The organism is Pseudomonas sp. C32 (assembly GCF_030417915.1).
Lineage (GTDB): Bacteria > Pseudomonadota > Gammaproteobacteria > Pseudomonadales > Pseudomonadaceae > Aquipseudomonas.
The window spans coordinates 114,775-201,813 of record NZ_JAUHUK010000012.1; the positions used below are offsets into that span (position 1 = coordinate 114,775).

The 87,039-nt window shown below is 59.5% G+C and carries 81 protein-coding genes and 4 tRNA genes; 28 read left to right on the forward strand and 57 right to left on the reverse strand.

The genetic code is table 11. The features are described from left to right. Positions 1 to 101 precede the first annotated feature (101 nt). Entirely contained in the window at positions 102 to 815 is a 714-nt protein-coding gene (locus QYH43_RS15535) for a tetratricopeptide repeat protein (protein WP_301157337.1), read from the forward strand. A gap of 18 nt (positions 816 to 833) precedes the next feature. After that, complete coding sequence (locus QYH43_RS15540; RefSeq protein WP_301157338.1) at positions 834 to 1,103, forward strand: DUF3613 domain-containing protein; 270 nt, start codon at positions 834 to 836, stop codon at positions 1,101 to 1,103. A 204-nt stretch (positions 1,104 to 1,307) separates the two neighbouring features. Here QYH43_RS15540 and QYH43_RS15545 read toward each other — a convergent pair whose 3' ends face one another. The 11 genes from QYH43_RS15545 to QYH43_RS15595 form a co-directional block, all read right to left on the reverse strand. Then, the gene (locus QYH43_RS15545; RefSeq protein ID WP_301157339.1) at positions 1,308 to 2,270 is read right to left on the reverse strand and encodes a type II secretion system F family protein; all 963 of its coding nucleotides are present in this window, start codon (positions 2,268 to 2,270) and stop codon (positions 1,308 to 1,310) included. Positions 2,271 to 2,299: 29 nt separating this feature from the next. After that, a complete protein-coding gene (locus QYH43_RS15550) occupies positions 2,300 to 3,286 on the reverse strand; it encodes a type II secretion system F family protein (RefSeq protein ID WP_301157340.1) in 987 nt (328 codons plus the stop codon). Further along, complete coding sequence (locus QYH43_RS15555) at positions 3,283 to 4,725, reverse strand: CpaF family protein (protein ID WP_301157341.1); 1,443 nt, start codon at positions 4,723 to 4,725, stop codon at positions 3,283 to 3,285. Before QYH43_RS15555 ends, QYH43_RS15550 begins: the two co-directional genes overlap by 4 nt. A 3-nt stretch (positions 4,726 to 4,728) precedes the next feature. Further along, a complete protein-coding gene (locus QYH43_RS15560; RefSeq protein ID WP_301157342.1) occupies positions 4,729 to 5,949 on the reverse strand; it encodes an AAA family ATPase in 1,221 nt (406 codons plus the stop codon). After that, positions 5,943 to 6,437, reverse strand: coding sequence for a TadE/TadG family type IV pilus assembly protein (locus QYH43_RS15565; protein WP_301157343.1), 495 nt, complete (start codon positions 6,435 to 6,437; stop codon positions 5,943 to 5,945). The genes QYH43_RS15560 and QYH43_RS15565 overlap by 7 nt, the downstream gene beginning before the upstream one ends. Beyond that, positions 6,437 to 6,916, reverse strand: a complete 480-nt coding sequence (locus QYH43_RS15570) for a TadE/TadG family type IV pilus assembly protein (RefSeq protein ID WP_301157344.1) — start codon at positions 6,914 to 6,916, stop codon at positions 6,437 to 6,439. The genes QYH43_RS15565 and QYH43_RS15570 overlap by 1 nt, the downstream gene beginning before the upstream one ends. Positions 6,917 to 6,924: 8 nt before the next feature. Beyond that, on the reverse strand, positions 6,925 to 8,268 hold the full coding sequence (locus QYH43_RS15575; protein ID WP_301157345.1) for a TadE/TadG family type IV pilus assembly protein: 1,344 nt from the start codon (positions 8,266 to 8,268) through the stop codon (positions 6,925 to 6,927). 74 nt (positions 8,269 to 8,342) lie between these two features. Beyond that, entirely contained in the window at positions 8,343 to 9,155 is an 813-nt protein-coding gene (cpaB, locus tag QYH43_RS15580) for a Flp pilus assembly protein CpaB (protein WP_301157346.1), read from the reverse strand. Positions 9,156 to 9,170: 15 nt separating this feature from the next. After that, positions 9,171 to 10,499 (reverse strand): AAA family ATPase, encoded by a 1,329-nt coding sequence (locus QYH43_RS15585; RefSeq protein ID WP_301157347.1) that lies wholly within the window; start codon positions 10,497 to 10,499, stop codon positions 9,171 to 9,173. A gap of 2 nt (positions 10,500 to 10,501) precedes the next feature. Continuing rightward, a complete protein-coding gene (locus QYH43_RS15590; protein ID WP_301157348.1) occupies positions 10,502 to 11,029 on the reverse strand; it encodes a prepilin peptidase in 528 nt (175 codons plus the stop codon). 26 nt (positions 11,030 to 11,055) lie between these two features. Then, positions 11,056 to 11,250: a Flp family type IVb pilin gene (locus tag QYH43_RS15595; RefSeq protein ID WP_301157349.1), complete on the reverse strand. Its 195-nt coding sequence runs from the start codon at positions 11,248 to 11,250 to the stop codon at positions 11,056 to 11,058. Between the two features lie 402 nt (positions 11,251 to 11,652). Here QYH43_RS15595 and QYH43_RS15600 point away from each other — a divergent pair, with 402 nt between their 5' ends. Next, positions 11,653 to 12,522, forward strand: coding sequence for an AraC family transcriptional regulator (locus QYH43_RS15600; RefSeq protein WP_301157350.1), 870 nt, complete (start codon positions 11,653 to 11,655; stop codon positions 12,520 to 12,522). 57 nt (positions 12,523 to 12,579) lie between these two features. Here the strand turns inward: QYH43_RS15600 and QYH43_RS15605 are convergent. The 4 genes from QYH43_RS15605 to QYH43_RS15620 all read right to left on the reverse strand — a co-directional run bounded on the left by QYH43_RS15605 (position 12,580) and on the right by QYH43_RS15620 (position 12,992). Continuing rightward, positions 12,580 to 12,655, reverse strand: a tRNA-Gly gene (locus QYH43_RS15605). A gap of 3 nt (positions 12,656 to 12,658) precedes the next feature. Then, a tRNA-Glu gene (locus QYH43_RS15610) sits at positions 12,659 to 12,734 on the reverse strand. Between the two features lie 104 nt (positions 12,735 to 12,838). Beyond that, positions 12,839 to 12,914: transfer RNA gene (locus QYH43_RS15615), tRNA-Gly, on the reverse strand. Between the two features lie 2 nt (positions 12,915 to 12,916). Beyond that, a tRNA-Glu gene (locus QYH43_RS15620) sits at positions 12,917 to 12,992 on the reverse strand. A 385-nt stretch (positions 12,993 to 13,377) separates the two neighbouring features. Between QYH43_RS15620 and QYH43_RS15625 the strand changes: the two genes are divergently transcribed. Further along, positions 13,378 to 14,136, forward strand: a complete 759-nt coding sequence (locus tag QYH43_RS15625) for a hypothetical protein (RefSeq protein WP_301157351.1) — start codon at positions 13,378 to 13,380, stop codon at positions 14,134 to 14,136. Positions 14,137 to 14,265: 129 nt separating this feature from the next. On the opposite strand, the gene QYH43_RS15630 is transcribed toward QYH43_RS15625, so the two are convergent. The 3 genes from QYH43_RS15630 to QYH43_RS15640 form a co-directional block, all read right to left on the reverse strand. Further along, positions 14,266 to 16,230 carry a methyl-accepting chemotaxis protein gene (locus tag QYH43_RS15630; protein WP_301157352.1) on the reverse strand — a complete coding sequence of 655 codons (1,965 nt, stop codon included), beginning with the start codon at positions 16,228 to 16,230 and terminating at the stop codon, positions 14,266 to 14,268. Between the two features lie 108 nt (positions 16,231 to 16,338). Then, the gene (locus QYH43_RS15635) at positions 16,339 to 17,703 is read right to left on the reverse strand and encodes a PLP-dependent aminotransferase family protein (protein WP_301157353.1); all 1,365 of its coding nucleotides are present in this window, start codon (positions 17,701 to 17,703) and stop codon (positions 16,339 to 16,341) included. A gap of 301 nt (positions 17,704 to 18,004) precedes the next feature. Next, on the reverse strand, positions 18,005 to 18,766 hold the full coding sequence (locus QYH43_RS15640) for an SDR family oxidoreductase (RefSeq protein ID WP_301157354.1): 762 nt from the start codon (positions 18,764 to 18,766) through the stop codon (positions 18,005 to 18,007). 237 nt (positions 18,767 to 19,003) lie between these two features. On the opposite strand from QYH43_RS15640, the gene QYH43_RS15645 reads away from it, so the two are divergent. Then, the gene (locus QYH43_RS15645) at positions 19,004 to 20,008 is read left to right on the forward strand and encodes an NADP-dependent oxidoreductase (RefSeq protein ID WP_095056571.1); all 1,005 of its coding nucleotides are present in this window, start codon (positions 19,004 to 19,006) and stop codon (positions 20,006 to 20,008) included. A gap of 106 nt (positions 20,009 to 20,114) precedes the next feature. Here the strand turns inward: QYH43_RS15645 and pyrF are convergent, their stop codons facing one another. The 11 genes from pyrF to QYH43_RS15700 form a co-directional block, all read right to left on the reverse strand. Next, a complete protein-coding gene (pyrF, locus tag QYH43_RS15650; protein WP_177408769.1) occupies positions 20,115 to 20,813 on the reverse strand; it encodes an orotidine-5'-phosphate decarboxylase in 699 nt (232 codons plus the stop codon). A 124-nt stretch (positions 20,814 to 20,937) separates the two neighbouring features. Continuing rightward, positions 20,938 to 21,993, reverse strand: coding sequence for an AI-2E family transporter (locus tag QYH43_RS15655; RefSeq protein ID WP_095056569.1), 1,056 nt, complete (start codon positions 21,991 to 21,993; stop codon positions 20,938 to 20,940). A gap of 69 nt (positions 21,994 to 22,062) precedes the next feature. Further along, on the reverse strand, positions 22,063 to 22,869 hold the full coding sequence (locus QYH43_RS15660; protein ID WP_095056568.1) for a DUF4892 domain-containing protein: 807 nt from the start codon (positions 22,867 to 22,869) through the stop codon (positions 22,063 to 22,065). A gap of 8 nt (positions 22,870 to 22,877) precedes the next feature. Further along, positions 22,878 to 23,537, reverse strand: coding sequence for a glutathione S-transferase N-terminal domain-containing protein (locus QYH43_RS15665; protein ID WP_095056567.1), 660 nt, complete (start codon positions 23,535 to 23,537; stop codon positions 22,878 to 22,880). A gap of 50 nt (positions 23,538 to 23,587) precedes the next feature. Then, positions 23,588 to 24,442: an alpha/beta hydrolase gene (locus tag QYH43_RS15670; RefSeq protein ID WP_301157355.1), complete on the reverse strand. Its 855-nt coding sequence runs from the start codon at positions 24,440 to 24,442 to the stop codon at positions 23,588 to 23,590. After that, positions 24,439 to 25,245: an alpha/beta hydrolase gene (locus QYH43_RS15675; RefSeq protein WP_095056565.1), complete on the reverse strand. Its 807-nt coding sequence runs from the start codon at positions 25,243 to 25,245 to the stop codon at positions 24,439 to 24,441. Before QYH43_RS15675 ends, QYH43_RS15670 begins: the two co-directional genes overlap by 4 nt. 226 nt (positions 25,246 to 25,471) lie before the next feature. After that, a complete protein-coding gene (locus QYH43_RS15680; protein WP_301157356.1) occupies positions 25,472 to 25,915 on the reverse strand; it encodes a hotdog fold thioesterase in 444 nt (147 codons plus the stop codon). Between the two features lie 32 nt (positions 25,916 to 25,947). Beyond that, positions 25,948 to 27,603, reverse strand: coding sequence for an AMP-binding protein (locus QYH43_RS15685; protein ID WP_095056563.1), 1,656 nt, complete (start codon positions 27,601 to 27,603; stop codon positions 25,948 to 25,950). 154 nt (positions 27,604 to 27,757) lie between these two features. After that, complete coding sequence (sixA, locus tag QYH43_RS15690; protein ID WP_095056562.1) at positions 27,758 to 28,213, reverse strand: phosphohistidine phosphatase SixA; 456 nt, start codon at positions 28,211 to 28,213, stop codon at positions 27,758 to 27,760. Next, complete coding sequence (locus tag QYH43_RS15695; protein ID WP_095056561.1) at positions 28,210 to 28,557, reverse strand: DUF4389 domain-containing protein; 348 nt, start codon at positions 28,555 to 28,557, stop codon at positions 28,210 to 28,212. The genes sixA and QYH43_RS15695 overlap by 4 nt, the downstream gene beginning before the upstream one ends. A gap of 30 nt (positions 28,558 to 28,587) precedes the next feature. Then, a complete protein-coding gene (locus QYH43_RS15700) occupies positions 28,588 to 29,613 on the reverse strand; it encodes an NAD(P)H-dependent glycerol-3-phosphate dehydrogenase (protein ID WP_095056560.1) in 1,026 nt (341 codons plus the stop codon). Positions 29,614 to 29,808: 195 nt separating this feature from the next. Between QYH43_RS15700 and QYH43_RS15705 the strand changes: the two genes are divergently transcribed. The 6 genes from QYH43_RS15705 (at position 29,809) to QYH43_RS15730 (ending at position 37,329) form a co-directional block, all read left to right on the forward strand. Next, on the forward strand, positions 29,809 to 31,932 hold the full coding sequence (locus QYH43_RS15705; RefSeq protein ID WP_095056723.1) for a TonB-dependent siderophore receptor: 2,124 nt from the start codon (positions 29,809 to 29,811) through the stop codon (positions 31,930 to 31,932). A gap of 1 nt (position 31,933) precedes the next feature. Further along, positions 31,934 to 32,866, forward strand: a complete 933-nt coding sequence (locus QYH43_RS15710; RefSeq protein WP_095056559.1) for an ABC transporter substrate-binding protein — start codon at positions 31,934 to 31,936, stop codon at positions 32,864 to 32,866. Further along, a complete protein-coding gene (locus tag QYH43_RS15715; RefSeq protein ID WP_095056558.1) occupies positions 32,863 to 34,764 on the forward strand; it encodes an ATP-binding protein in 1,902 nt (633 codons plus the stop codon). Before QYH43_RS15710 ends, QYH43_RS15715 begins: the two co-directional genes overlap by 4 nt. Before the next feature lie 247 nt (positions 34,765 to 35,011). Continuing rightward, complete coding sequence (gene fabA, locus QYH43_RS15720) at positions 35,012 to 35,527, forward strand: 3-hydroxyacyl-[acyl-carrier-protein] dehydratase FabA (protein ID WP_003227150.1); 516 nt, start codon at positions 35,012 to 35,014, stop codon at positions 35,525 to 35,527. Between the two features lie 11 nt (positions 35,528 to 35,538). Continuing rightward, positions 35,539 to 36,759 carry a beta-ketoacyl-ACP synthase I gene (gene fabB / locus QYH43_RS15725; protein ID WP_095056557.1) on the forward strand — a complete coding sequence of 407 codons (1,221 nt, stop codon included), beginning with the start codon at positions 35,539 to 35,541 and terminating at the stop codon, positions 36,757 to 36,759. A 381-nt stretch (positions 36,760 to 37,140) separates the two neighbouring features. After that, entirely contained in the window at positions 37,141 to 37,329 is a 189-nt protein-coding gene (locus tag QYH43_RS15730) for a hypothetical protein (RefSeq protein ID WP_095056556.1), read from the forward strand. Positions 37,330 to 37,395: 66 nt separating this feature from the next. Here the strand turns inward: QYH43_RS15730 and QYH43_RS15735 are convergent, their stop codons facing one another. The 7 genes from QYH43_RS15735 to QYH43_RS15765 all read right to left on the reverse strand — a co-directional run bounded on the left by QYH43_RS15735 (position 37,396) and on the right by QYH43_RS15765 (position 45,827). Continuing rightward, the gene (locus QYH43_RS15735) at positions 37,396 to 37,938 is read right to left on the reverse strand and encodes a DUF2058 domain-containing protein (protein ID WP_095056555.1); all 543 of its coding nucleotides are present in this window, start codon (positions 37,936 to 37,938) and stop codon (positions 37,396 to 37,398) included. Between the two features lie 28 nt (positions 37,939 to 37,966). Beyond that, positions 37,967 to 38,803 carry a nucleoside triphosphate pyrophosphohydrolase gene (gene mazG / locus QYH43_RS15740; protein ID WP_095056554.1) on the reverse strand — a complete coding sequence of 279 codons (837 nt, stop codon included), beginning with the start codon at positions 38,801 to 38,803 and terminating at the stop codon, positions 37,967 to 37,969. 125 nt (positions 38,804 to 38,928) lie between these two features. After that, complete coding sequence (relA, locus tag QYH43_RS15745; protein ID WP_095056553.1) at positions 38,929 to 41,172, reverse strand: GTP diphosphokinase; 2,244 nt, start codon at positions 41,170 to 41,172, stop codon at positions 38,929 to 38,931. Between the two features lie 121 nt (positions 41,173 to 41,293). Then, positions 41,294 to 42,646 (reverse strand): 23S rRNA (uracil(1939)-C(5))-methyltransferase RlmD, encoded by a 1,353-nt coding sequence (gene rlmD, locus QYH43_RS15750; RefSeq protein ID WP_301157357.1) that lies wholly within the window; start codon positions 42,644 to 42,646, stop codon positions 41,294 to 41,296. Beyond that, positions 42,646 to 43,548, reverse strand: a complete 903-nt coding sequence (gene cysM / locus QYH43_RS15755) for a cysteine synthase CysM (RefSeq protein WP_095056551.1) — start codon at positions 43,546 to 43,548, stop codon at positions 42,646 to 42,648. The genes rlmD and cysM overlap by 1 nt, the downstream gene beginning before the upstream one ends. Positions 43,549 to 43,726: 178 nt before the next feature. Next, entirely contained in the window at positions 43,727 to 45,118 is a 1,392-nt protein-coding gene (locus QYH43_RS15760; RefSeq protein WP_301157358.1) for a sensor histidine kinase, read from the reverse strand. Next, a complete protein-coding gene (locus tag QYH43_RS15765; RefSeq protein ID WP_301157359.1) occupies positions 45,108 to 45,827 on the reverse strand; it encodes a response regulator transcription factor in 720 nt (239 codons plus the stop codon). Before QYH43_RS15765 ends, QYH43_RS15760 begins: the two co-directional genes overlap by 11 nt. 215 nt (positions 45,828 to 46,042) lie before the next feature. Between QYH43_RS15765 and QYH43_RS15770 the strand changes: the two genes are divergently transcribed. The 4 genes from QYH43_RS15770 to QYH43_RS15785 all read left to right on the forward strand — a co-directional run bounded on the left by QYH43_RS15770 (position 46,043) and on the right by QYH43_RS15785 (position 50,860). Then, positions 46,043 to 48,796 carry a response regulator gene (locus QYH43_RS15770; RefSeq protein ID WP_095056548.1) on the forward strand — a complete coding sequence of 918 codons (2,754 nt, stop codon included), beginning with the start codon at positions 46,043 to 46,045 and terminating at the stop codon, positions 48,794 to 48,796. Positions 48,797 to 48,951: 155 nt separating this feature from the next. Beyond that, a complete protein-coding gene (locus QYH43_RS15775) occupies positions 48,952 to 49,944 on the forward strand; it encodes a 2-hydroxyacid dehydrogenase (protein WP_301157360.1) in 993 nt (330 codons plus the stop codon). Between the two features lie 77 nt (positions 49,945 to 50,021). Next, the gene (locus tag QYH43_RS15780) at positions 50,022 to 50,456 is read left to right on the forward strand and encodes a hypothetical protein (RefSeq protein ID WP_020799714.1); all 435 of its coding nucleotides are present in this window, start codon (positions 50,022 to 50,024) and stop codon (positions 50,454 to 50,456) included. Then, positions 50,456 to 50,860 carry an META domain-containing protein gene (locus QYH43_RS15785; RefSeq protein WP_095056546.1) on the forward strand — a complete coding sequence of 135 codons (405 nt, stop codon included), beginning with the start codon at positions 50,456 to 50,458 and terminating at the stop codon, positions 50,858 to 50,860. Before QYH43_RS15780 ends, QYH43_RS15785 begins: the two co-directional genes overlap by 1 nt. Before the next feature lie 124 nt (positions 50,861 to 50,984). On the opposite strand, the gene QYH43_RS15790 is transcribed toward QYH43_RS15785, so the two are convergent. Beyond that, positions 50,985 to 51,452, reverse strand: coding sequence for a TlpA disulfide reductase family protein (locus tag QYH43_RS15790; protein ID WP_095056545.1), 468 nt, complete (start codon positions 51,450 to 51,452; stop codon positions 50,985 to 50,987). A 114-nt stretch (positions 51,453 to 51,566) separates the two neighbouring features. Between QYH43_RS15790 and arsC the strand changes: the two genes are divergently transcribed. From arsC to QYH43_RS15805, 3 genes are read left to right on the forward strand one after another with little or no spacing between them, the layout of a single operon-like run. Continuing rightward, entirely contained in the window at positions 51,567 to 51,920 is a 354-nt protein-coding gene (gene arsC, locus QYH43_RS15795; RefSeq protein ID WP_095056544.1) for an arsenate reductase (glutaredoxin), read from the forward strand. Beyond that, on the forward strand, positions 51,917 to 52,513 hold the full coding sequence (gene wrbA, locus QYH43_RS15800; RefSeq protein ID WP_095153032.1) for an NAD(P)H:quinone oxidoreductase: 597 nt from the start codon (positions 51,917 to 51,919) through the stop codon (positions 52,511 to 52,513). The genes arsC and wrbA overlap by 4 nt, the downstream gene beginning before the upstream one ends. A gap of 2 nt (positions 52,514 to 52,515) precedes the next feature. Beyond that, complete coding sequence (locus QYH43_RS15805) at positions 52,516 to 52,941, forward strand: DUF2069 domain-containing protein (protein ID WP_301157361.1); 426 nt, start codon at positions 52,516 to 52,518, stop codon at positions 52,939 to 52,941. Positions 52,942 to 53,020: 79 nt separating this feature from the next. On the opposite strand, the gene QYH43_RS15810 is transcribed toward QYH43_RS15805, so the two are convergent. Then, a complete protein-coding gene (locus QYH43_RS15810) occupies positions 53,021 to 53,695 on the reverse strand; it encodes a DNA-3-methyladenine glycosylase I (protein ID WP_301157362.1) in 675 nt (224 codons plus the stop codon). Between the two features lie 46 nt (positions 53,696 to 53,741). Continuing rightward, positions 53,742 to 54,566, reverse strand: coding sequence for a tRNA 2-thiocytidine(32) synthetase TtcA (gene ttcA, locus QYH43_RS15815; RefSeq protein WP_095056541.1), 825 nt, complete (start codon positions 54,564 to 54,566; stop codon positions 53,742 to 53,744). Positions 54,567 to 54,970: 404 nt separating this feature from the next. Between ttcA and QYH43_RS15820 the strand changes: the two genes are divergently transcribed. Both QYH43_RS15820 and QYH43_RS15825 read left to right on the forward strand, forming a co-directional pair. Beyond that, complete coding sequence (locus QYH43_RS15820) at positions 54,971 to 55,573, forward strand: Yip1 family protein (protein WP_301157363.1); 603 nt, start codon at positions 54,971 to 54,973, stop codon at positions 55,571 to 55,573. Positions 55,574 to 55,731: 158 nt separating this feature from the next. Next, a complete protein-coding gene (locus tag QYH43_RS15825) occupies positions 55,732 to 56,226 on the forward strand; it encodes a SprT family zinc-dependent metalloprotease (RefSeq protein ID WP_095056539.1) in 495 nt (164 codons plus the stop codon). A 216-nt stretch (positions 56,227 to 56,442) separates the two neighbouring features. Here the strand turns inward: QYH43_RS15825 and QYH43_RS15830 are convergent, their stop codons facing one another. Together QYH43_RS15830 and QYH43_RS15835 are read right to left on the reverse strand one after the other, a co-directional pair. Then, a complete protein-coding gene (locus QYH43_RS15830) occupies positions 56,443 to 57,624 on the reverse strand; it encodes a CaiB/BaiF CoA-transferase family protein (RefSeq protein ID WP_301157364.1) in 1,182 nt (393 codons plus the stop codon). Positions 57,625 to 57,768: 144 nt separating this feature from the next. Then, entirely contained in the window at positions 57,769 to 59,103 is a 1,335-nt protein-coding gene (locus QYH43_RS15835; RefSeq protein WP_301157365.1) for a dicarboxylate/amino acid:cation symporter, read from the reverse strand. A 337-nt stretch (positions 59,104 to 59,440) separates the two neighbouring features. On the opposite strand from QYH43_RS15835, the gene QYH43_RS15840 reads away from it, so the two are divergent. Then, positions 59,441 to 60,454 carry an AraC family transcriptional regulator gene (locus tag QYH43_RS15840; RefSeq protein WP_301157366.1) on the forward strand — a complete coding sequence of 338 codons (1,014 nt, stop codon included), beginning with the start codon at positions 59,441 to 59,443 and terminating at the stop codon, positions 60,452 to 60,454. Between the two features lie 21 nt (positions 60,455 to 60,475). Here the strand turns inward: QYH43_RS15840 and QYH43_RS15845 are convergent, their stop codons facing one another. The 3 genes from QYH43_RS15845 to QYH43_RS15855 all read right to left on the reverse strand — a co-directional run bounded on the left by QYH43_RS15845 (position 60,476) and on the right by QYH43_RS15855 (position 63,187). After that, positions 60,476 to 61,822 carry an ATP-binding protein gene (locus QYH43_RS15845; protein ID WP_301157367.1) on the reverse strand — a complete coding sequence of 449 codons (1,347 nt, stop codon included), beginning with the start codon at positions 61,820 to 61,822 and terminating at the stop codon, positions 60,476 to 60,478. Continuing rightward, positions 61,819 to 62,496 (reverse strand): response regulator transcription factor, encoded by a 678-nt coding sequence (locus tag QYH43_RS15850; protein WP_301157368.1) that lies wholly within the window; start codon positions 62,494 to 62,496, stop codon positions 61,819 to 61,821. Before QYH43_RS15850 ends, QYH43_RS15845 begins: the two co-directional genes overlap by 4 nt. A gap of 88 nt (positions 62,497 to 62,584) precedes the next feature. Then, entirely contained in the window at positions 62,585 to 63,187 is a 603-nt protein-coding gene (locus tag QYH43_RS15855; RefSeq protein ID WP_301157369.1) for a hypothetical protein, read from the reverse strand. Positions 63,188 to 63,409: 222 nt separating this feature from the next. On the opposite strand from QYH43_RS15855, the gene QYH43_RS15860 reads away from it, so the two are divergent. Then, positions 63,410 to 64,135, forward strand: coding sequence for a 4'-phosphopantetheinyl transferase (locus QYH43_RS15860; RefSeq protein ID WP_301157370.1), 726 nt, complete (start codon positions 63,410 to 63,412; stop codon positions 64,133 to 64,135). A gap of 108 nt (positions 64,136 to 64,243) precedes the next feature. On the opposite strand, the gene QYH43_RS15865 is transcribed toward QYH43_RS15860, so the two are convergent. After that, positions 64,244 to 65,854 (reverse strand): ATP-binding protein, encoded by a 1,611-nt coding sequence (locus QYH43_RS15865; RefSeq protein WP_095056531.1) that lies wholly within the window; start codon positions 65,852 to 65,854, stop codon positions 64,244 to 64,246. Next, positions 65,851 to 66,573 (reverse strand): winged helix-turn-helix domain-containing protein, encoded by a 723-nt coding sequence (locus tag QYH43_RS15870; RefSeq protein WP_095152981.1) that lies wholly within the window; start codon positions 66,571 to 66,573, stop codon positions 65,851 to 65,853. The genes QYH43_RS15865 and QYH43_RS15870 overlap by 4 nt, the downstream gene beginning before the upstream one ends. Before the next feature lie 733 nt (positions 66,574 to 67,306). Between QYH43_RS15870 and QYH43_RS15875 the strand changes: the two genes are divergently transcribed. Beyond that, positions 67,307 to 70,201: a ribonucleoside-diphosphate reductase subunit alpha gene (locus tag QYH43_RS15875; protein WP_095056529.1), complete on the forward strand. Its 2,895-nt coding sequence runs from the start codon at positions 67,307 to 67,309 to the stop codon at positions 70,199 to 70,201. Positions 70,202 to 70,431: 230 nt separating this feature from the next. On the opposite strand, the gene flgE is transcribed toward QYH43_RS15875, so the two are convergent. The 6 genes from flgE to QYH43_RS15905 all read right to left on the reverse strand — a co-directional run bounded on the left by flgE (position 70,432) and on the right by QYH43_RS15905 (position 75,535). Next, on the reverse strand, positions 70,432 to 71,739 hold the full coding sequence (flgE, locus tag QYH43_RS15880) for a flagellar hook protein FlgE (RefSeq protein WP_095056528.1): 1,308 nt from the start codon (positions 71,737 to 71,739) through the stop codon (positions 70,432 to 70,434). A gap of 31 nt (positions 71,740 to 71,770) precedes the next feature. Then, entirely contained in the window at positions 71,771 to 72,493 is a 723-nt protein-coding gene (gene flgD / locus QYH43_RS15885; protein WP_301157371.1) for a flagellar hook assembly protein FlgD, read from the reverse strand. A 15-nt stretch (positions 72,494 to 72,508) separates the two neighbouring features. Next, complete coding sequence (gene flgC, locus QYH43_RS15890; RefSeq protein WP_007937507.1) at positions 72,509 to 72,952, reverse strand: flagellar basal body rod protein FlgC; 444 nt, start codon at positions 72,950 to 72,952, stop codon at positions 72,509 to 72,511. A 3-nt stretch (positions 72,953 to 72,955) separates the two neighbouring features. Continuing rightward, entirely contained in the window at positions 72,956 to 73,363 is a 408-nt protein-coding gene (gene flgB / locus QYH43_RS15895) for a flagellar basal body rod protein FlgB (protein ID WP_095056526.1), read from the reverse strand. A gap of 366 nt (positions 73,364 to 73,729) precedes the next feature. Beyond that, positions 73,730 to 74,557: a protein-glutamate O-methyltransferase CheR gene (gene cheR, locus QYH43_RS15900; protein WP_095056525.1), complete on the reverse strand. Its 828-nt coding sequence runs from the start codon at positions 74,555 to 74,557 to the stop codon at positions 73,730 to 73,732. A 45-nt stretch (positions 74,558 to 74,602) separates the two neighbouring features. Continuing rightward, entirely contained in the window at positions 74,603 to 75,535 is a 933-nt protein-coding gene (locus QYH43_RS15905; RefSeq protein ID WP_095056524.1) for a chemotaxis protein CheV, read from the reverse strand. An 82-nt stretch (positions 75,536 to 75,617) separates the two neighbouring features. Here QYH43_RS15905 and flgA point away from each other — a divergent pair, with 82 nt between their 5' ends. From flgA to QYH43_RS15925, 4 genes are all read left to right on the forward strand, one after another. Then, positions 75,618 to 76,376: a flagellar basal body P-ring formation chaperone FlgA gene (flgA, locus tag QYH43_RS15910; RefSeq protein WP_095056523.1), complete on the forward strand. Its 759-nt coding sequence runs from the start codon at positions 75,618 to 75,620 to the stop codon at positions 76,374 to 76,376. Positions 76,377 to 76,545: 169 nt separating this feature from the next. Further along, complete coding sequence (gene flgM, locus QYH43_RS15915) at positions 76,546 to 76,872, forward strand: flagellar biosynthesis anti-sigma factor FlgM (RefSeq protein ID WP_095056522.1); 327 nt, start codon at positions 76,546 to 76,548, stop codon at positions 76,870 to 76,872. Positions 76,873 to 76,920: 48 nt separating this feature from the next. Then, entirely contained in the window at positions 76,921 to 77,388 is a 468-nt protein-coding gene (locus QYH43_RS15920) for a flagella synthesis protein FlgN (protein WP_301157372.1), read from the forward strand. Between the two features lie 91 nt (positions 77,389 to 77,479). Beyond that, positions 77,480 to 78,226: a flagellar brake protein gene (locus QYH43_RS15925; protein WP_301157373.1), complete on the forward strand. Its 747-nt coding sequence runs from the start codon at positions 77,480 to 77,482 to the stop codon at positions 78,224 to 78,226. A 172-nt stretch (positions 78,227 to 78,398) separates the two neighbouring features. Here the strand turns inward: QYH43_RS15925 and QYH43_RS15930 are convergent, their stop codons facing one another. From QYH43_RS15930 to QYH43_RS15945, 4 genes are all read right to left on the reverse strand, one after another. Further along, positions 78,399 to 79,775 carry an MFS transporter gene (locus QYH43_RS15930; protein ID WP_095061720.1) on the reverse strand — a complete coding sequence of 459 codons (1,377 nt, stop codon included), beginning with the start codon at positions 79,773 to 79,775 and terminating at the stop codon, positions 78,399 to 78,401. A gap of 71 nt (positions 79,776 to 79,846) precedes the next feature. Next, complete coding sequence (locus QYH43_RS15935; protein ID WP_301157383.1) at positions 79,847 to 81,091, reverse strand: glutamine synthetase family protein; 1,245 nt, start codon at positions 81,089 to 81,091, stop codon at positions 79,847 to 79,849. Positions 81,092 to 81,335: 244 nt separating this feature from the next. Further along, the gene (locus tag QYH43_RS15940; protein WP_301157374.1) at positions 81,336 to 82,028 is read right to left on the reverse strand and encodes a sensor histidine kinase KdpD; all 693 of its coding nucleotides are present in this window, start codon (positions 82,026 to 82,028) and stop codon (positions 81,336 to 81,338) included. After that, positions 82,025 to 83,629 carry a tetratricopeptide repeat-containing response regulator gene (locus QYH43_RS15945; protein ID WP_301157376.1) on the reverse strand — a complete coding sequence of 535 codons (1,605 nt, stop codon included), beginning with the start codon at positions 83,627 to 83,629 and terminating at the stop codon, positions 82,025 to 82,027. The genes QYH43_RS15940 and QYH43_RS15945 overlap by 4 nt, the downstream gene beginning before the upstream one ends. 765 nt (positions 83,630 to 84,394) lie before the next feature. Here QYH43_RS15945 and QYH43_RS15950 point away from each other — a divergent pair. Continuing rightward, positions 84,395 to 85,108: a response regulator transcription factor gene (locus QYH43_RS15950; RefSeq protein ID WP_301157377.1), complete on the forward strand. Its 714-nt coding sequence runs from the start codon at positions 84,395 to 84,397 to the stop codon at positions 85,106 to 85,108. 99 nt (positions 85,109 to 85,207) lie between these two features. Here the strand turns inward: QYH43_RS15950 and QYH43_RS15955 are convergent. Further along, positions 85,208 to 87,039 (reverse strand): DUF5801 repeats-in-toxin domain-containing protein (locus QYH43_RS15955; RefSeq protein ID WP_301157379.1); only part of this gene is annotated, 1,832 nt, incomplete at its 5' end.

Below are 87,039 nucleotides of genomic sequence, written 5' to 3' on the forward strand. Positions count from 1 at the left end.
CGTGCCTCACACACACTCCCAACGGTGACGTTGAACGTTTTCCGGGCCAACGCTATTTCCATTGGCCCGGCGTTCAACGTGTTGTCGCCACTGGACCTTCGATGAAAGCAATCATTGCAATAGCGGCGACCTTGATGCTCGCCGGGTGTGCCAGCAATGGCCTGTCTTCGCGACCGGCTGCCTGTGCCAAGCCCAGCTCTGATCAGGAACTGGCCCTGAGCCTGGCCGACAACATGACCAACGAAGGCCGTTTGTATGCCAGCCTGGCGAATCTGGAAGGCTTGCCCGATGACCTGGTCCAGGTTCGCCTGCGCAAGGCTCGGGTGCTGCGCTTGATGGGACGTAACACCGAGGCGGCGCCGTTGTATCAAAGCTTGCTAGGCACCTGTCTCGCTGCCGAAGGGGAACATGGACTGGGCCAGTTGGCCTCCGCCAGAAATGACAACGCCACCGCTACCGCTCACCTTGAGCGCGCGGTGAAGATGGCACCCACCGACGACCGGATGCGAAATGACCTGGGCGTCGTCTACCTCAATCAGCGCCGGATCCCGGAAGCACGCTTTGAGTTCATGACCGCCATGGAGCTCAAGCAGGCAAACACCCTGGCGGCACTCAACATGGTGACACTGCTGATCTACCAGAATAACTGGAAGGCGGCGGCCGAACTGGTGACCCGCGCCGACTTGAGCCCCAAGCAAGTCACAGAGGCTCAGACCCGCGCGGAAAGACTCAAGACCTCAGCCCCAAAAGTGGTGGCCTCAGAGGGCAATCATGGGGCTGAGGTAGCTGATGCCTCTGCCAGTGCAAACAAGTAGAACGTACGAGGAGTCGAGATGAATACCAAAAGTCTGTTGATCGTCTGCACGGCTTGTCTGTCCACCAGTGCCTGGGCTATCGAACCGGGTCCCTCTTCGCCCTATCAACAAGGTACCGAACAGTGGTTGCAGCTGCAGATTCGCGGTGTGGTTGCCTCCCCTAAACTGCAAACCGCTTCGGCCACCGAACGTGATCTGGCCATGCAGCGCTGGCTGAACAGCTTCAACTACCCGATTCCGGAGTTTTATGACCAGGATACTGGGGGGCAAGTCAGTAGCGGCGAATGAGGTATATCGATGGGTGATCAACCTCTGGCGCAGTCCAGAGTGGCCTGGCTAAAAAGCCGGGCTTAATCACGTGTGCAGGAAAATAAAAGCCAGATACTACAAAGGTGGTGCAGGCGATGGGAGTGAATGCACTCCCATCGCCTGCACCACCTCGCTCTTACCAAGAACAGCCACTCCGTTCGACAGCAAGCTACGCCTGCCCACTTAACCGAATGCTTTGAATACACCGATCAAGGCGGGGCCGATAGCGACCAGAAAGAAACTCGGCCATAGACAAAAAATCAGTGGAAATATTAGCTTGGTGCCAATTTTCGCCCCCATCTCTTCGGCGGCCTGGGTACGCCGGTCACGGAACTCCTCGGCATAGATGCGCAAAGTGTCGGCTACGCTGGTACCAAAGCGGATACTCTGCGCCAAGAGGCTCACCAGCCCTTGTACGTCATCCAGGCCCGTACGGACAGCCAGTTGTTTAAGTGCCTCTGTGCTGGAGATGCCCGCGCGGATTTGCGCATTGACCAGGGCCAATTCTTCAGCCAACTCCGCCTGACTGACCGACATCTCGTCAGCCACCCGTTCGATGGTCGTGGGCAAGGCCAGACCCGACTCCACGCACACCACCATCAGATCCAGCGCATCCGGAAACGCAGCACGCAAACGACCTTGTCGCACCTGCTTGCGTTTGGCGACATACAGCGACGGCACCAACCATCCGATAGCGGCCACAATGACAACAAAGAGTAGCCCCATGACAAGGGAAACCTTGGGAATCATTGGCAGCAGCAGCAATACAATACCGATCAGTAACAGCGGCAACATCAAGCGCACCGCCCAGTAGATCTGCACCGCCGAAGAGGAACGGTATCCCGCATGCATCAACAGGGTCTGAGTGGCGGATGTCTGAGTCGATTCGGCCGAACCGAAGCGCTCACCTACACGTTCCAGCAACAGTTGCAGATTACTCGGAGCCTCTTGCCCGGCGGTGTTACCTAAATAACCACGTTTGATCAGCGCGAGACGACGCTGTACCGGGTCCTGAAGCCCCTGCATCAGCAAGATCACGGCACCCGCCGCGAGCACCGTACTCAAGCCGATCACACCCAGGAACAACAAGCGCGCCATCTCCTCGTTCCCTGTGACCCGACTGAACAACCCGAGTAAAAAATCCATGACCTGTACCTCCCGGTAACGAAGACCGCTTAAACCTGAACCCGGATGATTTTTCGAATCCAGAAAATCCCGATCAACATGGAACCAAAAGCCCCGAGTATCAGCTTATGACCCAACGGATCATTGAGCAGCAACGGCATGTATTCAGGGGTGGTGAGCACGATCACCGCTGCCAGCACGAAGGGTATGGCCACCAGTATCCAAGCTGACATGCGCCCTTCGGCCGACAGAGTCTTGACCTTACGCTGGAAGCAGAAGCGTCCGCGAATCAGCCGACTCAGACGCTCCAGCACCTCGGTCAGATTACCGCCGGTCTCGCGATGAATGAGGATCGAGGTCACCAACATCATCACCGTCATGCTCGGCATGCGCTCCAGCAGACCTAGCATGGCGCGGCGCACATCGTTGCCATAATTGATATCGGAGAAGGTCAGGCCAAACTCATGCGCGACCGGCCCCTTGTGCTCCTCGGCCACCAGGCGCAGGGTTTCGTTAAAGGGGTGCCCGGCGCGCAAAGCGCGACACATGGCATCCAGCGCATCCGGCAGGCCTTCCTCAAATTCAGCGAAACGCTTGCCACGGTCGCGAGAGATTTTCAGTAGGGGTAACCAGAGGACCGCGAAACCCGCCAGCAGAGCCATCCACCAGACTGACGAAACTATCCAGATCAAGATAGCTGTCGAGCCCCCGAGCCCCAGCCCGAGCAGCAATACCCGGTAGGCTCGGTATTCGTGCCCGGACTGCTCAATCATTTGCGTCAATGTTTCCATAAAGGGCAGCTGCTCAAGCCTGGCCTCCCATGGCGACAAACGCGTCAGGTACTTCTGTCGCAACACAGTCTGCATGCTGGACTGGTTGTTGGCTTTCTCCAGTACATGCAAGCGGCCGCGAATGCGCTTACGCATCTTGCCGGCCTCGCCGAATACCGGCACCGCCACGCCCTGGGACAAAAGGAAGGCGGCGATAAACACCATGCCGAGGAACATCAGAATGAATTCACCTGGGACCTGGTTCATGATTGCCGAGCCTCCATCCACTCAGGCCTGAACATCGCAAGCGGCAATTCAATTCCGCGCTTGGCCAGCACATCGCGGAAAGCGGGGATCATGCCGCTGGGCCGGAAATCACCAAGTACTTCGCCGTTTTCGCCCATGCCATGGCGCTCGAAAGAGAAGATTTCGGTCATGGTAATGATCTCGCCCTCCATGCCGTTGATCTCCTGCACGCTGACCAGACGGCGCTTGCCGTCCTCCTGGCGCTCCAGCTGGATGACCACGCCGATGGCCGAAGCGATCTGTTGGCGCAAGGCCTTGATCGGAAAGGTCGCCCCGGTCATCGACACCATGTTCTCAATCCGCCCCAACGCATCGCGCGCGGTGTTGGCGTGGATCGTGGTCAACGAGCCGTCGTGGCCGGTGTTCATCGCAGTCAACATGTCCAGCGCTTCGGCGCCGCGCACTTCACCAATCACGATGCGGTCCGGACGCATCCGCAAGCTGTTGCGCACCAACTCCCGCTGGCCCACCTCGCCACGCCCCTCGATATTCGAAGGTCGGGTTTCCAGGCGCACTACGTGGGGTTGCTGCAACTGCAGTTCGGCGGAGTCTTCGATGGTGACGATCCGTTCGTTGTGCGGGATGAAACTGGACAGCACATTGAGCATGGTGGTCTTGCCGCTGCCGGTACCGCCGGAAATCAGCACGTTCAAGCGCCCACGGACAATCGCCTTGAGCAGCAGGGCTATGGCCGGGGTCAACGCCCCCACCTGGATCAGGCTGTCGGTATTGAGCAGGTCCACGGCAAAGCGCCGGATCGACATACTCGGGCCGTCGATGGCTAGCGGCGGGATGATCGCGTTGACCCGAGAACCGTCCTTGAGACGCGCATCCACCAACGGCGAGGACTCGTCAATACGCCGCCCGAGGTTGGAGACAATGCGGTCGATGATGTTCAGCAAGTGCTGATCATCACGAAAACGCACATCGGTCCGTTGCAGCTTGCCGAAGCGCTCGACATACACGGAGTCATGCCGGTTGACCAAAATATCGGACACACTGTGATCAGCCAACAGCGGCTCCAGAGGCCCCAGACCGAGCACCTCGTCGGTGATCTGCTTGATGATCAACTGGCGACTGGCAGTACTCACCGGTGCCGAATGCTCATCGAGCAGGCGCTGGCAAATATCGCGAATCTGCCGCGCGGCCTCCGCTTGCTCAAGGGAGTCCAGCAAGGACAGGTCCATGACTTTGAGCAATTGCTGGTAGATCTTTTCTCGCCACTCGGCCTCCACCGGGGTGACCTGGCTTCTGGTTTCGTAAAGAATGTCCGGCGTTGAACGCTCCCATGCCATTGTTTCGTCGACCGGGTCCGGCAGGTCGTCACCCGGCTGTCCAGACGACGAAGAGGAGGATTTAGCGGACGGTTTGCGCAAGCGGTTACGAAAGTCGCTGATCATGGGTCATCCCCCGAAAAAACGGTTGAAGGCGCGTTTGAACAAGCCTTTGTTTGCAGCCATCTGGATGCCGACCAGGTCATCGGCCACGTTACTTAGCGCAACGGTAATCGCCGCTTTCGGCGCATGCAGCCCCAACGGCACGCCAGTGTTCTGACTCTGGCTGACCAGGTTGAAGTCGTTGGGTAATTTCGACAGGTTCGTGCAGCGCAACGCCTCGCCGATATCTTTGAGGCTGATCGCTGCCGCCTTGTCATAGCGGTTGACCACTATCTGCAATTGATCCCCGCGTACGCCCAGGTCTTCGCGAAGAATTCGCACCAGGGAGCTGGCATCTCGCAGATGGCTGACGCTTTGCTGTACCACCACGTACACCCGATCCACCTGCTCCAGCACGGAGCCGGTGAGGTGGTCGATTTGCCGTGGCAGATCGATCACCACCCAGTCATAGCTGGCGCGTGCCAACTGCAACAGGGTGTCAAGTTGCTCGGGCTGGGCATCCTGGGGCAGACACAGCTCACCGGCCCGACCACCCAACACATGCAAAGTCGGACTGAAGTGGCTGCAAAAACCACGCAACGCAACGCTGTCCATACCATCGATCTGATGCAGCACTTCCAGATGGCTGTGGGTTTGCGCTACATCCAGGTAATGCGTCACGCTGCCAAATTGCAGGTCCATATCCAGCAACAGGGTACTGCCACCCTTCATGCTGAGCTGTTGAGCCAGGTTGCAGGCCAACAAGGTTCCACCGGAGCCGCCCTTGGCGCCCACCACGGCGATCAATTTACCTTCTGCCCCACTGCCGGTCCGAACCTCCGTGACCAGACGATTCAAGGCGGCAACCAGTTCTGTCTCGGCGACAGGCTCCGGCAGCACGTCACGGGCGCCGGCCTGCATCGCCAGGCGCATACCCTCCTGTTCGCTCAACAGCCCGCACACCAACATCGGCGGACGTTCATGGGCCGGGCGCAACAACAGTGCCGCGAGTTCCTCGCGCCACAGGTGGCTGACGCGCAACAGCAACAGATCGGGCATCCGGTCAAGACCGTAGAGCGGGTCGACGTGCCCATTGCTCACCAGGCGAGTGCTCACCTCCAGGCTGGGCATGCGTTGGCAAACGCTCTGCAGGTCGCGCAACGACGTGGCGTCACGACTGCTGATCAGCAACCGTAGCCCGGCTTTGCCAGAGGAGGTGGAGAGTGGATTTTCCTTGGTATTCAGCATGGCGTGATCTCCCCGGAATCGGAATGACGCCCGAGGCTTTCACGTGGCAACGTTGCCCTGAATGTAGGCAGCGTAATGGGCACACCGAACCCGGGAATAAACAGATTGAAAACAAAATTTTGCAGACTCAACCGGACGTAGCGGATAGCACGGAATCCGTTGACCCCACTCGTGTCGGCGGGATTAGCCACCTGCGCGCCGTTTGCGTCCAGATAACTTAGCGTCAGATGGCTGGTGGCCAGATTTCCGATCAGCTGGCTATTGCCTGCATCGTCCGCCGCGTTGAAAATCGCCCGCCGCAACACCACCGGATCGCTGATATTGCACACTGCAGCCAGGCGCGTGCCACGCCGTACGGCTTCATCCAACGCATTGACCGTGAAATACAGGCGACCCATTTCCACTACGCCGAACAATAGTGTGAACACCAGCAGACTTACGATGGCGAACTCCACCACGTAGGTGCCGCGCATGTGTTTTCTGTTCATTACAGAGCCCTCATCACGGTGGTGGCGACCAACGGAATGCCCAGCGCAATCGCATTACCAAAAAAACCGGGAAGCGTCCCGACGCAATTGCCACCACCAATCACTGGACAGAACGTAAAGGTGATAGTGACCCGCACATGATCAGTGCCCACCGCGGCGACTTCTACCATGCCGGGCGTCAAGCCTGACAGCACAGCGCTGCCTGTCTGGCTAGGTACGCCATATACCGCAACGTTTTTCGTCTGGTCCAGCAGAGCACTGCCCAGAGCGACCGCACCAAGCGTCGAGTTCCACGCTTGACTTGCAACGAAACGGTCGGCATCACGACTGGCTTGCAACAGGATGTTGTACTGATAAAGCATGCGGCCGAACTCGCCGAAGGCCAGAAGCAGCAACAGCAACACCGGCAGGACGAGAGTGAATTCCACCATAGCAAGGCCTTGCTGGCGCTGCCGACTCTTAAATCCGTGAAGTCTCATGACGCCTCCTACGAGTCAGTGCTCGGAGTGCCGCTACCATTGATATAGGTCTTGTAGAGCTGAATGATTTGCGGGCCGGAATCGGTTGACGGTGAGGGGCCGGCAACATTGTCACCTTCGCACTCTTTCACGAACTGGCCGAAGATCTGCGCGTCCCCGCCTCCGCCATCCATGGGTTGCACCACGAAATAGCAGCCAAAACCGAGGACGGGGATCGAGGTTGAACCGCCCTGTTTGCCCGCACAGTTACCCACTACGATTTTCAGCATCCGGCGTTCGAACACCCCATTGCTCTCACAGCCACTGCCCCCCGCCACACACGCCGAAACGCTCGCACGCCAGTCGTTGTAGTCCAGTATCGAGTTGCTACCCGCTGTGAGATTGCCGTTGTTCGAGGTAACGGTTTGCCCTTGGTACTTCACTTGTGGCGGGCTGACTGAGTCGTCGTAAGTGATCGCGGGATCACTGGACGTCGTCACCAAATCCGGTGGATAGGCCGAGGCGCTGACGGGGCCATTGTAGATACCAAATCTTGTATTCAGGCCTTGAGATGCGGGACCGACCATGTTGCCGGGTGAGGTCTGAACACTTTGCCCTACGTCGCGACAGACCTTGCCACCGCCGGCCAGATCCTCCCTGACCTGACTGCCGCCCGAGCCAAAATCGAGCAATTGGAAATTTCCTGGACCAATGGGCGACGAATTGCCAGCTGCCGTCTTCAATACCTGCAGATCACCAAATTGAAAACCCCAGAACATGCCTGCGCCCGGGTTGTATTGAGTCGAGTCGCCACAGATCATCAAGGGTGCGAGATCACAAGGGCTGGTAGGGCTGGGGCCCGCTGTAGCAATTGCCGCCACTGCTTTAGTTCCCAGGCCACCAGAGCCGAATGCCTGGGCAAAGTTCCAGAAAAATCCGGTCAAACGATAACTCGGTACCGACACCCGAACGTATTTGGCATCCGTCGGCCCTGGATAGGAGAACGGGCCATAAACGCTACTTGCCAGTTCCACAACCGCAAATGCGCCTGCGTTGCCGGCGATCGCCGAGGCCAATTCGTTGTTGCCCGTGGCATTGGCATTCTGTATCAGCGTATTGAGCGAGGCCGTACGCGTCGAGCTGGCACTGTTAATGCCACCCGCCACCTGGCTCAGGGTTTTGGCGCCACTCAGGGCAGCGGCATCCACCGCATTCTGCAAGCGTGTTTTGTTCAGCATCATATGTCCGCCGTCCAAAGCCAACGCTGCCATCATGGCCATCGCCGCCAATGTGATCACCATCAAAACACTCACCGATCCTTCCTGGCGCCTTGGCGTCGAAGTGAACGGCCGCTGAATACGAAGATTCATCATCAAGCCCTCGATTGCCGATACTGATCCGGATCGGCTCCGCCAATACCCGGGTGCCCGGATAGTGTTGCGCCCTGTCAGCGAATGTTGACTACTTTGGCTTCGGTCCCGCGGATAACGGCGATCCCCCCCCCGCCGCTGCTGCGCTGTACCACGCGTTTTGGCGCCTCGGCTGTGGCCACAGCCATGACAGGGGCAACAGGTGCAATAGGTGTGACGGCCGCGGTTTTCTTCTCCAGGTTCAGCGGATTACGCAGCGTCAGTTGCAACTTGCCCTCCGTCTGCGCCGTGACCAGGGTTTCGGCCTCAGCAGTGGACATTTCCAGAGTCACCGCGCGCACCACTACCGGTTGGGTCTTGTCGGTGCCTGCGGTCTGATCCACCGCCAACACCCGCAAGTTTTCGAGGATGGTCCTGGACGTGGCGTTGTTGCTGCCGGCATTGGTGGTTTTGGTCGCCACTACATCCACCCGGTTACCCGGCAACAGGAATCCACCCACGCCGACCACATCGTCCACTCGTACCGAAATGGCGCGTTTGTCAGGCGCAATTAAAGAGGCCAGGGTGCTGCCCCCCAAGTGCTCGCTCAGACGTGCCCCCCGCACAATGTCGCCACTGAGAATGTCGAACGTTGCGATCTTGCCCACTGCTTTTTCGGTGGAGTCGAAGGCATCGTTCGGGATCGTATCCATGGGCATGCGTACGGTCGTGACCTGCTGGGGCTCGACCTTCTGCCCGAATGGAATTTCTACGGTGGCGACCACAACGCTTCGAAGGTGGTCATCCGGGCTGGCATTGAGCCGCGCGCTCAGCCAGGAGTCGGCCATCCATGCAGCCCCAAGGCCCATGACCAGAGAAACGCCTATCAAGGTAAGAGTACGAGAGCTCATGTCAGTATCTCCGTATCAAAGAAAGTTGAGCTGGACGAAGTAGTTGTTCCAGGCCCATTCCAACTCTTTCGGTGACAGTGATCCGGAACCGCCCATATAACGCTGACGATCGAGCGCCATGTTCAGGAGATCACGGGGATGGCAGGGCACCAGGGGCATGCCTTCATTTGCGTAAAGCCTTTGCAGCACATAACGCACCAGCAGCGGGTCGTAGGAAATGCCCAGCCGCTCGCTTTCCTGACGCCAGATCTTTTCGTATTCCTCGGGCTTCAGGTAACCGAACTGAACCTTGTAGCCAATCCGGCGAAGGAAGGCCTCATCGGCCAGTTCCAGGGGATTGAGGTTGGTGGAAAACACCAGAATCAGATCGAACGGCAGCTCGCAATGCCGACCGCCACCCAGGTTGAGGAAATCGCGTTTCTCTTCCATCGGAACGATCCAGCGATTCAACAGCTCAGCGGGGGCCATGCGCTGGCGCCCCATGTCGTCAATGATGAACAGGCCATTGCTCGCTTTGAGCTGTAGGGCGGCCTGATATTGACGGGTGGAGGGGTCAAAGCGAACGTCCAGTTGCTCCATGGTCAACTCACCGCCTGTGATCACGATCGGGCGCTTACAGCACAGCAGTCGACGGTCGATCCCTTCGTTGAGCATCAGATTGTTCTGCTGAGCGTTGTCATCGAGCCGCTGATGCACCTGCGGGTCATAAATCTCGATCACCGACTCGTTGATGACGATCGCATGAGGCACCCAGATGGCCTCGGCGAACAACCGGATCAGCCGACTGCTGACATAGGTCTTGCCGGTACCCGCGGGGCCATAAATCATGATCGCGCGCCCGGAGTTCATCGCCACACCCAACTGGTCGAGCATCTCCTCCGTGAGCACCACGCCAGCAAGGGCATTGCGCATATCGTTGGCGTTGATACGACCATGGTGAATGGTCTGTAGCTTGATCAGGGAGCGGTAGGTACTCACCGGGAAGGGTGCCGCGCCGATGTAGCCACTGCGAGACAGGGCATCGCGGGCGGCACTGCGTCCGCGTTCGGTCAGGCCATAACGCAATGACTGCCCGCCCGTTTGACTCACCTGACCAAGCACTTCAATACGGCCATCCTTGCGCAAAAACGCCAGGACCTCCTCTAGTACCGCGCCGGTCAACGCCAGGCGCTCCACCAACCGCGACATGTCCAGTACACCGGCATCAAACAAATGCTTGCACACCAACTCACCGAGGAAACTGTCGGTCAGACCGGTTTCTCGGATAGTGCAGGGCTGAGGAGCCAGCCGTTGCACCGCGCTCCGATTGTTGGGGTAGGCATCACTATCGACGATGACGTGCATGTCTATCCTCCGAATCCACCAGCAACTTGCCAGTAGACGCTGTTCAACGTTCCCAGCAGGATCGCTACTGTATAAGGAAAGGGCTTGCCGGCTACCTCGTCGGAGCTTGGCGCCATATAGGCCCGCGCCAAAAACATCAACCGATAGCGCCCCAAGGTCTGCAACAATTGACCGCGCACCAGCACGATCAGGAAACCGCACACTCCCCCCCATAGCAGACTGAAGAACACAGCCCACAAGGCATAATGGGGGGGTAGAAAACTGCCGGCCATAGCCATCAGCTTAACGTCGCCGGCAGCCATGCCACCCAGAGCATACATGGGCAGGAACAACGCAAAACCGATCAGGAGGCCCGACAAACTGTCTCCCATCCCGCTAATCCCTCCTGTGTAAGTCTGGCCGGCCAATCCCAAGGCCAGACCTACCAGGATCAGCAGGTTAGGAATGCGGTGGCGACGCAAGTCGCTCACCACCGCCACGCCCAGGAGTCCGATCAGCACAGCGATAACAATCAGCTGTTCCATGGACATGAAAAAACCTCCTACCAAAGTGACTGTTATGGGCAAGCAGCAGGAGTAATGGCGTTACAGATAGCCCGGATTTTGGTGTTCACTACCCCGCCAAGAAGCGTGAACGCTGTGACAACTAGCGCTGTAATCAACCCACCCGCCACCGCGTATTCCACAATGGTCAGGCCGTCTTCGTCTTTGACGAACTTCACTACCGAAGCCTTGATTGTTTGCATGATCATTTTGCCCACCTCACAAGAAAGTTGTTTTTTCTGAGGCAGTACGTTTTGCGCTGCCTGATGCAACCCTAGTCAGGGACAAGGCATGGGCGTTAGGAGGATTTTGCACATCGTTAGGATTTTTTTGCGGGGTGACCAACCAGAGGGGAGCTGGCCGTTGCAGGAGCAACAAGGGAGGATAAACAGGCCATTGAAACGTGAACGCAATTGTCATTGATTCACAAGCGACCAGCGGTTTGTTAACAACACATCACCAAAAACGCGCTCGGAACCGCCTTACAGGCATTACATAGAACGAACGAAACTAAAGACCGTATCACTTATCAGGATTTAATCTTTAGCGTGATAGCACATTGCTCAATACTCCGTATTCAAGAGAGGCATTAAGAACTCTAGAGTAAAGACATGACGTCCAATTTGACCAGAAGGCCTTCGTTACTATGGTTCGATCTGACTCATGATCGGTCCACCCAAGAACTCCTCACGCAGTTCGACAGTACGTGCGACTGCAAATTGGCGAAACACTTCGTGTTACCCATCACGGAACACGCAGACATGATCTGCATCCATTTTGATCGCCCCGACACCGCAGGGTTGAGGCAATTGCTGGAGATCAAGCGCACCACCCCTACCATCCCGATCACCATGTTTACCGTGCAGCACTCGGAGGAACTGGCAGTGTGGGCCATGCGTTCCAGCGCCTGGGAATACATGGTGCTGCCGCTCTCGGACAGCGAGAAGAAGCGCTACCTGTCGGCGGTGCTGCAGCTCTGCGAGCTGCGTCGAAATGTCAAAAGCCTGGGCAAGACATCACAGATCGACCACTCCCCGACCCTGCCGGACAGTATCCGGCTGACCTCAGGGCACCAAAAACACCAGGCGCTGAACAGCGTCATGCTGTACATCGAACAGCATTTTCGAGACAGCATCGATCAGCGGGATCTGGCACAGCGCTGCGGCATGACGACATTTCGCTTCAGTCGCCTGTTCAAGGAAGCCAATGGACTGGGTTTCACGGATTACATCTTGAACAAGCGCATGAACTTCGCCAAAGAACTGCTCGATAACAGCCAGATGCCTATTACCAGCATCGGTTATGAGGCCGGCTTCAAGGATCCTTCCTACTTCGCTCGTGCTTTCAAACAGTTCGCAAACTGCACGCCCAGCGAATACCGCTTGGCACGTCAACTCCGGGCGACGGCCAATGCGCAACTGATGCAGGATGAAAAAACCACGGAAGCGCTCGAAAGCCTGGTGCAAAGCCTCAGCAATTGATTTGTTTTTTACGCGCACACAAAAACGCCGCTCAATGAGCGGCGTTTTCGTTAAATATGGAGCGGGAAACGAGACTCGAACTCGCGACCCCGACCTTGGCAAGGTCGTGCTCTACCAACTGAGCTATTCCCGCAAATGGCGTCCCCTAGGGGACTCGAACCCCTGTTACCGCCGTGAAAGGGCGGTGTCCTAGGCCACTAGACGAAGGGGACACGCTGCCCGGAACACATGGTGTGTGTTTCGGTGCCCAGAGCCGCATCCGAAGACTTGGTTCTGGTTTCACTCAGCCCTGCCCGAAAGCAACGCTGTTTAAAATTGGAGCGGGAAACGAGACTCGAACTCGCGACCCCGACCTTGGCAAGGTCGTGCTCTACCAACTGAGCTATTCCCGCAATGGCGTCCCCTAGGGGACTCGAACCCCTGTTACCGCCGTGAAAGGGCGGTGTCCTAGGCCACTAGACGAAGGGGACACACGTACAACATTCACTCCCTGCCGCGTTTCGCTGTGTGCTTTACGCTGCAAGTGGCGCGCATTCTATGGATGGATTGAGAAGTCGTCAACCCCCAGATATAAATTTATTTAAATCAATGACTTCGCCCTGCTTTTGGGCGCCTTCGAGGATTTTGGGCTGCCCGACGATTGACGCCTATATTCTGGCATCCATCAAGAGGCTATAGTCCATTCAATGATGGCAACCGGCTTCTCAGGTGCCATCATTTATAGAAGCGAGACTGCGGCCGATATAGTCACAAGCCTGTCCGATTCACCCGTCGTGCGGACCTATGCGCTCAAATGCCCAGCCACTACACTCGCACGCAAACCCTATATAAGAGGTCTTACCGGTGACACCACTCATGATCACCCTGCTGGTTGTAGCCGGGATCGCTTTGTTGATTGCCATTGGCTACATGAACCATGTGGTGGAAAACAACAAGCTGGAAAAGGCCCGTACCAAGGTTGAACTCAATGATCGCCTGCGTCGCTGCGGCGAAATCACCGAGACCTTCCCCGGCCAGTTGATGACTCCTGCACTTAAACTGCTGGTGACTCGCCTGGAACTGAACGTCTGCCAACGCCTGCTCAATCTGGAAAAATCCAGCGCCAACCTCAAGGCCCGGATTACCGAACTGGAGACCCTGGTCGGCCAAGGTGAATCCATCCCGGTCAACAACCCGCCAGCCCCTATCCAGACCGAAGCCAAGGCCAAGGACGTGCGCTTTCTGCTGGAAGCGTTGCACGGCCAGATTACCCGCGCCGCCCAGGACGGCTTCCTGCCGCCCAACGAAGCCAAGCGCTGGATCCGCGAAGTGCGCCACATCCTGGTGCTGCTGCACATCGAGTTCTTCAACAATCTCGGCCAGCATTCCCTGCAACAAAATCAGCCCGGCCAGGCACGCCTGGCATTCGAGCGCGGCGTGCAGTACTTGCGCAAACAGCAGGACCCACAGGTTTATGCCGATCAACTCGCGTACCTGGAAAAACTACTGGTCCGCGCCAACGACCAGGTCATGGATCGCATTGCGCCGGTAGAAGGCGAAGTCAACCAGTTGACCGAAGGCCTCAAAGACGTTGAAGCCGATGCGGACTGGAAAAAGAAAGTGATCTACGACTGATCATCGAGTGCAACACGTGTAGGAGCGAGCTTGCTCGCGATGGACTCAAGAACGCTGCGTTTAGCCAGTAAACACGCGTTATCGTCAACGAGCATCGCGAGCAAGCACGATCCTGCACGGCTTGACGCCTTAAAGCCTGAAATGCCCCACCATCCCCTTCAACTCAACGCCCAGCTGCGCCAACTGAACACTGGACGCTGCGTTCCCCTGCATCGCCAACGATGATTGATCCGCACTGGCGCGAATGCTGGTGACACTGCGATTGATCTCCTCAGCCACCGAGCTCTGCTCTTCGGCAGCCGCCGCAATCTGCTGGTTCATCTGCTGGATCAACGACACTGCCGCCGCAATGCTCCCCAGCGCGCTCTCGGTCTGCAATGCATCGCTGACCGCCAGTTTCACCAACTCGCCACTGTTCTGAATCTGCTGCACCGACGACTGCGCTGCCGAACGCAAAGCGCTGACCAAGCGCTCGATTTCCTCGGTTGATTGCTGGGTCCGCCTGGCCAGTGCACGCACTTCGTCGGCGACCACCGCAAACCCTCTGCCCTGCTCACCGGCACGGGCGGCCTCGATCGCCGCGTTCAACGCCAACAGGTTGGTTTGTTCGGCGACGCTTTTGATCACACCCAACACCGCGCCGATGTTCTGGATTTGTGCACTCAGGCTTTCAATGCTTGAACTGGCCGACGTTGCAGAGTCTGCCAACTGTTCGATCCGCGCCATGCTCTGGCGCACCACCTGCTGACCGCTTTCAACTTTGCCATCCGCTGTCTGCGCAGCCTGGGCGGCCTCTTCCGCATTGCGTGCGACGTCGTGCACGGTGGTGGTCATTTGATTCATCGCCGTGGCAACCTGTTCGGTTTCTTCCTTTTGGCTGCTGACTTCAAGGTTGGTCTGCTCCGTCACCGCCGACAGCGATTGAGCGGACGTCGCCAACTGCTCGATACCTGACTGCAAACCGCTGACGATCTGGCCAAGCCCTGCGCCCATTTGCTGCATCGCCTGCATCAACTGGCCGATTTCGTCACGGCGTGTCACCTCAACCGTCGTACTCAGATCCCCCGCAGCAATCCGCTGTGCGACATGGATCACACTGCGCAACGGCGCCACGATCAAGCGGGTGATCAGCCACGCGGCAACGAATCCGACCAACAATGCCAACGCAGAAGAGCCGATGATCAGAAGCGAGTTCTTTTCCAGTTCGGCCTGCATCGACCGGTCTTCGGCCACATAAGCCTGATCCACCCGCTCAACCACTTGGCCTGCGCGCTGGTGCAGTTGCTGGTAGACGGTTTTTTCCTGCTCCAGCAGGCCGGTGTACTCGGCAAGTTTGTCGCTGAAGCTGGCGATATGGCCCGTCACCTCGTTAAGGACGGTCTGATAGCCCTCGTCCTTGACCGTGGTTTTGAGCTGCTCAGCCTGGATCAGCGCCTGACTGGCCTGTTCGATCTTGCCCTGCCCGGCGCTGTCATCACCCTTGCGGCTCTGGTCCAGGCGAACGCGCGCTTCGTTCATGGCCTGCAGCATCAACCGCGACACCTGACTGACCTGACTGGCTTGCTCGATGAATTGCGCACCGTCCTTGCCTTCGGAATCCTTCAAGGCATAGGCACCATCATCGGCGAGCCCGGCCTGCAACACGTCGAGATTGTTGGCCACGCTGGAGACCGACCAACTGGCCATTTCCAGCGCAAGGTCCTTGGCCTGACTGAGTGAGACAAACTCGTCAAAGGCCTTGCGGTATGCACCCAGGGACTGTTCGACGTCATTCATCACCGGCACGTTGGCCGCAGACTCAGACTTGAGCTGATTGGCCAGGGCGATCAAACCGTCAACGCCCTCATGCAAGGCATCGACGGTTTTCGGGTTTGCGTGCAAGGCATATTCCTGCTCCAGCAGCCGCACCTTGAGCAAACCACTGTTGAGCGACGACATCTGTTTCAACCCGTCGAAGCGCTGGCTGATGGTTTGCAGAGACCAGACCCCAATGCCTGCCACCAAGGCGGTCAACAACAGCACAAGCAGAAAACCTGTCCCCAGTTTCTTCGCCATACCGAGGTTGGCAAAACGTCCCTGCACGTGCGAATTCATTGCACTTGATCCCCTGCCATAGTCTGTGGACGAAGACTCTCAACGGGTTTGTACCAACACAAGACGCTGGCGCCTGAATAATGGCAAAAAGCTACGCCAACGTCGCTTTCAGAACGCTTGAGGTCGATCCGCAGCCGTGGCCTGAAAGAACGCCCGGGCCCGGGGATCGCAGGCATACGTCACGTTGATGCGCTGCCAGTCACAGGGCTGGCCGGCAGGGCTGAACGCAGTGTTTGAAGATAGCTGCACGCCAAAGCGCCGTGCCTGCGCCTGGACCTGATCAAGGTCTGACATTCGTGAGCGCGCCCAAATGTACAACCCCCCCGCCGGTTTTGCGAAAACCTCCCAGTCGGCATCTTCAAGCAGCTGTAATGCCGCCAGCCTGTTGCTGCTCAACCGTTGTCCCTGGCGCTGCACCAGGCCTCGATAGGCACCACTGGCCAACAGAGACGCCAACACCGATTCACAAAATAGCGAGGCGCCCATGCTGCTGATCATCTTGACCTCGGCCAGACGCGAAATCACTTCGCCACTGGCCACCACGAAACCGACCCGCAAGGAACTGCTGAGGGTCTTGGAATAGCTGCCGACGTAGATCACGTTGTCATCCAGTGCCGCCAACCGCGTGCCTGGCCCGGCGTGCAAATCTGCATAGACGTCGTCTTCGATCAGCAGAACGCCATGGGTGCTGGCCAGTTGCACAACCTGCCGCGCCATCATGGGCGCAAGGCTGCTGCCGGTCGGGTTGTGATGGAAGCTGTTGATGAACAACCCGCGCGGCCGGTGCTTGAGCAACAACGCTTCAAGGACTTCGATGTCCGGCCCTCGCGGGGTTCGTGGCACTTCAATCATGCCGATACCGTGCAGTTTGAGCAGGTCGAAGAGCAAGGGATCACCAGGGCTTTCAACCACGACACAATCACCGGACTGGAACAGCGTTCGTACAATCAGGTCAAGCCCTTGACTGGCTCCCGTCGTGGTCACGATTTGATTCTCTTGCGTCGTAATACCCAGGCTTTTGAGACGTTTGAGGATCTGTTGACGCAACGCTGGCAGGCCCAACGGCGTGCCGTAGCTGAACAGAGCCGCCATGTCGGTGCGGCTGACCTGGCGGATCGCGTAACTCAGGTCATCCGTCTCGCGCCAACTCTCGGGCAAGCCGCCGCAACCCAGCCTCAACTCCTCACTCTGGCTTGAACCCTGAAGGAGGATTTCACCCTCCTTCGCGGATGCTGCCGGATCGGCAACCCAATAGCCGCCCCGATGACGTGACAGCAGCAGACCCTGCGCGACCAAACGGTCGCAGGCCTCGGAAACCGTCGATTGACTGAGCAGATTGATCCGCGCGATGTGCCGTACCGAAGGCAAGCGCACGCCGGGGGTTACGGCGCTGGAGCGAAGCCAGCAGGCCAGCGCATCGACGATTTGCTGTACGACCGGCACCAATGCCTGTCGATCGATTCTCAACTCCATGAGCTAGCAAACTCCTGTCCGTTTTGCGAAAAACAGTTAATCACAGGAACGCTCGACGGGATGTGCGAGAACACCGCCAAAACTTGCAATTCTTACCGTTTGAAACACATTCTCCGGTCGCCTGTTGGCGTGATGCTACAACTCAAAAAAATGTTGGATCGAGCAAAAAAAAACGTGGCGAGGGAGCTTGCTCCCACTGGGTCGCAAAGCGGCCCCACCTCTTTGCCAAACGAGATGGGACTGCTACGCAGTCCAGCGGGAGCAAGCTCCCTCGCCACAGGTCATGTCATACAGGCGTGGGTCAGAACGCTGTCACGCCACCGTCTACCGCCAACGAATGCCCGGTGGTGAAGGCCGCGCCATCGCTGCACAGGTACAGCACCGCGCTGGCAATTTCCTCGACCTTGCCGATGCGACCCACCGGGTGCATGGCATTGGCGAACTCGCCCTTTTTCGGGTCGGCTTCATAGGCGCGACGGAACATGTCGGTATCGATGACCGCCGGGCACACCGCGTTGACCCGGATCTTTTTCTTGGCGTATTCGATGGCGGCCGATTTGGTCAGGCCGATCACCGCATGCTTGGACGCCGCGTAGATGCTCATTTTTGGCGCCGCCCCCAGGCCGGCGACCGAGGCAGTGTTGACGATCGCACCGCCGCCCTGGGCCAGCAGCAATGGCAACTGGTACTTCATGCACAGCCAGACGCCTTTGACATTGACGCCCATGATCGCGTCGAACTCGTCGACGGTGCCTTCGGCCAGTTTGCCTTTTTCGATCTCGATGCCGGCATTGTTGAAGGCATAGTCGAGGCGACCGTAAGTATTGATCACCTCCTCCATCAGGTTTTTCACGTCGTTTTCCAGCGTTACGTTGCAGCGCACGAAGGTCGCTTCGCCGCCCGCCGTACGAATCAGCGCTACTGTGCCCTCGCCGCCCGCCGTGTCCATGTCGGCCACCACCACCTTCAGGCCTTCGGCGGCAAATGCCTGGGCGGTTGCGCGACCAATGCCGGCCGCTGCACCTGTCACCACTGCCACCTGACCGGAAAACGTCATGCTCATTGTTATGCCCTCGGAAGAGAAGAATGCGGGAAGTTGCGTGCCCCCAGTCTAGGCACAGGGACCTTGGGCGCGGCAGCACTATCAAAAGGCCGGTTGGACGCCCATGAGTTGCAGTGATGGACCTGCCGGCAGCTCCATCACCACACTGGATCGGCGTGTATTCGCCACATCAGCCAGACTTGCAGCCGCGAGGCTAAGCAGCTATCAACAAGGCTTCATTCATCTTGAGTGCCTGTCATGACTTCCCAGACCAACCGTCAATTCCTGCTCGCCAAACGTCCGGTAGGCGCGGCGACCCGCGAGACATTCACTTATCAGGAAGTACCGGTCGGCGAACCGGCGGCGGGTCAGATCCTGGTCAAGAACGAATACCTGTCGCTTGATCCGGCGATGCGTGGCTGGATGAACGAGGGCAAGTCCTACATTCCGCCGGTCGGTCTCGGCGAAGTCATGCGCGCATTGGGTGTAGGCAAAGTCGTTGCCTCGAATAATCCAGGCTTCGCGGTCGGGGACTACGTCAATGGCGCCCTTGGCGTGCAGGACTACTTCCTCGGTGAGCCGCGAGGCTTCTACAAGGTCGATCCCAACCTGGCGCCGCTGCCGCGTTACTTGTCCGCGCTGGGCATGACCGGGATGACGGCGTACTTCGCCCTGCTCGACGTGGGCGCTCCGAAGGCCGGTGACACGGTGGTGTTGTCGGGCGCAGCGGGTGCAGTGGGCAGCATTGCCGGGCAAATCGCCAAGATCAAAGGATGCCGGGTTGTCGGCATCGCCGGTGGCGCGGACAAGTGCAAGTTCCTCATCGATGAATTGGGGTTCGACGGGGTTATCGATTACAAGAATGAAGATGTGATCGCCGGCCTTAAGCGCGAGTGCCCGAAAGGTGTGGACGTGTATTTCGACAACGTCGGTGGCGACATTCTCGACGCCGTGTTGAGCCGTCTGAACATGAAAGCGCGGGTGGTGATTTGCGGCGCCATCAGCCAGTACAACAACAAGGAAGCGGTCAAAGGCCCGGCCAACTACCTGTCGCTGCTGGTCAACCGCGCGCGCATGGAAGGTTTTGTGGTCATGGACTACGCCGCCCAGTTCGCTGCCGCAGGGCAGGAAATGGCCGGCTGGATGGCCAAGGGGCAGCTCAAGAGCAAGGAAGACATTGTCGAAGGACTAGAGACGTTCCCGGAGACGCTGATGAAGTTATTCAGCGGGGAGAATTTCGGGAAGTTGGTGTTGAAGGTTTAACGTTGCCCTTGTAGGAGCTGGCTTGCCAGCGATCGCATCACCGCGATTACACAGGTAAACCGTGGTGATGCGATCGCCGGCAAGCCGGCTCCTACAGGTTTGATGTTTACGCCAGTTCGGCCACGACCGATGCCAGCGCCTTGGCCGGATCCGCCGCCTGGCTGATCGGACGGCCGATCACCAGATAGTCCGAGCCGGCATCCAGTGCCTGACGCGGGGTCAGGATGCGGCGTTGATCGTCCTGGGCGCTGCCCGCAGGACGAATCCCCGGGGTCACCAGTTGCAGCGACGGGTGCGCCGTTTTCAGGGCCTGGGCTTCCAGGGCCGAGCACACCAGACCGTCCATCCCGGCTTTTTCCGCCAGCGCAGCCAGACGCAGCACCTGCTCCTGCGGCTCGATATCCAGACCGATACCCGCCAGATCCTCACGCTCCATGCTGGTCAGCACGGTCACGCCGATCAGCAGTGGCTGCGGGCCGCTGCGCTTGTCCAGCACTTCACGGCACGCGGCCATCATGCGCAGGCCACCGGAGCAATGCACGTTGACCATCCATACGCCCATTTCCGCAGCAGCCTTGACGGCCATGGCGGTGGTGTTCGGGATGTCGTGGAACTTGAGGTCCAGGAACACTTCGAAACCCTTGTCGCGCAGGGTGCCGACGATTTCCGAGGCGCAGCTGGTGAACAGTTCTTTACCGACTTTGACCCGGCACAGCTTCGGGTCCAACTGATCGGCCAGCTTCAGTGCGGCGTCACGGGTAGGGAAATCCAGGGCGACGATGATAGGAGTCTGGCAGGCGGACATGAGTGGGCTCTCAGGCAAGTCGAAATCGGCGCGCATTGTAGCGGAACCAGCGTCGCTGCGGGACCCGATGATCGGTAAATCGTCGCAGCATTACAGGAAAGACTAGCTCCCGGCGCAAAAAACCTCAGGGCCGACGATCTTCAACCCGCGCCTGAGTCTTGCTCCAGTCGGTCAATAGGCTGTAAGCCACCGCCAGCAACGTAGGCCCGATGAACAGGCCGATGAAGCCAAAGGCAATCAAACCGCCAAACACCCCCAGCAGCACAATGACCAGCGGCAGATTACCGCCACGGCTGATCAGGTACGGTTTGAGCACGTTGTCGACGCCACTGATGATGAACATGCCCCAGGCCCCGAGAAACATGGCCATTCCATATTCACCTTTCCAGGCCAGCCAGGCCGTGGCGGGAATCCACACCAGCGGTGGCCCCATCGGGATCAGGCTGAGCAGGAAAGTTGCGATACCGAGCACCAGCGCCCCCGGCACTCCAGCAATCAGGAACCCGATCAATGCCAGGATGGCCTGGGCCGCTGCCGTGCCGATCACGCCGTTGACCACTCGCTGTACCGTGCCCGCCACCAATTCAATGTAGTAAGTGGCACGCTGGCCGATCAGCCGCTCCAGCAGGCTGTGCACAAATACCGCCAGTCGCGGCCCGTCGCGATAGAAAAAGAACACGAAAACGATGCTCAGGGTCAGCTCGAGAATCCCGCCGCCGATCTGCGCACTGCGCGCCAGGAACCAATTGCCGACCTGCCCCAGGTACGGTTTGAGGCTCACCATCATTGCCGCGCCCTGCTGGTCGATGCTGTTCCAGATCCCGACCAGTCGCTCGCCCACCAACGGAATTGCGCCCAGCCAGGCCGGCGCTTCGGGCAAACCTTCGAGTTGCGCATCCTTGATGAACACCGTGGCATCACGCACATGGTCCGCCAGGTTGAACCCCAGCCAAACCAGCGGCGCCGCCACCAGCACCATCCAGCCCACGGTCAACAGTGCCGCCGCCAGCGACTCACGGCCGTTGAGCCAACGAGTCAGCAATCGCATCAGCGGCCAACTGGCAAACGCCAGCACCGCGCCCCAGAACAACGCCGACCAAAACGGCGCCATCACCCATAAACTCGCGCCAAACAGCGCAACGAGCAGGATCTGCACCAACAGGCGATCGTTATTGAGCATTTTGAATCCCGAAAAAAACTGTCAGCAAAAGAGTAGGCGAACGTGGCGCCCACGTTCACCCGGTGAAGCCTACCGCAATAGTTCGATGTGCAGGCCAGAGCCTTCAACGCTGCCGGTTTCCATCCTGGCGGTCCTCACACCTTGAGTGATCAAGGCCTGGCGCCAAGCCTCGGCATTGGCCCCGGAAATACTGACCCGCAGCGTGGTGTCGAGGTTCAGGCCCCGGGAAATCAGGCGCAGCCAGGTTTCGTCAGGCGCGTCGATCAGTTTCGGGAAATCGAGTTCGCCAGTGCTCTTGAGCTCACGCAGCAAGGTCGCAGACGTCGGCAGCAAATCGCCCAGTGGCGCGGAGGCGTCGAACTGTTCTACATGCAGGTAGGCTTTGCGATTGCCACGGGTGATGCTGTAAAGCGCCACCAGCGTGTTGTCCTGGGGTGCTGCAAGGCGCAACAGCAAATAGGCTTGCTGATCATCGGCGCCATATAACTTGGCGTTGCCGAAGACTTCATTGGCCCACAGGCTGCTTTCACCGCAATCACGGGCCTGACACCAGAACAGCAATTGCGCGTCCTGCTTCTGCAAGGCTTCGCGGGCGGCGGTGAAGGCGTCGATGGAAGAATGTTCCGGCGGCAATTCATAGGTCACCGAAGTGGCCCGCCCACGGGCACTGACCTGACCGTCGAAACGCAACTGACCGCTGATTTTACGAATCGAGCCCAAGGGGTAGATCCGCTCCAGCTCAACCGAGGGGCGATAGTCGACGATCTGGGCGTCGGCCATACGCGGCACGATCGGCAGGTCCTGACTGCCCGGTACATCGGCGGCAAACAACAAAGGACTGAAGCAGCACAGCGCCAGCAAATTGATTGAACGCATGAATAGACTCATCGGATCAGCATGGCCTGGGCACCCTTGATGACGCTCGCTTCATCGGCGCGCTGTGGCACCTGCAAGCCACGTTGTACCGCCGGACGTGCCTCCAGGGTCGCCATCCAGCGTTGCAACGCCGTCAGCCCATCCACCGAGACGCCCGACCACTCGTAGCCGCGCACCCATGGAAACGTTGCGATGTCGGCGATGCTGTATTCACCGGCCAGGAACTCAACGGATTGCAGGCGTGTATCGAGCACTTCGTAGAGGCGCCGGGTTTCGTGTTGATAGCGGTCGATGGCGCCCTGGAGTTTTTCCGGGAAATAGCGGAAGAACACATTGGCCTGCCCTTGCATGGGTCCGATTCCGCCCATCTGGAACATCAGCCACTGCAACACCAGCGAGCGCCCCTTGGGGTCAGCGGGCAGCAGTTTGCCGGTCATTTCAGCGAGGTAAATCAGGATCGCGCCGGACTCGAACACGGCGAAATCGCCATTGGCGCGGTCGACAATCGCCGGAATCCGGCCATTGGGGTTGATCTTGAGGAAGTCCGGTGACTTCTGTTCCTTTTTGTCGAAACTCAAGGCATGCACCGAGTAGGGCACGCCGAGTTCCTCGAGCACGATAGAGACCTTGTGGCCATTCGGGGTCGCAGCGGTGTAGAGATCTATCATGGTTGTCTCCCTTTTCAACCCGCCAAGCCTCGACAGTTGCCCGGCGCAAGTCAAGGAATGGCGAAGAACCGATTGAAACAGTCTGCGACAAGATCGGCACCGGACTCGTCATTCAGGTGCAAATGGTGGCCGCCTGGCAGCTGTTCACGGCTAAAGGGTAGACGTTCCAGCAGCTCCGGATGCTTGGCGAGCATGCCGTCGGCAGCAATCACCAGTTTTGCAGGGCAATTGATCCGCTGGACGAAGGCCATTGCCTGTTCTGTTGTAAGACGCAGCGGTGATGGCAGCGTGAGACGATTGTCGGTGCGCCAGGTGTAACCGCCCGGCACCGGCATCAGTCCACGTTGCGCCAACAGCTCGGCGGCTTCGCGACTGACCGCCACCAGCCCTTTCATGCGTGCTTCGATGGCACGGTCGAGCGTGTCGTACACCGGTTTGCGTTTTTCCCGCAGATCCAGTTGCGCTTGCAGGGCCATGCCCATGCGCTCGGCGGCATTGGCGGCATTGTCAGTAGGAGGAATAAGACCGTCGATCAAGGCCAGATGGGTGACGCGATCCGGCAAGGAACCGGCGATGATCAACGACGCGATTGCACCCATCGAGTGCCCCAGCAACGCAAACCGCTTCAGTCCAAGTTGTTCGGCGACTTGCAGTACATCGTGGGCGTAGTCCCACATGGCATAGCCTGCCCCAGCGGGTCGATGCCCGGAATGACCGTGACCGGCCATGTCCAGGGCAATGATGCGCAAGCCTTTGAGCTTGGGCGCCAGGCGGGCAAAGCTGTTGGCGTTGTCCAGCCAGCCGTGCAAGGCAATGACCGGTAAACCGTTTTCAGGGCCGAACAAGTGCGCCGCCAGCTCGATGTGCGGCAGGCTCAGACGGACTTCTTCGACGACATGGCTCATGCGCAATCCTGCTGCTGGCGCCCGCCCCAGCGGTCGAACAGGTCTTTGAGCAGCACGGCGGTGTCCTGCGGTCGTTCGAGGGGGAACATATGGCCGCCGGGCATGGACAGGGACTCACCCAATGGCATCCGCCCGACCGAACTGGCGTGGTGGCGCATCACCACCTTGCTTGTGTGCCCGCGAACCACTGCCAATGGCACTTTCAACTGGCGGGTGCTGCCAGGACTGGTATGCGGCACGCCGCGGTAGATGCTGATTTCCGTCGCCGGATCGAAACGCAGGCGCAGCTTGTCGCCGACCTTATGCAAGCCGTGTTGCAGGTACGCGTCGAAGCATTCCGGGTCGAAGCTGCGAAACAGGTTTTTGCCGGCGAAATAGTGACGGGCGCTTTCCAGGTCGGAAAACTCCTCGCGACGACCCAGCGTACGCCCGGCCGGTGTCAGCCGATCGATGAAACCAAAGCGCTTGGCCGCGCGAATGACCCATTGATCGGTGCGGGTCAGTACCGGCGAATCGAGCATCACCACGCCGCGATACAACTCGGGACAACGCAATGCCGCATGCAAATGCAGGACACCGCCAAAGGAGTGGCCAACGCCCCACACCGGATCCGATTGTTGTTGCAGGTGATGAATCAGCTCATCCACCAGGTTGTACCAGTTGTCGTCCGCCGGGAAACGCGGGTCATGGGCGTGCTGCTCCAGATGCGTCACCTGAAACTCGGGTGCCAGCGCCGCAAACAACTTGCCGTAGGTTCCCGATGGAAAACCATTGGCGTGGGCGAAAAATATCTGTTGCGACATACCTGCAAATCCATGAGCGAGAACAGGCGTTGATTGTCCGCAAGACGGCGTCCTGCAGCAATGACCGTAACTGACAGGAATGATGACAGTCCGGCCATGCGAATACCGATCCCTGTAGGAGCGAGCTGGCTCGCGATGAACTCAAGCGCACCGCGTTTTCCCGGTAACCCGCGTTATCGTTAGCGACCATCGCGAGCGAGCTCGCTCCTACAGAGGAACGCAGGTTTCAACGGGCTGGTGGATTTTCACCCAGCGGTACCACCGCCATCGTCAACCGCGACACACAACTGGCCTTGCCCTCGTCACTGGTCAGACGGATATCCCAAACGTGTGTCGTGCGACCAATGTGGATCGGTTTGGCTACCGCCGTCACCCGCCCGCTTCGCAAGCCGCGCAAGTGGTTGGCATTGATTTCCAGGCCCACGCAGTAGAACTTGCTGGCGTCGATGCACAGATAGCTCGCCATGGAACCGACCGATTCGGCCAGCACCACCGAGGCACCGCCATGCAGCAAGCCGTAAGGCTGGTGAGTGCGGTGGTCGATGACCATGCTCGCCGTCAGCGACTCTTCGTCGAAGGCTTCGAAACGGATGTCCAGCACTTCGCCGATGGTGTTTTTCTGGATTGCGTTCAACTGCTCGATGTTGGGAGTGGTAAGCCACAGACTCATCGCAGATTTTCCTTGTTGGTTTTGTTCGTGGATCAATCCTGCCACAGCACCGCTTCGCTGTGCTCGCTCCATTCTGCAAAGCGTTCGCCATACGCGGCTTCGATCACGTTGCGCTTGATCTTCAGGGTCGGCGTGAGAAAGCCGTTCTCTACCGCCCAACTGTCCTTGACCACCACAAGCCGCCGCAGGCGTTCGTGTTTATCGAGCGCCCCATTGACCTCTTCCAGGAGTTTTTCCAGGCTGGAATGCAAGCCCGCCCGCGCTTCTTGCTGGCCGACGGCCGATAGCACGCACAAGCCCAGCGGCGCACTCAATCCATCCCCGACCACACAGACCTGCTCGATGCGCGAGTGCACCGCCAGCCGGTTTTCAATCGGCGCCGGGGCCACGTATTTGCCCTTGCTGGTCTTGAAGATTTCCTTCAGGCGCCCGGTCAGGCGCAGGTTGCCTTCGGCGTCTTCTTCGCCCTTGTCACCGGTGCGCAGAAAACCGTCCTCGGTGATGGTGTCGGCGGTTTTTTCCGGTTCTTTGAAATACCCGAGCATGGTTGCGCCACTGCGCACCATGACCTCCCCGGTCTCGGCGATCCGCACCTCGACTTCCGGGCACGGCTTGCCGATCCAGCCCGGTTTGTTCTGGCCCGGCAGACCGATATGGGAATAACCGCAGCTTTCGGTCATGCCGTAAACCTCCAGCACATCCAGGCCCAGCTTGCGATACCACAACAGCAAGGTCTGCGGCACGGGTGCAGCACCCGAGAGCGCAACGCGCAAGGCATCCAGCCCGAGCCCGGCGAGGACTTTATGCCCCACCCGTTTACCGATAAATGGCAGACCAAGGAGGAAATCCAGGCGCTTTGCCGGGATCTTGCTGTACACGCCCATCTGGAACTTGGTCCAGATGCGCGGCACGCCAAACAGCGCGGTTGGCCGCGCCCTTTGCAGGTCAGTGAGAAAGGTGTCGAGACTCTCGGCAAAGAACACGGTCTGGCCGGTATAGATCGACGCCAGTTCGACAAACATCCGCTCGGCCACATGGCACAGCGGCAGATAGGACAGCAACCGGTCCGACTCATTGAGGCCGAACAACGAGGTGCCGCGGGTGGTGGCGAATCCCAGATTGCCGAAGCTGTGCATCACGCCTTTGGGCATGCCGGTGGTGCCGGAGGTGTAAATAATGGTGGCGAGTTGATCGGCGGCAGGTTTTGGATCGTCCTGGATCGGCGAGCTACCTTGCAGGTCGGCCCAGCTGAAATCGAATGTGCCAGGCGGATGCAGCGGCAGGCTGATGGTCGGCAGGTCAGGATTGACCCCGCGGGACATGCCGGGCCAATCGTCGAGTTTGCCGATGAAGGCGAGCGCCGCTTCCGAGTGTTCGAGGACCTGGGCAACGGTCTCGGCGGTGAGGTTGGGGTACAACGGCACCGAGACATGCCCGGCCATCCAGATCGCCAGGTCGGCAATGATCCAGTGCGCGCAGTTTTTTGAAATCAGGGCGATGTGGCTGCCTTGCGGAAGCTCTCGCGCTCGCAACCAATGCGCAGCACAACGGGCTTGATGACCGACATCCGCCCAAGTCAGGGTTTCGACCTGGCCGCCTCCGACAGGCTGGACCAAAAAGCGCTGGCGCGGATGACGCGCCTCACGCTCGTAGAAAAGGTCCAGTGGCAAACGAAAAGCAGCAGACATGACTCGCTCCTGTTTTTTTGGTCTGGAGCAAGCGTAGTCAACCAAGCAAGTGCTTGGTTGATTTTTTTACATCAAAAGATCGCAGCCTGCGGCAGCTCCTGCACAAGAATGGCGTACATCCTGTAGGCGCTGCCGCAGGCTGCGATCTTTGCTTTTAGGGGCGCTTGAGACTGTTGAGGCGCATCGACCCGACAAGCAGCTCATTGCTTTCGAGCTCAGCCAGAGCGGCCGTGCTGACCCGCTCCGGCGGATGCCCCGCGCCATGCTGCAGGTAGCTCAACAGATTCCCCACCAGCGGATTGTGGCTGACCAGCAGTACATCGCTCACCGCCACCATTTGCTCGGCGACCTTGTCCGGCTCGGTGTCCGGCGTCAGCCACTCGACGGTGCGGATCTCCGGCTCGAACCCCAAAACCTCGCGCACCAGATGCGCGGTCTCCTGCGCTCGCAGGTACGGGCTGGCATAGATCGCCGTCAGCGGCTTCCCCATCAACTGCTCGGCGCTGCGCAGCACTTCCTCACGACCGTGGTCCGTCAACTCCCGCTCCGAATCGTGGGGGCGGGACCCGTGCGGTACAGCTTCACCATGACGTAATACCCAGAGTTTCATAGCTTGGGTTCCTCATCTCGGGCCGGATGCGGTGCAGGCGCCACGACGTGCGGCGCTTCACCTTCCGGTGTACGCGGCGTCGGCCAGTCGGCGAACGGCCAGGGTTTCTGGTCGCTGTGGAAGCTGCCGAAACGACCGATCTGCGCCAGGAACTGGCTCAGGCTGTCGCCGAAGTTCATCAGGCTGGCGCTCGGGGCGCCATAAAATAAACGATAGATCAACTGCACCAGCACGACGACGCCGAGGATGAACTGCGCCACCTGCCAGACCAGCACAAAGACGATCATCCACAGTACCCGCAGCAGGATGGATTCGTACTTGGCTTCTACTTTTTGATCGTTCATGTCTCGCTCCGTTCCTGTTAAGTAGAGGGCTCAGTTGAAACCGCTGGTGGAAATGAAATCGACGTCGGTTTTCGGTTCGCCGCGCATCAACAGGCCAATCACCTGCTCAAGCGTGCGCCCTTCGAACAAAATCGCGTGCAGCCCGGCGACCAGCGGCATGTACACGCCTACGTCCTGGGCCTTGGCCTTGAGCACCTTGAGGGTGTTCACCCCTTCGGCGACTTCGCCCAGGCGGGTGACTGCTTCTTCCAGGCTCAAACCCTGACCGAGCGCGAAGCCGACCTGATAATTACGGCTCTTGGGCGACGAACAGGTCACGATCAAATCGCCTACACCCGCCAGGCCCAGGAATGTCATCGGGTTGGCGCCCTGGTTCACCGCGAAGCGGGTCATCTCGGCCAGCGCCCGGGTGATCAGCATGCTCTTGGTGTTTTCGCCCATGCCCAACGCCACTGCCATGCCGGCGATGATCGCGTACACATTCTTCAGCGCCCCGCCCAACTCCACGCCAAAACGGTCGGCGCTGGCGTAAACGCGGAAGGTGCGACCGTGCAGCGCGGCCTGAACCTGCTGGCACAGCGCTTCGTCTTCACTGGCAACGACAGTGGCCGTCAGCGCATGCTCGGCGATTTCACGGGCCAGGTTGGGCCCGGACAGCACACCGATCCGTGCTTGTGGTGCGATTTCTTCAAGGATCTCGCTCATCAATTTGAAGGTGTGGGCTTCAATGCCTTTGGTCAGGCTGACGAGCATCTTGCCGCTCAAGCGCTCGGCGTGCGGCACCAGCACCGAACGCAGCGCGCTGGAAGGCAACGCGACGAAACACAGATCGCAGGCGTCCAGTGTCGCCTGTATATCGGTGACAGGCGTCACGGAGGGAAGAATTTTGATGCCCTTGAGGTAACGCGGGTTCTCGCGATTGACCCGAATGGCCTCGGCCTGTTCGGGATCACGCATCCACTGAAGGACCTGATGTCCGTTTTCGGCCAGCAAATTAGCCACGGCGGTACCAAAACTTCCGCCTCCCAGGACCGCAATCGGGCGCTGATCAGTCATATGCAATCCGTTAATCCATACCAGTGGCAATGTCGGCATTATACGGAGCGGCCCGGTCGCGGCCAGTCCCCGTGTCAAATAGCGACACCGGTAGCAAGAAGCCCCATAAATCCGAGGAAAATGCCGGCATCGCGAATGGAAAATTTGCGCGCCTCGGTTAACATGCGCGCCATCAAACGCCAACAGGGATGTGCTGTGTCTCCGGGTTCCCCTTCGCCACACTCGCCACTGGTCCTCGCGCTGATTTTCAGCTCGCCGGTGCTGGGTGACGATTTGTTCCTCGACAGCGAGCCGTTGCCGCAAGTGCTGACGGCCACGCGCCTGAAGCAATCGCCGGCCGCCGTGCCGGGGAGCATGACCGTGATCGACAGCGCGCTGATCACCGCCAGCGGCGCCCGGGACATCAGCGAACTGCTGCGCCTGGTGCCGGGCATGATGGTCGGCAACATCAGCGGCAATCAGGCGGCCGTGAACTACCACGGCACCAATGCCACCGAAGCACGGCGCATGCAAGTGCTGATCGATGGGCGCTCGGTGTATCGCGCCGGTTTGGCCACGGTGGACTGGAGCGATATTCCGGTGGCCATGGAAGACATCGAGCGCATCGAAGTCTTTCGCGGCCCGAACACCGTCAGTTACGGCGCCAATGCCCTGATGGCGGTCGTCAACGTCATCACCCATCGGCCGGCCGACAGCCACGGGACCCGCCTGAAAGTCACCCAAGGCCAGCGCGGCATCAACGATTTTTATGCCAGTCAGGGCATCGGCTGGAAGGACGGTGATCTGCGCCTGTCGCTGTCCGGCCAACAGGACGATGGATTCGACATCGACCGTACCGGCGCCGACTACCACGACAGTCGCAGCCTCAACCGTTTCAACCTCGCCGTGAGCCAGACGCTCAATGAACGGCAGAGTATCGATTGGCAACTGAATGCCAAGGACGGCACCAACCAGCGCCCTTATACCTATCGACCGGTATTCCCGGGAATTATCCGCGCTGGCGACGATTCCGACGTCACGGCCAAGGACTACGCCGGCTCCTTGCGCTGGAACCTGGACATCAATCCTGACCACAGCCTTTACATCCAGGGCACTGCACAACATTGGGATCGCCAGCAAACCTGGCGCGCCTGTGACGCGGAGATTTCATTCAGCCCGCAGTTGACCGAATTGTGGCAACTCAACCCCAATTACACCGAACGCCTGGCCCGCAATATCACGCGTTTCACCGGCCGTGGTGCGCCGCCCGGTTCGCCGGCCGAACAGGCACTGGCCAATCAGGTTCTCGATCAATGGCGCAATGGCGCCAGCCAGACTGTCTGCGGCGACATAGACCAAAGCACCCGCGAATCGCGCTACGACCTCGAAGTGCAAGACACCCTGAGCCTGTCCGATAGCCTGCGACTGGTCAGCGGCCTGAACTATCGTTACGACCGGGCAGAGTCCGAGACCTACTTCAATGGCACCCTCGATGACACGACCTGGCGAGCGTTCAGCCAGTTCGAGTGGCGCGCTACCGAACACTGGCTGATGCAAGGCGGGGCCATGTTCGAAGATTCCCGGCTGATCGGCCGCTCAGTGTCGCCGCGGGTGGCAGTCAATTACCTGATCAACCCGCGACACGGCTTGCGCGCGGTGTACTCCGAGGCCGTCCGTTCGCCGGACATGTTCGAGAACAACATCAACTGGAGTTATCGGGTCGCCAACCTCAAGCCGGGCGCCTTCGGCCAGTCCAGTGCCCGCTACTTCGTCAAGACCCGTGGCCCCGGCGATCTCGATCAGGAGCACATGCGTTCCCGGGAGCTGGGCTACAACGGCTACTTTGCCGAGCAAGGGATCGCGCTGGATGTGAAGCTGTTCTACGACGAAATCTCCGGCATGATCAGCGAGCCGCTGCGCAACAATCAGTTCATCGCCAGCAACTCGAACAAGTCACGTTTTTCGGGGGCCGAGACCCAGCTCGACTGGCGGGTCGGCAGCCTCGATCGACTGCGCCTGACCTATGCCTATATCGACGTCGACGCGAGTAACCCGCTGGACGCCAGACAGACCGCCCGCAACAGCGGCTCCGCCGGTTGGCTGCGGGACTGGGGCCGGGGCTGGAACAGCGCCCTCTTCTACTATGGAGACGACGCGCTCAACGGATACCGCTTTGAACGGATGGATGCACGCATCGCCAAACGCATCAGCCTGGGCAAGGCCAGCCTGGAACTGGCCGGGGTGCTCCAGCAGCGCCTCGACCATCAGCCAACCACCTTCGCTGAAAATCGCTACGATGAGCGTCATGTGATGTATTTCAGCGCGGAGCTGGAGCTCTAGGATGCGGTGTTACCCGGTCTGGAAATCGCCAGTGCTTGGCCGTTTGCTGGCCATGCTATGCCTGCTGTCGGCTGGCCTGCTGAGCAGCCTGACCGGCCATGCGGCGGATATTCTGTTGGCCGGTGCCGAGGACAGCCCTGGCATGCAGGCCTTCACCCAGGCGCTGAGCGAACGACGACCAAACGACACCGTGCGCTTCCAGGCGCTGGCGAAGTTACCGGCGCCGGGCAATCTGCCCGACAACACCCGCCTGATTCTGCTCGACCTGGCCAGCCTCGACTGGCGCCTGCAGGACTCCGCCGGTCCGGCGACACTGGTGCTGCGGATCAGTCGCCTGCAGGCCCGACAACGCCTGAACGACACTCACCCGCCGCGCCTCTGCCTGTTGTGGAGTGATCCGTCACTGGAGCGGCAGTTGCGCCTGATCAAAGTCCTGCTGCCTCAAGTCAAACGCGTGGGTGTGCTCTACGACAATTACAGTGAGTTCCTGCTCAATGACTTGCGTCGGGCGGCGGGTCCACTGGGCCTTGAAGTCGTCACTCAACGCTGGGAAAACACCCACGACAGTCGCCCGCTGCAGGCATTGCTGAAAAACAGCGACGTGCTTCTGGGGCTGGACGACCCCGACCTGTACAACCCACAAACGGTGAAAAACCTCCTGCTGAGCAGTTATGCACGACAGATCGCGTTGATCGGCCCCAACGCAGGGTTCGTCAAGGCCGGGAGCCTGGCCAGCACTTACAGTGATCAGCACGATTGGCTGACCATCCTCGACGAACTGCTCGACCAGCCAACCTCCACCTGGCCACGTACGCATTACCCGAATCGTTTCAAGGTCGCGAGCAATCCGCAGGTGGCTCGCTCGCTGGGCATCGAAGAGATCGACGAGGCGCTCGTCGCCACATTGCTGGCAGAAGGAGAACGCCGCCCATGACCTTCCGTCGTCGCTGGGACATCAACACCCGTACCCAGCTCATCAGCCTTGGCCCTGCCCTGCTGCTGACGTTGTTGTTGATCAGCTTCTTCACCTTCGTGCGCATCCAGGATTTGCGCCAGGAAATCAATCACACCGGTCAATTGATCGCCAACCAACTGGCGCCCGCCACCGAATACGGCGTGATTTCAGGCAACAGCGAAGTGCTCGAAAGCTTGCTCAAGGCGACACTGGCTACACCCAATGTGCGCTTTCTGGAAGTTCAGGACAGCGCCAACCGGGTGCTGGTGTATGTCGAGCAACCCTCTGAACACCACAATCGCCCAAAACAAGTTGAAGTGTTCCAGGCCCCGGTGCGGTTGCAGCGGATCGCTTTGCACAACGATTTTTTCCAGGGCAGCAAAACCGCCGCCAACGTGCCGAAAGAGGACTACCTGGGCCGCGTGATCGTCGGTCTGTCCAACGAGGCATTCAGCCAGCGCCAGCAGGAAATCCTGCTCAAGGCTGCGATTCTGGCGCTGTTCGCCCTGTTGTTTACTTTTGTGTTGGCCCGGCGCCTCGCCAGCAGTCTGTCGCAACCGATCCGCGATATCGGCAACGCGGTAAAGGCCATCCAGGAGGGTGACTACAAGACCCCGTTGCCCATCGTTGATGACACGGAACTGGGGGCGCTGTCACAACACATCAACAACCTCGCCAGCGGTCTCGAACAGGCCAGCCGTGAACAGCATCAAGCGATGGCGCAGTTGATCCAGACCCGCGAAGAAGCGGAAACGGCCAACAACGCCAAGTCTGACTTTCTGGCCATGATGAGCCATGAACTGCGCACGCCGATGAATGGCGTGCTGGGCATGCTGCAGTTGCTGGAAACCACGGAAATGACCGAGGAGCAGGTCGAGTATGCAGCGTTGGCCTCCGAGTCCACCGAACATCTGTTGAAGGTCATCAACGATATTCTCGATTTCTCGCGCATCGAACGCTCGGAACTGGAGCTGGAACACATTCCGTTCAACCTCGCCGACCTGATCGGCAGCTGTGCCCAGTCGTTCCAGCACAGCGCGGCGCAACGTGGCCTCGATCTGCAACTGAAAATCCCCGACGACATGCGTGCATTGCAGGCCAAGGGCGATCCGACGCGCATCCGCCAGATTCTGGTCAATCTGCTCGGCAACGCGCTGAAGTTCACCGAACGAGGCCGCGTCACCATCGAAGCCCAATGGCAGTCGCTGGATCACGAACTGTTGTGGTTTACCTGCACCGTGCGCGACAGCGGCATCGGCATCCCGTCCGAAAGCCTGGAATTGATGTTCAATGCGTTTCAGCAGGCCGACAGTTCTATTTCGCGGCGCTACGGTGGTACAGGCCTGGGCCTGCCGATTGCCCGCACGCTTGCCGAGCGCATGGGCGGTACCTTGCGCGCTCAGAGCCAGGAAGGCCTCGGTTCGGTGTTCACCCTGGAAATCCCCTTGGCCCTGCATCAACAGACACCGGCCTCGCTGGTCCCGCGCGCGCCGGCCCGCGACAGCCATGGCGAAGGCCGCAACGTGCTGCTGGTCGAAGACAACCTGGTCAACCAGACGGTCATCGAAGCCATGTTGCGCAGCCTGGGTTTCAAGGTCAGCGTTGCCGTCGATGGCGCGCAGGCGGTTCGCAGTGCCGAGAGTCTGATTTTCGAAGCGATCCTGATGGATTGCCGGTTGCCGGTCATCGATGGCTATGAAGCCACCCGACAAATCCGCAAGCTGCCCGGTTGCACTGACCTGCCGATCATCGCCCTGACCGCCAATGCCTTGCAGGGTGACCGTGAAGCCTGTTTATCGGCGGGTATGAACGATTATCTGGCCAAGCCGTTCAAACGGAACGATCTTCAACAGATTTTGCAGCGCTGGGTGCAGTAGTACAGGCCTTTCGACCATCTGTGACTGGCGTGAAAGGCGAAAGTGCGGCAGTCTTAGGCACCTCGACTGGCCCGAAATGGGGCTTGAATAAAAATTTCAGTGCACAAGTGTACATTCATGTCCTTGGTGCTGTGACTTTCACCACAACGCAATAGTCTATGAGTAGGCTACCGATTCGAGGCATGAAGGCTTCGATCGGTCGGGAAGATTTGCCCCACCTGCCGCATGGGACTATTGAGGAGCTCGCATGACCAAACAAAACGCCTTTACCCGGGAAGACCTGCTGCGCTGCAGTCGCGGTGAGCTGTTCGGCCCTGGTAACGCGCAACTGCCCGCCCCGAACATGCTGATGGTTGATCGCATCACCCTGATCAGCGAAGAAGGTGGCAAGTACGGCAAAGGTGAATTGGTCGCCGAGCTGGATATCAATCCGGACCTGTGGTTCTTCGCCTGCCACTTCGAAGGCGATCCGGTGATGCCGGGCTGCCTGGGCCTCGACGCCATGTGGCAACTGGTCGGTTTCTTCCTGGGCTGGCAAGGTTTGCCGGGCCGTGGCCGTGCGCTGGGTTCGGGCGAAGTGAAATTCTTTGGTCAGGTCCTGCCGACCGCCAAGAAAGTCACCTATAACATTCATATCAAGCGCGTCCTCAAGGGCAAGCTGAACCTGGCCATCGCCGACGGTTCGGTCACTGTGGACGGTCGCGAAATCTACACCGCCGAAGGCCTCCGGGTCGGCGTCTTCACCTCCACTGACAACTTCTAAGGGTTATTCGCATGCGCCGCGTCGTTATCACTGGTCTGGGCATTGTTTCGTGCCTGGGCAATGACAAAGAGACCGTCTCCGCTAACCTGCGTGCAAGCCGCCCTGGCATCCGGTTCAACCCGGAATATGCCGAAATGGGTCTGCGTAGCCAGGTTTCCGGCTCCATTGACCTCAACCTTGAAGAACTGATCGATCGCAAGATCTATCGCTTCGTCGGCCACGCGGCGGCATACGCCTACCTGGCCATGAAAGACGCCATCACTGACTCCGGCCTGACCGAAGAGCAAGTGTCCAACCCGCGTACTGGCCTGATCGCCGGTTCCGGTGGCGCATCGACCCTGAACCAGATGGAAGCGCTGGACATCCTGCGCGAGAAAGGCGTCAAGCGCGTCGGCCCATACCGCGTAACGCGGACCATGAGCAGCACCGTTTCCGCTTGCCTGGCCACGCCGTTCAAGATCAAGGGCCTGAACTACTCCATCGCTTCTGCCTGCGCCACCAGTGCTCACTGCATCGGTACCGCCATGGAACAGATCCAGATGGGCAAGCAGGACATCGTCTTCGCCGGTGGCGGTGAAGAGGAGCACTGGAGCCAGTCGTTCCTGTTCGACGCGATGGGCGCCCTGTCCAGCAAGCGTAACGACACGCCGGAACAAGCTTCCCGTGCCTACGACGCCGACCGTGATGGTTTCGTCATCGCTGGCGGTGGCGGCATGGTCGTGGTTGAAGAGCTGGAACACGCTCTGGCCCGTGGCGCAAAAATCTACGCGGAAATCGTTGGCTACGGCGCGACCTCCGACGGTTACGACATGGTTGCCCCAAGCGGCGAAGGCGCGATCCGCTGCATGCAGCAGGCGCTCTCCACTGTCGACACCCCGATCGACTACCTGAACACCCACGGCACTTCGACCCCGGTCGGCGACGTCGCGGAAATGAAAGGTGTGCGTGAAGTGTTCGGCGACAAGGCTCCGGCGATCAGCTCCACCAAGAGCCTGTCGGGTCACTCCCTGGGCGCCGCCGGCGTTCACGAAGCGATCTACTGCATGCTGATGATGGAAGGCAACTTCATTGCCGGTTCCGCCAACATCGACGAGCTGGACCCTGAAGTGGCCGACCTGCCGGTGCTGACCAAGACCCGCGAAAACGCCACCATCAACACCGTGATGAGCAACAGCTTCGGTTTCGGTGGCACCAACGCCACGCTGGTACTGAAGCGCTGGGCAGGCAAGTAATTCCCTGCTGCTGAGCCGCACAAAAAAACGCCCCGACTGGTTCGGGGCGTTTTTTTTTACCTGAATAATGTGGCATCGCAAATCGCTTTTCGTAGGAGCCCGGCTTGCCGGCGATGACATCCTTGAAAACGCCATCGCCGGCAAGCCGGGCTCCTACAGGTATGCATTTCAAGTCGGGAATTCATTAACCCGGAGATGAAGCATTTGTCATGAAACCAAACGCCCTGCGACCGAATGTCGCGGATTGCGTGGGCTGCAGCACTGTTGCCGTTTTTGCAAAAAACCGTTACCAAACTCAGTCGTTTACTTAGCAAGCTACCAAACTCTATAACAGAGTCCTGCACATGCCTTGCTGCAGATAACAGAGATTGGAGCTAGCAGATGACTGTAAAAGTAACTGAACGCGACGATTCACATAAATCCCACGAGGGCGTAGCCGCTGGCATCCGGATCTGGGATGTCCATCAACAAGACCTGTTGGTGGGAATGTTCCACTCCGAAACCGATGCGCAGAACTACAAGGCCGAACTGGAAATACTTGAGCAACGGCGCGAGCTGCGCTCCGCGTAATCACAGCATTGAAAACGACAAACCCCGCCATGAGCGGGGTTTGTCGTTACTGCCACCTTTAACGGCTTACCACATCAGATCATCAGGGATCTGATACGCCGCGTACGGATCGTCCTCGGCAGCGACCTCTTCGGTCTGCACATTCAATTGCACAATGCGCTGTGGGTCGCGCTCCTGGATCTTCAGCGCCGCTTCACGCGGAATCACTTCATAACCCCCGGCGTGATGCACGATGGCCAGCGAGCCGCTGCTGAGCTTGTTACGCATCAGGGTGTTGACGCAGAGGCGCTTGACCTTCTTGTCGTCGACGAAGTTGTAGTAATCCTCGGTCGTCAGTTTGGGCAGACGCGAGACTTCGATCAATTGCTTGACCTGCGCGGCGCGGGCCTTGGCCTCGGCCTTCTCCTGCTGCTGGCGATTGAGCTCCTGGTCGCGCTTGACCTTTTCGGCCATGGCTTCCTGGGCGGCACGCTGCTGCGAATCATCCAGCTCAATCTGGCCTTTATGGGCCAGACGCTGCTGCTTCTGTTTGTCTTTGCTGACCTGCTTGGCCTGCTTCTGGTTGACCAGCCCTGCTTTGAGCAACTGGTCGCGAAGGGAAATGCTCATGGTGCTTATTACTCACTTAGGCAACTGCTCAACCGCAGCTGGGCACATTCTTTTCCTGACGTTTGGCTTCGCCCCACAGGGCGTCCAACTCTTCGAGGGTGCAATCTTCCATGGGACGGTGGGTGTCGCGCAATGCCTGTTCGATAAAACGGAAGCGTCGCTCGAATTTGCTGTTGGCGCCACGCAATGCGGTTTCCGGATCGACCTTGAGGTGACGCGCCAGATTGACCACGGAAAACAGCAGGTCGCCGATCTCGTCGGCGACCGCTTGCGGGTCATTCTCGGACATGGCTTCGAGCACTTCGTCGAGTTCTTCGCGCACCTTGTCCAGCACCGGCAAAGCGTCTGGCCAGTCGAAACCGACCTGCCCAGCGCGCTTCTGCAATTTCGCCGCGCGTGACAGCGCTGGCAACGCGCCGGGCACGTCATCGAGCAACGACAGCTGTTCGGGCGCCGATGATTTCTCTGCGCGCTCCTCGGCCTTGATCTCTTCCCAACGCTGCTTGACCTGTTCTTCACTCAGGCGCGGGACATCCAGCGGCGCATACAGATCGCCGGTGGGGAACACGTGAGGATGGCGACGAATCAGCTTGCGGGTGATGCTGTCGACCACGCCATCGAATTCGAAGCGCCCTTCTTCCCGGGCCAACTGGCTGTAATAGACCACCTGAAACAACAAATCGCCCAGTTCACCCTGCAAGTGATCGAAGTCACCGCGCTCAATGGCGTCGGCGACTTCGTAGGCTTCTTCCAGGGTGTGCGGGACGATGCTGGCGTAAGTTTGCTTGATGTCCCACGGGCAACCGAACTGCGGGTCGCGCAGGCGGTTCATGAGGTGAAGCAGGTCTTCAAGGCTATAGGTCATTTATGGCTCACAACAAAACCCTGTAGGAGCTGGCTTGCCAGCGATGGCATCACCTCGATGCTCCAGCGAGACCGAGTTGTCTGCATCGCTGGCAAGCCAGCTCCCACAATGGATCGAAGTCATCTTCAAGGCGTACGGTTACGCCGGGTTTCGATGATGTTCGGCAGCTGGGAAATCCGCCCCAGCAACCTTCCCAACGCGTCCAGCCCCGGAATCTCGATGGTCAGGGACATCAGCGCGGTGTTGTCCTCCTTGTTCGAGCGGGTGTTGACCGCCAGCACGTTGATCCGCTCGTTGAGCAGCACCTGCGAAACGTCACGCAGCAAACCCGAACGGTCGTAGGCGCGAATGACGATGTCCACCGGATAGGTGAGCACCGGCACCGGGCCCCAGCTGACCTGAATGATCCGTTCCGGCTCACGCCCACCCAGTTGCAGCACAGAGGCGCAGTCCTGGCGGTGAATGCTCACGCCACGGCCCTGGGTGATGTAACCGACGATTGCATCGCCCGGCAGCGGCTGGCAGCAGCCGGCCATCTGCGTCATCAGGTTGCCGACGCCCTGGATCTGTATGTCGCCGCGCTTGCCCGGTTTGTAACCGGTGGCTTTGCGCGGAATCAGCTCCAGCTGTTCATTGCCGCGTTCCGGTTCGACCAGTTGTTGCGCCAGGTTGACCAGTTGCGCCAGGCGCAAGTCGCCAGCACCGAGGGCGGCGAACAGGTCTTCAGCGGTTTTCATGTTGGCCTTGTCGGCCAGCTTGTCGAAGTCCACCGCCGGCAGGCCGAGGCGATTGAGTTCACGCTCAAGCAGGGTTTTACCCGCAGCGACGTTCTGATCGCGCGCCTGCAACTTGAACCAGTGAACGATCTTCGCCCGCGCCCGCGACGTTGTGACGTAGCCCAGGTTCGGGTTCAGCCAGTCGCGGCTCGGGGTGCCGTGCTTGCTGGTGATGATCTCGACCTGTTCACCGGTTTGCAGGCTGTAGTTGAGCGGCACGATGCGCCCGTTGATCTTGGCGCCGCGGCAGTTGTGACCGATTTCGGTGTGCACACGATAGGCGAAGTCCAGCGGCGTCGCGCCCTTCGGCAAGTCGATAGCGTGACCGTCCGGAGTGAAGATGTAGACACGGTCGGGTTCGATGTCGACCCGCAACTGCTCCGCCAGGCCACCGATGTCGCCCAGCTCTTCATGCCACTCGAGCACCTGACGCAGCCAGGAGATTTTCTCTTCGTAGTGATTGGACCCGGACTTGACGTCGGTGCCTTTGTATTTCCAGTGTGCGCAAACCCCCAGCTCGGCCTCTTCGTGCATGGCGTGGGTGCGGATCTGCACTTCCAGCACCTTGCCCTCAGGCCCGATCACCGCGGTGTGCAGCGAGCGGTAGCCGTTCTCCTTGGGGTTGGCGATGTAGTCGTCGAACTCTTTCGGGATGTGCCGCCACAGGGTGTGGACGATGCCGAGCGCGGTGTAGCAATCGCGCATTTCCGGCACCAGCACGCGAACGGCTCGCACGTCGTAGATCTGGCTGAACTCCAGACCCTTGCGCTGCATTTTGCGCCAGATCGAATAGATGTGTTTGGCCCGGCCGCTGATGTCGGCATCGACGCCGGTGGCCTGCAATTCGTTTTTCAGCTGGCTCATCACGTCGCTGATAAAGCGCTCGCGATCCAGTCGCCGCTCGTGGAGCAACTTGGCGATCTGCTTGTACTGGTCGGGCTCGAGGTAACGGAAGGACAAGTCCTCCAGTTCCCACTTGATGTGACCGATACCCAGGCGATGGGCCAGCGGCGCGTAGATGTCGAAGACTTCACGGGCCACGCGGTTGCGCTTTTCATCGTCGGCGGTTTTCACCGCACGGATCGCGCACGTGCGTTCGGCCAGTTTGATCAAAGCGACGCGCACGTCGTCGACCATCGCCACCAGCATCTTGCGCAGGTTTTCCACCTGGCCCTGGGTGCCCATCACCATGGACTTGCGTGGGCTCAGGCTGTCACTGATCGCCGCCATGCGTTGCACGCCGTCGATGAGTTTGGCGACCACGGGACCGAAGCGCTGGCTGACGGCCGGCAGCGGGATCTGGTTTTCGCGCACGCCGCGATACAGGATCGCGGCGACCAGCGAATCCTGATCAAGCTTGAGGTCGGCGAGAATCTCGGCGATCTCAAGCCCGGTGCGGAAAGTCGAGTTGCCTTCCGACCACAGATTTTGTGCCGCATTGGCTTGCTGTTCGGCCTCGCGAGCGTACTCGCAGGCCTCCTTCAAGGCTTCGCGATCCAGTGCCTGATCGACACTGACCGCATGATCGAGCCAAGCCTCGAGATTGATACTGCCGTCGGTGTTGATCGGCTGGTGTGCTCTCACCTGTACCATCTTGCTTACCTTCCCTACGACGCAGATTCAATGCGTCAAATCGCTGACCTTCGTTGCCCGTGCGCCCACGTCGGGCTAGTGCGCAGCAGCACGGGCGGGCCAGTCGGACCAGACGAGCATCCTAGCTCGCTTCAAATAACGCCATGGCCTCGACATGTGCCGTCTGAGGAAACATATCGAGAATCCCGGCACGTTTTAACCGGTAGCCCTGCTTGATCAATTCGACCGTGTCGCGCGCCAGCGTTGCCGGGTTGCACGACACATACACCAACCGTTCGGCACCCAGCGACTTGAGCTTGCGCACGACCTCGAAAGCACCGTCACGCGGTGGATCCAAGAGTACCGCACAAAAGCCTTCGGCGGCCCATTCGGCGTCCGTCAAAGGCTGGGATAAATCGGCCTGAAAAAACTTCGCGTTATGCAGATTATTGCTAGCCGCATTCGCCGCTGCCCGATCGACCATCACCTGTACGCCTTCGACCGCCACGACTTCACGAGCGGTCTTGGCCAGCGGCAAGGCAAAGTTGCCCAGACCACAAAACAGATCGAGAACCCGTTCTTGCGCCTTCGGCTTCAACCAGTCCAGTGCCTGAGCCACCATGGCTTCGTTGACCCCGGCGTTGACCTGGATGAAATCCCCCGGACGGTAAGCCAGTTCCAGATCCCATTGTTCCAGACGATAACCCAGCGACTGACCAGCCTCGACCGGTTGCGGCTCGCCGTCGCCATGCAGCCACAATTGGGCTTCATGGAACGCACAGAAATCCTTGAGGATCGCCAGGTCTGCCTCGGACAACGGCGCCATGTGCCGCAGCAACACCGCCAGCGAAGAACCGCAGAACAATTCCACGTGCCCGAGTGCCTGAGGCTTGCTCAAGCGCCGCAACATCTCCGGCAGGCGGGCCATGATCGGTTGCAAGGGCTGTACCAGCACCGGGCATTCATCGATACCGACGATGTCCTGACTGCCGGCGGCGCGGAAACCGACTTCGAGCTTCTTCGCCTTCATGTCCCAGCGTACGGCGACGCGGGCACGACGACGGTAGGCGAATTCAGGGCCGCTCAAAGGCGCTGCCCACTCTTCGGGCTCGACCCCGGCGACTTTCGACAATTGCTCGGCGAGCATGCGCTGTTTCAGGGCAAGTTGTTCTTGATGAGGCAGATGCTGCACGCTGCAACCGCCACAACGGCCGGCATGGGGGCACGGTGCAGGGCGTCGCAGTTCGCTGGCCTTGAACACCCGTTCGGTGCGTGCCTCGACCACTTTGCCGTGGGCACCGAGCACGCGAGCCTCGATTTCTTCACCGGCCAATGCGCCGAGAACGAACCAGGTGCGGCCTTCGAAAAACGCGATACCGCGACCGTCGTTGGCCAGGCGCTCAATGGTCAGGCGCTGCTTTTTGCCGGTCGGGACTTGCGGGGCCTTGCTGCCGCCGGTGGGCTGGAAGCGCAGGCCTCTCTCATGCTTGGCCATCAGTTGGGCGCGTCGAAAATGCCGGTCGACAGGTAACGGTCGCCACGGTCGCAGATGATCGCGACGATCACCGCATTTTCAACTTCTTTGGACAGACGCAACATCGCTGCCACGGCACCGCCCGAGGATACGCCACAGAAAATGCCTTCTTCGCGGGCCAGTCGACGGGTGACGTCTTCGGCCTCGCTTTGCGCCATGTCGACGATCCGGTCCACGCGATCGGCCTGGTAGATCTTCGGCAGGTATTCGTGGGGCCAGCGACGGATGCCCGGAATCGCCGAGCCTTCCATGGGTTGCAGGCCGACGATCTGCACGTTGTCGTTCTGCTCTTTCAAGTAGCGCGAAACGCCCATGATGGTGCCGGTGGTGCCCATGGAGCTGACGAAATGGGTGATGGTGCCCTCGGTCTGACGCCAGATTTCCGGGCCGGTGGTGGTGTAGTGCGCTTCAGGGTTGTCACCGTTGGCGAACTGGTCCAGCACCTTGCCGTGGCCTTCGGCTTCCATTCGCTGGGCGAGGTCGCGAGCGCCTTCCATACCTTCTTCCTGGCTGACCAGAATCAGTTCGGCGCCATACGCGGTCATGGCGGCCTTGCGTTCGGCACTGGAGTTGTCCGGCATGATCAGGATCATCTTGTAACCCTTGATCGCGGCGGCCATGGCCAACGCAATCCCGGTATTACCCGAGGTCGCTTCGATCAGCGTATCGCCGGCGTGGATCTGCCCACGCAACTCGGCGCGGGTAATCATCGACAGCGCCGGACGGTCCTTGACCGAACCCGCCGGGTTGTTCCCTTCGAGCTTGAGCAAAAGGGTATTGCTGGTGGCGCCAGGCAGGCGCTGCAAACGGACCAGCGGAGTGTTGCCGACGCAATCGGCGATGGTTGGGTACTGCAAGGTCATGGCGTATTCGCAATCCAGACTGCGGGGGCGACTATCATACCGGCAAACCTCGCAAGGCCATATCACGCAAAGTACGGTGCTTATGGTTTATGGGAATAAGGCGGGAATGTGTATTGATTTTGAGGGCCTCATCGCGAGCGTGCTCGCTCTCATCACACACTTTGCGGTTGAAACACGGTCACTGTGTGGGCTTGCCCGCGATGACGTCGGCGCTGGCACGATCAACATCCGCAAGCAGACGCATATTCAGGCGCAACCCGGCCCCGGTATTCTGCGCCCACAGCCGCCCGCCCTGACGTCGCACGGCGTTCCGGGCGATGCTCAAGCCCAGGCCGAATCCACCATCGCCGGGACGTGAGCCATCGAGTCGGGTGAACGGCAGGAAGATCCGCTCCAGATCGGTTTCAGCCACACCGCCCCCCTGGTCTTCCAGCCACAAATGCCAGAATTTCCCATCACGCTGCCCGCCAAGCCGGACGACGCCCCCTTCGGGCGAATGGCGAATCGCGTTTCGCAGGATGTTTTCCAGCGCCTGGGCCAGCGTGTTGAGATGACCACGAACCCAGCAGGATGAATCCACCGAGCATTGCAGCTGCGCCGCCGGCCAGCCACTTTCATAGCAGGCGTTTTCCGTGAGCATTTCCCATAACGCCTGGATCTGAATCGATTCGTCAGGTAATCGGGTGCGCTCGGTGTCGAGCCAGGCCAGTTGCAGTGTGTCTTCCACCAGACGCTGCATGCCATCGACTTCGCGACCGATGCGTTCGCGCAATTGCTCCAGGCCTTGCTCGCTTTCACTGGCCACCCGCAGTCGGCTCAACGGCGTGCGCAACTCATGGGACAGATCGCGCAGCAACTGCTGCTGTAACGCAACCGTGGTTTGCAAGCGTTCGGACATGTGATCGAACGCCCTGCCCAGCTCACCGAGTTCATCTGAACGATTGGTGGTCCGGCTCGACAACCGCACATTGAGCTGATCGGCACGCCAGGCGTTGGCCTGGGCACGCAGACTGTTGAGTGGTACTACCAGCAAACGGTACAGGCCGACACACAGCAGCAAGGTGAACAGGCCCGGAATCACGCCGTTGGTGATCACGCGCCACAACACCCGATAACGACCGGGCACGAAGCGCTGGGGCAGTTCGATCACCAGACTGCCGACCGACGGATCGCCGGGAAACGGTACCCGCATCCATGGTCGGCCTTTCTTGTGGATCGGCCAGTCGAGGCCGCGCAGGAAGGTCAGGCGCTCAATCTCCTTGTCGGTCAGCGGATGCTCGCTCAACGACTGCAAATCCCCGCCTACGACCCCGATCCAGCTCGCTTCGCGCTGCTGCATGTCCTGCAACCAGGCATCGACACCCGCGTTCTGGCCCCTCTCCCATGCCTGCTCGGCCTGCGCGGCATAGCGCGTCAACGTGCCCCGAGCCTCATCGGAGAGGAACTGGTTTCGCTGCTCCATGTAGCGGCCCCAGGACCAGCTCAGCCAGATCATCAGCAGACAGAATGCCACCAGCAAACAGGCCAGTTTCCAGAACAGCGAATGCCGGCCCGGCAAATTACATTTCATCGGCTGCGCTCAAGATGTAACCCTTGCCCCAGACCGTGCGCACTTCGCGCTCGGTATAGCCGATCGCCTTGAGCTTGCGGCGGATCTGACTGATGTGCATGTCCAGGCTGCGATCATGGGCGGCATAACCACGTTGTAACACGTGCTGATAAAGGAAGGCTTTGCTCAAGACTTCATCAACGCTGCGGTACAGCGTATCGAGCAATCGGTACTCGCTGCGGGTCAGGCCGGCCGGGCGCTCGCCATAAAAGGCATCGAAATGCTCTTCGTCGAAACGCAGGCTGTCCATCGACGACACAACGGCGACCGGAGCAGGCCGACGGTCGAGGGCCACCCGCCGCAGAATCGCTTCGATGCGCACCCGCAACTCCACCATGCTGAATGGCTTGGGCAGGTAGTCGTCGGCACCGAGTCGAAAGCCGCTGATGCGATCCGCCTCCGCGCCCAGGGCCGACATCAACAACACCGGAGTGGAATGGCTCTGGCGCAGTTGAGTCAACACGGCCAGACCGTCCATGCCCGGCAGCAGAATATCCATCAGCACCACATCGAACGGTTGCTCGCGGGCCATGGTCAGGCCTTCCTGGCCGTTCTTGCACCAGGTCACCTGAAAACCGCTGCGGTCCAGATGCTCGTGAACATAGGCACCGAGAACGAGGTCGTCTTCGATGGACAGGATTCGGGGATGGCTGGCAGCAATGGGAGTCATGACTATCTGCAAATAATTCTCAGTTGAGCGATTATTCAAGATTGCTGCAGCCGGGGCAACCCAAGGTTGGCCCATAACGCCAATCCACCGCACTGGCCGACGAACGACGACATCAATTTTACGAAGATTGCCTGCAAGCAAGTCGCTACACTGCGCACGTGGTGTTTGCCGCACGCAAGTGCAGGTTTATAAATGGCTGGATGCAGGAGAGAGGCGTGCTCAAGAAACTGGGGATTAAAGGCCGCGTGCTGTTGCTGACCCTGTTGCCGACCAGCCTGATGGCGTTGGTGCTGGGCGGTTACTTCATCTGGATGCAACAGTCCGACCTGCAGACCCAATTGATGCAACGCGGTGAGATGATCACCGAGCAACTGGCCCCTCTGGCAGCACCGGCCCTGAGCCATCAGGACAACGAGTTGCTGGAACGCATCGCCACACAAGCCCTGGAACAGTCCGACGTACGCGCCGTCACCCTCCTCGCTCCCGACCGCACGCCACTCGCCCACGCCGGCCCGAGCATGCTCAATCAATCGCCATTGGGTAACGGCACGCAAATGCTGCATCGCAGCGGCAGTGATGCGACTCGCTACCTGATGCCGGTATTCGGCAAACATCGCAACCTGGCCGGAGCGGTCATCCCCGAAGAAACCGAGCGCCTGCTGGGTTGGGTCGAACTGGAACTGTCCCACAGCGGCATGCTGTTGCGCGGTTATCGCAGTCTGTTCGCCAGCCTGCTGATGATCGGTGCCGGGCTCATCGGTGCGGCGTTGCTGGCGCTGCGCATGGGCCGAAGCATCAATCGACCGCTGAGCCAGATCACGCAAGCCGTGACCCAGCTCAAGGAGGGCCATCTGGAAACCCGTCTGCCGCCCCTCGGCAGCCAGGAACTGGATGAATTGGCGTCCGGCATCAACCGCATGGCCGGCACCCTGCAAAACGCCCAGGAAGAATTGCAGCACAGCATCGACCAAGCCACCGAAGACGTGCGCCAGAACCTGGAAACCATTGAAATCCAGAACATCGAACTGGACCTGGCGCGCAAGGAAGCCCTGGAGGCGAGCCGGATCAAGTCCGAATTCCTGGCCAACATGAGCCACGAAATCCGCACGCCGCTCAACGGCATCCTCGGTTTCACTCATCTGTTGCAAAAAAGCGAGCTGACGCCCCGCCAGCTCGACTACCTGGGCACCATCGAAAAGTCCGCCGACAGCCTGCTGGGGATCATCAACGAGATTCTCGACTTCTCGAAAATCGAGGCCGGCAAACTGGTGCTCGACCATATTCCGTTCAACCTGCGCGACCTGCTGCAAGACACCCTGACGATCCTGGCCCCGGCCGCCCACGCCAAACAGCTGGAGCTGGTGAGCCTGGTCTATCGCGACACGCCGCTGTCCCTGGTGGGCGACCCACTGCGCCTCAAGCAGATCCTCACGAACCTGGTGAGCAACGCAATCAAGTTCACCCGCGAAGGCACCATCGTCGCCCGCGCCATGCTCGAAGAAGAACACGAAGACAGCGTGCAACTGCGCATCAGTATTCAGGACACCGGCATCGGCCTGTCGAACCAGGACGTGCGCACCCTGTTCCAGGCGTTCAGTCAGGCGGACAACTCGCTGTCGCGACAACCGGGTGGTACCGGTCTGGGGCTGGTGATTTCCAAGCGTCTGATCGAACAGATGGGCGGCGAGATCGGCGTCGACAGCACGCCGGGCGAAGGCTCGGAGTTCTGGATCAGCCTGAGCCTGCCAAAAACCCGTGACGACGTTGAAGACTTGCCGGGCGCGCCGCTGTTCGGACGTCGGGTGGCGGTGCTGGAAAACCACGAACTGGCGCGTCAGGCGTTGCAACATCAACTGGAAGATTGCGGTCTTTCCGTCACCCCGTTCAGTACGCTGGAAAGCCTGACCAACGGCGTCACCAGCGCTCACCAGACCGAACAATCCATCGACCTGGCGGTGCTGGGGATCACCAGCAACGACATGCCGCCGGAACGCCTCAACCAGCACATCTGGGATCTCGAACACCTGGGCTGCAAAGTGTTGGTGCTGTGCCCGACCACGGAACAAACGCTGTTCCATCTCTCGGTGCCCAACCCCCACAGTCAACTCCAGGCCAAACCGGCGTGCACCCGCAAACTGCGCCGTTCGTTGTCCGATCTGGTCAACCCGCGCACCTTGCGCAGCGAGCCGAGCGAACCGCTATCCAGTCGCGCACCGAAAGTGCTGTGTGTCGACGACAACCCGGCCAATCTGCTGCTGGTGCAAACCTTGCTCGAAGACATGGGCGCCAAGGTGCTGGCCGTCGATAGTGGTTACGCCGCCATCAAAGCGGTGCAGAACGAAACCTTCGATCTGGTGCTGATGGACGTGCAGATGCCCGGTATGGATGGACGCCAGAGCACCGAGGCGATCCGTCAGTGGGAAAGCGAACGGCATTGCACGCCGTTGCCCATCGTCGCCCTCACCGCGCACGCCATGGCCAACGAAAAACGCGCACTGCTGCAAAGCGGCATGGACGACTACCTGACCAAACCGATCAGCGAGCGGCAACTGGCGCAGGTTGTCCTGAAATGGAGCGGTCTGGCACTGCGCAACCACAGCCCTGAGCGCTCCAACGATGGACACGCCGGCGGTCATGACCTGTTGGTACTCGACCATGAAGAAGGCTTGCGCCTGGCGGCCGGCAAGGCTGATCTGGCGGCGGATATGCTGGCGATGCTGCTGGCCTCCCTGGAAGCCGACCGCGAAGCCATTCGTCTGGCCCAGCAAAGCAATGATCACAACGCCCTGATCGAGCGGGTCCATCGCCTGCACGGCGCGACCCGCTACTGTGGCGTTCCGCAATTGCGTGCCGCCTGCCAACGCAGCGAAACCCTGCTCAAGCAGCAAGACCCGAAGGCCAACATGGCGCTCGATGAACTCGACCGGGCGATCAATCGTCTGGCCACCCAGGCGCGCATGAATGCTTGATGCAACGCAAGGACGTTGTTTCAACATCGGCATAAGCTCACCGCAAACTCTGCAGGAGCTGGCTTGCCAGCGAATCGGTCTCAAGAACCACGAAACACTTGAGGTCCCCTTCGCCGGCAAACCGGCTCCTGCTGGAATGGGACAAAGGGGAAATCATGCGTACGATTCTATTCAGCAGCCAGACCTACGATCGCGACAGTTTTCTGGGTGCCGAACCTGCGAGCGGCATCGAACTGTATTTCCAGCCGGCACGGCTGAGCCTTGATACCGCGGCACTGGCCCAGGGTTACGAGGTGGTCTGCGCATTCATCAATGATGACCTGAGCGCACCGGTGCTCGAATGCCTGGCGGCAGGCGGCACTCGCCTGATCGCTCTGCGTTCGGCGGGTTACAACCATGTCGACTTGCCCACGGCAAAACGCCTGGGGTTGGACATCGTGCGCGTTCCAGCCTATTCGCCCCATGCCGTCGCTGAACATGCGGTGGCGCTGATCCTCGCCCTCAACCGATGCCTGCACCGCGCCTACAACCGCACCCGCGAGGGGGACTTCAGGCTTCAGGGGCTGACCGGTTTCGATCTGGTCGGCAAGACTGTCGGCGTGGTCGGCACCGGGCAGATCGGCGCGACCTTCGCAAAAATCATGAACGGTTTCGGCTGCCAACTGCTGGCTTATGACCCTTACCCCAACCCGCAGGTCGAAGCCCTCGGCGCCCGCTACCTGAGCCTGCCGCAACTGTTGGCCGAATCGCAGATCATCAGCCTGCACTGCCCGCTCAACGAACAGAGCAAGCACTTGATCAATCACGAGTCGCTGGCGCACATGCAGCCCGGCGCAATGCTGATCAACACCGGACGCGGCGGTCTGGTCGATACGCCGGCGTTGATCGATGCGCTTAAGGATGGTCGCCTGGGGTATCTGGGGCTGGATGTGTACGAAGAGGAAGCGCAAATTTTCTTCGAAGACCGTTCCGACCTGCCCTTGCAGGACGACGTGCTGGCGCGCCTGCTGACCTTTCCTAACGTGATCGTCACCGCGCATCAGGCCTTCCTGACTCGCGAAGCCCTGGACGCGATTGCCGCCACCACCTTGCAGAACATCACAGCCTGGGCGGCGGGCTCGGCGCAAAACCAGGTCGAGGGTGACTGAAACGGATCGAAGGTCACCCGCCTGCAATATGTCGCGTGCAAGCCCGTGCTAGCATATCGCGCATATTTGGAGGACCCATGGTCGAACACGATTTCCGCTACACGCTGATGAACCCGCAACACACCCTCACTGAATGCCGCGCCCTGGTGCCGGGGCGTTATCAAGTCACCGGCAACGGTGGTTCGATTCGCAACAATGACGTGCTGGTCGTGACGCTCAAAGGTGCCAAGGACTTGTCCATGCGCCTGACCGTCGAAACGGTTCGCCACCTGATCAATCCGCCGGGCCAATGGGTCGCGGTTGCCAGTGGCCCGGTGTTCGGCGAACTGGCGATCCACACCTGGCAGGTCAACTGTGACAGCTGCGCCAAAGAGCTGAGCTTCGAGTTTGCGGTCGACGCCAAACTGGGCAACAAGGCCGAAAAGCCTGCCGCCACCGCGCGGATTGCCGAGTTGGGCTGGACCACTGTCGGCGAGAAACACCTGTGCCCGAAATGCCAGGAGCCTGCGTGATGAATCGCCTTGCTCTGACCGGGATGGTCGGTGCCAGCCTGATGGGCTGCGCCGCCGATCCGGTGCCATTGCAGCAAAACCGCAGCTACATTCTGGAATGGATCGGCGAGCGGCCGTTGATGGATTACAGCCACCTGACCATCACCCTCGGTGAAGACGGCCGGGCTTACGGCAACGGCGGCTGCAACCACTGGTTCGCGCCCTACACCCTCGAAGGTCACAAGCTGAGCTTCGGCAAAATCGGCAGCACCCGCAAACTCTGTGCGCCAGCGCTGATGGAGCAGGAAAAACGCTTCCTGCAAGCGTTGGAAAATGTACAGCGCTGGGACGTTTCGCCGATCGACCAGATGCGCTTCTGGCCGGCCGAAGGCAAGCCGTTGCGTTGGTGGCTCGAAGAGGGTTGATCCCTTCGCAACCATCGAAATCTGTAGGAGCCGGCTTGCCGGCGATAGCATTGTTTCAGGCGACATCAATGTTGACCGATCTGGCGCTATCGCCAGCAAGCCGGCTCCTACAAGGTCTCTCTGATCAATTCTTCGCCTGCAACGCCTCAAGCTTCGCCGCCACCCCTGCCGCCGTCTGCTCACCCATCAATTGCTCGCGCACCTTGCCTTTGTTATCGATGATGTACGTCACCGGCAATGCCTCACTGCGTGGTAGCTCGAACAACTCCGAAGGGTCCTGCGCCAGCACGGTGAACTTGATCCCAAGCTTCTCGCTGGCGCTTTTGAGTTCTTCACCCTGCACGTTGTCGAAGTTGACCCCGAACACACCGATCTTCTTGTCCTTGAGCTGCTCGGCCAAGGCATTCAGCTCCGGTATCTCTGTTCTGCAAGGCCCGCACCATTCGGCCCAGAAGTTAAGCACCAGCCATTGGTTGTCCAGGCGCTCGCTGGCGATTTTCTGACCGTTCTGGTCGATGCCATAGTCGTTACCGCAGCCCCCCAGCATCAACGTCCCGATGATCGCCAATGCCGCTGCCAGTCGCCTTGTCATGTCGTGTTCCTTGTCAAAAATTGAATGCGCCTGCGACCCATCGCCTCTCAAGGTTCTGGATTGCGCGCTGCACAGTTAGAATAGCCGCCACCTTACGCAAGATGCGACCCGCTCATGACCGATCTGACGCTTTATCACAATCCGCGCTGCTCGAAATCCCGCGGTGCGCTCGAACTGCTTGAAGCCCGCGGCCTGACGCCAACGGTGGTCCGTTACCTGGAAACGCCGCTGGACGCCGCGCAAATCCAGCGCCTGCTGGGCAAAATCGGCATCAGCGCCCGGCAATTGCTGCGCACTGGCGAAGACGAATACAAGACCCTCAACCTGGCCGACAGCAGCCTGAGCGAGGCGCAGCTGATCGCCGCCATCGCCGCCCACCCGAAATTGATGGAGCGACCGATTCTCGAAGCCGGCGACAAAGCCGTCATCGGCCGGCCGCCGGAGCAGATCCTGGAACTGTTGCCATGAGCGCGCCCTACATTCTGGTCCTGTATTACAGCCGCAGCGGCTCGACCAATGAGATGGCCCGGCAAATTGCTCGCGGCGTCGAGCAGGCAGGCCTTGAAGCGCGCTTGCGCACCGTGCCGGCGATTTCCACCGAATGCGAAGCTGTGTCGCCAGAGATTCCGGATGAAGGCGCGCTGTATGCCAGCCTCGACGACCTGAAGAATTGCGCCGGACTGGCCCTCGGCAGCCCTACCCGCTTCGGCAACATGGCGGCGCCGCTCAAGTACTTCCTCGACGGCACCAGCAACCTGTGGCTGACCGGCGCGCTGGTGGGTAAACCGGCCGGTGTGTTCACCTCCACCGCCAGCCTGCACGGCGGCCAGGAAACCACCCTGCTGTCGATGATGCTGCCGTTGCTGCACCACGGCATGCTGATCACCGGCCTGCCGTACAGCGAGTCGGCCCTGCTGGAAACCCAGGGCGGCGGCACGCCGTATGGTGCCAGCCATCACGCCGGCGCCGATGGCAAAAGCGGTCTGGATAGCCATGAAATTGCGCTGTGCCGCGCGTTGGGCATGCGCCTGGCGAAGACTGCACAGAAACTGGAGGGCTGACGGTGGCCAGGAAACCGAAGATTTTGCCCGCCATCGAATGGCTTGAACCCCGGGTTCGGGCCATGCGCGTTATCAGCCTGCTGTGCTTTTTCGGCCTGGTCGGCCTGCTGTGTGTTTACTACCTGGCAATCGCCGATCTGCACGGCGCACGTCCCTGGGTAATTCTGCTGATCGAACTGGTGCCGTTGCTGCTGTTGGCGCCGGGGATGATCGTCGGCAGTCCTCGCGGGCATTCATGGATGTGTTTTGTGGTGAACCTGTATTTCATCAAGGGCGCATTGGCCGCCTATGACCCGAACCGACAGATTTTCGGTTTGCTGGAGATGGGCGCGAGCCTGGCGGTGTTCTGCTCGGCGCTGTTGTATGTGCGCTGGCGGTATCAGTTGAACCGCAAGCTGGCTGGCGAGGGCACCCCCTCCGCCGCCTGATCTGATGCCATCGCTGGCAAGCCAGCTCTTGCGGTGAACCTGTAGGAGCTGGCTTGCCAGCGATGGGGGCGACTCGGTCTCAATGATTGACGGTATACGCCAGCATCATCGAAATCTGGCTCATCGGCCGCCCACCACTCTCTTCATGCCACTGATTGAACACGTCCTGCACCAACGCGAGGTCGCGCAAGCTGGTCGGCACCTTGTCGACGATCTTCTGCGCATTCAATGCCGCCACCACGTCGTAGCTCGGCACAAAGGTGTCCTTGCCAACCATGCGCAAGAAGCGTGGCGCCGACAAACCGCCCAACTGATGACCGCGTTTTTTCAGAAAGGTCCAGAGCCCGACGATATCGGTCACGCGCCAATCGGCAATCATCGCGCCGAAGCTGCCCTTCTCATGGGCCACGTCCAGCACGAACTGCGCATTGCGCGGTACGCTTTTGAGCTTGCCCAAATGGCGGATGATCCGCGCGTCCTGCATCAGCCGCTCAAGATGCTCGGCGCTCATCAGCACGACTTTTTCCGGGTCGAACTTGAAGAACACTTCTTCGAAGGCCGGCCATTTTGCATCCACCAGGCTGTGCTTGAGGCCGGCGCGGAACACGCGCAATGCCATGGTCGAGAGGTAGCGATCATCGCTGATCTTGCGCAGTTGCGCCGGAGTCTTGGGAACGGGCAGATGGGCTTCCAGTTCAGCCGCCGAACCGAAGCGGTTCAGGCAGTACTCATTGAGCCACTTGTAATCGCGCATGCCCTCTCCTGAGGATTGAAAAATGAACTGCCCACAGTGATCGCAGTTAAAGGTTGACCACGTTGACGAACCGCGAAGCCGCGCTTTCGTCGATCTTGAGGCTGGTGAAGTCAAACAGGTTGCGGTCAGCCAGTTGCGACGGAATCACGTTCTGCAGGCTGCGGAAAATACTCTCGGTGCGGCCCGGAGTCTTGCGCTCCCAGTCCAGCAGCATGTCCTTGACCACCTGGCGTTGCAGGTTTTCCTGGGAACCACAAAGGTTGCACGGGATGATCGGGAATTGCTTGAGGTCCGAGTAAGCCTGGATGTCTTTCTCGTTGCAGTAGGCCAGCGGACGGATCACCACGTTGCGCCCGTCATCGGCGCGCAGTTTTGGCGGCATGGCCTTGAGCGAACCGTTGAAGAACATGTTCAGGAAGAACGTCTCGACAATGTCGTCGCGGTGATGACCGAGGGCCATTTTGGTCGCGCCGATTTCGTCGGCAAAGGTGTAGAGCGTGCCACGACGCAGGCGCGAACACAGCGAGCACGTGGTCTTGCCTTCCGGAATCAGTTCCTTGACCACCGAGTACGTGTCTTTCTCGACGATGTGGTACTCGATGCCCAGCGCCTTCAGGTAGGCCGGCAGCACGTGTTCCGGGAAACCCGGCTGTTTCTGGTCCATGTTCACGGCCACGATCTCGAACTTGATCGGCGCGACCTTCTGCAAGTGCATCAGCACATCAAGCATGGTGTAGCTGTCTTTGCCACCGGACAGGCAGACCATGACCTTGTCGCCGTCTTCAATCATGTTGAAATCGGCAACCGCCTCACCGGCCTGACGGCGAAGACGCTTTTGCAGTTTGTTCTGGTTGACCGTAAGAGTGCCCATGACGCGAAATCCGTGAGGTGTGACGAAAGGCCGGCATTTTACGCAAAAAACACCACTGGGGCGAAGCGTTCCCGGCACTCCGTGGCGAGGGAGCTTGCTCCCGAAGCGACCCCGAAATCATCCAACGCATTGATCCAGACACTGCGCGGCGTTTTTTGCGGCTGCTGCACAGCCGAGCGGGAGCAAGCTCCCTCGCCACCGGTGTCATACAGCACAGACCCCGCGGCGATTAACAACCGGGTTTACAGCGCAATTTGCTCTAAAGCCCTGCTTCCCAGGGGGAAACTCCTTCCTATACTGCGACATAAGGTCACATACATTTCCAGACCTACACCTTACTTGGCCTATTTGGCCTGTAGGCGCTCCGCTGGGGGGCGATGTTAAAAACAAGAGGAGTGACTGGCATGATCCATCACGTAGTGGGGCTCTTCACCCACCCTGACCAAGAATGGAAAGAAATCCGTGGCGACCAGGAGGAAAGCATCAGCCACATGTACCTGACCCATACCCTGATTCTGGCGGCGATTCCCGCCGTGTCGGCGTTTATCGGCACCACGCAGGTCGGCTGGGTCATCGGCAATCGGCCTCCGGTGATGCTGACCGTAGAGAGCGCGATCTGGATGACGGTCATGTCGTACCTGGCGATGCTGGGCGGTGTGGCAGTGATGGGCGCGTTCATCCACTGGATGGCCCGCACCTATGACGCCAACCCGAGCCTTGCACGCTGCGTTGCTTTTGCGACTTATACCGCGACACCGTTGTTCATCGGTGGTCTCGCCGCCCTCTACCCGCACTTGTGGCTGGGGATGATCATCGGCACCGCGGCCATCTGTTACACGGTATACCTGCTGTATGTGGGGCTACCGACCTTCATGAACATTCCATCTGACGAGGGTTTTCTGTTTTCCAGTTCAGTGCTTGCCGTAGGCCTGGTGGTGCTGGTGGCCATCATGGCATTTACCGTTATTGTCTGGGGACTCGGCGTGGGGCCGATCTACACTAGTTAACGTGTCACCTAAAAATCAGATATGCCAACACTCAGGCCGCCGCAAGGCGGCCTTTTAAAGGGGCCGCAAAAAACAGCGTTGGCGACCATTCGGCGCCTTGGCGATTCGCAAGGCCAAAGCGTTGCGGCATACTCGACGGCTCTGGAGATCCATCAAGCATGCCCGAGCAACTCAATACCCGCGTCGAAGACTGTTTCCAACAAGCCGAATCCTTTTTCAAACGACCTTTCAAACGCCCTGTGGTGAGTCTCAAGCTGCGCGGGCAAAAAGCCGGTGTCGCGCACTTGCACGAGAACCTGCTGCGCTTCAATCCACAGCTGTACCGGGAAAACGCCGAAGACTTCCTCAAGCAGACCGTGGCCCATGAAGTGGCGCACCTGATCGCCCATCAACTGTTCGGTGACCGCATCCAGCCCCACGGCGAGGAGTGGCAACTGATCATGCGCGGCGTTTACGAACTGCCACCCAACCGCTGCCACACCTACGATGTGAAGCGCCGCAGCGTGACCCGCTACATCTATAAATGCCCGTGCCCCGACAGTGATTTTCCGTTTTCAGCGCAGCGTCATGGTCTGGTGCGCCAGGGTCGGCGGTATTTGTGCCGGCGGTGTCAGCAAACCCTGGTGTTCAGTGGGGAAAGGCGGATCGAGTAGTCAGATTTCGGTGACTATACTGGCCTCATCGCCAGCAGGCTGGCTCCCACAGGGGATTATCGGTGCACCATAGAACCATTGTGGGAGGGGTGAGTAGTTGGTTTTTTGTGACTGCACTAGCCCCATCGCCAGCAGGCTGGCTCCCACAGGGGATTATCGGTTCACCATAGAACCATTGTGGGAGCCAGCCTGCTGGCGATGGCGGTTTATCAGACACTAAAGAATCACTTTGGCCCGCCGCAATGCCTCTATCCGCTCAGCACTGAGTCCCAACTCCCCCAACACCTGATCGGTATGCTGACCGAGCGCCGCGCCAACATGCTTCGGCTCAGGCAACCCCGCTGAAAACTTCAACGGACACGCCATCTGCGCCTGGCTCGAGCCATCCCCCCGAGGTACTTGTGTCACCAACTGCCGAGCCTCAAGTTGCGGATGACGCAGCGCTTCGCCCAACTTCAATACGGGCTCGACACACGCATCCAGCTCGGCAAACAGCGCACACAGGTCGGCAAAATCGTGTTTCTCGAACTCGAGTTTCAGCGCGTCCTTGAGCGTCTTCCGCTGCGACGGTTGAGGTGACAATCCGAGATGAGCCAACGCCTCCAGCCCCAGCGCCGTACACAACTGTTTCATGAACGGCGGTTCCAGACTGCCCACCGACAACCACCGCCCATCCCGCGAGCGGTAATAGTCATAGAAACTGCCGCCATTGAGCACCTGGTCTTCCGGCCCCGGCTCTACACCGCAGGCCAGGTACCCGGCAGCAGCCATGGCATTCAGGCTGAATGCGCAATCGGTCATGCTCACATCCAGCTGCTGGCCTTGCCCGGTTTGCTGCCGGGCAATCACCGCCGCCAGCAGGCCTATCACCCCGTGCAGCGAGCCACCGGCGATATCCGCTACCTGCATGCCCAAGGGCAGCGGGCCACTGTCGGCGCGGCCGGTGTAGCTCGCCAGACCGGCCAACGCCAGGTAGTTGATGTCATGCCCGGCGCGGTCCTTGTAGGGACCGGTCTGGCCGTAACCGGTGATCGACACATAGATCAGTTTCGGGTTGATCGCCTTCAACGCTTCATACCCCAGCCCCAGACGTTCCATGACACCCGGACGGAATTGCTCCAGCACAATGTCGTAGTCCTGCAACAGGTGCTTGATCAGCTCCAGCGCTTCAGGTTGCTTGAGGTCCAGCGCGAGGCTGCGCTTGTTGCGGTTGAGGTAGGCATGGCTGGCCGACACGCCCTGATCGTGTGGCGGCAACACGCGCAGCAAATCCATGCGGGTCGGGGACTCGATACGCAACACTTCAGCGCCCATGTCTGCCAGCAACAGTGAGGCGAACGGCCCCGGCAGCAATGTCGAGAAATCCAGAATCCTGAGTGATGCCAACGGACCGAGCATGTGCGTTCTCCCTTAACAATGCGCTCAGACTAGGCAGCCGATGGCATTGCAGCAATCACCGTATGCGTCAGTTGTGCTGACCGTTGCGCTCAAACGCCGGGCATGAAAAAACCCGCCGAAGCGGGTTTTTCATATCGACAAGGCTTACTTGGCGCTAGTCGGGGTTGCCGTTTCGACATGGCCCAGAACATCGTCTTTAGGCTCGTCGGCAATGCCGCGACCGCCAGAAGCCAGCTCGGCTTGCAGCACGTCGGTGTCCAGTTCCTTGACCCACTTGGCCACAACGATCGTTGCAACAGCGTTGCCGATCAGGTTGGTCAGGGCACGGGCTTCAGACATGAAGCGGTCGATGCCGAGGATCAGCGCCAGGCCGGCAACCGGCAGGTGGCCCACGGCGGACAGGGTGGCAGCCAGCACGATGAAACCGCTACCGGTCACGCCCGCAGCGCCTTTGGACGACAGCAGCAACACCACCAGCAAGGTGATCTGGTGCGTGATGTCCATTTGGGTGTCGGTGGCCTGGGCAATGAACACCGCTGCCATGGTCAGGTAGATCGCCGTGCCGTCGAGGTTGAACGAGTAACCCGTCGGGATCACCAGACCCACGACGGATTTCTGCGCACCCAGACGCTCCATCTTGATCAGCATGCGTGGCAGCACCGACTCCGAAGAGGAAGTACCCAGCACGATCAGCAGCTCTTCACGGATGTAGCGAATCATCTTCAGCACGCTGAAGCCGTGCAGGCGGGCGATGGAACCCAGCACGATCAGGATGAACAGCACGCAAGTGATGTAGAAGCAGGCCATCAACTGACCCAGTTGCACCAGCGAACCGACACCGTAGGCACCGATGGTGAAGGCCATGGCACCGAAGGCACCGATAGGCGCGAGCTTCATGATCATGTTGATGATGTTGAACATCACGTGCGCGAAGCGATCGATGAAGTCCAGCAGCGGCCGGCCGTAGGCACCCAGGCGATGCAGGGCGAAACCGAAGATCACCGAGAACATCAGCACTTGCAGGATGTCACCGGTGGCGAAGGCGCCAACAATGGTGGTCGGGATCACGTTCAGAAGGAAGCCGACGACGCTTTGGTCAGCGCCGGCCGCCACATAAGCGGCAACTTTGGAGGCATCGAGGGTGGTGACGTCAATGTGCATGCCATTGCCTGGTTGCACGATGTTGACGACGATCAGGCCAACTAGCAGGGCGATGGTCGAAACGATCTCGAAATAGAGCAACGCATAGCCACCGGTCTTGCCAACCGCTTTCATGTCCTGCATGCCCGCGATACCGCTGACGACGGTACAGAAGATGATCGGGGCGATGATCATTTTGATCAGCTTGATGAACCCGTCACCCAGCGGCTTAACGGCCACACCGAGCTGTGGGTAGAAGTGACCGAGCGCGATACCGATGACAATTGCAACAATCACCTGGAAATACAGGGATTTGTACAGTGGCTGACGAGTCGTCATTGCAAAGTTCCTCAAGAGTGTCAGTGACAACATCCATCTGTTGTCCGCGACATCTGAATTGCGAACCCTCCTGCACTGGAGGGATTTGTTTTTCGAGCTGCACGGCGGCAGACATCTGCTCGTTGTATCGCAAGGCCCGTGCCACCTTGCATAAATCGGCTGCAAGCCTGCTGCCATCAAGGGCTACAGGATTTCTGGAGTTGCGCGCCAGTCGCTGGCGCATGGCGGAATTCCGCCCTTGCATCAAAAACCGCCCTGCCACTTGGCGGAAATCCGCCTTGTTCTTCGCAACACCGCGCAGCTACCATCGGTCGTTCAACAGACGGATCTGCTCGCTATGCGTGAACGCACCATCGCCAGTCATTTCGCCAGCGCCGTACTTGGTGGTGCGCGCCGACGTGGCTACGACTATTCGAGTCTGCTGCAGCAATTGGGGATCAGCAGCGAGCTGCTCGACGAGCCCCGCGCACGCATCGCGCCGGAGCAATTCACCCAATTGATCCAGGCACTTTGGCTGGCGCTGGACGATGAATACCTGGGTTTCGGGCAAGCGCCGAGCAAACCGGGCAGTTTCGCGATGATGTGTCATGCCGTGATCCACTGTCGCAATCTGGAGAAGGCGCTCAATCGAGGCTTATTATTTTATAGCCTATTCCCCGGGGCACCGCGCCTGAGCCTGACCCACGAGGACGAATGGGTCCGACTGAGCCTGGACGACGGGGCATTGTGGGATCCGGATCATTTCCTGACCGAGAGCCTGCTGGTGATCTGGCATCGCTTCGGCAGCTGGCTGATCGGCCAGCGCATCCGCCTGGAGCAGGCCACGTTCAGCTATCCGAGGCCGGAGCACGGCGCCGAGTACGATTTGCTGTTCTCCTGCCCGCTGACCTTTTGCGCAGAAAAGAGCACCACCGCCCAGAGCAGCCTGTTGTTCCACAGTCGCTACCTGAACATGCCGCTGTTGCAAGACGAGCGCACGCTCAAGCATTTCCTCGAACGCTCACCCGCCAATCTGTTATCGCGCCCGGACGACGGCGACAGCCTGAGCAGCCGTTTGCGCCGTTTGCTCAGCCGTGACAGCTCGCGCTGGCCGGACCTGGAAACGGTGGCCGCGCAACTGCACATCAGCCCGCAGACCTTGCGCCGGCATTTGCGTGAGGAGGGTTCGAGTTTTCAGGAATTGAAGGATCAGTTGCGCCGGGACATCGCGATTTATCACCTGAGCCGCGCCGACCTGTCGTTGCAACAGATCGCCGAGCAATTGGGGTTTTCCGAGCCTTCGGCGTTTCACCGGGCGTTCAAGAAATGGACCGGGCTGACACCCGGTGCGTATCGCGACCAGGAGAATTGACGGCGCCAGTAACGCCAACAACTAAACCGCCTGAAAATGAATCCTGAACGCCGCCCCGCCCATGGGTGAGTCCCCCAGCGTCAGTTTGGCGTTGTAGCTTTCGATGATGTCCTTGACCACCGCCAGGCCGATGCCCTGCCCCGGATGTTGACGATCCAGACGCTCGCCGCGCTGGAGGATTCGTGCACGCTGGTCCGCGGGCACGCCAGGACCATCGTCTTCGACGCACAACTCGATGCCACGGGGAATTTCGCGCACGCTGATCCGGATCTCGCCGAGGCATAGCCGATACGCGTTTTCCAGCAGATTACCCATCATCTCCAGCAACGCGCCCTGCTCGATCGGCACATGACAATCGTCCGGCAGATCGAAAGCAACCCGCACACGCTTGTCGCGGTAAACCTTGTCCAGTGTGTCGCACAGGCTTTGCAACACCGGCCGCAGACGTACCTGATGCCGCACCAGACCGCTTTTACGCAGACTCGCGCGTTGCAGTTGATAGCTGATCTGCTGGCTCATGCGTTCGATCTGGGTTTGCAGCACCCAGGCCTGCTCACGATTTTCAGGGCGTTGCACCATGTCCTCGCTGACACCTTGCAGCACTGCCAAAGGGGTTTTCAGGCTGTGGGCCAGGTCATCAAGGGAATCACGGTAGCGACTGCGCTGCTCGCGCTCGCTGTGCAGCAAGCGGTTCAGGGAGCCGGTCAGGCGCAGCAGTTCCCGGGGATGCTCCTCGCTGAGGCTCTCGCGGGTGCCGCCCTCGATCTGGTCCAGCTCCTGACTCAAGCGGCTCAACGCCTTCAAGCCCCAGGTCAGACCGCCCCACAGCAAGGCCAGTAACACCAGCAACGCCGCGCCGAAGCCCAGGTAGAGATTCTCCCGCAGACCTTCAAGGGTGGTTTCGTATTCACGCACCGGTTGCAACGCCACGATGCTGAATGCCGCACTTTTACCGCCAATCAGTTTGATCTCGACGTCATAGACGAAGAACTCCTGGCCATTGGCTTCGCTGATCCGCGCGAACTCGTTACCACGCCCGTCATAACGCGGCTTGTAGTTGATGTGCTCTTCCTGCGTGGCCCTGGAACGCCAGACCAGATGCCCATCGCGGTCATAGATGTAGCCGAGCAGGCGGCTGTCGGTGAGGTTGTAACGCTCGTCGGGCAATTGCGCCGGCATCATCAGGCTGTTGTTCTCCACCCGGGCGGCGGAAATTAACGTGGTGACGTCCGACGCCAGGCGCTGCTCGATGGAATCCTGCAAGGCCAGGCTGAACGCGCCCTGCATCGCCGGCAACAACGCCAGCATGAACAACACCGCCAGAATCGTGGCGGCGAGCATCAAGCGAATGCGAAGCGAGCGGATCAAGTGCAGCGCTCATTGAACAGGTAGCCGAGGCCGCGCACGGTCTCGATCGGTTTGAAGCCTCCCGGACCTTCCAGTTTTCGACGCAGACGACCGACCAGCACTTCGATCACGTTCGGATCACGCTCGCCGTCGTCCGGGTACAGTTGCTCCATCAAGCGGTCCTTGGGTACCACTTGCTGGTGATGGCGCATCAGGTATTCGAGGATGCGGTACTCATACGCCGTTAGTGCCAGCGGTTGCTCATCGAGAGAGGCCTGCTTGCGATTGAGGTCGAGCAACAATGGACCAGCGACGATGGTCGACTGGGTGAACCCGCTGGAACGACGCAGCAAGGCATTGAGCCTGGCGTCGAGTTCTTCGAACTGGAACGGTTTGACCACGTAATCGTCGGCCCCGGCGGCCAGGCCTTCAACTTTGTCCTGCCAGTTGCCGCGGGCGGTGAGGATCAGGATCGGAAAGCTCTTGCCGGTCGACCGCAACTGACGGATCAGGTCGAGCCCGCTCATCCCCGGCAGGCCGAGGTCGATCACCGCCAGATCAAAATTGAACTGCGCGGTTTGATACAGCGCCTCCTCGGCATTGGCTACGGACTCGACCACGTGGCTGCTCTCCGTCAGGCGGGTTTGCAGGTGATGGCGCAACAGCGCTTCATCTTCGACGACCAGCAGTTTCATAACGCTCTCCCGGGCAAATCAACATCTCCAGACAACCCTCTGTGGGCGCTAGCAGCGCTAGCCCCACAGGGTACTCAGGCGAACCGCTTCAGAAAGCGTAGTTGGCAGACAGATAGGTCTGGGCACTGCTGGTCAAGTCCAGCGATCCCTGTTTGCTGCCGCCGCGCTCGCTCATTTCGGTACTCGCATTGCTGCGCAGGTAACGGTAACCCAGTTCAACCGAGGTGTTTTGCGAAACCTGTTGCAAGACCCCTACCTGCCCGCCGATGGCGTAGCCGATGTCGCTGTCGCGGCTGTAACCGGACGACTCCTGGGTCAATTTGGTCAGGCCGGCCGTGGCACCACCGAACAGCTTGGTGCTGCCGCCCACCGGATAGAACAGATCGTAGCTGCCCAACAGATTTTCCTGGCGCAGTTTAATGCCGTTGTGCGAGCCCGATACATTGTCGTACGTGGCGTAGTAACGGCCCTGACTGTTTTGCTGACCCAGACGCACACCCCAGGTGGCGTCCTTATTGATGACACCGCCGGTGTTCGGGTGGTCGAGGTTATCGTTCAGGGCGTGAGATTTTTTGACCTTGTCGCTGGTCTGCCCAAGCGTCAGGCTGGCGAAGTTGTCGTTGGAGGCGAAAGCCGTCGTGCTTGCGCCGAGAACAGTGAATGCCAACAGCAGTTTTTTGAATCCGGTCATGGTGAAGTTCCTTATGTGCCGTATGGGTTTTGGGTACGAGGCAAGGTTACGTAACCGGCCCTGAACTCCCCCTGAACGCACTCTGAACCTCGGCTGAACCGCCTCACATTGGATAAGGCCCCCCCGAAAGTCCCGAGGGGGCGAGCCTGCTCGCGAAAGCGACACCGCCGATCTCAACCTTTGCACTACCCAGCCCCAAGGCAACCCGGCAAAATGCCCGACATGAACTTTGCCCCCGCCCTGCCCGCCTGCTGCACCCCGCTCGATGACCATTGGCCGCTGCCGTTCGTGCTGCCCGACACGGTCCTGTTGAGTACCCAATTCGACAGTTCACAACTGGCTCTGGATGATTTCCACCGCAGCGCCATCGAAGCCCCGGCGTCGATCCAACGCTCGGTGGCCAAACGGCAGGCGGAGTTTCTCGCCGGACGGGTGTGCGCCCGGGCCGCGCTGCAGCGCCTGGAAGGCCTGAGTTTCATTCCAGCCATTGGCGAAGACCGGGCCCCGATCTGGCCCGGCCATATCGCCGGTTCGATCACCCACAGCGCCGGTCGTGCCGCCGCCATCGTCGCGAACAAACGTCATTGGCGCGGTTTAGGTATGGACCTGGAAAACCTGCTCAACGCCGAACGGGCCGAACGCCTGGCCGGGGAAATCCTCATCCCGGCGGAGCTACAGCGGATGGCGGCCGGTCCCCGGGATCAAATGGCGTTGTGGGTGACACTGACCTTCTCGGTCAAGGAAAGCCTGTTCAAGGCGCTCTATCCGATCGTTCAGCAGCGCTTTTATTTCGAGCATGCCGAAGTGCTGGAATGGACTGAGGATGGCCACATCAGGCTGCGATTGCTTGCAGACTTGTCCAGCGAATGGCGCAACGGCACCGAGCTGGATGCGCAGTTTGCGGTCAAGGATGGGCAGTTGTTGAGTCTGGTCAGTATCCAGGCCTGAGGTTTTCGCTGTTTGTTGGGACCTCATCGCGAGCAGGCTCGCTCCTACCAGGACAGGCGGGCAAAATCCCCTGTGCTCGCGATGGCGGCAGAACCTTCACCACGAGACTCAGCGTTTCTCTTGATTCCTCGGCCAGCTCAAACTGAAACACGCCCCCCCCAGGCTTTTGCTCTTGCCGATCAGCGCACGTCCGTCGTGCCAATGGATGATCCTTCGCACAATCGACAACCCCAAGCCATGCCCGCCCGACGCGCGAGTGCGGCTGTCATCAAGGCGCAGAAACGGGGTGAAGATTTTCTCCCACGCCAACTCCGGTACACCCGGCCCGTCATCCTCGATGTCCACGCGACAACGCTGCTGGCCCACCTGATAACTGATGGTCACCCGGGAGTGCGCGTGGCGCATGGCATTGGTGACCAGGTTCTGGATCGCCCGGTGCAAGTAGCGCGGTTCGGCTTCGACCCAGGCGTCATCACAGTCGGCGGCCGACAGGCATAAACCCCGTTGCACCGTGACATCGACTCGCAAGGGCGCCAGCTCTTCGATGACTTGATTGACCAGGGCATCCAGGTCGATGCGCTGGAAGTTCAATGCCGGCGACCCCTGCTCCAGCCGCGCGTAGGTCAGCATCTCGTCCACCAGACGATCGAGGTCCTCGATGTCGTGATCCATGCCCTCGCAATATTTTTCCAGAGCTTGTGGCGTAGTGGCCGTGCCAATCATTTCCAGGCCGAACCGCAGGCGCGCCACCGGTGTACGCAACTCGTGGGACACCGCGCGTACCAGCTCACGCTGGATTGCCAGCAACTGCTGCAAGTGCTCGGCCATGGCGTTGAACGCCGAAGCCAGGCGCCCCACCGAGTCGGCACCGCGTGCCGGCACACGGGTTTCCAGGCTGCCCTGGGCGATGCGCGTGGCGGCGGATTCCAGTCCCCGCAAGCGCCGCTCCAGTTGCCGCACCAGCAGGTAAACGATCAAGCCGATCAGCGTCAGCCCGAGGACGGCAATCAGCACCAGCCACTCCGGCGGATAAGGATTCATCTGATACAGCGGGCCGATTTCCAGCACCCATGGCGTGCCAACCATGCCGGCAAACACGCGGATCGAATCGCCGCCCTTGCCCAGCGCCATCACGGTGTCACCCTCGGACACACGACGGCGCTGGTCTTCGTCCATGTCCGCCTCGTCGACCGTGACCAGCCGCAGGTCGAAACCGAAGCCCTTTTCCTCTTTTAATTTCGCCAGGTGCCTGGGCTGATCCGCCACAGGCGAGCGCACCAGTTCGTCGGCCAACAGGTAGATCGTCGCCCGGGCCAGTTGCTCGCTGATTTGCTGCACCTCGCCCGTCAGGACCAACTGTTCCTGGTCGCTGACCAACCGATACACCTTTGCCGCGTGCGGCCCGGTCTGTTCCACCAAGGCCTGGCCGCGCAGAACGCGGGTGCGCTGGGTCAGGTCCAGATCGGTTTCGTTGAAGGTTTTCAGCGCCAGCGGGATGCCGAGCAACCGCTCCCAGACCAGCAAGGCCCGATGGCGCTCAGTCTGGTTCATCGGTTGCAGGTTGTCGGCCATCAGCGCAAACGTACCGTGGGCCAGGCGCTCGCGGTACTGCTCGCTACGCACCTGGTTGAGAAGGTGGATGGCCAGCACGCCCAGCACCGCCACCAGAATCAGCGCAGCGCACATGCCGCCATAAATGCGCAGGAAGATCGAGTTCACAATGTCGGGTCTACACAGGCTTCGGGAACAAACAGATAACCTTTGCTGCGCACCGTCTTGATCAGGCGCGGGTGCTCAGGGTCATCACCGATCTTCGGCCGGATACGCGAGATCCGCACATCGATGGAACGGTCCTGGCCGTCGTAGCCGATGCCGCGCAACGCGGTGAAGATTTCCTCCCGGGACAGAATGCGCCCGGCGTTGGCCACCAACAGCCACAGCAGGTCGAATTCGGCGCTGGTCAGTTCGATGCCATTGCCCTGCAACCACGCTTCGCGCAAGGCGTTGTCCACCACCAGCGGACCAAACTGCAGGCGCCGTTGTTTTTCCGGGGCGACCTCGGGCGCTTCGCTACGCCGCAACAAGGCCTGGATACGCGCGAGCAACAGGCGCGGACGCACCGGTTTGCACACGTAATCGTCGGCACCCAGGTCGAGGCCGAGGATCTGGTCGGTGTCGTCGGTGCGGGCGGTGAGCATCAGGATCGACCCCTCGTAACGGGCGCGGACCTTGCGGCAAATGCTCAGGCCATCTTCACCGGGGAGCATCAGGTCGAGAATCACCAGGTCCGGTTGCTCCTTGATGATGCGCGCCGCCGCCAACGCCCCATCACCTTCAATCGATACGCGCAGGCCATTGGCTTCCAGGTAATCGCGGGTCAGTTCGGCCAGTCGCTGGTCGTCCTCCACAATCAATACCTGCCAGGCTTCTTGCTCCACGGGTGACCTCTGCTTGCCAAAACGCTAATTAAGGAAGGATCCGCCCGTCTTTTTGTAATGATTCGGGGGGATAAATAGGTATACATGCTGGCCGATTGTATAAACGCCGCCCGCCGAGAACACAAGCCGGTAAATGCGTTCGGACAACCCGGTTTTTTGTGGTAGGGTTCGCGCCCTTAAAAATCTGGTCTGGCGTTTTCACCCGTTGAAAATCGCTGAAAAAAGCTTCGATCCAGCTAGGTCGCGGCCTACACGCCGATTCCCTCTTTCACACACAATTTACGCACAGGTTTATCCACAGGTAGTGCGTTGCAATCGTCCCCCGAAACGCATTATCTTGTACCACGGCGCCAAAAAAACCCTACATGTAGGGTTTTGACTAAAAAGCCCAACCACATTTCAGACCAGAAACTCAAGCGCTTTATTGCCTGTTTATGGTTGAACCAAGCGTCAACTTACAAGCCCAAACCGCACTGGCGGATGGCACCGTTTTTTTCAGGCCAGAGCGGCGAAAACGGTACGGGTGTTGCAGTCATGACTGACACCCCCGAAAGGAATCCGGTTGCGAGCCCAGGCTCGTACCAAAACTTCGGCAAGGACGGCCTCATTAGCCTTTTTCCTACTGTCCCGAAGTTGTTATGCCCGACATCCGTCGGTTGTAGTGCTTCAGGACAGAACGGTGGGCACCGTGATGGTGCCCAAACAAACATAGAGAATGTGGAGACACTCCCCCATGCAAACCGACACAACTCGCGAGAACCCGCAGGGCACCTTGCCGCAGGCCGCCGATTCGAATTCGGATCTGTCCGCCACTGCGCCAGGGCAGCTGCGTGTGATCAAGCGTAACGGCACTGTCGTTCCTTACACCGATGACAAAATCACCGTCGCCATCACCAAAGCGTTTCTCGCAGTTGAAGGCGGCACCGCTGCTGCCTCGTCGCGAATCCATGACACCGTGGCCCGCCTGACCGAACAGGTCACTGCGACCTTCAAGCGTCGCATGCCATCGGGCGGCACCATCCACATCGAAGAAATCCAGGACCAGGTCGAACTGGCCCTGATGCGTGCCGGCGAGCAGAAAGTCGCGCGCGACTACGTGATCTACCGTGACGGTCGTTCGAAAGAACGCGCTGCCCACGCCCCGGCCGAAGAAGCGGTCAACGCTCACCCGTCGATCCGCATCACCCGCGCCGATGGCACCTTTGCACCTCTGGACATGGGTCGCCTGAACACCATCGTCACCGAAGCGTGCGAAGGCCTGGAAGAAGTCGACGGCGACCTGATCCAGCGCGAAACCCTGAAGAACCTGTACGACGGCGTGGCCCTGACCGACGTCAACACTGCCCTGGTGATGACCGCCCGTACCCTGGTCGAGCGTGAGCCGAACTACTCGTTCGTGACCGCCCGCCTGCTGATGGACACCCTGCGTGCCGAAGGCCTGGGCTTCCTCGGCGTGGCCGAAAGCGCTACCCACCACGAAATGGTCGACCTGTACGCCAAGGCCCTGCCTGCCTACATCGCCAAGGGTATCGAGTTCGAACTGCTGAACCCTGTGCTGGCCACCTTCGACCTGGAAAAACTGGGCAAGGCGATCAATCACGAGCGCGACCAGCAGTTCACTTACCTGGGCCTGCAAACCCTGTACGACCGTTACTTCATCCACAAGGATGGCGTGCGCTTCGAACTGCCGCAGATCTTCTTCATGCGCGTGGCCATGGGCCTGGCGATCGAAGAGAAGCACAAAGAAGACCGTGCAATCGAGTTCTACAACCTGCTGTCGTCCTTCGACTACATGTCGTCGACCCCGACCCTGTTCAACGCCGGCACCCTGCGTCCACAGCTGTCGAGCTGCTACCTGACCACCGTGCCGGATGACCTGTCGGGCATCTACCACGCGATCCACGACAACGCCATGTTGTCCAAATTCGCAGGCGGCCTGGGCAACGACTGGACGCCGGTTCGTGCGCTGGGCTCGTACATCAAGGGCACCAACGGCAAGTCGCAAGGCGTGGTTCCGTTCCTGAAAGTCGTGAACGACACCGCCGTTGCCGTTAACCAGGGTGGCAAGCGCAAAGGCGCTGTGTGTGCCTACCTGGAAACCTGGCACATGGACATCGAGGAGTTCATCGAACTGCGCAAGAACACCGGTGATGACCGTCGTCGTACCCACGACATGAACACCGCCAACTGGATCCCTGACCTGTTCATGAAGCGCGTCTTCGATGACGGCCCGTGGACCCTGTTCTCGCCGTCCGAAGTTCCGGATCTGCACGACCTGACCGGCAAGGCCTTCGAAGAGCGTTACGAGTACTACGAAGCCCTGTCCCAGTACCCAGGCAAGATCAAGCTGTTCAAGACCATCCAGGCCAAAGACCTGTGGCGCAAAATGCTGTCCATGCTGTTTGAAACCGGCCACCCATGGCTGACCTTCAAAGACCCGTGCAACCTGCGCAGCCCGCAGCAGCACGTCGGCGTGGTCCACAGCTCGAACCTGTGCACCGAGATCACCTTGAACACCAACAAGGACGAGATCGCCGTTTGCAACCTGGGTTCGATCAACCTGCCGAACCACATCGTCAACGGCAAGCTGGACACCGCCAAGCTGGAGCGCACCGTCAACACGGCCGTTCGCATGCTCGATAACGTGATCGACATCAACTACTACTCGGTGCCGCAAGCGAAGAACTCCAACTTCAAGCACCGTCCGGTCGGTCTGGGCATCATGGGCTTCCAGGACGCTTTGTACCTGCAGCACATCCCTTACGGTTCCGACGCTGCCGTCGAGTTCGCCGACAAGTCGATGGAAGCGGTCAGCTACTACGCGATCCAGGCTTCCTGCGACCTGGCTGACGAGCGCGGTGCCTACGAGACGTTCCAGGGTTCGCTGTGGTCCAAAGGCATCCTGCCGCTGGATTCGCAACAGATCCTGATCGAAGCCCGTGGCCAGAAGTACATCGATGTCGACCTGAACGAATCCTTGGACTGGGCACCGGTTCGCGCCCGTGTACAGAAAGGCATCCGTAACTCGAACATCATGGCCATCGCACCGACCGCGACCATCGCCAACATCACTGGCGTCTCGCAGTCGATCGAACCGACCTACCAGAACCTGTATGTGAAATCGAACCTGTCGGGCGAATTCACCGTGATCAACCCGTACCTGGTTCGCGACCTGAAGGCTCGCGGTCTGTGGGACTCGGTCATGATCAACGACCTGAAGTACTACGACGGTTCGGTGCAGCAGATCGAGCGCATCCCGCAGGAACTCAAAGAGCTCTACGCGACGGCCTTCGAAGTGGACACCAAGTGGATCGTCGACGCGGCCAGCCGTCGTCAGAAGTGGATCGACCAGGCTCAGTCGCTGAACCTGTACATCGCCGGCGCTTCGGGCAAGAAGCTGGACGTGACCTACCGTATGGCTTGGTACCGTGGCCTGAAAACCACTTACTACCTCCGTGCCCTGGCCGCGACCAGCACCGAGAAGTCGACCATCAACACCGGTAAGCTGAACGCTGTATCCAGCGGCGGCAACCACGGTGACGATTCGGTCCTGGCTGCTCCTGCCGGCCCTGCTCCAGTGCCGAAGGCTTGCGCCATCGACGAGCCGGATTGCGAAGCTTGCCAATAAGCTGAGCCGGTAGCACAAAACCCCGACAGGCCTCTGGCTTGTCGGGTTTTTTTTGCCTTCCAATTGTAGGAGCCGGCTTGCTGGCGATGAACGATGACGCGATATACCTTGATGACCGTGTTGCCTGGATCGCCAGCAAGCCGGCTCCTACAAGGTCCGGGAGAATGTGATTTTGTCATCCACAAAAAAGCCCCTCTGATGAGGGGCTTTTTATGCAGCGTAATCCAGCATCAGGTCATCTGAATGATGGTCTGCATGATGGTGCTCTGGGTGGAGATGGTCTTGGCGTTCGCCTGGTAGTTGCTCTGCGCCTTGATCAGGTCGACCAGTTCGTTGGTCACGTTGACGTTGGACTCTTCCAGCGAGTTGGACTGGACCGAACCCAGGCTGCCGGTTTCCGGTGCATCGTAGCCCGGGATACCCGACGAGTAGGTTTCTTTCCAGCTGGTACCGCCCACTGGCTGCAGACCCTGTTCGTTGGTGAAGCTGGCCAGCGAGATCTGACCGATCGGCTTGGTCTGGTTGTTGCTGAAGTTGGCCAGCAATACACCGCTGCCATCGATGGTCAGGTTGGTGATCTGGCCAGTGGCGTAGCCGTTTTGAGCAGGAATCGAACGCGCAGTATCCGCGTTGAACTGGGTGGTATTGCTCATGGCAATCGACATGCCCGCCGGATCGGCGGACGCGCCATTGGCCGCCCATACACCGTTGGTCACGGTGCCCGGGACCCAGTTAGTGATCTTCAAATCAGGGCTGACGACCGGAGGCGTGCCCGGCGTGGTGACCGATACCAGTTTTCCGCTTGTGTCGAACGCCATGACCGAAGCAACCGCCGGGGTAACCTTCGGGTCGCTGCCATTCGGGTTGCGACCATCGATCAGGGTGTAGGTCGACCACGTGTTGGCGCCAGTCTTCACCATGTATTGATCCATGGTGTGCTGGTTGCCCTGCGTGTCGAAAATCGGGGTGCTGAACTGCTTGGTGAAAGAGGCCGACTTGCTCGGGTCAAACGGATTGGCCACAACGTCGATCACGTCAGCGGTGGAGTTCAGGTTGATCGTCGACGATACGCTGGTAGTGGCTTTCGGTGCCAGGTTGGAGGTGTCGATGCGCAGGTCGGTCAATACGCCGTTCTGGATCTTGCCATTGTCATCCACACCGTAACCTTGCAGACGCGAAGTACCGTCGGTGTTGGTGACGTAACCTTCCTTGTCGACCTTGAACGTACCGGCACGCGTGTAGGACAGCGAGCCGCTGTTGTTCAGCACGAAGAAGCCGGAGCCGTTGATACCCATGTCCAGCACGTTACCCGTGTTGCTGATGTCACCCTGGGTGAACTGCTGGGAAACGTTGGCCAGGCGCACGCCGTTGCCGACGGTCTTGCTGCCGGTACCCAGGCGGGTCGCCGAGTACACGTCTTCGAACTCTGCACGGGACGATTTGAAACCGGTGGTGGCAACGTTGGCGATGTTGTTGCCGGTCACGTCCAGTTGTTTGTTGGCTGCAAAGAGACCGCTAAGGCCGATATTGAAAGACATCATCCACTCCTTTATGCCGGGTTAGTCGGCTTTACATACCAATGGTTTGAACTTTGGACAGGGCAATACTGCCCAGCCCGGCCAGATTGAGCATCAGCTCACCGCCAGTCTGGCTGATGGTCACGCTGTTGACCGTCGCCGGCAGGTTGGTGATCAGTGCGACGGACTGGCCATCGATGGAGGTCGAAGCGCCGAAGGTGTAAGTGCCGGCAGGCACTGTCACGCCCGCATCGTTCTTGCCATCCCAGATGAAACTGGCGTTGCCGGCTTTCTGTGAACCCAGGTCGATGGTGCGCACAGTCTTGCCGTCTGCATCGGTGATCTTCAGGCTGGCGGAAGCCACCGAAGTCGGTATGACCACCGTGCCGCTGAGGCTCTTGGTGGTGTCGACCACCGCCTTGTCGCCCGGCGCGATGACCGAACGTCCCACCAGCGATGAAGCCTGCAAGGCCTGGGACGAGTTGTAGTTGCTGGCCAGGCCGGTAACGGTGTCGTTGAGCGTGGTGATGCCTTCCAGACTGCTGAACTGGGCCAACTGGGCGACGAACTCGCCGTTGTCCTGAGGCTCCAGCGGGTTCTGGTTTTTCAGTTGCGTGACCAGCAATTGCAGGAACGCATCCTTGCCCAGGGCCTTGTTGCCCGAGGCACTGCCGGCTGCCGACGCAAGGCCGTCACTTGTTTTGTTGGTCTTGACCGAGGAGTTCGCCAGGATGTCGTTGAGGCTCAAACCGCCAGTGGAATCGGTAACACTCATCTGAGTCGCCCCTTATCACTGACCAAGGGTCAGGACTTTCTGCATCATGGTTTTGGCGGTGTTCATCATTTCGGCGTTGGTCTGGAACGAACGGCTCGCGGAAATCATGTCGGCCATTTCTTCCACCACGTTGACGTTCGGGTAGTAGACGTAACCCTTGGCATCGGCGGCCGGATGGTTCGGCTCGTAGCGCGCCTCAAGATTGCTCTGGTCCTCGACCACGCCCAGCACTTGCACGCCCTGACCGGCCGCGTCCTGGTTCTGGAACAGCGAGTCGCTGCCGCCGCTCTGGCCGCCCTGGAACATGGTGGCGAACACCGGGTGGCGCGCGCGGTAGGTCTGGTCGATGCTCGACGAGACCGTCTCGGCGTTGGCGATGTTCGAAGCAACGGTGTTCAAACGAGTGGTCTGCGCACTCATGCCGCTACCGGCAATGTTGAAAACACTGGATAGAGACATGGCTTACTCTCCGCGCAGGGCTGACACCAGCCCTTTGAATTTGCTGTTGAGCAGGGTGAAGCTGGCCTGGAAGCCGACCGCGTTTTCCGCGTAGTTCGACTGTTCCAGTTGGGCGTCCACGGTGTTCTGGTCAATCGACGGTTGCATCGGCGTGCGATACATCAGCGACTCGTCGCCATTGCCCAAGCCCTGCGCTTCGATATGACGACTGTTGGTCATGTTCAAGGCGAAGCCGCCGCTTTTGGTTTTCTCGTTCTGCTCGGCGAGCACTTTGGAGAAATCCAGATCCCGAGCCTTGTAGTTCGGGGTATCGGCGTTGGTGATGTTGTTGGCCAGGACTTCGGCACGCTGGGCGCGGAAGCCCAGGGCTTTTTCGTGGATGCCGAGCGCTTTATCGAAGCTGATGCTCATGTCGGGAAACCTTTGGGTGACCTGATTTTTCGTACGATGGACATAGCAAGCGTCATGCCAATTCAAAAAAGCCCGTAAACCGGGGCTTTGCCGGCCATGGCAATGCGGCAACGACAGAAAAGCGGCAACGGTTTTCCGCCGGATGCCGCTTTTCTGCCGCTTGGCACCGCACTTGAGAACACCACCTCCCCCTGTAGGAGCTGGCTTGCCAGCGATGGCGTCGAGTCAGCCGACTTTTAAATTGCGGACACACCGCTATCGCTGGCAAGCCAGCTCCTACAGGGATTGAGATAGCTGTGAGAAATCAGCAGGCATAAAAAAACGGGAACCCCTGAGGACTCCCGTTTTCTGACAACCCCAACGCAATCACTTCGCCTGGTAAATGATCCCCGGACTGCACTGGACCATCTGGTAGTGATCCGGCAAACCGTTCAGCGCTTCGGAAGCACCGAGGAACAGGTAGCCGCCCGGCTTCAACGTGCTGTGGATACGCAGCAGGATGTCCTTCTTCACCTCGGCGGAGAAGTAGATCAACACGTTGCGGCAGAACACGATGTCGAACTTGCCGAGGCTCGCGTAGCTGTCCAGCAGGTTGAACGAGCGAAACTCCACGCGACTCTTGATCGGCGCCTTGATCGCCCAGCGCCCCGGCCCTTTCGGATCGAAGTAACGTTGCAAGCGCTCGGGCGACAGGCCGCGGCCGATGGCCAGGCTGTCGTACTCGCCGGTCTTGCAGTTGTTCAGCATGGTGCTGGACAGGTCGGTGGCAACAATCTGCACGCCCATCCGCAACTGGCCCATGTTGACCCGCTCGAACTCGTCGATGGACATCGACAGCGAGTACGGTTCCTGACCCGACGAACACGCCGCCGACCAGATGCGCAGACGCTGGCCGGGACTGGCCTTGATCGCCTCGGGCAGTGCCTTGTTCTTCAGAACCTCAAACGGATAGGTGTCACGAAACCACAGGGTTTCGTTGGTCGTCATGGCATCCACCACCTGCTCGCGCAAACCACTGCGCGGCTGGGTCTGCATGCGCTGGACCAGTTCACCCAGGCTCTTGATGCCTTGCTGTTCCATCAGTTTGTTGAGACGGCTGGAGACCAGGTATTGCTTGTTTTCACCCAGCAAAATGCCACAGGCTTTTTCCAGGAACACCCGGAACTGTTCGAAATCCAAATTACCCGTAGACAATGATGCCGCCTCTTAAATCGTATTGATTACCGGGGGCGCAGGCCCCTAGCTGATATCTGCTGCCTTGATCCGATCGACTACACGGGACGCCAGGTCATCAGGACGGAATTTGGCCAGGAAGTCATCGGCACCGACTTTCTTGACCATCGCCTGATTGAATACCCCGGACAAGGAAGTATGCAGGATGATATGAAGCTTTTGCATGCGCGGGTCGTTGCGGATTTCCGCCGTCAGGGTGTACCCGTCCATCTCCGGCATCTCGATGTCGGAGATCATCATCAGGAACTCTTCTTCCGGTTTCTTGCCCTCATCGGCCAGTTTGCGCAGGTAATCCAGCGCTTGTTTGCCGTCGTTCAGCGCCACCACCTCGACACCGACCGTTTGCAGGCAACGCGTGACCTGCTTGCGCGCCACCGACGAGTCATCGACGGTCAGCACGCGCAACGACAGCGCCTTGTGCTGGGTTTCGACATCCACCACACCGGCGGAAATCGCTTCCGGCGTCGGCGCCACTTCCGCCAGCACCTTCTCCACGTCGATGATTTCGACCAGCTGATTATCGACCCGCGTCACCGCCGTCAGGTAGTGATCGCGACCGGTGCCCTTGGGTGGCGGATGGATCTCTTCCCAGTTCATGTTGACGATGCGTTCCACCGAGCGCACCAGGAAACCCTGGGTCTTGGTGTTGTACTCCGTGATGATCACGAAGGGGTTGTTCTTGTCCTTCAAAGCACCGGAGCCCGTGGCCATCGCCAGATCAAGGATCGGAATGGTCGCCCCCCGGATACTCGCCACGCCGCACACGACAGGACTGGACTTGGGCATCAGCGTCAGTTTGGGGCATTGCAGCACCTCCCGAACCTTGAACACGTTGATCCCGTACAGCTGCTGGCCGTCGAGACGGAACAACAACAGCTCAAGGCGATTCTGCCCCACCAGTTGCGTGCGCTGGTTCACCGAATCCATTACACCCGCCATGCCCAGACTCCTACACCAACGCCAAGTGTTGTTGCGACGCGCCATAATCACTAAACGGCACGGCGCTTGCTTTTTATCCGTTATGAACACACAACCGACATTTTTCCGACACCTGACCGCTCCCTGGCGCCGATTACTCGGCGTGCTGTCGGCTATTTGCCTGTTCAACGCTGGCAGCCCTGCCCTTGCTGACGCGGTTACCTTGCCTGACATGCTTATCGGCGTCACTCAGGGGTTTCTTGAATTCACCGTAGAAGACTATTTGGCCACCAGTCAAACCGAAGGTCGCTACGAGATCGAAGTCAACAAGCTCGATCCACGCATGCACATGCCCATGTGCGACAAGGAATTGACAGCCACGCTTGAAAGTCCCAAGCCGATCGGACGCGTCACGGTGAAGGTCCGTTGCGAAGGCGCAGCCCCCTGGACAGTCTTCGTACCCGCTCAAGTCCGCCTGTTTCGTGACGTCGTGACGTCTGCCCGGCCTCTGCGCCGTACAGCCATTATCGAACCTGAAGATGTGCTTCTGCGTGAGCGCGACATCAGCCTGATCAGCCAGGGTTACCTGACCTCCCTCGACCAGGCGATCGGACAGCGATTGACCCGACCAATGGTCACCGACCAGGTCATTACCCTGGTGAACATCGAACAGGCCGAAGTCATTCGCAAGGGCGACCAAGTGGTGATCACCGCCCGCAGCGGTACGCTCAGCGTGCGCATGCCGGGCGAGGCCCTGTCAAACGGCGGTTTGAGCGAGCAGATCCGGGTGAAAAACCTCAACTCCCAACGCGTCATCAAGGCGCTGGTCACCGCGCCCGGACAGGTGGAAGTGTCTATGTAGAGACGTTATCTGCTTACGAGAATGTGGCGCTCGCCCCGGCTGTTCCCTAGACTGTGCTCTATGCAGAGCAAGCGCTGACGCGCGCAAGGCTCGTTGATAAATGGGCCTAAAGTTTTCCAGGGAATGGCCGAAACCATGGCAAGCGTCCAAATTCCCAGAGGTTTTCATCATGGTCATCGATTTCAGCCGTTTGAACAGCTCCTCGCCCCTTACGGGCAGTACACGTACCAGCGCCAGCAAGGACAGCGTCGAGGCCGGCAAGTCCGCGCCACTGGAATCCGCGGCAGAACAGGTCGGTACAACCCAAAGCGGGGAATCGGTACATCTCAGCAATGAGGCTCAGCAGTTGCAGAAGGTCACTGACAAGCTGCGCGATCAGCCTGCCGTCGACAAGGCCCGGGTGGCCGAGTTGAAAGCAGCGATTGCCGATGGCAGCTACAAAGTCGACAGCAACCGCGTAGCCAGCAAACTGCTCAACTTCGAAGCCCAGCGCTAGGCCACGGCCGGCGCCAGGCTTTTGGACGCTTAAACCCCAAGGCCAGCCATGCACGACTCTAATTTACTGCAACTGATCATCGACGACTTTGCTCCCGCGCAACAATTGCTGGAGTTGCTGCAGACCGAATCCCTTGCCTTGCACGGCCGCGACATGCCACTGCTCGAGGACATTCTGGCGCAGAAACAGGCATTGATCGTCTTGCTCGAACAGCATGGCTGCAAACGCAGTGAAATTCTCGCCAGCCTCAACCTGCCGACCAACAGAAGCGGTCTTGAGCAACTGGCCGGCCAATCGAGCATTGGCGATCAACTTCTGATGCAAAGTGACGTACTGACCGATCTTCTGGCCCAATGCCAGGCCATCAACATCAACAACGGGCAGTCGATCCTGACGCAACAAGCCGCCACAGCCACTCAGCTGAAAATCCTCAACGGCGGCGACACCCCGGCGCTTTACGACGCCAGCGGTACCTTCTCCAAGCTTGCCAAACCGCGCCCGCTCAGCCAGGCATGAGCCGGTGGCGTCCTCGCTCTATCAAGACGCGCAACATACTGGCAAACTGATAGCCAGCCGTAGTCAAATTTTGTCTGGAGATTGATTAACCGTGTCCAATGCCTTAAACGCGGAAGATGCTCCGCAGCCACCCAAGGTGCTCAGCACACCCTTGGAAATCTCCAGCAACCTGCGCCAGCTGCAAGAAAGCCATGACCCGCTGATTATCACGTTCCACGAACGGAGCCAGCGTTTCCAGAGCTATCTGGTGGACCTCGATCGCGACCGCGACATGATTGCCCTGGACGAAATGATCCCCCGTGATGGCGAGCGGTATTTGCTGGCCGGCGAATCTTACAAGGTCGAAGGCTTCCACGACGGTGTACGCATTGCGTGGGAAAGCAACGGCCCGTTGACCATCGATGAGTCCGGTGGTGCGCGTTGCTACCGCGGCAGCCTGCCCGATGAAGTGGTCTATCACCAGCGCCGCAATGCCTTCCGCGCGGCCTTGAAACTGGCGCAACTGGTCAACGTCAATCTGGGCGGTGAAAAACTCAAGGCGCCCATCAGCGGCAAGCTGCTGGACATTTCCGCCACGGGTTGCAAATTGCGCTTCGAAGGTGACATCACCGAGAGCCTGCAACTGGGTCAGGTTTACGACCGGTTCAACGCCGACCTGCCTTTCGGCAAGATGACGGCACCGGTCGAACTGCGTTATCTGCACTTCGAAGAAAGAATCTCCACCACCTTCGCCGGCGTTCGCTTCCACAACATGAGCGGGCTGGTGCAGCGGCAGGTCGAGCGCTTCGTCTACCAGCTGCAACGTGAAGCGCGTCGTTTCGACAAAGACGATCTCTGATCTGACGTTGCTTTCCTGTAGGAGCCGGCTTGTCGGCGAAGGCGTCGTTGGGTCCTGCGTTGATGCAACAGACGCCTTCGCTGGCAAGCCAGCTCCTACAAAAAACGGGTAGGACGAAGACAAAAAACGGGCAGTCCCTTGCGGTGACTGCCCGTTTTTTTATGCCCTGAATTTAAGGTCTGGCTTCGGTAAAACTCTGCTCGCGCCCGGTGTCAGGGTCTTCTGGTGGCGGTGACTGATCGGTTTCTGAAGTCGGTTCAGGTTCGGATTCAGACTCTGGATTGATCGGCGACTGCATCTGCTCCTGCACCACGTGTTCATCGACGCGCGGATCAAGTGCGGCGACCAGCGGCGAACTCGACATGCTGTCCGGCATCGCCACGTGATGCAGCGGTGCATCGTCGACCTGATGCAGATTGGTCACGGCTTTCGGCCGGATCCGCCAGACAAGCACCAACGCAAAGAAGCTGAAAAACGCATACAGGCTCTGGCTGCCGAACAGCTTCATCAGCACCCCCGCCGCCAGCGGCCCGATGCTCGCACCGACACCGTAAGTCACCAACAGCATCGCCGTCAGCGACACCCGGCGATCGCCCTCGACATGGTCGTTGGAGAACGCCACCGCCAACGGGTACAGGCAGAATTGCACCAGCGAGCAAAGGAAGCCGATGACGAACAGCACCTCCAGCGGCACCTTGGGCAAGATCGCCAGCGGTAACGCCGCGACGGCCAGGAACATGGCGAAGCAGCGGATCAGCAGTGCACGGTCATAACGGTCGGACAACCAGCCGAGCGGCCACTGCACCAGCAGCCCGGCAAAAATGCAGCTACCCATGAACAGACCGACCTGCTCCGTGGTCAGCCCTTGCTGCGAGGCATACAGCGGTGCCAGACCATAGAACGAACCGATGATCAGACCTGCGCCCAGTACCGTACTCAACGACTGCGGCACACGCTTGATAAAGAACCGCGGTTCCATCGGCGCCGGATGCAAGGCCGCCGGGTGAATTCGCCGGGTCAGCGCCACGGGCACCAGACACAGCGCAAAACACAGGGCAACCAGCATCAGCAGTTCAAGCCCCAGCCCCGGGTGCATGACCAGAATCAGTTGCCCGAGCACCAACCCCAGGTACGAGGCAATCATGTAGCCACTGAACACCAGCCCACGCTGATTGGCATCGGCCTGTTCGTTCAGCCAGCTCTCGATCACCATGTATTGGCACATCATGCCGAGGCCGACGATCACCCGCAAAAAGAGCCAGGCCGGCAACCAGTCCACCAGGCCATGACCGAGCACCGCCGCGCCGACGATCCCGGCACACGCCGAGTAGGCCCGGATGTGCCCGACCCGGGCAATCAAGCGGTGACCGATCTTGCCGCCCAGCACCAGGCCGAAATAGTTGGCGGCCATCAACGCGCCGACCCACAGGCTGTCGACATGGTCGGCCGCCAGGCGCAACGCCAGGTAAGTGCTCAACAGGCCCGAGCCGATCAACATCATCAGCGAGGCGAAATAAAGCGCTCGAAAGGATTTCCAGATTTGGCGCATCGGCGTTCCGAGCGGCTCCTTGCAGTGAAGATCGGGCTATCGCTGAACGATAGCCTGATGTAGACGGGACGTCAGGCCTGGACCGCTAAAACACGCCGTTCCCAGGGAGTAATTTCATCATAGAAGCTGGTCAGCTCCAGGGTCTTCGAAGCGATGTAGCCTTCGATGAATTCCGCCCCGAACAGTTCCTTGGCCAACTGACTACGTTTCAGACGCTCAAGCGCCGCGTGCAAGGTACACGGCAATGAAAGATTGTCCGGCACTTCAAATTCGCCCTGGATCGGCGCGCTCGGTTCCAGCTTGTTCTCGATGCCATGCAACCCAGCCGCGAGGCTCGCGGCAATCGCCAGGTACGGATTGGCGTCAGCCCCCGGCAAGCGGTTTTCGACCCGCCGCGCCACCGGCAAGCTCGCCGGAATACGCAAACCCGCCGCGCGGTTGTCATGGGACCAGCACGCATTGTTCGGCGACGCATAAGGGTGGCACAAGCGCTGGTACGAGTTGACGTTCGGCGCAAACAACGCGGTGAAATCCGCCATACAGGCTTGCTGACCGGCGATGAAATGCCGGAAGGTCGCCGTCTCCTCCCCCGCCTTGTCACTGAACACGTTACGCCCTGAATCGACCTCAACCACACTCTGGTGAATGTGCATCGAACTGCCCGGTGTATGCGCCAACGGCTTGGCCATGCAAACCACGCTCAAGCCGTGCTTGATCGCGACTTCTTTCAGAAGATGCTTGAACAGGAACGTCTGGTCGGCCAGCAACAGCGGATCGCCATGCAGCAGATTGATCTCGAACTGGCTCACGCCCATCTCGTGCATGAACGTATCGCGGGGCAACCCCAGCGCCGCCATGCATTCATAGACCTCATTGAAAAACGGCCGCAAGCCGTTATTGGAGCTGACGCTGAACGCCGACTGACCATCCTCGCGACGACCGTCCAGACCCAGGGGCGGCAGGAAAGCTTGAGTCGGGTCGGTGTTGGGCGCAAAAACGAAGAACTCAAGCTCGGTCGCCACCACTGGCGCCAGGCCAAGGACCGCATAACGGGCGAGCACGGTCTTGAGCTGACCACGGGTCGACAGGTTGGAGCTGGTGGTGGTGCCCAACTCATTCGCATCGCAAATCGCGAAGGCCCGCGGTGGATGACTCCAGGGCAAGCGGTGGATTTGCGCCGGGTCGGGAATCAACGCCAGGTCGCCGTCATCGCTGCCGTAAAAACGCGCTGGCGGATAACCGCCCATGATGCATTGCAGCAGCACACCCCGCGCTAACTGCAAACGCCGACCGTCGAGGAAACCCTCGGAGGTCATCACTTTGCCCCGGGGGACGCCATTCAAATCCGGCGTGACACATTCCACTTCATCAATGCCCGTCAATCGCTGCGCGAGTGAACTCAGGCCAACGGTTGTCATGACGCAATCCTTGTTATTGTGCGAGCCGCGAACGGCGACCGTACAAAATAGACTCCGCATGTTCAGAATATCAAGCAGCCCTCATCAATAAAGATGTAAAACCTCGTAGGCGCTGCCGAAGGCTCGGGCCTACGACAAACAATCACGGGAGGTAAAGGCTGAACACCCCACCACCCAACGCCCCGCCATTGCTGATTTCGGTACGTCCGACAACCCCGTTGCGCTGATGCAGCGCGGCAATCCGCCCGGCAAAATACAGACCCAGCCCGGTGCTGCCGCTGCTCTGGTTAATACCCTGAACGTAATCGGCCTGACGCTCGATCATCTGCGTCGGATACCCCTCGCCGTCGTCGTTGATGGTCAGCACCAGTTGCCCGGCTTCGTCGCTGACGCTGATCAACAGCGCGTGCCGTGCGTAACGGATCGCGTTGTTGACGCAATTGGCCAACACCGAGGCAATCAACTCGCGATCAAAGAATCCCAAGGGGCTCAACGGGTCCACTTCATAGGTGACCATGATGCTGCGGCTGGCGAACACTTCCTGGTGACACGCCAGTTGCGCCTCGATGAAATCGTCCAGTTCATGGTAGGCCGGTTGCAGGGGCATCTGATTGACGCCGAGTTTGTACAGCCCCAGTAACTGCACCAGCATGCCGTTGAGGTGCGCGAACTCGAAATCGATCACGCCCTGCTCCGGCGACTGGCGCGCAGGCTCTGGCAAGCGTGCCAGCCATTGGCTGTGGGCCTGCATCAACAAGGTCAACGAGTTCTTCATGTCGTGCACGGTGGAAGCGATCACCGTGGAGAAATCCAGGCCCTGCCCGTTGTCGTTCATGCGCCAAACGCCTTGCTTTTGAGCTTCTGATAACGCGCAAAACGCGCGTCGGAGTCCGGCATCAGGCCGACCATCTTCAGGCAGGTCCGGCACTCTTCGAGTTCTGCCGACGCAACATTGGTGTCGGTGCCATGCAACAACGACTGCGCCATGTTCAGGGCAATGCTGATGTTCTTCGGTTGCAACGTCAGGGCTTTGCGGAACACCGCCCGCGCTTCCACCAGGTTGCCGGTCTTGTACACGCGCACCCCTTGGCGGTTGAGGTCGGCCGCAGCGTTGCCGGCGTTGAGGATGGAAGGATCGTCGGTCTGCTTGGCGATATCCTTCATGACCACCGGATCGTCACCGTAGATCTCCACGCAGTTTTTCAGCATGGCGGTGCCGGCCTCGGTCTGCCCGAGCATCTTCAGTTGCTTGGCCACCAGCAGCGCGGCCTCGGCGCTCATGAATTGCTCCATGCCATCAAGGCGCAACAAAGCCTGCTCGGTGAGTTTGTCGGCGGTTTCGGCGTCGTTGAGCAACAGGCTGGTGGCTTTCATCAGCCGTGCACGAATTTGCAGGCCCGGATCGGAAGGGTTTTCCTTGGCCACAGCACTCAGCGTGGTGTTGATTTCCAGTCGAGTCCGCGTGTCCAGGCCTCGTTCGCTGCCCTTGCTGATCAAGGCGTGAGCCAGGCCAAGATTGCTCTCGGCGTCTTTGAAGCGCGACTGCGCACCTTGGGCCACGGCCTGGCGATAGGCCTTGGAAGCCGTGTCGAAATCTTCGTTGGTCATGGCCAACTTACCCAGCAACGCTTGCCGGCGCACCGCCAGCGGTGACAGGCGGATCGCTTCTTCCAGCACACGCTGCGCGCCCTTGGTGTCGCCCTCGGCGACCAGTACATCGGCCATACCATCGTAGAGCGACGGCATCATCGGGAACACTTTCAAGGCTTTTTCGTAGATACCCTTGGCTTGCGAAACCTGCCCGCGCTTGAACAACAACTTGCCCAACCCGGCAAAGGCCCACGGCAAAGGTCGGTCGGCAATGATGCTGTCGTACAGGCGCTCCAGTGCTTCGTTCTGATTCAGATCGCGCAAAGCGTCGGCGCGATAACGCAGGCACAAGGGCGAATAGCGAATGTCCTGTTTGCACAGGGCGATGCAGGCGTTGAGCACTTCCATCGGTTTGCCACGGTCGAGGGCTTGCAGGATCGGCTTGAGCAAGGTCTTGCGCTGCTCCAGCCGTTCCAGGCGCTGGGCCAGACTGGAACGGTTGAACGGTTTGGTCAGATAGGCGTCGGGCTCATGTTCCAGCGCACTGAGCACCATGGCCTGGCTGGTTTCGGCGGTGACCATGACGAACACCGCTTCACGGCTGATCAGCTTCTCTTCCATCAGGTCTTCGAGCACCTGTTGGCCGTTCTTCTTCCCGTCGCCCAGGTGGAAGTCCTGCAGGATGAAGTCGTAAGCCTTCTGCGAGCACATTTTCAGCGCCTGCTCGCCGGTATCGGCGGTGTCCACTTCCTTGACGCCCAGCTCGCGCAACATTGAACGCACGGAACTGCGGAAGTCAGAGAAATCATCGACGATCAAAAAACGCTTTTGGTGATACGACAGCATCGAAGATTTCCAGGCAATTTAAGAAGAAGAACCCAACGGCACACCCACGGACGGACGCAGCTTCGGTGGCGCCTGTTTTGGACGCGCAGATGATAGCTGGTGGCCCTAGGCTATCAAACACCTGCTCATCGACAATAAGCCCCCATGCCGAGCGCGCAGACAAATACGTCCGTGACAGCCCGGGTTATCGGCCAGCCATCGCATTCCCTTGAGAACCTTCCCCAAGGCTCACGCGAATTATGTGAACGCGTTAATGAAAACGAATCCTGTCGACTCGGCAGCCGAGCTTTTCGAATTCGCCGATAAATTGACTAAGTCGAGATTAGTCCTCCTAACTTCACACCATTCGTCTATTAATTGACGACAATAAACAGGATCCAATCATGGCCGCTTGCCACCTTTTACACGGCTAAAACATTGATTTACGAGGCTTCCCCTCCCCCTTGAGCACTTCGATCCGACCGGTCCGCACCGGTTCTGTATCGAGGACCGACGTACGGGCAGGCTGGCACCGCGCTGGGCTGACCTAGAATCAGTTGAGAGGCGCGGGGAGCACATCGTCATGTGTAAACCTTTGATAATTATTCGTATTCATTTTTTCCCGCGAGCCTTGTCTACCGTTTGGAAACGTTCGTCCCGCCTGCCGGCGCTGTTGATGGGAAAGCCCCCGGGGCCGCTGGTAGCCAATGCCTGGACGGGCACCCTCACGGCCTTCCGGCGTTTCCCGCAGGCCACTGACAGTTTTGCAAGGAGGTCAGGAACATCATGACTGACCAGAAAACACCAATAAGCGTGATGTTGGTTGATTGCCGTCCCCTCGTGCTGGTGGGCCTTCACGACTTGATCAATGCCAGAAAGCCCCGGATGGAGGTGACCGGACAGGCCACCACCTATACCCATGCGCTGGACCTTGCCGATCAGTTGCGGCCCCATGTGATTTTTTTCAGTTTCTTCCCGGATGCGCTGAATCCGCTGGAAGTCGTTGCAGAACTCAGCCGTAACACCGAAATGAAAGTGCTGCTGCTCAAGGGCCTGTACGAAGCCGTCCCGGCTGCCCAGGCGATAGAGGCTGGCGCACGCGGCATCGTGCTGGCGGAAGACCCGACGGAGTCGATTGTCCAGGCCATCCTCAAGGTTCACCACAGTGACGTCGCAATGGATAGAGCCTGGGTTGGCGGCCTTTCCGGCTATGCCGCGGCCGGGCACGTCCCCTTGAAATGCAACGTGGAGCAGGCGAAACAGGCGCGGTTGACGCTGCGCGAGAGAGAACTGATCCGCGCCATCGTGGGAGAGCCGTCCGCCAAGTACGTGAGCATTGCCGGTCGCTTGGGGATCAGTGAGCACACTGTGCATAACCACCTCAGCAACATCTATCAAAAGCTTGATCTGATCAACCGCATCGACCTGCTGATGTATGCGCAGAAACACGGGCTCAACCACGAAGTACCACCCAATTCCGTCTGGGTAAAACTGGATTGAATTTCAAGTCGATATAAGAAGGTTTGCCCCTCGGCACCGCAGAAAAATGCGAGGGTGGTTTCCTACACCACCCTCGCATTCGTTCATGCGCGCGATACCTCAGGCGCTAAAGAAGAGGTCGCTATTCTGAAGGTCGACCCCGACCACGGTGATGGTCGTTACCTGTCCAGGCTCGGTCACTGTCACGATGCTGTCTGCGCCGGTGTTGTCGATCTGGAAGGCGTTCTGCACACCGTTAATCACCAGTTTGTCTTGCACTCCACCGCCCACATCGAAGCCGGTGACCTGGTACAGATTGTCATTGATCGACAGGTCGATGTTGAACGCATCTTGCTCGCCGATCGTGCCCACCAGCGTGTAGTCGAAGGACGCGTCGGGGTCGTTGGCAAACAGGTTGGCGTCAAACGTACTGGTCGCCGAATCGCCATCCTTGTCGGTCAGTGTCGCGCTGAACGTCAGCTTGACATCGCTGGCCAGGCTCTCGCTCTCCTGAATGAACTCGATCACCGGGATCTTGATCTTACCTAGGCCCATCGTGAGCTGAACAGCATCAATGAGCTCCGAGTCCGATCTCTCGATGAGGAAGGACGTCTGTCCTTCAGCCTCCGAGGTCAGATCAGCGGCAAGAACCTTCGTCGGTGGACCCGAAGTCGTGCCGTCCTCGTAGAAGATCGTGTAGTACAGCTCCTCCGTTGCCGGGTCGTACCCCTGCGCGTTGTCGATGAAAACTTTCATGCCCGTCAACAAGGTCTCGGGATTGATGACGAAACTCTCGTCACCGTCATTGATGCCTGCCGTCCCGTTTCCATCCAGGTTGTTGTTGCCGATGCCGATGCCGGACGTGCTGACGTTTAGGTTTGCGGCGCCGATGAATGCAAACCCGCCGGCTTCTATCTGCGCTTCGGTGAGGTCGGGCTCTCCCTGCGCGATGGCGGAAAATATGTCGCTTGAGGCAGTGGTCGCGTTAACACCAAAAAAGACAATCTCCTCAGATGGCGAAGGAATAGCCGGGTTGTTCGTCTCCGGAATCAACAAGGTGCGCACTGGATCCGGGCCGCCGGCCGAGAGCGCGCCGTCGGCACTGCTGAGCACGATCGTCGAATGGAAGCCTTGCACCAGATCCAGTGCATACGTGCCATCGGCGAAGGCGGTCAGCGTGTAGTCGACGCTGGTATTGGCTGTTGCGGCGTTGTTGTCGAAATCACCGGTCAACGTACCCGCAAAATGGTAGGCGCCGTTGATATCCGGTGAGCTCCCCTGCTCGGTGAGCGTACCGCTCCCGGTTACCGTCGTGTTGTTTGGCCTGACGAGAGTGAACTGGTTGTTCACCAACGAAATATCCAAGCCCGCCGCACCCAGCCCGTCGGCTCCCGCCGCGCTGGTCCAGAATCCGTACTGTGGAAGGAGGCTACCGGTCCCGATCAGGTTGCCGAACGCGAGTGATGGCCCGTCGTCCTTGAACACCAGGTTCTGCCCGATATTGAGGGTTGCCTGGACGCTGTCGCCATCCCCATCGGTTTTGGTCGCGGTCAGTTTCACCAAATCATCCGAGGCCAGACTCGTTGAGTCATCGGGATCGTTGATATTGGGATGCACCACCGCCCGGAGCTGATCGAGCGTGACGCTGCCATTGGCGGCCACGCTGACCGTGAACACCAGATCGTTACTCGTGGCCGTGCGGCCTTCAACCACCGTGCCGTTGAGCGACAGGATTACCGCCTGGCCCGTGGCCGTGTCGGTCATACCGGTCGCACCGGCGCCGATGCTCAGCGCATAGGTCAACGTGCCCGCCCCGTCGGCGCCAAACGCCGAATCGAAGTTGGCCGCAAAGCTCGAACTGGCGTCGGTTGTCAGGTCCGTCTCGTCCACGGTCAGCGTTGGCTCTTCACCCGTGGTGCTGATGCTTGGTCCATCGTCCTTGAACACAAGAT

Bases quoted from the DNA above. Each gene is read 5' to 3' on its own strand.
- cysM (WP_095056551.1), bottom strand. From the start codon at position 43,548: ATGACCTTGCAGTACCCAACCATCGCCGATTGCGTCGGCAACACTCCG.
- QYH43_RS15760 (WP_301157358.1), bottom strand. From the start codon at position 45,118: ATGAAATGTAATTTGCCGGGCCGGCATTCGCTGTTCTGGAAACTGGCC.
- QYH43_RS15635 (WP_301157353.1), bottom strand. From the start codon at position 17,703: ATGGAGTTGAGAATCGATCGACAGGCATTGGTGCCGGTCGTACAGCAA.
- QYH43_RS15790 (WP_095056545.1), bottom strand. From the start codon at position 51,452: ATGACAAGGCGACTGGCAGCGGCATTGGCGATCATCGGGACGTTGATG.
- QYH43_RS15540 (WP_301157338.1), top strand. From the start codon at position 834: ATGAATACCAAAAGTCTGTTGATCGTCTGCACGGCTTGTCTGTCCACC.
- rlmD (WP_301157357.1), bottom strand. From the start codon at position 42,646: ATGGCCAAGCATGAGAGAGGCCTGCGCTTCCAGCCCACCGGCGGCAGC.
- QYH43_RS15825 (WP_095056539.1), top strand. From the start codon at position 55,732: ATGCCCGAGCAACTCAATACCCGCGTCGAAGACTGTTTCCAACAAGCC.
- QYH43_RS15905 (WP_095056524.1), bottom strand. From the start codon at position 75,535: ATGGCGGGTGTAATGGATTCGGTGAACCAGCGCACGCAACTGGTGGGG.
- QYH43_RS15860 (WP_301157370.1), top strand. From the start codon at position 63,410: ATGAACTTTGCCCCCGCCCTGCCCGCCTGCTGCACCCCGCTCGATGAC.
- QYH43_RS15670 (WP_301157355.1), bottom strand. From the start codon at position 24,442: ATGAGCCATGTCGTCGAAGAAGTCCGTCTGAGCCTGCCGCACATCGAG.
- QYH43_RS15855 (WP_301157369.1), bottom strand. From the start codon at position 63,187: ATGACCGGATTCAAAAAACTGCTGTTGGCATTCACTGTTCTCGGCGCA.
- flgB (WP_095056526.1), bottom strand. From the start codon at position 73,363: ATGAGCATCAGCTTCGATAAAGCGCTCGGCATCCACGAAAAAGCCCTG.
- wrbA (WP_095153032.1), top strand. From the start codon at position 51,917: ATGAGCGCGCCCTACATTCTGGTCCTGTATTACAGCCGCAGCGGCTCG.
- flgD (WP_301157371.1), bottom strand. From the start codon at position 72,493: ATGAGTGTTACCGATTCCACTGGCGGTTTGAGCCTCAACGACATCCTG.
- QYH43_RS15810 (WP_301157362.1), bottom strand. From the start codon at position 53,695: ATGCGCGATTACAAGTGGCTCAATGAGTACTGCCTGAACCGCTTCGGT.
- QYH43_RS15535 (WP_301157337.1), top strand. From the start codon at position 102: ATGAAAGCAATCATTGCAATAGCGGCGACCTTGATGCTCGCCGGGTGT.
- QYH43_RS15595 (WP_301157349.1), bottom strand. From the start codon at position 11,250: ATGATCATGCAAACAATCAAGGCTTCGGTAGTGAAGTTCGTCAAAGAC.
- QYH43_RS15710 (WP_095056559.1), top strand. From the start codon at position 31,934: ATGCGGTGTTACCCGGTCTGGAAATCGCCAGTGCTTGGCCGTTTGCTG.
- QYH43_RS15555 (WP_301157341.1), bottom strand. From the start codon at position 4,725: ATGATCAGCGACTTTCGTAACCGCTTGCGCAAACCGTCCGCTAAATCC.
- QYH43_RS15765 (WP_301157359.1), bottom strand. From the start codon at position 45,827: ATGACTCCCATTGCTGCCAGCCATCCCCGAATCCTGTCCATCGAAGAC.
- QYH43_RS15830 (WP_301157364.1), bottom strand. From the start codon at position 57,624: ATGCTCGGTCCGTTGGCATCACTCAGGATTCTGGATTTCTCGACATTG.
- arsC (WP_095056544.1), top strand. From the start codon at position 51,567: ATGACCGATCTGACGCTTTATCACAATCCGCGCTGCTCGAAATCCCGC.
- mazG (WP_095056554.1), bottom strand. From the start codon at position 38,803: ATGACCTATAGCCTTGAAGACCTGCTTCACCTCATGAACCGCCTGCGC.
- QYH43_RS15640 (WP_301157354.1), bottom strand. From the start codon at position 18,766: ATGAGCATGACGTTTTCCGGTCAGGTGGCAGTGGTGACAGGTGCAGCG.
- QYH43_RS15935 (WP_301157383.1), bottom strand. From the start codon at position 81,091: ATGACCTCCGAGGGTTTCCTCGACGGTCGGCGTTTGCAGTTAGCGCGG.
- QYH43_RS15820 (WP_301157363.1), top strand. From the start codon at position 54,971: ATGATCCATCACGTAGTGGGGCTCTTCACCCACCCTGACCAAGAATGG.
- QYH43_RS15600 (WP_301157350.1), top strand. From the start codon at position 11,653: ATGACGTCCAATTTGACCAGAAGGCCTTCGTTACTATGGTTCGATCTG.
- QYH43_RS15645 (WP_095056571.1), top strand. From the start codon at position 19,004: ATGACTTCCCAGACCAACCGTCAATTCCTGCTCGCCAAACGTCCGGTA.
- flgA (WP_095056523.1), top strand. From the start codon at position 75,618: ATGAACACACAACCGACATTTTTCCGACACCTGACCGCTCCCTGGCGC.
- QYH43_RS15945 (WP_301157376.1), bottom strand. From the start codon at position 83,629: ATGCTGTCGTATCACCAAAAGCGTTTTTTGATCGTCGATGATTTCTCT.
- QYH43_RS15685 (WP_095056563.1), bottom strand. From the start codon at position 27,603: ATGTCTGCTGCTTTTCGTTTGCCACTGGACCTTTTCTACGAGCGTGAG.
- flgE (WP_095056528.1), bottom strand. From the start codon at position 71,739: ATGTCTTTCAATATCGGCCTTAGCGGTCTCTTTGCAGCCAACAAACAA.
- flgM (WP_095056522.1), top strand. From the start codon at position 76,546: ATGGTCATCGATTTCAGCCGTTTGAACAGCTCCTCGCCCCTTACGGGC.
- QYH43_RS15840 (WP_301157366.1), top strand. From the start codon at position 59,441: ATGCGTGAACGCACCATCGCCAGTCATTTCGCCAGCGCCGTACTTGGT.
- QYH43_RS15565 (WP_301157343.1), bottom strand. From the start codon at position 6,437: ATGAACAGAAAACACATGCGCGGCACCTACGTGGTGGAGTTCGCCATC.
- QYH43_RS15775 (WP_301157360.1), top strand. From the start codon at position 48,952: ATGCGTACGATTCTATTCAGCAGCCAGACCTACGATCGCGACAGTTTT.
- QYH43_RS15735 (WP_095056555.1), bottom strand. From the start codon at position 37,938: ATGAGCATTTCCCTTCGCGACCAGTTGCTCAAAGCAGGGCTGGTCAAC.
- relA (WP_095056553.1), bottom strand. From the start codon at position 41,172: ATGGTACAGGTGAGAGCACACCAGCCGATCAACACCGACGGCAGTATC.
- sixA (WP_095056562.1), bottom strand. From the start codon at position 28,213: ATGAAACTCTGGGTATTACGTCATGGTGAAGCTGTACCGCACGGGTCC.
- QYH43_RS15785 (WP_095056546.1), top strand. From the start codon at position 50,456: ATGAATCGCCTTGCTCTGACCGGGATGGTCGGTGCCAGCCTGATGGGC.
- QYH43_RS15835 (WP_301157365.1), bottom strand. From the start codon at position 59,103: ATGACGACTCGTCAGCCACTGTACAAATCCCTGTATTTCCAGGTGATT.
- cpaB (WP_301157346.1), bottom strand. From the start codon at position 9,155: ATGAGCTCTCGTACTCTTACCTTGATAGGCGTTTCTCTGGTCATGGGC.
- QYH43_RS15715 (WP_095056558.1), top strand. From the start codon at position 32,863: ATGACCTTCCGTCGTCGCTGGGACATCAACACCCGTACCCAGCTCATC.
- QYH43_RS15545 (WP_301157339.1), bottom strand. From the start codon at position 2,270: ATGGATTTTTTACTCGGGTTGTTCAGTCGGGTCACAGGGAACGAGGAG.
- QYH43_RS15660 (WP_095056568.1), bottom strand. From the start codon at position 22,869: ATGCGTTCAATCAATTTGCTGGCGCTGTGCTGCTTCAGTCCTTTGTTG.
- QYH43_RS15560 (WP_301157342.1), bottom strand. From the start codon at position 5,949: ATGCTGAATACCAAGGAAAATCCACTCTCCACCTCCTCTGGCAAAGCC.
- QYH43_RS15590 (WP_301157348.1), bottom strand. From the start codon at position 11,029: ATGTCCATGGAACAGCTGATTGTTATCGCTGTGCTGATCGGACTCCTG.
- QYH43_RS15575 (WP_301157345.1), bottom strand. From the start codon at position 8,268: ATGATGAATCTTCGTATTCAGCGGCCGTTCACTTCGACGCCAAGGCGC.
- QYH43_RS15665 (WP_095056567.1), bottom strand. From the start codon at position 23,537: ATGATAGATCTCTACACCGCTGCGACCCCGAATGGCCACAAGGTCTCT.
- QYH43_RS15630 (WP_301157352.1), bottom strand. From the start codon at position 16,230: ATGAATTCGCACGTGCAGGGACGTTTTGCCAACCTCGGTATGGCGAAG.
- QYH43_RS15850 (WP_301157368.1), bottom strand. From the start codon at position 62,496: ATGAAACTGCTGGTCGTCGAAGATGAAGCGCTGTTGCGCCATCACCTG.
- QYH43_RS15700 (WP_095056560.1), bottom strand. From the start codon at position 29,613: ATGACTGATCAGCGCCCGATTGCGGTCCTGGGAGGCGGAAGTTTTGGT.
- fabB (WP_095056557.1), top strand. From the start codon at position 35,539: ATGCGCCGCGTCGTTATCACTGGTCTGGGCATTGTTTCGTGCCTGGGC.
- QYH43_RS15675 (WP_095056565.1), bottom strand. From the start codon at position 25,245: ATGTCGCAACAGATATTTTTCGCCCACGCCAATGGTTTTCCATCGGGA.
- pyrF (WP_177408769.1), bottom strand. From the start codon at position 20,813: ATGTCCGCCTGCCAGACTCCTATCATCGTCGCCCTGGATTTCCCTACC.
- QYH43_RS15695 (WP_095056561.1), bottom strand. From the start codon at position 28,557: ATGAACGATCAAAAAGTAGAAGCCAAGTACGAATCCATCCTGCTGCGG.
- QYH43_RS15950 (WP_301157377.1), top strand. From the start codon at position 84,395: ATGACTGACCAGAAAACACCAATAAGCGTGATGTTGGTTGATTGCCGT.
- QYH43_RS15625 (WP_301157351.1), top strand. From the start codon at position 13,378: ATGATCACCCTGCTGGTTGTAGCCGGGATCGCTTTGTTGATTGCCATT.
- QYH43_RS15680 (WP_301157356.1), bottom strand. From the start codon at position 25,915: ATGAGTCTGTGGCTTACCACTCCCAACATCGAGCAGTTGAACGCAATC.
- ttcA (WP_095056541.1), bottom strand. From the start codon at position 54,566: ATGGGCACTCTTACGGTCAACCAGAACAAACTGCAAAAGCGTCTTCGC.
- QYH43_RS15930 (WP_095061720.1), bottom strand. From the start codon at position 79,775: ATGCGCCAAATCTGGAAATCCTTTCGAGCGCTTTATTTCGCCTCGCTG.
- QYH43_RS15585 (WP_301157347.1), bottom strand. From the start codon at position 10,499: ATGCACGTCATCGTCGATAGTGATGCCTACCCCAACAATCGGAGCGCG.
- flgC (WP_007937507.1), bottom strand. From the start codon at position 72,952: ATGTCTCTATCCAGTGTTTTCAACATTGCCGGTAGCGGCATGAGTGCG.
- QYH43_RS15570 (WP_301157344.1), bottom strand. From the start codon at position 6,916: ATGAGACTTCACGGATTTAAGAGTCGGCAGCGCCAGCAAGGCCTTGCT.
- QYH43_RS15780 (WP_020799714.1), top strand. From the start codon at position 50,022: ATGGTCGAACACGATTTCCGCTACACGCTGATGAACCCGCAACACACC.
- QYH43_RS15940 (WP_301157374.1), bottom strand. From the start codon at position 82,028: ATGAACGACAACGGGCAGGGCCTGGATTTCTCCACGGTGATCGCTTCC.
- QYH43_RS15875 (WP_095056529.1), top strand. From the start codon at position 67,307: ATGCAAACCGACACAACTCGCGAGAACCCGCAGGGCACCTTGCCGCAG.
- QYH43_RS15920 (WP_301157372.1), top strand. From the start codon at position 76,921: ATGCACGACTCTAATTTACTGCAACTGATCATCGACGACTTTGCTCCC.
- fabA (WP_003227150.1), top strand. From the start codon at position 35,012: ATGACCAAACAAAACGCCTTTACCCGGGAAGACCTGCTGCGCTGCAGT.
- QYH43_RS15550 (WP_301157340.1), bottom strand. From the start codon at position 3,286: ATGAACCAGGTCCCAGGTGAATTCATTCTGATGTTCCTCGGCATGGTG.
- QYH43_RS15730 (WP_095056556.1), top strand. From the start codon at position 37,141: ATGACTGTAAAAGTAACTGAACGCGACGATTCACATAAATCCCACGAG.
- QYH43_RS15655 (WP_095056569.1), bottom strand. From the start codon at position 21,993: ATGCTCAATAACGATCGCCTGTTGGTGCAGATCCTGCTCGTTGCGCTG.